This is a genomic window from Tistrella arctica, assembly GCF_039630945.1.
Classification (GTDB): domain Bacteria; phylum Pseudomonadota; class Alphaproteobacteria; order Tistrellales; family Tistrellaceae; genus Tistrella; species Tistrella bauzanensis.
The window spans coordinates 800638-883833 of record NZ_JBBKTV010000001.1 but is presented as its reverse complement, the minus strand read 5'-3'; the positions used below and the strand labels follow the sequence as shown (position 1 = coordinate 883833).

Annotated in this window: 77 protein-coding genes and 1 pseudogene (1 of these 78 only partly in view); 30 read left to right on the top strand and 48 right to left on the bottom strand. The window is 66.6% G+C overall.

Annotated features, from left to right (window positions below; all coding sequences use genetic code 11):
* Positions 1-383 precede the first annotated feature (383 nt).
* From dapA to WG924_RS04110, 3 genes are all read left to right on the top strand, one after another.
* Positions 384-1283, top strand: a complete 900-nt coding sequence (gene dapA, locus WG924_RS04120; RefSeq protein WP_345931715.1) for a 4-hydroxy-tetrahydrodipicolinate synthase — start codon at positions 384-386, stop codon at positions 1281-1283.
* A gap of 62 nt (positions 1284-1345) precedes the next feature.
* Positions 1346-1822, top strand: a complete 477-nt coding sequence (gene smpB / locus WG924_RS04115; protein ID WP_188578140.1) for an SsrA-binding protein SmpB — start codon at positions 1346-1348, stop codon at positions 1820-1822.
* A 4-nt stretch (positions 1823-1826) separates the two neighbouring features.
* Positions 1827-2516: a sulfite oxidase-like oxidoreductase gene (locus WG924_RS04110; RefSeq protein WP_345931714.1), complete on the top strand. Its 690-nt coding sequence runs from the start codon at positions 1827-1829 to the stop codon at positions 2514-2516.
* 4 nt (positions 2517-2520) lie between these two features.
* Here the strand turns inward: WG924_RS04110 and WG924_RS04105 are convergent, their stop codons facing one another.
* The gene (locus WG924_RS04105; protein ID WP_372045117.1) at positions 2521-3306 is read right to left on the bottom strand and encodes a uracil-DNA glycosylase; all 786 of its coding nucleotides are present in this window, start codon (positions 3304-3306) and stop codon (positions 2521-2523) included.
* A 380-nt stretch (positions 3307-3686) separates the two neighbouring features.
* Positions 3687-4352, bottom strand: a pseudogene (locus WG924_RS04100) (LabA-like NYN domain-containing protein); the annotation flags it as partial.
* 140 nt (positions 4353-4492) lie between these two features.
* Between WG924_RS04100 and folK the strand changes: the two are divergent.
* The 12 genes from folK (at position 4493) to WG924_RS04040 (ending at position 14837) form a co-directional block, all read left to right on the top strand.
* On the top strand, positions 4493-5122 hold the full coding sequence (folK, locus tag WG924_RS04095; RefSeq protein WP_345936821.1) for a 2-amino-4-hydroxy-6-hydroxymethyldihydropteridine diphosphokinase: 630 nt from the start codon (positions 4493-4495) through the stop codon (positions 5120-5122).
* A gap of 198 nt (positions 5123-5320) precedes the next feature.
* Positions 5321-5725, top strand: a complete 405-nt coding sequence (gene rpoZ / locus WG924_RS04090) for a DNA-directed RNA polymerase subunit omega (protein WP_188578146.1) — start codon at positions 5321-5323, stop codon at positions 5723-5725.
* A 169-nt stretch (positions 5726-5894) separates the two neighbouring features.
* Complete coding sequence (locus WG924_RS04085; protein ID WP_345931712.1) at positions 5895-8054, top strand: RelA/SpoT family protein; 2160 nt, start codon at positions 5895-5897, stop codon at positions 8052-8054.
* A 96-nt stretch (positions 8055-8150) separates the two neighbouring features.
* The gene (pyrE, locus tag WG924_RS04080; protein ID WP_345931711.1) at positions 8151-8753 is read left to right on the top strand and encodes an orotate phosphoribosyltransferase; all 603 of its coding nucleotides are present in this window, start codon (positions 8151-8153) and stop codon (positions 8751-8753) included.
* Between the two features lie 95 nt (positions 8754-8848).
* Positions 8849-9658: a pyridoxine 5'-phosphate synthase gene (locus tag WG924_RS04075; RefSeq protein ID WP_345931710.1), complete on the top strand. Its 810-nt coding sequence runs from the start codon at positions 8849-8851 to the stop codon at positions 9656-9658.
* A gap of 10 nt (positions 9659-9668) precedes the next feature.
* Positions 9669-10094: a holo-ACP synthase gene (acpS, locus tag WG924_RS04070; protein ID WP_345931754.1), complete on the top strand. Its 426-nt coding sequence runs from the start codon at positions 9669-9671 to the stop codon at positions 10092-10094.
* Positions 10091-10873, top strand: a complete 783-nt coding sequence (gene lepB / locus WG924_RS04065; protein WP_345931709.1) for a signal peptidase I — start codon at positions 10091-10093, stop codon at positions 10871-10873. The genes acpS and lepB overlap by 4 nt, the downstream gene beginning before the upstream one ends.
* Positions 10874-10900: 27 nt before the next feature.
* Positions 10901-11638: a ribonuclease III gene (gene rnc / locus WG924_RS04060; protein WP_372045118.1), complete on the top strand. Its 738-nt coding sequence runs from the start codon at positions 10901-10903 to the stop codon at positions 11636-11638.
* Positions 11635-12750: a GTPase Era gene (gene era / locus WG924_RS04055; RefSeq protein ID WP_372045119.1), complete on the top strand. Its 1116-nt coding sequence runs from the start codon at positions 11635-11637 to the stop codon at positions 12748-12750. The genes rnc and era overlap by 4 nt, the downstream gene beginning before the upstream one ends.
* Positions 12751-13072: 322 nt before the next feature.
* Positions 13073-13696: a MotA/TolQ/ExbB proton channel family protein gene (locus WG924_RS04050; protein ID WP_345931708.1), complete on the top strand. Its 624-nt coding sequence runs from the start codon at positions 13073-13075 to the stop codon at positions 13694-13696.
* Complete coding sequence (locus WG924_RS04045) at positions 13686-14300, top strand: DUF2135 domain-containing protein (RefSeq protein WP_345931707.1); 615 nt, start codon at positions 13686-13688, stop codon at positions 14298-14300. The genes WG924_RS04050 and WG924_RS04045 overlap by 11 nt, the downstream gene beginning before the upstream one ends.
* A 9-nt stretch (positions 14301-14309) precedes the next feature.
* Positions 14310-14837, top strand: a complete 528-nt coding sequence (locus WG924_RS04040; RefSeq protein WP_345931706.1) for a hypothetical protein — start codon at positions 14310-14312, stop codon at positions 14835-14837.
* Here the strand turns inward: WG924_RS04040 and WG924_RS04035 are convergent.
* Positions 14816-15883, bottom strand: coding sequence for an NAD-dependent epimerase/dehydratase family protein (locus tag WG924_RS04035; RefSeq protein ID WP_345931705.1), 1068 nt, complete (start codon positions 15881-15883; stop codon positions 14816-14818). The genes WG924_RS04040 and WG924_RS04035 overlap by 22 nt on opposite strands.
* A 125-nt stretch (positions 15884-16008) precedes the next feature.
* Here WG924_RS04035 and WG924_RS04030 point away from each other — a divergent pair, with 125 nt between their 5' ends.
* The 3 genes from WG924_RS04030 to parC are packed head-to-tail and all read left to right on the top strand — an operon-like array spanning position 16009 to position 20136.
* Positions 16009-16953 carry a LysR family transcriptional regulator gene (locus WG924_RS04030; RefSeq protein WP_345931704.1) on the top strand — a complete coding sequence of 315 codons (945 nt, stop codon included), beginning with the start codon at positions 16009-16011 and terminating at the stop codon, positions 16951-16953.
* On the top strand, positions 16950-17789 hold the full coding sequence (recO, locus tag WG924_RS04025) for a DNA repair protein RecO (protein ID WP_345931703.1): 840 nt from the start codon (positions 16950-16952) through the stop codon (positions 17787-17789). The genes WG924_RS04030 and recO overlap by 4 nt, the downstream gene beginning before the upstream one ends.
* A gap of 28 nt (positions 17790-17817) precedes the next feature.
* On the top strand, positions 17818-20136 hold the full coding sequence (gene parC / locus WG924_RS04020) for a DNA topoisomerase IV subunit A (RefSeq protein ID WP_345931702.1): 2319 nt from the start codon (positions 17818-17820) through the stop codon (positions 20134-20136).
* 148 nt (positions 20137-20284) lie between these two features.
* Here the strand turns inward: parC and WG924_RS04015 are convergent, their stop codons facing one another.
* The 7 genes from WG924_RS04015 to WG924_RS03985 form a co-directional block, all read right to left on the bottom strand.
* A complete protein-coding gene (locus WG924_RS04015) occupies positions 20285-21862 on the bottom strand; it encodes a TRAP transporter large permease (protein ID WP_345931701.1) in 1578 nt (525 codons plus the stop codon).
* 4 nt (positions 21863-21866) lie between these two features.
* Positions 21867-22409, bottom strand: a complete 543-nt coding sequence (locus WG924_RS04010; protein ID WP_345931700.1) for a TRAP transporter small permease subunit — start codon at positions 22407-22409, stop codon at positions 21867-21869.
* A gap of 415 nt (positions 22410-22824) precedes the next feature.
* Positions 22825-23934 carry a TRAP transporter substrate-binding protein gene (locus WG924_RS04005; RefSeq protein ID WP_345931699.1) on the bottom strand — a complete coding sequence of 370 codons (1110 nt, stop codon included), beginning with the start codon at positions 23932-23934 and terminating at the stop codon, positions 22825-22827.
* A gap of 533 nt (positions 23935-24467) precedes the next feature.
* Positions 24468-25580, bottom strand: coding sequence for a TRAP transporter substrate-binding protein (locus WG924_RS04000; RefSeq protein ID WP_345931698.1), 1113 nt, complete (start codon positions 25578-25580; stop codon positions 24468-24470).
* 339 nt (positions 25581-25919) lie between these two features.
* Positions 25920-26666, bottom strand: coding sequence for an arginyltransferase (locus tag WG924_RS03995; RefSeq protein WP_345931697.1), 747 nt, complete (start codon positions 26664-26666; stop codon positions 25920-25922).
* Positions 26667-26853: 187 nt separating this feature from the next.
* Positions 26854-28110 carry a threonine ammonia-lyase gene (locus tag WG924_RS03990; protein WP_345931696.1) on the bottom strand — a complete coding sequence of 419 codons (1257 nt, stop codon included), beginning with the start codon at positions 28108-28110 and terminating at the stop codon, positions 26854-26856.
* A 66-nt stretch (positions 28111-28176) separates the two neighbouring features.
* On the bottom strand, positions 28177-30603 hold the full coding sequence (locus tag WG924_RS03985) for a penicillin acylase family protein (protein ID WP_345931695.1): 2427 nt from the start codon (positions 30601-30603) through the stop codon (positions 28177-28179).
* Between the two features lie 276 nt (positions 30604-30879).
* Between WG924_RS03985 and WG924_RS03980 the strand changes: the two genes are divergently transcribed.
* Positions 30880-32112, top strand: coding sequence for a type III PLP-dependent enzyme (locus WG924_RS03980; RefSeq protein WP_345931694.1), 1233 nt, complete (start codon positions 30880-30882; stop codon positions 32110-32112).
* Here the strand turns inward: WG924_RS03980 and WG924_RS03975 are convergent.
* A complete protein-coding gene (locus tag WG924_RS03975; protein WP_345931693.1) occupies positions 32094-33137 on the bottom strand; it encodes a 2-keto-4-pentenoate hydratase in 1044 nt (347 codons plus the stop codon). The genes WG924_RS03980 and WG924_RS03975 overlap by 19 nt on opposite strands.
* A 33-nt stretch (positions 33138-33170) precedes the next feature.
* On the bottom strand, positions 33171-34136 hold the full coding sequence (gene hemB, locus WG924_RS03970; RefSeq protein WP_493660856.1) for a porphobilinogen synthase: 966 nt from the start codon (positions 34134-34136) through the stop codon (positions 33171-33173).
* Between the two features lie 288 nt (positions 34137-34424).
* Here hemB and WG924_RS03965 point away from each other — a divergent pair, with 288 nt between their 5' ends.
* On the top strand, positions 34425-35504 hold the full coding sequence (locus tag WG924_RS03965) for an enoyl-CoA hydratase/isomerase family protein (RefSeq protein ID WP_345931691.1): 1080 nt from the start codon (positions 34425-34427) through the stop codon (positions 35502-35504).
* 210 nt (positions 35505-35714) lie between these two features.
* Positions 35715-36170: a MarR family winged helix-turn-helix transcriptional regulator gene (locus WG924_RS03960; protein ID WP_345931690.1), complete on the top strand. Its 456-nt coding sequence runs from the start codon at positions 35715-35717 to the stop codon at positions 36168-36170.
* A 166-nt stretch (positions 36171-36336) separates the two neighbouring features.
* Here WG924_RS03960 and speE read toward each other — a convergent pair whose 3' ends face one another.
* Positions 36337-37215 (bottom strand): polyamine aminopropyltransferase, encoded by an 879-nt coding sequence (gene speE / locus WG924_RS03955; protein ID WP_345931689.1) that lies wholly within the window; start codon positions 37213-37215, stop codon positions 36337-36339.
* An 83-nt stretch (positions 37216-37298) separates the two neighbouring features.
* Positions 37299-37703 (bottom strand): adenosylmethionine decarboxylase, encoded by a 405-nt coding sequence (gene speD, locus WG924_RS03950; protein ID WP_188578188.1) that lies wholly within the window; start codon positions 37701-37703, stop codon positions 37299-37301.
* A 355-nt stretch (positions 37704-38058) separates the two neighbouring features.
* Here speD and WG924_RS03945 point away from each other — a divergent pair, with 355 nt between their 5' ends.
* From WG924_RS03945 to rnk, 4 genes are all read left to right on the top strand, one after another.
* Positions 38059-38949, top strand: coding sequence for an alpha/beta fold hydrolase (locus WG924_RS03945; protein WP_345931688.1), 891 nt, complete (start codon positions 38059-38061; stop codon positions 38947-38949).
* Positions 38950-39062: 113 nt separating this feature from the next.
* Entirely contained in the window at positions 39063-40073 is a 1011-nt protein-coding gene (locus tag WG924_RS03940) for an alpha/beta hydrolase family protein (RefSeq protein WP_345931687.1), read from the top strand.
* A gap of 118 nt (positions 40074-40191) precedes the next feature.
* A complete protein-coding gene (locus WG924_RS03935) occupies positions 40192-41010 on the top strand; it encodes a DUF502 domain-containing protein (RefSeq protein ID WP_345931686.1) in 819 nt (272 codons plus the stop codon).
* Positions 41011-41481: 471 nt separating this feature from the next.
* The gene (gene rnk / locus WG924_RS03930; RefSeq protein ID WP_188578194.1) at positions 41482-41901 is read left to right on the top strand and encodes a nucleoside diphosphate kinase regulator; all 420 of its coding nucleotides are present in this window, start codon (positions 41482-41484) and stop codon (positions 41899-41901) included.
* Between the two features lie 37 nt (positions 41902-41938).
* Here rnk and recG read toward each other — a convergent pair whose 3' ends face one another.
* Positions 41939-44038 carry an ATP-dependent DNA helicase RecG gene (gene recG, locus WG924_RS03925; RefSeq protein ID WP_345931685.1) on the bottom strand — a complete coding sequence of 700 codons (2100 nt, stop codon included), beginning with the start codon at positions 44036-44038 and terminating at the stop codon, positions 41939-41941.
* Between the two features lie 222 nt (positions 44039-44260).
* Between recG and WG924_RS03920 the strand changes: the two genes are divergently transcribed.
* The 4 genes from WG924_RS03920 to WG924_RS03905 all read left to right on the top strand — a co-directional run bounded on the left by WG924_RS03920 (position 44261) and on the right by WG924_RS03905 (position 49450).
* A complete protein-coding gene (locus WG924_RS03920; protein WP_345931684.1) occupies positions 44261-44575 on the top strand; it encodes a succinate dehydrogenase assembly factor 2 in 315 nt (104 codons plus the stop codon).
* A gap of 60 nt (positions 44576-44635) precedes the next feature.
* Entirely contained in the window at positions 44636-48175 is a 3540-nt protein-coding gene (mfd, locus tag WG924_RS03915; RefSeq protein ID WP_345931683.1) for a transcription-repair coupling factor, read from the top strand.
* A gap of 292 nt (positions 48176-48467) precedes the next feature.
* Positions 48468-48791, top strand: coding sequence for an ElaB/YgaM/YqjD family protein (locus WG924_RS03910; RefSeq protein ID WP_188578199.1), 324 nt, complete (start codon positions 48468-48470; stop codon positions 48789-48791).
* Between the two features lie 155 nt (positions 48792-48946).
* Positions 48947-49450: a hypothetical protein gene (locus WG924_RS03905; protein WP_345931682.1), complete on the top strand. Its 504-nt coding sequence runs from the start codon at positions 48947-48949 to the stop codon at positions 49448-49450.
* A 110-nt stretch (positions 49451-49560) separates the two neighbouring features.
* Here the strand turns inward: WG924_RS03905 and WG924_RS03900 are convergent, their stop codons facing one another.
* The 3 genes from WG924_RS03900 to WG924_RS03890 form a co-directional block, all read right to left on the bottom strand.
* On the bottom strand, positions 49561-50892 hold the full coding sequence (locus WG924_RS03900) for a response regulator (RefSeq protein ID WP_345931681.1): 1332 nt from the start codon (positions 50890-50892) through the stop codon (positions 49561-49563).
* 49 nt (positions 50893-50941) lie between these two features.
* Positions 50942-52477: an acetate--CoA ligase gene (locus WG924_RS03895; protein ID WP_345931752.1), complete on the bottom strand. Its 1536-nt coding sequence runs from the start codon at positions 52475-52477 to the stop codon at positions 50942-50944.
* A gap of 318 nt (positions 52478-52795) precedes the next feature.
* On the bottom strand, positions 52796-54907 hold the full coding sequence (locus tag WG924_RS03890; RefSeq protein WP_345931680.1) for a methyl-accepting chemotaxis protein: 2112 nt from the start codon (positions 54905-54907) through the stop codon (positions 52796-52798).
* 329 nt (positions 54908-55236) lie between these two features.
* Here WG924_RS03890 and WG924_RS03885 point away from each other — a divergent pair, with 329 nt between their 5' ends.
* A complete protein-coding gene (locus tag WG924_RS03885; RefSeq protein ID WP_345931679.1) occupies positions 55237-55833 on the top strand; it encodes a TrmH family RNA methyltransferase in 597 nt (198 codons plus the stop codon).
* On the opposite strand, the gene WG924_RS03880 is transcribed toward WG924_RS03885, so the two are convergent.
* From WG924_RS03880 to WG924_RS03730, 30 genes are all read right to left on the bottom strand, one after another.
* On the bottom strand, positions 55742-56677 hold the full coding sequence (locus WG924_RS03880; protein WP_345931678.1) for a sterol desaturase family protein: 936 nt from the start codon (positions 56675-56677) through the stop codon (positions 55742-55744). The genes WG924_RS03885 and WG924_RS03880 overlap by 92 nt on opposite strands.
* An 86-nt stretch (positions 56678-56763) precedes the next feature.
* Positions 56764-57936, bottom strand: coding sequence for a glycosyltransferase family 4 protein (locus WG924_RS03875; RefSeq protein WP_345931677.1), 1173 nt, complete (start codon positions 57934-57936; stop codon positions 56764-56766).
* Positions 57933-58982, bottom strand: a complete 1050-nt coding sequence (locus WG924_RS03870; RefSeq protein WP_345931676.1) for a UDP-2,3-diacylglucosamine diphosphatase — start codon at positions 58980-58982, stop codon at positions 57933-57935. Before WG924_RS03870 ends, WG924_RS03875 begins: the two co-directional genes overlap by 4 nt.
* 495 nt (positions 58983-59477) lie before the next feature.
* A complete protein-coding gene (locus WG924_RS03865; RefSeq protein WP_003097776.1) occupies positions 59478-59723 on the bottom strand; it encodes a DUF2274 domain-containing protein in 246 nt (81 codons plus the stop codon).
* Positions 59720-61006, bottom strand: a complete 1287-nt coding sequence (locus tag WG924_RS03860) for a TraB/TrbI/VirB10 family type IV secretion system protein (RefSeq protein ID WP_345931675.1) — start codon at positions 61004-61006, stop codon at positions 59720-59722. Before WG924_RS03860 ends, WG924_RS03865 begins: the two co-directional genes overlap by 4 nt.
* A 2-nt stretch (positions 61007-61008) precedes the next feature.
* A complete protein-coding gene (trbG, locus tag WG924_RS03855) occupies positions 61009-62001 on the bottom strand; it encodes a P-type conjugative transfer protein TrbG (protein WP_345931674.1) in 993 nt (330 codons plus the stop codon).
* Positions 61998-62702: a conjugal transfer protein TrbF gene (gene trbF / locus WG924_RS03850; protein ID WP_345931673.1), complete on the bottom strand. Its 705-nt coding sequence runs from the start codon at positions 62700-62702 to the stop codon at positions 61998-62000. The genes trbG and trbF overlap by 4 nt, the downstream gene beginning before the upstream one ends.
* A 12-nt stretch (positions 62703-62714) precedes the next feature.
* Positions 62715-64097 carry a P-type conjugative transfer protein TrbL gene (gene trbL / locus WG924_RS03845; protein ID WP_345931672.1) on the bottom strand — a complete coding sequence of 461 codons (1383 nt, stop codon included), beginning with the start codon at positions 64095-64097 and terminating at the stop codon, positions 62715-62717.
* Entirely contained in the window at positions 64094-64423 is a 330-nt protein-coding gene (locus tag WG924_RS03840) for a hypothetical protein (protein WP_345931671.1), read from the bottom strand. The genes trbL and WG924_RS03840 overlap by 4 nt, the downstream gene beginning before the upstream one ends.
* 12 nt (positions 64424-64435) lie before the next feature.
* Positions 64436-65161 (bottom strand): P-type conjugative transfer protein TrbJ, encoded by a 726-nt coding sequence (trbJ, locus tag WG924_RS03835; RefSeq protein ID WP_345931670.1) that lies wholly within the window; start codon positions 65159-65161, stop codon positions 64436-64438.
* Positions 65158-67614, bottom strand: coding sequence for a conjugal transfer protein TrbE (trbE, locus tag WG924_RS03830; protein WP_345931669.1), 2457 nt, complete (start codon positions 67612-67614; stop codon positions 65158-65160). The genes trbJ and trbE overlap by 4 nt, the downstream gene beginning before the upstream one ends.
* Positions 67615-67629: 15 nt before the next feature.
* Positions 67630-67902 (bottom strand): VirB3 family type IV secretion system protein, encoded by a 273-nt coding sequence (locus WG924_RS03825; protein WP_003291752.1) that lies wholly within the window; start codon positions 67900-67902, stop codon positions 67630-67632.
* On the bottom strand, positions 67899-68282 hold the full coding sequence (locus tag WG924_RS03820) for a TrbC/VirB2 family type IV secretion system protein (RefSeq protein WP_062800351.1): 384 nt from the start codon (positions 68280-68282) through the stop codon (positions 67899-67901). The genes WG924_RS03825 and WG924_RS03820 overlap by 4 nt, the downstream gene beginning before the upstream one ends.
* Complete coding sequence (gene trbB / locus WG924_RS03815) at positions 68279-69331, bottom strand: P-type conjugative transfer ATPase TrbB (RefSeq protein WP_345931668.1); 1053 nt, start codon at positions 69329-69331, stop codon at positions 68279-68281. Before trbB ends, WG924_RS03820 begins: the two co-directional genes overlap by 4 nt.
* Positions 69328-69792 carry a CopG family transcriptional regulator gene (locus WG924_RS03810; protein WP_345931667.1) on the bottom strand — a complete coding sequence of 155 codons (465 nt, stop codon included), beginning with the start codon at positions 69790-69792 and terminating at the stop codon, positions 69328-69330. Before WG924_RS03810 ends, trbB begins: the two co-directional genes overlap by 4 nt.
* Before the next feature lie 3 nt (positions 69793-69795).
* Positions 69796-71799 carry a conjugal transfer protein TraG gene (locus WG924_RS03805; protein WP_345931666.1) on the bottom strand — a complete coding sequence of 668 codons (2004 nt, stop codon included), beginning with the start codon at positions 71797-71799 and terminating at the stop codon, positions 69796-69798.
* 235 nt (positions 71800-72034) lie between these two features.
* Complete coding sequence (locus tag WG924_RS03800) at positions 72035-72298, bottom strand: EexN family lipoprotein (RefSeq protein ID WP_345931665.1); 264 nt, start codon at positions 72296-72298, stop codon at positions 72035-72037.
* On the bottom strand, positions 72295-73239 hold the full coding sequence (locus WG924_RS03795) for a LysR family transcriptional regulator (protein ID WP_345931664.1): 945 nt from the start codon (positions 73237-73239) through the stop codon (positions 72295-72297). Before WG924_RS03795 ends, WG924_RS03800 begins: the two co-directional genes overlap by 4 nt.
* A 19-nt stretch (positions 73240-73258) precedes the next feature.
* Complete coding sequence (locus WG924_RS03790; protein WP_345931663.1) at positions 73259-73714, bottom strand: NIPSNAP family protein; 456 nt, start codon at positions 73712-73714, stop codon at positions 73259-73261.
* A 57-nt stretch (positions 73715-73771) separates the two neighbouring features.
* A complete protein-coding gene (locus WG924_RS03785; RefSeq protein ID WP_372045120.1) occupies positions 73772-74650 on the bottom strand; it encodes an SMP-30/gluconolactonase/LRE family protein in 879 nt (292 codons plus the stop codon).
* Positions 74643-75524 (bottom strand): SDR family NAD(P)-dependent oxidoreductase, encoded by an 882-nt coding sequence (locus tag WG924_RS03780; protein ID WP_372045121.1) that lies wholly within the window; start codon positions 75522-75524, stop codon positions 74643-74645. Before WG924_RS03780 ends, WG924_RS03785 begins: the two co-directional genes overlap by 8 nt.
* A gap of 84 nt (positions 75525-75608) precedes the next feature.
* Positions 75609-76532, bottom strand: coding sequence for a LysR substrate-binding domain-containing protein (locus tag WG924_RS03775; protein WP_345931662.1), 924 nt, complete (start codon positions 76530-76532; stop codon positions 75609-75611).
* Positions 76533-76644: 112 nt separating this feature from the next.
* Positions 76645-78630 (bottom strand): relaxase/mobilization nuclease domain-containing protein, encoded by a 1986-nt coding sequence (locus WG924_RS03770; RefSeq protein WP_345931661.1) that lies wholly within the window; start codon positions 78628-78630, stop codon positions 76645-76647.
* A 448-nt stretch (positions 78631-79078) separates the two neighbouring features.
* A complete protein-coding gene (locus WG924_RS03760) occupies positions 79079-79678 on the bottom strand; it encodes a S26 family signal peptidase (RefSeq protein WP_154163146.1) in 600 nt (199 codons plus the stop codon).
* Positions 79675-80208 (bottom strand): DUF2840 domain-containing protein, encoded by a 534-nt coding sequence (locus WG924_RS03755; RefSeq protein WP_043371986.1) that lies wholly within the window; start codon positions 80206-80208, stop codon positions 79675-79677. The genes WG924_RS03760 and WG924_RS03755 overlap by 4 nt, the downstream gene beginning before the upstream one ends.
* On the bottom strand, positions 80205-80489 hold the full coding sequence (locus WG924_RS03750) for a hypothetical protein (protein ID WP_043376321.1): 285 nt from the start codon (positions 80487-80489) through the stop codon (positions 80205-80207). The genes WG924_RS03755 and WG924_RS03750 overlap by 4 nt, the downstream gene beginning before the upstream one ends.
* Positions 80486-81124, bottom strand: coding sequence for a ParA family partition ATPase (gene parA / locus WG924_RS03745; RefSeq protein WP_345931659.1), 639 nt, complete (start codon positions 81122-81124; stop codon positions 80486-80488). Before parA ends, WG924_RS03750 begins: the two co-directional genes overlap by 4 nt.
* A 253-nt stretch (positions 81125-81377) precedes the next feature.
* Positions 81378-82235 carry a replication initiator protein A gene (locus WG924_RS03740; RefSeq protein ID WP_345931658.1) on the bottom strand — a complete coding sequence of 286 codons (858 nt, stop codon included), beginning with the start codon at positions 82233-82235 and terminating at the stop codon, positions 81378-81380.
* A 26-nt stretch (positions 82236-82261) separates the two neighbouring features.
* A complete protein-coding gene (locus tag WG924_RS03735) occupies positions 82262-82543 on the bottom strand; it encodes a helix-turn-helix transcriptional regulator (RefSeq protein WP_003107109.1) in 282 nt (93 codons plus the stop codon).
* 83 nt (positions 82544-82626) lie between these two features.
* Positions 82627-83196, bottom strand: partial view of a DUF2285 domain-containing protein gene (locus WG924_RS03730; protein ID WP_345931657.1) — the 3' portion only. 192 nt of this gene lie beyond the right edge of the window; the window shows 570 of its 762 coding nt (coding positions 193-762); its start codon lies beyond the right edge, outside the window; the stop codon is at positions 82627-82629.

Sequence of the window (83196 nt, the reverse complement as noted above, 5' to 3'; positions counted from 1 at the left end):
ACGCGGATCCTCGATCACAGAAAAATGGTCGAGCAGCGCGCCAAGACGCGACGTCTCTCCACGGGCCGGGCCAGTCAGCGGCATAGCAGTCCTCCAAATCAGGGTGATTCAGAGAATCACGGCACGAGCAAGCCGTAAACCGCGTTAACCCGAGTTCGGGGCCCTGGATCGGCGCCGCACCCGACTTGTCGAGGGCTGCGGGTGCGGCTATGGTGCGCGGACCTGTCCGCTGATCCGCCGGCAGGCTTCAGAATTGCCGGGCCGGCGGTGGCGCGGTGCGCAGGCACCGATATGCGCCGTGCCGCCAGCCGGCGCTATGGCCCATCCCGGCTTCAAGGCCCATCCCGGCTTCAGGCCGCCGACTTATTCGAGGACCGACCTCCATGACCGCCGAACGCTTCCACGGTTCGATCGTCGCCACGCTGACCCCGTTCAAGGACGGCAAGGTCGACGAGAAAGCCTATGCGGCGTTCGTCGACTGGCTGATCCGCGAAGGCAGCGACGGGCTGGTTCCCTGCGGCACCACGGGCGAGTCGCCGACGCTGACCCATGACGAGCATATGCGGGTGACCGAGATCTGCATCGAGGCGAATGCCGGCCGGGTGCCGGTGATCGCCGGTGCCGGGTCGAATTCGACCCATGAGGCGGTGCGTCTGGCCCGACATGCCGAAACCGCCGGCGCCGATGCCGTGCTGGTGGTGACGCCCTATTACAACAAGCCGACCCAGGCCGGGCTCTATGCCCACTTCAAGGCGGTGGCCGAGGCTGTCAGCCTGCCGGTGTTCATCTACAACATCCCCGGCCGGTCGGTGATCGACATGACCGTGGACACCATGGCGCGGCTGGCGGAACTGCCCAATATCGCCGGGGTCAAGGATGCGACCGCCGATCTGGTGCGGCCGCTGGCGGTGCGCCAGACCATCGGCACCGGGTTCATCCAGTTGTCGGGCGAGGACGCCACCGCCGTCGCCTTCCTGGCCAATGGCGGCCATGGCTGCATTTCGGTGACCGCCAACATCGCACCGCGGCTGTGCGCCGAGATGCAGGCGGCCTGGCGGGCTGGCGACGCCGCGGGCGCATTGGCCATCCATGAGCGGCTGATGCCGCTGCATCGGGCGCTGTTCATCGAGACCAGCCCGTCGCCGGTGAAGTACGTGGCCGAAAAGCTGGGGCTGTGCGGTGCCGAACTGCGTCTGCCGCTGGTGCCCGTGACCCCCGGCACCGAACTGGTGCTGGATGCGGCGATCGCCCGCGCCGGGCTGGAACCGGCGCGGATCGGCTGAGGCATATATCCTGAGCGGTGCCGGGCATTTTTCCCGGCACCGCACGCGAACCGAGGAATGGAATGGCCCGCAAGAGCGGCTTGATCAGTCATGGCGACGTTGCCGTCAATCGCAAGGCACGCTTCGATTACTTCATCGAGGATACGGTGGAGGCCGGCCTGGTTCTGCACGGGACCGAGGTCAAAAGCCTGCGCGAAGGGCATTGCAACATCGCTGAAAGCTATGCTTCGGTCGAAAAGGACGAGGCCTGGCTGATCAACGCCAACATCAAGGAATATGGCGGCGGCAACCGCTTCAACCATGAGCCGCGCCGCAAGCGCAAGCTTCTGCTTCATCGCAAGGAAATCAACCGGCTGTTCGGCCTGATCAAACGCGAGGGGGTTACGATCATCCCCCTGGTGCTCTATTTCAACGACAAGGGCATGGCCAAGCTGAAGCTGGGTCTGGCCAAGGGCAAGAAGCTGCACGACAAGCGCGCGACCGAGCGCGACCGCGACTGGGAACGCCAGAAGGGTCGCCTGATGCGCGACAAGGGGTGATCGGATGTCGGACAAGGATGATGGCGCCACCACGCGGCCGGACGGGATCGTGGGCGAGGTCAAGCGCAAGCTGATCGACACCAAGCGCAAATGGGCGGAGCAGGGGCGCGGGCTGACCGGACAGACCGCGCGGCCCGAGGCCGAGCGTCTGCCCCCCGGCCAGCGGCTGGTGACCAACTTCCCGGTGCTCGACCTTGGCATTCAGCCGGCGGTTGCCACCAGTGACTGGGAGTTGACGATTGCCGGTGCGGTCGAGAACCCGCTGACCCTGCGCTGGGCCGATTTCCAGGCCTTGCCGCAAGTGCGGCTGACGTCGGACATCCACTGCGTCACGACCTGGTCGCGTTACGACAATGCGTGGGACGGTGTTTCGGCCTTCGCCCTGCTCGATCTGGTGCGGCCGAAGCCCGAGGTGCTGCATGTGCTGTTGCATTCCTATGACGGCTATACCACCAATATCGATCTGGCGGGCTTCGCCGACGATGACGTTCTGCTGGCGCATTCCTGGCAGGGTGAGCCGCTGACCCGCGAGCATGGCGGTCCGGTGCGGCTGGTCATCCCCAAGCGCTATTTCTGGAAAAGCGCCAAGTGGATCCGCCGCATCGAATTCTCGGCCGTGGATGCGCCCGGCTTCTGGGAGATGCGCGGCTATCACAACGAGGCTGATCCGTTTACGGAAGAACGCTATTCCTGACCAGTCAGCCGGGCGCGGTCAGCCGGGCGCGGCCAGCCGGGCGCGGCCAGCCGGGCGCGGCCAGCCGGGCGCGGATGGTGCCGACCACCTGATCGAACATCAGGGCGGTCAGCCGGCCGGTGTTCACGTTATAGCGCGAGCAGTGAAAGCTGTCCGCCACCAGCAGGGGCCGCGCCGGCGATGGCGCGGCCTTACTGTTGTTGATGGCCACCGCCACCGGTGTCACCGCGTGCAGGGCGCCATGGGCGAAGGGAAAGGCTGCCAGACGCAGGCCCAGGGTGCGGAGCACGGCATCATGCGCGATGCGGCCGAGCGCCAGCACCACCTGCAGCCGTGGCATCGCCGCCATTTCATCGACCAGGAACGGACGGCAGTTATTGGCCTCGGCGGGTGTCGGCTTGTTTTCGGGCGGCACGCAGCGCACGGCATTGGTGATCCGGCAATCCAGCGCCACCAGCCCGTCATCGGGCCGACGGTCGAACCGGCCGTCGATGAAGCCGTGGTCGATCAGTGTCGGATAGAGCAGATCGCCGGCGTAGTCGCCGGTGAAGGGCCGTCCGGTGCGGTTGGCGCCCCGCAGGCCCGGCGCCAGACCCACCACCAGCAACCGGGCCGACAACGGTCCGAAGGCCGGCACCGGTCCGTTGTGCCAGCCGGGCTCGGCAATCCGCCGCTCCGCCCGCCAGGCCGCGAGGCGCGGACAGCGCGGGCAATCGGGGTCGGGCTGGGTCGGCTGAAGGGTGGGGGGCAGTGCGGGCATCGGCGGCTGGACCATCGGCTTGGCAGCCATGGACCTGACATGCCGTGAGCTCGGCGTTCTGGCCGCGGCTCGGCATCCTGGCCATGGGCTCGGCATTTCAGGCGGCTGAACGGAAAACGCCATCCGTTGCGGGCCGCAAGGGCCGCGCGACGGATGGCGTGATCTGGCGGCACGGCCGAACCATAGCGGATCCCGGAGATATGCCCCGGGGTCTGCCACATCCGGCCGCCCGATCAGCTACGGCGACGGGGTGTGCGCGGCTTCACGGGTGCCGGCACTGGCGCAGGGGCCGGAGCCGGCGCAGGTGCGGGCTTGACTGGTGCGGCGGCCGGCTCGTCCTCGTCCTCGTCCTCGTAATCCTCGTCGTCGTCGTAATCGTCGTCGTCCTCGTAGTCGTCGTCGTCCTCGAACTCGTCATCATCCTCGATGATGTCGTCGTCCTCGGGTTCGGCGTCGGTGGTCGGCGCGGGCACGTCCTCCATCAGCTTGCGGCGACGCTCGCCACGCTGGCGGCCGGCCTCGGCCTCGGCGCGCGAACGCGCGATCACCGGTTCCAGATCCTTCAGATCCAGGAACACATCGGCCTGGCGACGCAGCTCATCGGCCACCATCGGCGGCTGGGTGCGGATGGTGCCGACCACCGTCACGCGCACGCCGCGGCGCTGCACCGCTTCCACGAGCCGGCGGAAATCGCCGTCGCCCGAGAAGATCACCAGATGATCGACATGATCGGCCATTTCCATGGCATCGACCGTCAGCTCGACATCCATGTCACCGCGCACGCGACGGCGACCGGTGGCGTCGGTAAATTCCTTCGCCGGTTTGGTCACCATCGTGTAGCCGTTATAGTCCAGCCAATCGACCAGCGGCCGGATCGGCGAATAATCCTGCTCGTCGAGCAGGGCGGTATAATAAAACGCGCGCACGACATAGGCGCGCGTCCTGAAGTAGTCCAGCAACCGCCGGTAATCTATGTCAAAGCTCAAACTACGGGCGGCACCGTAAAGGTTGGCACCGTCGATGAACAGCGCAACGCGCTCGCCTTCGTGGAAAATGCTGTCGATAGATCGTGCCATGAGTATATCTTTCGGTGGAATTCGCATGAGGGTCGGTCGTGACGCGACACATGACCGCCGGATCAATCACCACGTCTCGCGGCGGCTGCGCGTACTTAATCCGGCATCGGGGTAGATTACAAGACGGAACGCATCAAATCATGGCCCAAATCGGTAGACGTCAGACATTTATCGCCGTGGGGGCAAATCTCGCGGATGCGTATGGTAGAACACCCGCCGATGCCTGCAAAGCAGCGGTGGCGCGGATGGCTGCGCTGGGCTTGGAGATCGTTGGCGTGTCGCGGTGGTATGAGACGGCACCCGTGCCGGATCTGGGCGGTCCGTGGTATGTGAACGGGGTGGTGCATGTAACGACGGCGCTGGATCCGGTTCAGGTGCTGGACCTGCTGCATCGCATCGAAGCCGAATTCGGCCGGGTGCGCCGTCGGCGGTGGGAGGCGAGACCACTGGATCTTGATCTGTTGGACCAGGACGGCGTCGTGCGCGCCCCGGCCGTGGCACCCACGCCGATCGTGGTCGGCGCCGCCGTCGTCGATGACGGACGGGCGCCGGATCCGGAATTACCGCACCCACGGCTGGCCGCACGCGGTTTCGTGCTGTTGCCGCTGGCGGATGTGGCGCCCGACTGGCGCCATCCGGTCACTGGAGAGAGCGTGGCGTCGCTGATCGCGGCCTTGCCGCCCGGACAGATGGTCAGGCCGATAGGCGAGGTGGGTGCCGCGGGTGCGGGTGCCACGGCTGCATCCGCGCCGCACCGGGCGCAGGGCTGACCCCCGCTTGCGACATGGCCGGTGGCGGATGAGGACCGGATGACCCGTCTTTCGGCTGAATAATGCCCGACAGCGCTTTGACTTCGCGAGAGCGTTGTCATAGTGTTCCGCGCCCGACGCGGGAGTACGGCCTTGCAGCCGCACCGTCGTCGTCCTACCTTTTTTGAGCGACTCTAAAAGTCATCGGAGCAAGCGACCATGGCCCGCGTCACCGTTGAAGACTGCGTCCGTCTCGTCCCCAACCGGTTCGATCTGGTGCTGATGGCCGCCCAGCGCGCCCGCGAGATCTCGTCCGGGGCGGCACTGACCATCGACCGCGACAACGACAAGAATCCCGTCGTCGCCCTGCGCGAAATCGCCGACGAGACCCTCGACCTCGACACCATCTCGCGTCAGCTGGTCCAGACCCATCAGCGGGTTCCGGAAGTGGACGAGCCCGATGAGGATATGCTGGACGCCATCGGCGAGGTCGCCTCGATCGCGAGCCGTCAACTGGCGGAAAGCGAGCTTGCGGCGGGCAATTCACTGTCTCTGGCCGATGACGACGACGATGCCGCCTTCGCCGGCCCGCGCTTTGAAGACGCCGATCCCGACGACGTCTGATCGCTGCCGGCATCCAAGCCCATGCGCGGCCGGGCCGGCCGGCCGGCGCTTGCGGGTGATAATCATGGCCGGTCATGGCGGTTCCGCATGTGACATCGCCGGGCCGGTCCTGGATGGCCGGTTCCGGCGGCACGGCGGAACCGACGCTTGTTGTGGGTGATGCTGTTCGGTGATCCGTCAATACGAGCTTGTGGAGCGGGTCAAGGCCTATGACCCGGACCTGGACGAGGCGGCGCTGAACCGCGCCTACGTCTATGCGATGAAGATGCATGGCTCGCAGAAGCGCGCATCCGGCGACCCCTATTTCCTGCACCCGCTGGAAGTTGCCGGTATTCTGACCGAATTGCGGCTCGACAGCCGCTCGATCGTCACCGCCCTGTTGCACGACACCATCGAGGACACCCCGGCCACGCTGGAGGAGATCGACCAGATCTTCGGCAGCGAGGTGGCGCGGCTTGTGGATGGCGTCACCAAGCTGTCGAAGATCGAACTCCAGTCGGAGCAGGCGAAGCAGGCGGAGAATTTCCGTAAACTGCTGCTGGCGATGTCGGACGACATTCGGGTGCTGCTGGTCAAGCTGGCCGACCGGCTGCACAACATGCGCACCCTGCATTACATCGCCAAGCCCGAGAAGCGGCGGCGGATCGCCCTTGAGACGCTGGAGATCTATGCGCCGCTGGCCGAGCGCATCGGTATGCAGTCGATCAAGGACGAGCTGGACGATCTGGCGTTCAAGGAGCTGTATCCCGACGCCCGCGACTCGATCCTGAAGCGGCTCGCCTATCTGCGCGAGAACGGCTCGGATCTGGTGGCGCGGATCGTCGACGAGTTGAAGCGGGTGGTGACGGCGACCGGAACCACCGCCGAGATCTATGGCCGCGAGAAGCGGCCGTATTCGATCTGGCGCAAGATGCAGCGCAAGAATGTCAGCTTCGAGCAGTTGTCGGACATCATGGCCTTCCGGGTCGCGGTCGACAGCATTCGCGATTGTTATGCGGTGCTGGGATCGGTGCACGGCTCGTACCGGATGGTGCCGGGGCGGTTCAAGGACTTCATCAGCAATCCCAAGCCCAATGGCTATCGATCGCTGCACACCACGGTGATCGGCCCGGAACGACAGCGGATCGAGGTACAGATCCGCACCCGTGAAATGCATGAGGTGGCGGAATACGGCGTCGCCGCGCACTGGCTGTACAAGCAGGAAAGCGGTGGCCATGAGGGCCGACAGTATCGCTGGATCCGCGGCCTGCTGGAAATTCTCGATCAGGCATCGAACCCTGAGGAATTTCTTGAGCACACCAAGCTTGAGATGTTCCAGGACCAGGTCTTCTGCTTCTCGCCCAAGGGCGATCTGATCGCCCTGCCGCGCGGGGCCACGCCGATCGACTTCGCCTATGCCGTCCATTCCGAGATCGGTGACACCTGCGTCGGTGCCAAGATCAACGGCCGGATGATGCCGCTGCGCACCCAGTTGCAGAATGGCGACCAGATCGAGATCATCACCTCGAAGGCGCAGACGCCGTCGCCGGCCTGGGAGCGCTTCGTCGTCACCGGCAAGGCGCGGTCGCGCATCCGCCGCTTCATCCGCCTGCGCGAGCGGGAACAGTATGTCAGCCTGGGCCGGGCGATCCTGCAGAAGAGCTTCCGGCAGGAACAACGGCCGCTGACCGAAAAGGGCCTCGACCGGGCGCTGCGCGTGTTCACCCACCGCACGCTCGACGATCTGTATGCGGCGGTCGGCAAGGGCGACATCACCGCGCGCCAGGTGATCGATACCGTGTTCCCCGAGGCACGGCCCCAGAAGGAAGACAGCATCGACGGTGCCAAGGTGGTGCCGCTGAAGCGGATGCGCAGCGCCAAATCGGGCGCCAACGGCTATGCGATCCCGATCCGGGGCCTGATCCCCGGCATGGCGGTGCATTATGCCGGCTGCTGCCATCCGATTCCGGGCGACCGGATCGTCGGCATCGTCGCCACCGGCAAGGGGGTGACCATCCACACCATCGATTGCGAGACGCTGGAACAATTCGTCGACGAGCCGGAACGCTGGTTGGATCTGGCCTGGGACACCGGGTCGGACAAGGACCAGGGCCATACCGCGCGGTTGAATGTGATGGTCTCGAACGAGCCCGGCGGACTTGCGGCCTTGACGACCATGATCGCCAAGCATTATGGCAACATCATCAATCTGAAGATCACCAACCGCACCTCGGAATTTTTCGAGATGATCGTCGATGTCGAGGTGCATGACGTGAAACATCTGACGCATATCATTGCCGCGCTGCGCGCCGACCCCGTGATCAACTCGGTCGACCGGGCACGGGGCTGACACCGCCCTGCCGACGATCCCGTGTGCCGGCCCGACCGGGCTCGCCGGCCTTGCCCGCCTTGCCGGCCCCTTGTATTTATGGAGACCCCGTCACCGATGGACACTGATGACGTCCTGGACGTGTTCCGCGCCTGCGGCGCCCTGCTGGATGGGCATTTCATCCTGTCATCCGGCCGGCGCAGCCCGCGTTATCTTCAGTGCGCGCGGGTGATGATGCATCCGGTCCAGGGCGAACGGCTGTGCCGGGCGCTGGCGGCGCGCATCAACGCGAAGCTCGCAGGTGGCGGCATCGCAGGTGGCGGTATCGATTGCGTGGTCTCGCCTGCCATGGGCGGCGTGGTGGTGGGCTATGAAGTGGCGCGCCAGCTTGGCGTGCCGGCGATGTTCACCGAACGGGTGGACGGAGCCTTCACCTTGCGTCGTGGCTTCGCGATCGAGCCCGGCTGGCGGGTGCTGATGGCCGAGGATGTGGTGACCACCGGCAAATCCAGCCGGGAATGCATCCGGGCGATCGAGGCCGCCGGCGGCACGGTGGTGGCGGCATCGGCGCTGGTCGACCGTTCGAACGGTACGGTCGATCTGGGGGTGCCGCTGGTGGCACTGACCGGGCTCGACGTGCCAAGTTATGATCCGGCGGAGCTTCCGCCCGAGCTGGCAGCACTGCCCGCCGTGAAGCCCGGCAGCCGCGGCCTTGCCTGATCCTGGCCGAGGCGCTGCGATGCATCCGCAGGCATCGCTGCGCCTCGGCCGGCCGCAAGGACAAGAGACGGCCCGATGACTGAAAGGCCCGGTATTTGACTGAGAACCGACCGCTTGCGAGCCGCCCCGCCGCCGCGCCACTGCAGAGCCATGGTGGGCGATGGGGCGATGCCCCGATCCGTCTGGGGCTGCGCCTCAACCATGCGGCTGTGCTCAGGCAGGCGGGCGATGGCCTGCGTCCCGACATGGCCCGGCTGGCCGAGGCCACCATGCGGGCGGGGGCCGACAGCGTGGTGCTGAGGGTCGATGATCAGGGCGGGCTGATCACCGCCGACGATCTACGCCGCATCCGCGACCGGGTCCGTGCGCCGCTGACCCTGGAATTGCGGCCCGACCCGGCCCGGCTGGACTGGTTGCTGACGCTGGAACCGGCGGCGGTGACCCTGCTGCCGCCGGCTGGTGGCGATGTTGCGGCCGACCCTGACAGGCTGGCGCGAATGGTGGACGGCCTTGGTACCTCCGGTATCGCCGTGGTGATGCTGGTCGGTCCGGAGCCGGACCAGATCGAGGCGGTCCGTGCCGCGGGTGTGCGGTCGGTGGAAATCGACACCACCCGTTATGGTGAGGCGGACCCGCAGCATCGCGGACCTCTGTTCCAGCAGTTGCGCCAGGCGGCGATCCAGGCGCGCGGCCTGGGGCTGGGCATCCAGGCCGGGCACGGGCTGGATTTCGCGACCCTGGCACCGGTGGCCGCCCTGCCGCATCTGCAGGGCATCACCTGCGGCCGGTTCCTGATCGCCGAGGCGTTGTTCATCGGCATCGAGGATGCCGTGCGCCACACCCGGCGGCTGATCGACGCCGCGCGCCGGCAGGCGCGGCGCCATGCCGCCCAGACCGGCGGGTGAGGCCATGGCGCTGATCATCGGGACAGGCATGGACGTGGTCGATATCCGCCGGATCGAGAAGACTCTGGCGCGATTCGGCGACCGCTTCGTGCGCCGCTGCTTTACCGAGATCGAGCGCGAACGGTCGGACCGGCGGATGCGACGTGCCGAAAGCTATGCCAAGCGCTATGCTGCCAAGGAAGCCGGCGCCAAGGCGCTGGGCACCGGGCTGGCCCGCGGGGTCGCCTGGCGCGAGCTGGGCGTGGTGAACATGCCCGGCGGCCGTCCGACCCTGGTGTTGACCGGCGGTGCCGTGCGGCGCCTTGCCGAACTGGTCCCCCGGGGCCATCTGCCGAAGATCGATTTGACGCTGACCGACGAATATCCATATGCTCAGGCGCTCGTGATCATCAGCGCCGTGCCGGATATCTCGGCGCAAGACGGGAGTGAACTGTGACCCGCGACACGAGCCGGACAGATGGCGATCATCCGCCAAAGACCGCGGAGCGCTCCGGCGGCTTCGGCGAAATGGTGAAGACGGTCGTCATCGCCGTTTTCTTCGCCCTGGTGATCCGGTCCTTCGCCTTTGAACCGTTCAATATCCCGTCCGGGTCGATGAAACCGACCCTGCTGGTGGGTGATTATCTGTTCGTGTCGAAATACAGCTATGGCTATAGCCGCTATTCCTTCCCGGGCAGCCTGCCGTTGTTCGAGGGGCGGATTCTGGCGAGCCCTGTGGAGCGGGGCGATGTTGCCGTGTTCCGCCTGCCCACCGATCCGTCGATCGATTACATCAAGCGCATCGTCGGCCTGCCCGGCGACCGGTTGCAGGTGATCGATGGCGTGCTTCAGCTGAACGGCACGCCGGTCGAGCGCAAGCGGATCGAGGATTTCGTCGAGCGCGGCCCTGGCGGCGCCGAGATCCGGATTCCGCGCTATCAGGAAACCCTGCCCGGCGGCCCGACCTATGACACGCTGGATCAGACGCCCTATGGCGCGCTGGACAACACCCCGGTCTATACGGTTCCGGCCGGGCATTACTTCGCGATGGGCGACAATCGCGACAATTCGCAGGACAGCCGCGTGCTGTCGGCGGTGGGTTTCGTGCCCGAGCAGAACCTGATCGGGCGCGCCGAAGTGCTGTTCTTCTCGATCGACGACAGCGCATCCTGGTGGCAGATCTGGAAATGGCCGGCGTCGATCCGCTGGTCGCGCCTGCTGGACGGAGTGTCGTAGGATGGCTGCACAGCATCCTGCGCGCGCATGATCATGATGGATGACCGGAAGCTTGCCGCCACGCTCGCGGATTGTGCGCACGTGATCGGCCATGATTTCAAGGATCCGATGCTGCTGGAAGCGGCATTGACCCATCCGAGCGTCGATGGCGGTGGTCGCGATCGCGGCGGCCGGTTGCGGCTGAATTACGAACGGCTGGAATTCCTGGGCGACCGCGTGCTTGGGCTGGCGGTCGCCGACCAGTTGTACCAGCGCTTCCCGGGTGAGAGCGAAGGCGCGCTGGCCCGCCGGTTCGCGGCACTTGTGCGGCGGGAATCGCTGGCGCGCATTGCCGAGATGCTGGGCTTGGGCCAGTTTCTGCGCCTGTCGCGCGGCGAGGATGACAGCGGCGGCCGGCGCAACCCGGCCAATCTGGCCGATGCCTGTGAAGCGGTGATCGCCGCCCTGTACCTGGATGGTGGCTTCGAGACCGCCCGCGCTTTCGTGGAGCGGTACTGGGCGCCGTTGATGGAAGAGGATTTGCGGCCGCCGAAGGATCCGAAGACGGCGCTTCAGGAATGGGCCCAGGCCCGTGGCCTTGAAGCACCGAGCTATACTGTGATCGGGCGCGAAGGCCCCGATCACGCCCCGAGTTTCCGGGTGCGCGCCGAGGTGGCGCGCCTCGGCGCGGAAGAGGCGACAGGCGCGTCCAAACGGATCGCCGAGCAGGCCGCCGCCCTCAGCCTATTGACGCGCGCCGAGGCGCGCGGCGGAGACGACCAATGACCACCCGTAAGCCCGACCCCGCCAATCCGGACGACGATATCCGCGACGAGACCCTGGCCGATGACGCCGATCTGCCGGAAGGCGACAGCCTGCCGGATGACGACGGCGGGCCGGATCGCGATGACGATCTGGACGATGCCGGTCTGGAGGATGATGGGCCGGAAGATGACGGCCTGTCGATGATGCCCGATGTTGAGGCGGCGCCAAGCGTGCCGCTGGATCGGCAGACCACCGGTTTCTTCGCGGTGATCGGTGCGCCCAATGCCGGCAAGTCGACGCTGGTGAACCGGCTGGTCGGATCGAAGGTGTCGATCGTCAGCCCGAAGGTGCAGACCACGCGCAGCCGGATCATCGGCATCGCCATGCACGGAAACGCACAGCTTGTGTTCATCGACACCCCCGGCATCTTCAAGCCCAAGCGGCGGCTGGACAAGGCGATGGTCCAGGCGGCGTGGAGCGGTGCCGGCGACGCCGACGGCGTGGTGATGATGATCGACGCCAAACGCGGCATCAACGACGAGGTGCGGCTGATCGTCGACGGGTTGAAGGCCGAGGGCCGGCGGGCCTGGGCGGTGCTGAACAAGGTCGATCTGGTTGCGCGCAGCGCGTTGTTGCCGATGGCGGCCGAAGTCGATGCCCTTGGCGTCTTCGACCGGATCTTCATGATTTCGGCCGAGAACGGGTCGGGCGTCACGGATCTGGCCGATGCGCTGGCCGCCATTGCCCGCCCTGGCCGCTGGATGTATCCGGAAGACCAGACCAGCGATGTGCAGGTCCGGTTCCTGGCATCGGAAATCGTTCGCGAGAAGCTGTTCCTCAGCCTGCACGAGGAACTGCCCTATGCGTTGACGGTGGAGACCGAGGCCTGGACCGAGAAACCGGATGGCAGCGCCCGGATCGATCAGGTGGTCTATGTACAGCGCGAAAGCCATCGCAAGATCGTGCTCGGCGCCGGCGGCCGCACCATCAAGCATGTGGGCAGTTCCGCCCGCGCCGAGCTTGAACAGGTGCTGGAGCGCCGCATTCACCTGTTCCTGTTCGTGAAGGTACGCGAGGCCTGGGCCGACGATCCGGAACGGTATCGCGAGATGAACCTCGACTTCCCACGCTGAGCGACAGCCGTCCTGTAACCGGGCTCGATGCTGCAGCATTCAATAACGCCTTGATGAACCCCGGTGCCTCGACCACCTCCTGAAAGAGAGGGTGGTTGTCGCTCAAGGGGTTGCGCGCGGCCGGGACGTTCGTTCCGGCCGCGTGGGGTCCGCCCGTCATCCGGGCCGACCATGTGACCGCCGCTCTCCACGTCGCCGCCGGATCGTGCCTCTTTGCGGGCCGCCACCGGGCGGGTGTGCGTCAGCCAAGGTGCCGTGTCACCTGACGGGCCCGCTCCAGTGAGCGGCCGCCGGCAGGCCGGGCACATGGGGGGTGGTTTGCATGCATCATCGTTACCTTCTGATTTATCGCTTCCTGCTGGTCAACCTGATGGCCGCGGCCTGCATGGTTCTGGCCTGGGTTCATGGCTGGATCGACCGGGTGATCGCCTCCGACAGCAGCCGGATCACGGTGCTGATCTTTGCGGTGTTTCTGGTCGGTCTGTCGCTCTGCGCCTGGCGCATTGTGCAGATCAGCGCCGGCCTTAATGACCTGAAACGCCCGCGACCGCCGGCCGACGGCCGGGTCGGGCAGTATCTCGCGACCTTGAACGGTGTGCCCGAAACCCGGCGCCCGGTGGTGGCCGAGGGCCTGAAGGCCAAGCTCTACGCCCGTACATCCAATGTCCGCTACATCGCCGACAGTTTAGTGCTTCTGGGCCTGATCGGCACGGTGGTCGGGTTCATCATCGCCCTGTCGGGGGTCGATCAGGACCGGGTCGCGGATGTCACCGCGATCGCGCCCATGGTCGCCCAGCTTCTGGACGGCATGGCCGTGGCCTTGTGGACCACGCTGGTCGGCAGCGTTCTGCACATCTGGCTTCGGCTGAACTATCAGATCCTTGCGGGCGGCACCGTCACCCTGGTCGCGGATCTTGTCGCGCGGGGTGAGGGTCATGCTGTTTGACGATCCGCTGAAGCCCGACAGCGATGACGGCGCCGGCACGGTGTTCCGCGATGTGATCACCCTGGCGCTGCTGGGGTTCATCGCCGTGGTCATTCTGATGCTGCCGCATCTGAACCCGCCCCGGAAGCTGGATGCCGCCGAGATAAACGCGCCGGGCAATGTCATTGTCGAGGCGCTGTGGGGCGCCGATCTGGACACCGATGTCGATCTGTGGGTGAAGGCGCCCGGCGATGTTCCGGTCGGCTATTCCAACAAGGGCGGGGTGATCTTCAACCTGCTGCGCGACGATCTGGGCCGTTATGGCGATGCCACCGACAGCAATCACGAGGTGTCGTACAGCCGGGGAATTCCGCCCGGCGAGTATATCGTCAACGTCCACCTGTTCCGCAATCAGGCGCGGCAGTTGCCGGTGATGGTGAAGGTGGTTGCCAGCGTGAAGAGCGACCAGTCGGCCTCCGCCCGGCAGATTCTGGCGACTGAAGTGGCGCTGACCCGCGAGGGCGAGGAATTGACCGCGCTGCGCTTCCGCCTGGACGACAAGGCGCGGCTGGTGCCCGACAGCGTCCACAGTCTGTACCAGCGCCTGCGCAGCAGTCGCGGTTGAGGAGGTCGGATGAACGATCTGGTCTATGTCTTCGCGGCCGTTGCCGGTCTTGCAGCCCTGCTTGCCACGCTGGCGATCTGGGCACCGCGCCGCACGGCGGTCCGGATGACGGCTGTGGTTCTGACGGCGCTGCTGCTGCCGGCAAGCTATCTGGGCTTCACCACCCTGTTGTCGCAACCCAAGCCGATCACCATGGAATGGCTGGAAAGCGGTGCCGGTGAGGCGACAGTGCTGGGTGCGGTGATCCGCGAGGATGAGGGCATCTATGTCTGGATCCAACCCGAGGGCGGATCGACCCCGCGCTATTACGTGCTGCCCTGGGATCTGAAACAGGCCCAGCAATTGCAGAGCGCCATGCGCGATGCCGACAAGAACCAGAACGGCCTGAAGATGCGCAGCCCCTATGAGCCGACCTGGGACCGGCGCGAGCCGCGCTTCTATGCCGCCCCGCAACCGGCGCCACCGCCCAAGGACGGGCCGGGGACGGGCGATGATGACGGTCCGATGATCTATCGTCATCCCGGCTGGGATGTCTGATCCCGTGCTGCCGGCAGACAGCCCAGACCGCGCAGCGTGGCGGTGACCGCGATGTCGAGCGGGGTGTGAGGCTCCGGCCCGATCAGGCTGACCAGCCGGCTGTTGTCCATCCGGACAGGCTGTTGCCACAGATAGCGCATCTCGCGCAATTCGCGGATCAGCGGCGCAAACGGGGCCGCGACCGCCAGCAGCCGCCAGGGGAGGCGATAGACCGGCAGGCGATGGGCCGGCGCGCGCCGTGTGCCGCCTGTGGCGGCGGCGTCGCCGGATCGTGCCACGGCACGCCGGATCGCCCCGATCATCGCGGTGCCGTCTGCATCCCAATGGCCGGCGGTATGCACGGTGGTGAAGGGGGCGAGGCGGTCATCCAGCGCCACGAGCCGCACCATGGCATCGGCGACATCGGGCAGATAGGCCCATTGATGACCGATGCCCCGGCGGCCCGGATAGATGATCCGGCGCACGGGGCGGCCGGGCGAGACCATGCCCTGCGAGAACCAGTTGTTGCCGGGCGCCGGCCCGAAGAAGTCGCCGGCCCGCACGATCAGGCTGCGGACACCGGCATCGGCGGCACGTTCCAGACGGCGTTCCAGGGCGACGCGGATCGCGCCCTTGGCCGTCCGAGGCTGCTGTGGCGAGGCTTCGGTCAGAACCGGACGCATATCGGGACCGTGATCATAGGCATCGGGACCATAATTGTAGACCGTGCCGGGCAACAGGATGCGGGCGCCGCTGTCATGGGCGGCGGCGATCGTGTTGTCGATCATCGGCAGCACCAGCCGCCCCCAGTCGCGATATCCCGGCGGGTTGACCGCATGGACGATCAGATCGGCGCCCTGGGCCGCCGCTCGCGCGTCGGCGCTTGCCATGGCATCGCCCTTGATCCAGGTGATGGCATCCGGGCCGTCGCCATCGGCCGCGGCCCGGACGGTCGCGCGGCGGTGCAGCGCGCGTACCCGCCATCCAGCCCCGACCAGCCTGCGGGCCACCTCGCCACCGATGCCGCCGGTGGCGCCCAGCACCAGGGCGGTTTGTCGTCGTACCATCTGTCATCTCCTCTCGTGGCCGGGCCGCGGCGCGGTCGCCGCGGCCTGATCTGAGGGCGATAGCATCGATCATGCGCGCCTCTCCCGAAATTGCCGAAAGATGGCGGTCTGCTATACTGAAATGTATGAATGGACCCGACCCGAGCTGGGATCTCTATCGGACGTTTCTCGCCGTGCTGCGGGAAGGGTCGCTGTCGGCTGCCGCGCGCGCGCTGGGGCTGACCCAGCCGACCATCGGTCGCCATGTCGATGCGCTGGAACAGGCGGTCGGGGTGCAGTTGTTCACCCGCTCGCTGCATGGGCTGCAACCGACGGAAGCGGCGCTGGATCTGAAACCCTATGCCGAGACTCTGGCCGCGACCACGGCGGCGCTGCTGCGGGCGGCATCGGGGCCCGGCGACCGGGTGGCGGGTGTCGTGCGGGTGACGGCAAGCGAGGTCGTGGGTGTGGAGGTATTACCACCGGTGGTGGCGGCACTTCAGGCACGCCATCCCGATCTGGTGATCGAGCTTGAATTGTCGAACGCGCTGGAAGACCTGCTGCGTCGCGATGCCGATATCGCGGTCAGGATGGTGGTGCCAACGCAGGATGCGCTGGTGGTGCGGCGGCTGGGGGTGATCGCCCTGGGCCTGCATGCGCATCGGCATTATCTGGACCGGCACGGCATACCTGCGCGGATCGAGGATCTGGCCGGGCATCGGGTGATCGGCTTCGACCGGGAGACCCCTGCCATCAGGCGCATGCGGATGGGTGCGGGCTCTGCCGCCGGGGCGCTCGACCGCTCGCGCTTCGCACTGCGCAGCGACAGCGATCTGGCGCAACTGGCCGCGATCCGGGCCGGCTGCGGCATCGGCATCTGTCAGGTGCCGCTGGCGGCGCGGGATCCGTGGCTGGTGCGGGTGCTCGACGATGCGGTCGATCTGCCGCTTGAGACCTTTTTGGCCATGCACGAGACCCTGCGCGACAACCGGCGTTGCCGTGTGGTGTTCGACGCTCTGGCCCAGGGGCTGATGCGCCATATCGCCGGCCGGGCGCCGGTCGCTGTATCGGAAAAAGGGCCGGCGGCATGATCGACTGGACCGAGGAGGGCATCGTGCTGGCGGCGCGGCGGCATGGCGAGGCGGATGTTCTGCTCTCGGCTCTGACCGCCGGGCATGGCCGGCATATGGGGCTGGTGCGGGGCGGCGCCGGGCGGCGGCTGCGGGGCGCGCTGGAGCCGGGCAACCGGTTGCGGCTCACGTGGAAAAGCCGTCTCGATGCCCAGCTTGGCGCCTTTACCATTGAACCGGTCGATGAAGTCGTGGGCCGGCTGATCGACGATGCCGATCGTCTGACCGCACTTGGCGCCATGGCGGCCGTGCTCGACCGGGTGCTGCCCGACCGCCAGATTGTGCCCGGCCTGCTCGAACGTACACAGGCGCTGATTCTGGCGCTGGAGCATGCGCCGGTCACTGTCTGGGCCGCCTTGTTCGTGATGCATGAACGTGATCTTCTGGCCGAGATGGGCTTCGGGCTGGACCTCGCGCGCTGTGCGGTGACAGGGGGCACGGATGATCTGGCCCATGTGTCGCCGCGGACTGGCCGCGCGGTGTCGCGGGGGGCCGGGCGACCCTATGTCGACCGGCTGTTGCCGTTGCCATCCTTCCTGAACGACATGACTTTTCTGCAGGATTCTGGCCCCGCCATCGACCGGCGATCGATGGCGGGCAGCCCTGCAGGGCCACCGCTTGCCGAGATCGTTGACGGCATGCGGCTGACGCTTTACTTCCTCGACCGACATGGATTTGCCGGCGCTGGCCGACCTCCGCCGCCGTTGCGGGTCACCCTGGCCGAGCGCCTGGCGCGGCGTGCGGCCGGCGCCCGTCCATCTCCGGCCGACGCCGGCAACACACCCACCACCCGATGAAGGCCCGCACCGTGACCAGGGAGATCCGATGAGCGACCAGACGGAAGGCCCGCTGAATGGCGGGCTGATCGAAAGCGTGCCCCTGGCCGACGCGCTGGGTGAGCGTTATCTGGCATATGCCCTGTCGACGATCACCTCCCGCTCGCTGCCCGATGTCCGTGACGGATTGAAACCGGTGCAGCGGCGCCTGCTCTATGCCATGCGGCAGTTGAAGCTGGATCCGGCGCAGGGATTCAAGAAATGCGCCCGCGTCGTGGGTGACGTGATCGGCAAATACCATCCGCATGGCGACAGCTCGGTCTATGACACCATGGTCAGGCTGGCCCAGGATTTCGCTCTGCGGTATCCGCTGGTCGATGGCCAGGGCAATTTCGGCAACATCGACGGCGATAACGCGGCGGCGATGCGATATACCGAGGCCCGGCTGACCGAGGTGGCCATGCTGCTGCTTCAGGATCTTGACCGGGACACGGTGGGCTTCCGGGCCAATTACGACGGCACCGACGAGGAGCCGGTGGTGCTGCCGGCGGGCTTTCCCAACCTGCTGGCCAATGGCGCCACCGGCATCGCGGTGGGTATGGCGACCAGCATTCCGCCGCATAATGCGGCCGAACTGGGCGAGGCGGCACGGCTGCTGCTGCGCCATCGCAAGACCGATGCCGCGTTTCCCGAGGGCACCATCGTGCGGCCCGAGGACCGGTATCGCGACTGCAGCCATGAAAGCCTGCTGCACTACGTCCAGGGACCGGATTTCCCGACCGGCGGCGAGTTGATCGAGCCGAAGGCGGCGATTGCCGAGGCCTATGCGACCGGCCGGGGCGGGTTCAGGGTGCGGGCGCGCTGGAACCGCGAAGACCTGCCCCATGGCCGCTATCAGATCGTGATCACCGAGATCCCGTTCCAGGTCCAGAAGGGGCGGTTGATCGAGCGGGTGGCCGAGCTGCTGGCGGCCAAGAAGCTGGCCCTGCTGGCCGATGTCCGCGACGAGAGCGCCGAGGATCTGCGGATCGTGCTGGAGCCGCGCTCTCGCGATGTCGACCCCAGGATGCTGATGGAAAGCCTGTTCCGGCAGAGCGATTTCGAAACCCGCTTCAGCCTGAACATGAATGTGCTGGATGGCGAGGGTGTCCCGCAGGTGATGAGCCTGCGCGGCGTGCTCGCGGCCTATATCGAGCATCGGGTCGAGGTATTGCGCCGGCGCACCCGCCATCGGCTGGGCGAGATCAGCCGCCGGTTGGAAGTGCTGCAGGGCCAGTTGATCGCCTATCTGAACCTGGACGAGGTGATCCACATCATCCGCACCGCCGATGACCCGAAAGTGGGGCTGATACGGCGGTTCGAGCTGACCGAGGTTCAGGCCGACGCCATCCTGAACATGCGGCTGCGGGCCCTGCACAAGCTTCAGCAGATCGAGATCGAGCGCGAGAGCAAACAGCTTGCGGCCGAGCAGAAGAAGCTGAAGACGCTGCTGGCCGATGAAGGCCGTCAGCGCGATGCTCTGGACGTTGAATTCGCCGACCTGATCAAGCGCTTCGGCCCCGATACAACGCTGGGCCGCCGCCGCACCACACCGGGCGAGGCACCGGCGACCGACGTCGTGGCGATCGAGGCTCTGGTCGAGCGCGAGCCGATCACGGTCGTGCTGTCGACCATGGGCTGGATCAGGGCGATGAAGGGTCATATCGGCCCCGAACAGGAGCTGCGCTTCAAGGAAGGCGATGCCGAGGCGCTGCGCATCGAGGGCCATACCACCGATAAGATCCTGGTCTTCGCCGATGACGGCCGGGTGTTCACGCTGTTGGGCGACAAACTTCCGCCGGGCCGGGGCTTCGGCGAGCCGCTGCGGCTGATGGTGGAACTGGCGGCCGATGCCCATATCGTCACCCTGGCGATGGCCTCGGCGCAGAGCGACCTGTTGCTGGTGGCCTCGGACGGGCGTGGCTTCCGGGTGAAGCCGGATGATGTGGTGGCGCACACCCGGACCGGGCGTCAGGTTCTGGTGCCGGGCGAGGGCCACAAGCTGAAGCTGGTGAAGCCGATCGATCCGTCCTCGACCCATCTGGCGATCGTCGGCGAGAACCGCAAGCTCGCGATCTATCCGCTCGATCAGGTGCCGCAGATGACGCGCGGCAAGGGCGTCCGTCTGCAAAGCTATCGCCAGGGCGGCCCCAGCGATGCCAGAGGGCTGAAACTCGATACCGCGCAGGACGGCTTGAGCTGGCAGCGCGGCAGCCAGACCCGCAAAGTGCTGCTGCCCGAACTGGAGCGCTGGATCACCAAGGCACGCGGCGGCCCCGGTGCTCTGGCGCCGACCGGCTTCCCACGCGACAACCGCTTCACCGACTGACCGGCCGGAAGCATGGACGTCTGTAGCCTATCGATGGCAAAGGCCCGGCGGATATGGATCCGCCGGGCCTTTGCTTGTTGTGCTGGTCACCCGCCGGTCCACCCGTGCCGGACCGTCCCCCGCCGGACGGTACGGGTGGTTCGGTGGCTCAGCGATAGATCAGGTTGGGCAGGAACGTCGTGATGCCCGGGAAGATCCACAGGATCGACAGCGCGATGACCTGGATCAGCACGAATGGGATCACGCCCTTGTAGATGTCCCAGGTCTTCACCGACGGCGGCGCCACGCCGCGCAGATAGAACAGCGCGAAGCCGAAGGGTGGGGTGAGGAACGATGTTTGCAGGTTCATCGCCATCATCACCCCCAGCCAGATCGGATTGACGTCGAGCTGCAACAGCACCGGCGCCACCAGCGGCACCACCACGAAAGTGATCTCGATGAAGTCGAGGAAGAAGCCCATCATGAACATGACGAGCATCACGATCAGCAGGGCGCCGAAGGTGCCGCCCGGCATGCCGGTCAGGATTTCGTGAACCAGATCGTCGCCGCCCAGACCGCGGAAGACCAGCGAGAACAGCGCCGCGCCGATCAGGATGACGAACACCATCGAACTGACCCGTGCCGTGCCGCGCATCACCTCGTTCAGCACGCCGGTGCGTCTGGCGCGGATGATCGAGATGGCGACGCCCCAGGCGATCAGCACCAGCAGCACCGCCGCAAGGATGATGCCGGCCCATTCCATACTGGTGATCACGCTGCGCTGGAAGCGCAGGTCGACGAAGCCGGTCAGCACCAGAATGCCGATCAGCGCCGCGCCCGAGATGTAGATCGGCACCGGGCTGCGTTCCGGGTCGCGCGCGGCACCCAGCATCATCGATCCGATGGCGCCGACAGCCGCTGCCTCGGTCGGGGTGGCGAGGCCGCCCAGGATGGAGCCCAGGACCGCGATGATCAGCACCAGCGGCGGCACCAGGGCGCCGAAGATCCGCTTGCCGAAACCGGCACCGCGGGCCGCCATGACCTCTTCCTCCGGCAGCGCCGGAGAGCCCGCCGGATTGATGAACGAGGCCAGCACCTGATAGAGGATGTACATGCCGACCAGCATCAGGCCGGGGATGAGCGCGCCGGCGAACAGGTCGCCGACCGACACCGTGTCGGGCGAGAAGATGCCCATCTTCAACTGGGCCTGCTGATAGGCCGAGCCCATGACATCGCCCAGCAGAACCAGCACGATCGATGGCGGGATGATCTGGCCGAGGGTGCCGGCTGCCGCGATGGCGCCGGTTGCCAGACGCGGATCATAACCGCGCTTGAGCATGGTCGGCAGAGCGATCAGGCCCATGGTGACGACAGTGGCGCCGACGATACCGGTCGAGGCGGCAAGGAGCGCGCCCACCACCGACACCGATATGCCGAGACCGCCGCGCATGCGCCCGAACAGCAGGCCCATGGTCTCAAGCAGTTCCTCGGCGACCTTGGACCGTTCGAGCATCACGCCCATGAACACGAACAACGGCACCGCGACCAGGGTTTCGTTGGTCATGGTGCCGAAGATGCGCTGGGGCAGGAAGCTGAGATAAGAGAGGTCGAACACGCCGAGGGCATTGCCCACGACGGCAAAGATGATCGATACGCCGCCAAGGGTGAAGGCGACCGGAAAGCCCATGAGCAGCGCCCCGATCAGGGCGGCGAACATGGCGATGTCGAGATAGTCCTTGATCATCATGTCGTTACGCGGCCCCGCCGGTACGAGACTTGTTCGTGTCGTCGATGCCGGCGATCACCAGGATCGAACGCAGAGCCAGCGCCAGACCCTGCATGCCGACCAGGACCGTGAAGGCAAGGATCGTGGTCTTGAACAGATAGATACCTGGCAGGCCGCTGGTTTCGTTCGACGACTCCATCACCGCCCAGGATGATGCGACGTAAGGATAGGCGACAGACCAGATGACGTAGATGAACGGGGCCAGAAAGACGATGCAGCCGATGAGATCGATCATCGCCTTCTTGCGCGCCTTGGCTTCGCCGTAAAACACGTCCACCCGGACATGCGCGTCATAAAGCAGCGCATAACCCGAGGCGACGAGGAACAGCACGCCGTGCATGATCAGGATCGATTCCTGAACCGCGATCGCACCGATGCCATAGACATAGCGCATCAGCACAATTGCGAACTGCACGATCACCAAAATGAGAGCAAGCCAGGAGACGGCTCGTCCGATCCCTTCGTTCACCGCGTCCACGGCGCTTGCAAGCGCTCTGAGGGCATTCACGGTGTTCCCTCCTAGATGGGTTCTTCTGCCTTCGGTGAAGGCGGCGGGCGGGGGAGCGATCGGCCTTGTGTCAGGGCCGAAACGTTGCCCCTTGTATAGAAGAAGTGCCCTGAAAATGCAGTCTTTTTGTCATTTTTTGACCGTTTCATCGCCGGTTTCGATGCGACGAACGATTCATCTTAAACGACCCCAAGTAATCGCTGCAAGATGTCGCCCCGGCCTTCAAAAATGAAACGTTGTTTCGAACTGCATCCACCCAAGCACGTCCTGGTTGGGCTATCCCACCATAATGCCACCTGAGCAGAAGTTGGGGTTCCGCCATATGAAAACCCGTGCCGCCGCGGTGGAAGCCGCATCGACACGGGTTCGGGCCGGCGGCGGTGCGGGCACGAGGCCGGCAACCGCCACCGGGGCGTCAGACGGAGAATTTCGGGCCGGCGGCCCGGACATTCAGGTAAGGCTGTTCCGCGTGCTGGCACCAGGCCATGGCATTGTTGCGGAAGCCGTAATAGCTGTCCCAGATCCGCTTCAGCAGATCGTCGCCATTGTTGCGCAGATCGTTCATCGACGATTCCGCGGCCTGACCGAGTGCTGCATAGACGCTGTCGGGGAAGGGGGCGACCTTCACGCCATGCTCGTTGACCAGCGTGTTCAACGCGGCGCTGTTGCGCGTGATGAACTCGGCAACGCCATCCTGATAGCAGGCGGCGGATGCCTGGCGCACGATCGCCTTCAGATCGTCGGGCAGGGCATCCCAATGCTTACGACCGATGCCCATTTCGATGGTCGCCGACGGCTCGCCGATGCCGGGGGTGTAGTAATTCTTGGCCACACGATGCAGGCCAAAGGCCAGATCGTTCCACGGACCGACCCAGTCGGCGGCGTCGACCGTTCCCGACTGCATGGCCTGGAAGATCTCGCCGCCCGGCAGCTGCACCACGTTGCAGCCCAGCTGACGGAACACTTCGGCGTTGAGGCCGGCGGTGCGGAACTTCAGGCCCCGCAGATCGTCGGGGCTGTTGATTTCCTTGGCGAACCAGCCGCAGGCCTGGGCGCAGGTGTTGACGGCCGGGAAGGCCTTCACGCCGAAGCCCGCATACAGCTCGTCCTGAAGCTTCTCGCCCTCACCAAAGGTCCACCAGGCATACTGCTCGGCCGCATACAGGCCATAGGGCGCGGTGGTGTAGAAATGGAAGCCGGGATGCTTGCCGCCATAGTAATAGGCAGCCGAATGATAGGCTTCCGCGGCGCCCTGCTGCACGGCGTCGAACGCGCCGAAGGCCGGGACCAGCTCACCCGCCGCATAGACCTTCACGGTCAGGCGACCGCCACTGGCGGTGGTGATGTACTGGGCGATGCGCTCGGCGGCGGTGCCCAGTCCCGGAAAATTCTTCGGCCACGAGGTGACCATGCGCCACTCGATCTTGCCCTGCGCAATGGCCGGCGCCGGAAAATTCGAAGCGGCAACGGCGGCGGCGGCAGCGCCGGCGGCGGCCGATCCCTTGAGGAACGAACGACGATCCATCGATCGGTCTCTCCCTGATGATTTTTTGGCAGGTTGTTTTGATGAACCGGTTGCCCGTCATCTCTGACCCGAAAATGGCCCGGGCCCTGATGATGGAACGCGGCATCCCCGATAGCATCACCTGATCCAGCCCCTCCCCACCCATGTGTCTCCGCCATGTGTGGGCCCCGGTCAGGCGATCTGGGGGGTAGTATAAGGGGTCATCGAGTGAACGCAAGCTGACATGGTCCAATTGGTCAGCACTGTTCACCCTTTGCGGGAGCGTTTTTCATTTCGCGTGCACTGCATCATTCAATTGTGCATTGCAATATTCGCTTTGGAATGGTCGACAGCAGCCGGTGAAGTCCTTCAAATGCGATCAGAGGTTTTTCATCATGTTCCGACCATCGCCTTAAGTGGGTGCCGGCCGGCCATGCGATGCCCGTAATGAAGCTGGATGGGTCATAGACCGAGATCCCCGTTCCCTAACCGATTGCGCCGCATCACGAAACCATGATGCGGCGCAATGGCGTGGTGTCGTGCGCGGCCGGGCGTCAGCCGACGGGAATGCCGTCGAACTTGGCCCGCAGCGCCAGATAGCCGCCCTCGGCATTGCTGCCATAGGCGCGGGCCTGCTGAAGATAGGTGAAATACGACTGCCAGGCGCGCTTGGTGACGTCGTCGCCCCGATCCCGCAATTCCAGCGCGACGGCCCGGGCACCATCGGCCATGGCCTGCTGCACCTCATCGGGGAAGGCCCGCACCTGCACGCCATGCTCGGATTTCAGCACCTCCATGGCTTCGGTGTTGCGGGTGAAGTATTCGGTGAAGGCCGCTTCATATTCGGCACCGCAGGCCGAGCGCACGATCGCCTTCAGGTCGTCGGGCAGCTCGTTCCACCGCGCCATGCTCATGCCCAGCTCGGCGACCGCGCAAGGCTCGTTCACGCCGGCGACATAATAGTTCTTGGTCAGGCGATGCAGGCCGAACGCCAGATCGTTCCAGGGGCCGATCCATTCGGCGGCATCGACCGTGCCCGACTGCATGGCCTGGAAGATCTCTCCCGGCGGCAGGGTGACGACGTTCACGCCGATGCGCCGCAGGATCTCGGCGTTCAGGCCGGCCGTGCGCATCTTCAGGCCCTTCAGATCCTCGATCGACTTGATTTCCTTCGAGAACCAGCCGGCCGCCTGAACGCCGGTGTTGATGCACGGAATGGCCTTGATGCCAAAGGGCTGGGTCATCTCGTCCTGGAACGCCTCGCCGCCGGCATGAAGCCACCAGCCATGGGCTTCCCATGCGGTCATGCCGAGCGGGATCGAGGTGAACAGGGTCAGGCCGGGATTCTTGCCGGCGAAATAATAGCTGGGGCTGTGATAGCACTCGGCGGCGCCCTGCTGGACGGCGTCGAAGGTGCCGAAGGCGGGCACCAGCTCTCCGGCACCGAAGACCTTGATCACCAGCCGGCCGGCGCTCATCGCCTCGATGCGCTCCGCCAGCCGGGCGGCCGAGGTGCCGACGCCGGGGAAATTCTTGGGCCACGAGGTGACCATGCGCCATTCGATGCGCGACTGCGCGATGGCCGGTGCCGCGATGCCGCCAGCGGCAGCAGCGGTGGTTGCCGCGGCGGCGGCGACGCCTCCGCGGAGGAATGAACGGCGATTCATTTTTGGACGGGCCTCCCACGTGGATCATGTCGACCCGCAGCACCTCCGGTCCGGTGCGCTGTCTCCCGAAGCGGACCGGATGGATCAGGGGCGGCGTGTCGATGACCGCGCGTTTCCGTCTGCGGGACGGGCGGACCGCACGGTCATTCTTGGTCGCCGATTATAAGAGGCGTGCGCAGAAAGTGAATAGGTCAACCACGCGCTCGCGCGAAACTCAATGCAGGTGCATCAATCGCACAACCGGAACGAGAAATCTCCACAATGTCCGGCGACATATCCCGTCAACGGCCAGCGGCTTGCCCGGTGATCAGCGGGGTCCGGGATCAGCGGGGTCCGGGATCAGCGGGGCTCGGTGGTGGCGTCACGGCGCGGGAGGGACTGCCAGGCGCCGTCGATCAATGCCTCCATCGGCGTGAACCGCGCCTTATAGGCCATCTTGCGGCTTTCGGCGATCCAGTAGCCCAGATAGACGTATGGCAGGCCGAGTTCGCGGGCGCGGTCGATGTGCCAGAGCACGACCCGGGTGCCCAGGCTGCGACGGGATTCGTCGGGATCATAGAATTTATAGACGGCCGACAAGCCGTCGCGAACCCGATCGGTCAGGCAGACGGCGATCAACCGGCCGTCGCCCGCGCGGAATTCGACGATATGGGTATCGATCGGGCTTTCCTCGACCATCATCCGATAGTCGTGGAAGGTCATGGTCGCCATCTCGCCATCGGCGTGTCGGCTGCGCTGATAGCGCAGAAACAGGGCGTATTGCTCTTCGGTCGCAACCAGCGGTGCGACGGCGTGGCTGAGGTCGGCATTGCGGCGCATCACGGTGCGCTGGCTGCGGCTGGGCTCCATCCCCGACACCCGGATGCGCACCGGCACGCAGGCCGAGCAGCCGGGGCAGGCGGGGCGATAGGCCATGTGCTGTACGCGACGAAAGCCGGAGCGCAGCAGCCAGTCGTAGAAGGATTGGGCATTGGGCACGTTCAGGTCCGCCACGACGTCCCGCTCCAGCCGCCCGTCGATATAGGGGCAGGGGTGGGCCACTGTCATGGTGAACAGGTGCTGCGCCCGATGCGGCCACTCCCTCATGGCAATCTCCGTGGTCGCAATCTGCGGGGCCGGATCGCTGCGCGGCGGCCGGCGCGCATCCCTGTCTGAAATATAGCAGGGGCGCGCCGCCGCGACAAACCATGGCAGCGGTCGTGCGGGCCTGCGTGATCGTCCCGTACCGTCCCGTTGGCCACAGGGCGCCCCTCCGGTCTCGGCGGCTGGCCCCTCACATCTGAAGCGAGCCGCTCTGGCTGATGTCGTGATCCAGGCGCTGAACTTCCAGCCCTTCTTTCTCCAGCACCACAATCAGTTCGGCCGCGTGTTCCGGCCCGCGGGTTTCCACCACCAGATCGATCTCGACGGCCTTGATCGGCACATGTGAAAATGCCCGCTGGTGATAGACCTCGAGAATATTGGCACCGGCATCCCCCACCAGCCGGGCGACCAGGGCAAGTTCACCCGGGCGGTCATAGGAGATCACCCGCAGTCGCATGACCTTGCCATCGCGGACCAGGCCACGCAGCAGGATCGACGACAGAATGCGGGTGTCGATATTGCCGCCGCTGACCACGATGCCGACGGTCCGATCCTTGAAGCGGGCCCGATGGGCGGGATCGAGCAATGCCGCAAGCCCAACGGCGCCTGCCCCCTCGACCACCGTCTTCTCGATTTCGACGAACAGCTGCACGGCGTGCTCGATCGCCTCCTCGCTGACCAGGATCATGTCGTCGACCATCTCGGCGATCACCGCGCGGGTGAACTGGCCCGGGCTCTTGACGGCGATGCCCTCGGCGATCGTCATGCCCTGGGCCGCATGCACCTCGCGGCCAAGGGCCTGGGCCATGAATGGATAGCGATCGGCCTGGATCCCGATCACCTCGATGCCGGGCTTCAGTGCCTTGGCCGCGGCGGCACAGCCGGCGATCAGGCCGCCGCCGCCCACCGGTACCAGAAGAACCTCGATCTCGGGCGCCTGTTCCAGCATTTCCAGCGCCACGGTGCCCTGGCCGGCGGCGATCAGCGGGTCGTCATAGGGATGGATGAAGGTATAGCCGGCCTCGGCCGCCAGCGTATCCGCCCGTGCCCGTGCTTCTTCCAGGGTGTCGCCTTCCAGCACCACCCGGGCGCCCAGCGCGCGGGTATGGGCGACCTTGGTGAAGGGCGTGAAGCGGGGCATCACGATGGTGGCGGGGATGCCCAGCTTGCGCGCCTGAAGCGCCACGCCCTGCGCGTGATTGCCGGCCGACATGGCGATGACCCCGCGGGCGCGGGCATCATCATCCAGCGCCAGCATGCGGTTCAGCGCCCCGCGTTCCTTGAACGAGGCGGTAAACTGCAGGTTCTCGTATTTGCAGATCACGCGGGCGCCGGTCAGCAGGCTGAGGGTGCGTGACGGCTTGCAGGGCGTGCGCTCGACCGACCCGTCGAGGCGGCCTGCCGCTTCACGGATCATGTCGAGCGGCAGCAATGTTGAGGCGGGCACGGGGGGCTCCAGAGGCTTGAATGATACGGGTTAGAGGCGAGGGACGGCTGTGCCGGCGCGGCCGGATCAGCCGCCCGGCGTCAGGGTCAGGCGCTGGCTGCCATCCGCGGCCTCGATCACCGACCAGTCGGTGATCATGGGCACGAAAGCCGTGGCGGCCCAGCGGTCGGCGAAGCCGTCATAAGAGCCGGCCAGCGGGTTGCCGCTCTGGCCGGTGCTCTGAATGAACACCGACCGGTTCAGATCCGCCAGATCATAGATCGCGCGATATCCGGGGCCGTGGGTGGAGTTGAACATGGCCGGCCCCTCGGGGTCGCTGGCCGACCAGCGCTGGGCATTGACCGTAAAGGTGTCTCCGCCGATCGGCTCGGCAATCGCGAACACATCCTTCAACACCGGCACCGCCGCCAGCACCCGGTTTTCAGACACGGCCGGATGCGCCTCGCCCCAGCGCCAGACAGCCATGTCGTCACCATAGACCCGCACCAGTGCAGCCAGCCCGTCATCCAGCGCCCGGGCGATCTGGACCGCACAGGTCTCGGTCTCGGGGGTCTTGGTGTCGTCGCACCAGACCGGCCGATCGGTCAGCGCCCGCATCAGGAATTCGGTGCGATGGCCGCTATAGTCGCCATACAGATCCCCCAACTCGTCGGCGGCGACGCGCGGCAGCAGGGCACGATACCAGGCCGAGAACACCAGCGGGGCCGTGGCGTCGGCCGCCATGTCGCCATCCCAGCGTTTCAGCATCTGGGCGGCGTCGCCCGCAAGGGCGTGGTCGCTGCGGGCATCGCGAAGGCCGGCCAGCATCAGCGGCATGAAGTCGCGCGCCATCAGCGAGGCGGTGTCGCCCATCATTGCCTGGAAACTGGCGATGTCATGGGCGGGCGTGGCATCCAGCATCTCCTCGATCCGGTCGGCGCGGTAAGGCGGCGTCCATTCGCGGCTGATGAAATAGGGATAGCCATCAGGCGTGATCCGCTGATTGGCGGTCACGATGCGCCCGTCCTCAGGGTCGGTAAGCTGCGGCAGATCGTCATACGGAATCCAGCCGGTCCAGGCGCCTTCGTCGGTCCAGCCGCGGGTGGGCAGGAAACCGTCGCCATTGGCCCGGATAGGCACCCGCGCCGGCGCCAGATAGGCGATCCGGCCGCTGGTATCGGCGAAGACGATGTTCTGCTGCGGCCAGTAGAAGTTGCGCAGGCCTTCGCGGAAGCTTGCGAAATCGGTGGCGGTGTTGGCGGCGAAAGCGGCCTGAAGCGTGGGGTCGTCATCGGTCAGCGCCACCCAGCGGAAGGCGAGAACATGGCGGCGGTCGGCGAGGTCGCTGCCGCCCTTGGCCACGTCGGTCATGATCGGGCCGTTGCGGCTTTCGCGGATGGTGAGCTGGACCGGATCGGCCCCCTTGACCGTGATGGTTTCGGTCCGGGTGGTGAATGCCATCGGCCCCGACGGCGTCTCATAGGTATCGGCGCCCGGTGCCGTCAACCGCTCGATGACGAAGTCCTGGGTGTCGGGGCCGGTATTGGTGAAGCCCCAGGCAAAATTGTTGGTGCGGCCCAGCATGATCGTGGGCAGGCCCGGCAGGCTGGCGCCGATCACCTCCAGCCCTGGCGCCGACAGATGCGCCAGATACCACAGCGACGGCGCCGCCAGCCCCAGATGCGGATCATTGGCCAGCAGCGGTTTGCCGCTTCGGGTGTGGGCGCCGGATATGACCCAGTTGTTGGAGCCGATACCGTCGATCGGCGGTGCCGCACCATCGTCGAGCAGACTTGCGAAGCTGGTGTCGCGATAGACGTCCGCCAGGGCGTCCAGCCCACCGATGTCGGCGATCTCGGGCAAGGCGACATTGCCGCCCTCCACGTAATCGGGCCAGAGGTCGGCGATCTGCTCAACCGTGATGCCGGCGGCGATCATCCGCGCCCGCAGCAGCTCGTCGCGCCAGTTCTTGGCCAGATCCCAGGCCATCATCTTCAGCCAGACCAGGCTGTCGGCGGGTGTCCAGGGAGACGGCGTGATGCCCGTCAGCACGAATTCCAGCGGCCAGGCGCCGTCATGGCCGGCGATCTGGGCGTTGATGCCGGCAACATAGGCATCCAGGCGGCCTCGGGTTTCGGCATCCAGGCGGTCATAGGTGCGGGCGGCGTGCTGATAGACGCCGGTGGTGCGGATGAACCGGTCGATGCCGATGGTCGATGCCCCGGCAATCTCGGACAGCCGACCCGAGCCGGCCCGGCGCTGGAACTCCATCTGCCACAGCCGGTCCTGGGCATGCAGATAGCCCAGCGCGAACAGGGCGTCCTCGATGCTGCCGGCCTTGATATGAGGGATGTGCTCGGCATCGCGGATGACGGTGACCTCGCCCTTCAGGCCGTCGAGCGTGATCCGCCCCTCGGTTTCGGGCAGGCTGGTCCGCAGCCACAGGCCGCCGATCACCACGGCAGCCACGATCAGAAATATCAGGCCGCCAAGAATTCGACCGATCCAGCGCATGCAGCTTCGTTCCTTGGTCAACGGACAACGCCGGCCGCGTATCCTGCGGCCGATGGTCGCCAGTCTGCGCGAGCGCCGCATTCCGATCAACCTTGGCGTCACCCGGGATGACAGCCATCGACATCGCAGAGCCACCGCATGTGGTGGGCGTTGTCACGCAATTGGTCGCGGTATCGCAATCGAGATGCCATATGGTGTCCAGGGAGGCTGTGGTGTCCGGGACGGGGGCCCGGCCGACCCTGATCGACCCCTGCCATTCACAGGAGCCGCCTGCCGATGTCCGACATCTTCTCGACCCGCCGTCGTTCCGCACCCGGCCGCTTTGCGGATGTCGACGGCATGGTCGCCCGGCTCAAACCCAGCTATCCGGTCTATTGCCTGAAGCCCGCCAAGCTGACATCCGCCGCCCGCCGCTTCGTCGAGGGATTTCCGGGCGAGGTGCTGTATGCGGTGAAGTGCAATCCGGAGCGGACCGTCATCCGCACGCTGTATGAAGCCGGGATCAGTGGCTTCGATGTGGCGTCCCTGGTGGAAGTGGCCCTGGTCGCCGATCTTTATGAAGATGCGGAGCTGCATTTCCATCATCCGGTCAAGAGCCGGGCGGCCATCGCCAATGCCTATCGGGTCTATGGCGTCGACCGCTTCGCCGTCGACCATGCCGACGAGGTTCTGAAGATCCATGCCGAGACCCGGGGCAAGCCCGCCACCATGATGGTGCGGCTGACCACCGACAGCAGCCGCAGCACCTATGATCTGTCGGCCAAGTTCGGCGCCACCCTGACTGACGCCACGGCGATGATGCGCCAGGCTCATGATCTGGGCCATGGGGTGGGGTTATATTTTCATGTCGGCTCGCAATGCCCCGATCCGGTCGCCTATGACGAGGCGCTGGAGACGGTGCGGCAGGCGATGGCGGCGGTGCCCGATATTCCGGTGACGGCGATCGATGTCGGCGGCGGATTCCCCGGGCAATACGACATGGGCGAGATGCCGCCGCTCCAGGATTATTTCGCCGCCGTCCGCCGCGGCCTCGCCACGCTGCCACAGCAGCCGGGCCGGCGCATCCTGTGCGAGCCGGGCAGGGCGCTGGTCGCCGACGGCCTGTCGCTGGTGGTCCAGGTGCATCTGCGCAAGGGCGACCGGCTGTACATCAATGACGGTATCTATGGCAGCTTGTCCGAGACCGTGACCGGGCATCTGCGCTTCCCCGCCCGCGCGATCCGCCCCGTCGGGCAGCCGCTTGCCGGCGAGCGCCTGCCGTTCACGATTTTCGGCCCGACCTGCGATTCAACCGACGTCCTGCCCGAGCCGCTGTTGCTGCCGGCCGACATCCGCGAAGGCGACTGGATCGAGATCGACACCATCGGCGCCTATTCGAACGCGCTGGCGACCCGTTTCAACGGCTTTCTGCCCGAAGCGGTGGTCGAGATCGGTGACGCGCCGGTCCGTGTCACGGGGCAGGTCGCGATCGATACCGCCGGGACGGCTCGTCAGCGGACGCTGAGCTGAACGTCGAAACCACCATTGCCCGGCAGGCCGGCATAGGCCGCGCGCACGGTCTGGCCTTCCTTCAGCGGCAGCGGACGGCTGAGCGAGCCCAGGGCGATGACATCCCCCGGCTTCAGGCTTTCGCCGCGTGCCTTCAGATGTCCGACCAGCCAGACCACCGCATTCAACGGGTGGCCCAGGATGGCCGAGGTCCGGCTTTCGACGATCGCGCCGTTATGGCCGTCGGTGGTGCGCACGGTGAGGTTCGACAGCGCGGCCACGAAGTCGGGCGAGGTCTGCATGGCCACCGGCTTGCCGATCACGCCGGCGCGCACGCCCGCATTGATCATGGCGAGCGTGCCGGCGGTCAGCGGTTCCCCCGCCGCCAGCAGCAGGTCGGGCACGTCCAGATAGCCTGCGATGCTGGCGATATGGGCGGCGGCCTCAATGGGGTTGGTGGCCTGCATGATACCGGCATCCTTCACCGTCACCGCCAGATCCACCTCGATCGACGCGCGGGCGCCGATGTCGCGCGCGATGCCGGCCCCGGTCTCGTTGATCTGGCCGGCGAAGATCCGGCCGGCGACCGGCTCGCGGATGCCGAACATCTCCTGCGAGGTGCGGGCGGTCAGCATCACCTTCCAGCCGATCTGCGCGGGCCGCGACGGCATGGCGGTGGCCAGAAAGCGTTCACGCGCGGCATAGCCTTCGGCCAAGGTCAGGTCTACCGACGGCGCCTTGGGCTGCACGCGCGCCAGATAGCCGCGGCCGAGGCGGTCGGCTTCTTCCGCCACCTTGGGCGGCAGGCTGGGCAGCACTCTGATACTGCCGGCCGGCTGGCCCTGAGCGGCTTGTCCCGCGCCAGCCGCCCCGGAAACCACCGGAGCCTGCGGCATCTGCGGCGCCGTTGCCTGTGGCACCACCGGCAGACGCACGGCCGGCGGGGGCGCCGGGTTCTGCACCTGCTGCTGGGCCAGGGCCGTGAGCGGGGCAAGCGCCACCAGCGCCACGGTCAGAGAGGCGGAAAGGCGGGACGGGATCGTCATCACCGGGCAAGGACTCCAGGGCGTCAGAGGGTGTCAGCGGTTGATCTTGGCGGCGACGTCGCGGGCGAAATAGGTCAGCACGCCGGCGGCGCCCGCGCGCTTGAAGCCAAGCAGGCTTTCAACCACCACCTTCTCGCCGTCGAGCCAGCCATTGGCGATGGCCGCACGCAGCATGGCGTATTCGCCGCTGACCTGATAGGCGAAGGTCGGGACGCCGAACTCCGCCGACACCCGCTGGAGCACGTCCAGATAGGGCATCCCCGGCTTCACCATCACCATATCGGCGCCTTCGGCCAGATCCAGCGCCACCTCGCGCAGGGCCTCGTCGGTGTTGGCGGGGTTCATCTGATAGGTGCGCTTGTCGGCGGCCCCCAGATTGCCCGACGACCCGACCGCATCACGGAACGGACCATAGAAGGCCGAGGCGAATTTGGCGGCATAGGCCATGATCCCGCAGCCGTCGAAGCCATCGGCATCCAGCGCGTCGCGGATGGCGCCGATCCGGCCGTCCATCATATCGGAGGGTGCGATGACGTCGGCGCCCGCGCCGGCCTGCACCAGCGACTGCCGGCACAGCATGTCGACCGTGGGGTCGTTCAGGATACGGCCATCCTCGACGATGCCGTCCTGGCCGTGGCTGGTATAGGGGTCGAGGGCGGCGTCGACGACGATCCCGATATCGGGCACGGCGTCCTTGATCGCGCGGATGGCGCGGCAGGTAAGATTGTCGGGGTTCGCGGCCTCGCGCCCGTCGGGGGTCTTCAGCGCCTGCTGGATCGAGGGAAACAGCGCCACCGCCGGGATGCCCAGCGCGTGGGCCTCGCGCACCGCCTTGACCGCGCGGTCGATCGACAACCGCTCCACACCCGGCATCGATGCCACCGGGTCGGCGATCTCGCTGCCATCGACCACGAAGAACGGCCAGATCAGATCGTCGGGCGACAGCCGGTTCTCGGCCACCAGCCGGCGCCACCAGTCGGTCCGGCGGTTGCGGCGCATGCGGGTGCGGGGAAAACGCCCGAGGGCGGCGCTGGTCGATGGCACGGCACGATCACTCCTGGCAACGCGGTCTTTTTTCTGGGGGCGGTTACCGGGGCGGCCGCCTTGGGCCTGAGAATGCACCGCGAGGCCTGCTTCGTAAACGGCGGGCTGCACGGCGCGGCATCGAATCCCGCCATCTGTGGCCGAAATTGACAGGCAACCGATGGCCACTATGATGCCCCGCATATCATGTGCCGCAACCGGATGGCCGCCAGAGCCATCGCGATCCAGTATCGAGGAAACCAGATGAGCGACGCGCAGATCCTGTTCGACCGGTCCGGGGCGGCCGGAATTGTGACCCTGAACCGGCCCAAGGCTCTGAACGCGCTGACCCTGCCGATGATCCGCCTGATGGCGCCGCAAATGACGGCCTGGGCCGGGGACGACAGCGTGGGCGTGATCGTGGTGCGCGGCGCCCCCCGCCCCGACGGCCGGCCGGCCTTCTGCGCCGGCGGCGATGTGCGGGCGCTGTGGGACGAGCGCGAGGATCCGACAAGCACCCTCGCCGCCGAGTTCTTCGGTGAGGAGTATACCCTGAACCGTGAGATCTTCCGGTTTCCAAAGCCGTATGTGTCGCTGATCGACGGCGTGGTGATGGGCGGCGGCGTCGGCCTGTCGGTGCATGGCCGCTGGCGCGTCGCGACCGAGAACACTCTGTTCGCCATGCCGGAAACCGCGATCGGCATGCTGCCGGATGTGGGCGGCACCTATATCCTGCCACGGCTTCCGGGCCTGTCCGGCACCTATCTGGCACTGACCGGCGCGCGGTTGAAGGCGGCCGACTGTCTGGCACTGGGCATCGCCACCCATTTCGTGCCGGCGGCGCGGCTTGACGCGCTGACCACGGCGCTGGCGGCGATTGCCCCCGGTGCCGGCGCCGATGCCGCGGTCGAAGCGGTGCTGGGACAGTTTTCCGATGCGGGTGCGGCGGGGACGCCCGGTATCACCCAGCATCTGCCGGTGATCAATGCCTGCTTCGCCGGTGACGATATGGCCGGCATCCTGGACAGGCTTCAGACCGAGGGCGGCGAATGGGGCCAGGCGGTCGCCAGGGAGCTGGCGCACAAATCACCGACCAGCATGGTCGTGGCCCTGCGTCAGATGCGCGTCGGTGGCAACCTGTCCTTCGAGGATTGCATGACCACCGAGTTCCGCGTGGCCACCCGGATCGTGCGCAGCCACGACTTCGCCGAGGGCATCCGCTCGGTTCTGGTCGACAAGGACCACAACCCCAAATGGTCGCCGGAGCGGGTTCAGGATGTCGATTCCGCGACGATCGACGCGCTTTTTGCGCCGCTGGGCAAACGCGATCTCACTTTTGCCTAAAATTCTACCGGCCGCGCGCTTTCAGGCGCGCGGCCGTCTTGACTTCGGCGCGCGGGTCGAGATGATCGCCTATTGGCCGCAGCACCGTCGACGGATCGCCGGGACGCGGTCTGTTCGCCACGCGGCCCGCTTGGCGGGCGTCAGCCTGGATGGGATGGCCCGTCCGGCCCGTTCGCCGTTCAGCACCCGCCGGGCAATGCCGAGGACACTGTGCGACAGTCGTATCTGGAGACCATTCGTCTGATCGAGCGGCTGCATCGCCGCTTTCTGGACGTGATCAAGGCGGAGCTGGACCGCCTTGGTATCAACGATATCAATAACGTCCAGGCCCTGATCCTGTCGAATATCGGCGAGGAACAGCTCACCATCGGCGAGCTGACTGTGCGCGGCTATTATCTGGGCTCGAACGTTTCCTATAACGTGAAGAAGCTGGTCGAGAACGGTTATCTCGAACAGGAACGGTCTCCGCACGATAAGCGCGCCATGCGCATCCGCCTGACCCGCAAGGGCCGCGAGCTGTGCGACCGGGTGAGCGAGTTGTATGAGCGCAACTGCGCCGCGCTGGAAAAGGGCGTGATGGAGGAGGTCGCCCTGGCCGAGGTGAACGAGAGCCTGCGGACCCTGGAGCGGGTGTGGTCGGACTACATCAATTACGGCCGGTTCTGAAAAATGGTTGACGGTCGCATCCGCTCCGGGCGGGCCTGATCCGGGGGGTCCTGACCGGCGACGACGATATCACCGTACCGACACGACGACGGGGCGCCCGGCTTGACCGGAGCGCCCCGTCGTCGTTTCCGAACCGGGTCGTCGTGTATAAGGACCGGATGGAGTATCAGAGGCCGGACAGCACCGGAGCCAGATAGCCGGGCAGGGACATCAGCCCGGTATGGATGCCCCGGTCGTAATAGCGCGTGGCGAAGGGGCGGTTGTCGATATCGTCCCAGCGCACGCCATCGCTCAGCCGCCGGCCTTTGCGGGCGATGGAGCTGGACCAGGTGCCGCCACCATAGATGACGGTCGGATAGGTCATCGGGTGGCTGTCGGCGAAGCCGGCCCCACGCAGGCAGCGGTGGATCTCAGCCAGCCGGCCCTGATGGAACAGGGGCGATTCGCTCTGCACGACCACCAGGCCGCCATCGGTCAGGATGCGGTGGCAATCGGCATAGAAGGCGGCGCCGAACAGGCCCTCGGCCGGGCCGACCGGATCGGTGCTGTCGACGATGATCACGTCATAGCTGGCGTCAGCCGCATCGCGCACCCAGGCGACCCCGTCCTCGAAGCGGATCGCGGCGCGCGGGTCGCTGTTCGAGGCGGTGAGCGCCGGAAAGAAGCGCTCGGCCACCCGGACCACCCGTTCGTCGATCTCGACCATGTCGACGTGGTCGATGTCGCCATGCCGCAGTACCTCGCGCAGCACACCACAATCGCCACCGCCGATGATCAGCACCCGCCGGGGGCGGGCATGGATGAACAGGGCCGGGTGCGCCATGACCTCGTGATAGAAGAACTCGTCCTTGTCCGACACGTTCACGAAGCCGTCCAGCACCATCGCGGTGCCGAAACCGGTGGTGCGGAACACTTCCAGGCGCTGGAAGGGGGTTACCTCGGCATGCAGAACCTCTGCCACCTGAAGGCTGTACTGAAAGCCGGTACCGGCCATGCGCTCGGTGAACCAGAGTTCACTTTCCGCGGCCGCCGTGATGCGTTCCATGGGATCTGTCTGCCTTCCTGCCAACGGGTCGGTCCGGGCCCCGTGGTATCGCGATACGGCACGGGGCTTCGTGAGGCTGTGTGTCAGCCGTTCACGACCTTCCGGTCGAGGGGCGTTTGCGTGCGGCGGCCAGCCAGCATCGCCTGATGCCCGCGTTCCAGCGACATGCTGGAGAAGGTGCCGGACTTCAGGGCCACGCGCAGATAGTCGAATGCATGTTCGGTATGCAGGCTGTCGCCGCATGTGAACAGGTCGACTGCCGCATAGCCATATTCGGGCCAGGTATGGATGGCCAGATGGCTTTCGGCGATGATGATCGCGCCGCTGACACCCAGCGGCGAGAAGTGATGGAAGGTATGGGTGACGATGGTTGCCTTGGCGCGCTTGGCCGCCTCCAGCATCACATCGGTCACATAGTCGACATCTGCCAGAAGATCGCCGTCACAATCGTAGAATTCAGCGATGATCTGATGTCCGAGAGCCTTCACGGCACACCCCCCTTTTCAGAGAAGGTAGCGATCCACCCCAGGTCTCACGCCACAGTTCGTTACACACCCAAGAGGACGAAAGCCGGGCCGTCCGACATCTGTTCGTCGGGATACGGTCCGGCCGCTTGAACGGGGCGCCGGCATTGCCTGGGCGCCCGGATAAAGTGGCTGGAACCTATGGATGGGGGGCGGAGGTGTCAACCGAATTTCTTGTGACGTCGGTATGGCGACTGTCGCGATGACGACGGACGCGGAGCGTTATGCGCTTGTATGCTGACGACATCCGGCGGCAGGCGCTGTCATACCAGGGCGCCGATAACGACCAGATCATAAGCCGGGAGGAGACAAAGAGCCAATGATAACAGAGTTTTATGATAAGAACTTTATCCGTCGCCGCATCACGGTCGATGACGGCACGACGATCAATCTCGTGTCCGGCGGCAAGGGGCCTCCCCTGCTGCTGCTGCATGGCTATCCGGAAAGCCATGTGATGTGGCACCGGGTGGCGCCGCTGCTGGCGCCGCATTTCGAGCTGGTGATCCCGGACCTGCGCGGCTATGGCGACAGCGACAAACCGGCGGGCGACGAGGCCCATGCCCGTTATTCCAAGCGCCGCATGGCCCTGGACATGGCCCAGGTGATGACGGCGCTCGGCCATGAGCGGTTCAGCGTTGCCGGACATGATCGCGGCGCGCGCGTCACCCATCGCCTGTTGCGGGATCACGAAGCGCGGGTGGTGCGGGCCTCGGTGATGGATATCGTGCCGACGCTGGACATCTATGAGGCGACCGACCGCACCATCGCCACCAGTTATTTTCACTGGTTCTTTCTGATCCAGGATGACGGGCTGCCCGAGCGGTTGATCGCCGGCGACCCCGGCTATCTGCTGGACTGGGCCCTGAACCGGCTGTGTGTGGATCCGGCGGCGATCGGCGCCGACGAGCGGGAAGAATACAAGCGCTGGTTCGTGTTGCCCGAAACAATTCACGCCACCTGTGAAGACTATCGTGCCGGCGCCACCATCGACCTGGACCATGACCGCGCTGATCGCGATCATCGCCTGTCGGTGCCGTTGCTGGTGCTGTGGGGCGCGCACCGGCTGGTGGGCAAGCGTTTCGACCCGCTGGCGATCTGGCGGCAATATGCGACCACGGTCGAGGGTGAGGCGATCGATTGCGGCCATTTCCTGCCCGAAGAGGCGCCGGAGGCCGTGGCGGCGCGGATGATCGGCTTCTTCGGTGCCTGATCGCGCGCTGATCGGGCCGTGAATGATCAGGGTCATGTGCGCCGGATCTTTACGTGACGCCGCGCAGCCGCCATTCTCACGCCATCCTGACCGAGGCTTGAGAGGACCGGGCAATGAGATTGCGCGTGCGGCGGCGGCCGGCACTGGCCGGAATGCTGATGGCGGCGGCCGGCCTTCTGGCCATGATGTCGGGGGCCGCGGCCGATATCGGCTATGCCGAGGCGCTGGTGACCGATCCGGTGACCGATGCCCCGGCACCGGTCATGATCTGGTATCCGAGCGACGCGCCGGCGGCTCCGGTCCGGCGGAGCCCATTTGTGATGAGGGTTGCGGTCGACGCGGAACCCGCGCCCGGCCGCCATGGTCTGGTGGTGTTCTCGCACGGGTCGGGCGGCGCACCGCTGGCACATCACGGCACCGCGGAGGCACTGGCTGCGGCCGGTTGGATCGTGGCGGCGCCGATGCATCCGGGCGATGACGTGCGCAATGCCTCCGGTGCCGGCAGCGCTGTCGCGTTTATAGGTCGGGTCCGTACACTCTCGGCGGTGATCGACCGGATGCTCGGCGATCCGCGCTTCGCCGGCCATGTCGATGCCGGTCGTATCGCTGCCGTGGGCTATTCGGCGGGTGGTGCGGCCGTGCTCGCTCTGGCTGGCGCCCCCGCCGACGCGGCCAATGCCGTCGCCTTCTGTGCCGACCATGGCGCCGAGGACACGCTGTGTGGCCGCTATGGCGTGCGGGCCGATCTGGTCGTCGAGGCCAGCCGCATCGGCCCGGTGCCGGCCGATGACCGGCTTGATCTGGCGATCGCGCTGATGCCGGTAACCGGCTGGTTCGCCGATGATGCCCTGGCGCATCTGCAGATCCCGGTGCGGATCATGACCAGCCAGCATGACGAGATGCTGCCGCCGCCGCTTCATGGCGAGCGGCTGGCGGCGGGATCGGACGGCGCCGTGCCGATCGAGGTGATGGTCGGCGCTGGACATTTCTTTCCGTTGGGCGTGCTGCCGGATGAGCTGGCGGGATCGGATGTGGCCCGTGACCCGGCGGGGCTGGATCGCGCCGCCGCGATCGCCCGGTTGAACGACTGGCTGATCAGGACGCTTGACGACGCCATACGCTGAGGGTGCGCGCGTCATCGCCGGCGTGGCTCCACGCTTGCCCCTTGAGGCGCCGGGCCGCAGGCCCACATGATGGCATCGATATGCCGTTGCCATCCGTCGTTTGAGGGACCACGCCCATATGACAGCCCGCGATCCCGGACGGCATCGCCGTAACGATCCTGCGGCGCCGGACGATCACCGCCCGGTCGGCGGCGGACGACTGCGCCGCTATTTCCTGGCTGGCATCGTGGTGACCGCCCCGATCGCGATCACGCTGTATGTGGCGTGGTGGTTCATCGCCTTTGTCGACGATCTGGTGCTGCGCTTCGTGCCGCCGGCCTATCATCCCGACCAGTATCTGCCGTTCAGCATTCCCGGCGCCGGACTGGTGGTGGTTCTGGTGGCGATCACGCTGATCGGCGCGTTTGCAGCCGGGCTGGTCGGGCGCGAATTCGTCAAACTGGGCGAGGGCATCGTTGCCCGGATGCCGGTGCTGCGCAGCATATACGCCGCGCTGAAGCAGATCTTCGAGACCATTCTGACCCAGGGATCGCAGTCGTTCCGCGAGGTGGTGCTGATCGAATATCCGCGGCGCGGCCTGTGGTCGCTGGCCTTCATCACCGGCAACACCGGCGGCGAGGTCCAGCGGTTGACCAAGGCGCGGATGGTCAACGTCTTCGTTCCGACCACGCCCAACCCCACCTCGGGCTTTCTGCTGTTCGTGCCCGATACGGAACTGGTGCGGTTGTCGATGACCGTGGAAGAGGGGGTCAAGCTGGTGATCTCGGGCGGGCTGATCACGCCGCCGGACGCGGCCGACCCTGAGGGCGGGCAGGCCGACACGGCATCGCGGCGGCCGGCCGCCTTGACGGCAGCTCCCATGCCGGCAGCAGACGATGCCAGCGACGCCGCCGCCGCGGAGACGGAAGCCGATACGGCCGCGCGAAACAAGGCTTGATAAACCCGCGCGCAACGCTCATATTCTATGGATCATGCAAAACCTGATTCAAATAACGGCGGCACTGCCGTCGCTCGATGCCGGGACCAACCGCCAGATGCGCAGCGGTAATCTCGTTCAGGGCTGATCGCCCGGGCCGTATCTGTCCCCGACCTTAGATGTCCGCGGGCACCCGGTCCGGGACATGGTGCTTTTTCGATATCGTCGTCGCCTCTGAAAGCGATATCCGCCCTGTCGGCATCCAGGCCCACGCGGACGTTGTCTTCTGATCAAGCGTCGGACCCGAGCCGATCGGGCCATATCCGGACCAGCATCTCCGACAGGGTCGTCGGGCCCCATGCCTGATGTGGGGTCGCCGGGGCCTGTCGCGCAACACCTACCCATCCCTCGACATCCCATGCGGAACGCACCGGCATCCTGCCGGCGCCATGGCGCGTGGTTCCACACACATCATCCAAGGATATCAACATCATGACTGAGACCGCCTTTGCCGTCGTCGATCTTCCCGAAATCGCCACGCCGCCGCCGGTGTTCGTGGGCGAAACCGACTTCGACCGCCTGAGCGCGCTGGCCGACATGGCCGCCGTGGAACCGGGCACCGCCGCCGCCTTCCTCGCCGCCGAGCTCGACCGCGCAACCGTGGTCGCCGACGACGAACTGCCCGCCGATGTGGTGGCCATGCACCGCCAGCTTCGCTATCGCGCGGAAGATGGTGCCGATCAGCAGGCCATTCTCGTTTTCCCGCGTCAGGCCGATATCGCCAGCAACCGGGTGTCGGTGCTGACCCCGGTGGGCGCGGCGTTGCTCGGCCTGCGGGCCGGCGCCTCGATCGCCTGGCGTGACCGCACCGGCCGCGTGCGGCATCTGACCGTGACCGGCGTCGGCAACTGATCTGCCAGTCTGCGGGTGATCGGCCGCCGGCCGACGATCAGCCCGACCGCAGATAGCGAACCGCCTGGTCGCGTTCGAACAGATACAGCAGCACCCGCAAGGCCTGGCCCCGCGGCCCGTCGAGCTCGGGGGTGCGTTCGATCTCCAGGCGGGCCTGTGCCTGGGCGATCTCGATCAGATCGCCGTGGATATCAAGATCGGCGAGCCGCATTTCCGGCTCGCCGCTCTGTTTTGTGCCCAGCGCGTCGCCGCCGCCGCGCAGGCGCAGATCCTCTTCGGCGATGACGAAGCCATCCTCGGTCGCGCGCATCACCTCCAGCCGTTTACGGGCGATCTCGCCCAGCGGGCTCGCATAGAGCAGCAGGCAGCTTGCCTGATCGTCGCCACGGCCCACCCGGCCGCGTAGCTGGTGCAACTGCGCCAGACCGAAGCGCTCGGCATGTTCGATGATGATGACGGTGGCGTCCGGCACGTCGACGCCGACCTCGATCACGGTGGTGGCGACCAGGACATCGGTCCGGTCGCAGGCGTTGGTCGAGCGGAAGCGGGCGATGGCCGCGTCCTTGTCGGGCCCCTTCATCTGACCATGGATCAGCCCGACCCGCGGCCCCAGCCGCTCGGCCAGTTCCTCGGCCCGCGCGGTCGCCGCCGACAGATCGGCCTTTTCCGACTGATCGACCAGCGGACACACCCAATAGACCTTGTGGCCGCCGGCAATGGTGCGGATCACGCCGTCGATGACGTCGTCCATGCGGTCGATCGGCAGCACCCGGGTCTTGATCGGCTTACGTCCGGCGGGTTTCGACAGGATCCGCGAGACGTCCATATCGCCATAGGTGGTCAGCGCCAGCGTGCGGGGAATGGGCGTCGCGGTCATCACCAGCGTGTCGACACCGCGGCCCTTCGACGACAATTGCAGCCGCTGATGCACGCCGAAACGGTGCTGTTCGTCGATCACCGCCAGTGCCAGATCGCGGAACGCGACCTCGTCCTGAAACAGGGCATGGGTGCCGACCAGAATATCGATCTCGCCCGCTTCCAGTGCCGCCAGAACCTCGCGCCGGGCTTTCGCCCGCTCACGACCGGTCAGCAGGCCGAAGCGCAGCCCGGCGGGCGCCCCCAGCCGTGTCAGCGTCTCCATATGCTGGCGGGCCAGAACATCGGTCGGCGCCATCAAGGCCGCCTGCCCGCCGGCCTCGACCGCGATCGCCATCGCCAGCAGGGCAACCACGGTCTTGCCGCTGCCGACATCGCCCTGCAGCAACCGCAGCATCCGCAGCGGTCCGGCCATGTCGCCGGCAATTTCCGACAGCACCTGGCGCTGATCGGTGGTCAGCCTGAAGGGCAGCGCCGCTTCGACCGGCCCGGTCAGCCGGCCGGTGCCGGCCAGGCCGCGCCCGGCTGACCGCCGCTGCCGGTTGCGTACCAGCGCGATCGCCAACTGGTTCGCGAACAGTTCGTCATAGGCAAGCCTGCGGCGCGCCGGTGTCAGCGGCGACAGGTCATCGGCATCGACCGGCGCATGAGCCTGGCGCAGCGCCGTCTGCCAGTCGGGCCAGCCCTCGCGCTTCAGCACGCCGCGGTCGATCCATTCGGGCAGGGTGGGCAGCCGGTCCAGCACCGCGCGTGCCGCCCGGCGCAGCAGCTTTGGCGACAGCCCGTCGGCACCTGGATAGACCGGCTCCACCGTCTCGATCTCGGCCCGCCGTGCCGGCGGGACGATGTGATCGGGATGCGGCATCTGCACCTCGCCGCCATAGCGTTCGACCTTGCCGCTGACGATCCGGCGTTCGCCTTCCGGCATCAGCCGGCGCCAGTCCTCGGCGCGGCCATGAAAGAACACCAGGGTGACCGGGGTGCCGTCCGGATCGGCCGCGCGCACGCGATGCGGCTGGCGTGGCCGCTCGGCCGGCTGGTGTTCAAGAATGGCCAGATCGAAGGTGGCGATGCGGCCGGCCGCGGCCTGGGCCGCCGGCGGCGCGTGGCGCCGGTCGACCAGCGCGATCGGCAGGGTCCACAACACGTTGATCACCCGGTCGCCATGGGCGGCGCGCGCCACCAGCTTCAGCACGCGCGGACCGATGCCGGGCAGGGTGGTGGCTTCGGCGAACAGGGGAAACAGGGGTTCGGGGCGCATCTGGTCCGGATGGTGGTGGTGTCGTCAAGGGGCGCCCATGGGGCGCTGTCGCCGTCCGGTCATCGGACGCGCCCACGATAGGGGCGGGTGGCTGCCGAGACAAGCGACGCGGCACCCGATTGACGGGGACACGCGCCCGGGGCGCCCATGGGGGTGACAGCCAGCCGGTCGCGGGCTATATCACGGGGCGCAGTCTTGTCCGCATGAGAGGGTCCAGCCGCCATGGCCGAAGACACCGACGCCCGCCGCCGCCGGCTGCGCTATCAGAGCTGGTATCGCGGTTGCAAGGAAACCGACATCCTGTTCGGCAAGTTTGCCGATGTCTGGCTCGACCGTTTCGACGCGGCCGGACTGGATGCCTTCGAGGCGCTGCTGAACGAGAACGACATCGACCTGTACAACTGGCTGAGCGGCCGTGAACCGGTGCCTGCGGATCTGGCTGAAAATCCGGTCATGGTGCTGATGATGGAATTCGACTTCGCGGCGGCGCCCGATCGCGGGATGGGCCAGACCCGGACTGCCACCGACCTCGCCTGAGCCGCGATACCGACCGAGGCCGCGTTCCGACCACCGGTGCCATAGAAAGACGCCACGCCCGTGCTGATCGATCCTGTGCTTTTCGACCGCCCCGGCCGCATCCTGCTGACCGAGGCGCCCGACGGGCTGGTCTGGCAACTGGTGGCCGACCTGGCCACCGGGCGGCCGGCCCGCGATCTGGTGCTGGTGATGCGCGACGACACGCGCATGGTGGCGGCTGCCGAGGCCCTGAAGGTGCATCTGCCCGGCACCGAGATCCTGCGTCTGCCGGCCTGGGACTGCCTGCCTTACGACCGGGTCTCGCCCAACGGCATGATCGCGGCCGAGCGCATGGACACGCTGACCCGGCTGGCCGGCGGCCCCGGCGCCGACGATCCGGTGACCGGCGGGCGGGCGCGGGCGATCGTGGTGACCACGGTCAATGCGCTGTCGCAACGCGTGCCGCCGCGCGACAGCCTGACGCTGGCCCGGCTGCGGCTGGAGCCCGGCCACCGGCTGAGCACCGAGCGGCTGGTCGACTATCTGATGCACAATGGCTATGTCCGCGCCGGCACGGTGATGGAGCCGGGCGAGTTCGCCGTGCGCGGCGGCATCGTCGATCTGTACCCCGCCGGCGAACCCGATCCGGTGCGGCTGGATTTTTTCGGCGACGAGGTCGAGGCGATCCGCAACTTCGATCCCGTCACCCAGCGTTCCAATGCCCGCATCCGCCGGCTGGACCTGAAGCCGGTGAGCGAGATCCTGCTGACCGACACGGTCATCCAGCGTTTCCGCCAGGCCTATCGGCAGGCCTTCGGCACGGTCGGCACCGGCGACCCGCTGTATGAGGCGATCAGCGCCGGTCGGCGCCATTCCGGCATGGAACACTGGCTGCCGCTGTTCCACCCCTATCTTGAACCGGTCACCGCCTATTTAAACGCGCCGGCGCTGATCTTCGACCATCTGACCGACGAGGCGTTCGTCGAGCGCCGGGCGCTGATCGAGGATTACTTCGAGGCGCGCAAGACCGGCCCGGTGTCGATCATCGGCGGTGAGCGCGAGGCGCCCTATCGCGCGCTGCCACCCGATCAGCTGTATCTGACGCCTGAAGAATGGTCGGACATGGCGAAAGCGGGGCCGCGCGCCAGCGTGCAGCCGGGGCCGGCCGACCGGCCTCTGCCGTCAGGCTGGCGCGCGGCGCGGCTGGGCGGCAGTCCGGCGCGGGATTTTGCGCCCGAGCGCAAGGATGAAAGCGTCAACCTGTTCGACGCCCTGGCCGGCCATATCGCCGCCGAGCGCGGTGCCGGGCGCCGGGTGGTGGTGTGCTGCTACAGCGCCGGTGCGCTCGACCGGATCCGGACCGTGTTCGAAGATCACGGCATCGGGCCGGTGGAGGCGGTGGAGACCTGGGACCGGATCGATACCGCCCGGCCCGGCGCGCTGGTTCTGATCGTGCTGCCGCTGGATCATGGCTATGTTGCGGGCAGCCTGTCGGTGCTGACCGAGCAGGACATTCTGGGCGACCGGCTGAACCGCAAGACCCGCCGTAAGCGCCGCGCCGAAAACTTCCTGCGCGATGCCGACACGCTGAGCGTCGGCGATCTGGTGGTGCATGTCGACCATGGCATCGGCCGTTATGAGGGGTTGGAGACCATCACCGCCGCTGGCGCGCCGCATGATTGCGTGCTGGTGGTCTATGAGGGCGGCGACCGGCTGTTCGTGCCGGTCGAGCATATCGACATGCTGTCGCGCTATGGCACGTCAGACGGCCCGGCGCCGCTGGACCGTCTGGGCGGGCCGCAATGGCAGCAGCGCAAGGAGCGTACCAAACACCGCCTGAAGGACATGGCCGACGCCCTGATCGCGGTCGCGGCCGAGCGCAAGCTGAAAGGGGCCGCCCGGATCGAGCGGCCGCAGGGGCTGTATGACGAGTTCTGCGCCCGCTTCCCCTATAACGAGACCGAAGATCAGCTTCACGCCATCGAGGATGTCATCGACGATCTGGCTTCGGGCCGGCCGATGGACCGGCTGATCTGCGGCGATGTGGGGTTCGGCAAGACCGAGGTGGCGTTGAGAGCGGCGTTCATTGCCGCGATGAGCGGGGTTCAGGTGGCGGTCATCGCCCCGACCACGCTGCTGTGCCACCAGCATTTTCTGGGTTTTACCAGGCGCTTCCAGGGCTTTCCGATCAAGATCGTCGAACTGTCGCGGCTGGTGACCGGCAAGCGGGTGGCGGAAGCCAAGAAGGCGATCACCGACGGCACCGCCGATATCGTGATCGGCACCCATGCCTTGCTGGCCAAGGGGGTTCAGTTCCGCGATCTGGGCCTGATGATCGTCGACGAGGAGCAGCATTTCGGCGTCAAGCACAAGGAACGGCTGAAGGAGATGAAGGCCGACGTTCATGTGCTGACCCTGACCGCCACCCCGATCCCGCGCACCTTGCAACTGGCGCTTGCCGGCGTGAAGGAGCTGTCGATTATCGCGACGCCGCCGGTCGACCGGCTGGCCCTGCGCACCTTCACCATGCCCTATGACAGCGTGATCGTGCGCGAGGCGATCCTGCGCGAGCAGTATCGCGGCGGGCAGTGCTTCTTCGTCTGTCCGCGGATCGAGCAGGTGAAGGAGGTCGAGGAGCGGTTGCGGGTGCTGGTGCCCGAGGTCAAGATCGCGGTCGCCCATGGCCGGCTTGGCGCGGGCGACCTGGAAGACGTGATGGGCGGCTTCTATGGCGGCGAATACGATGTGCTGCTGTCGACCAGCATCGTGGAAAGCGGGCTCGATATCCCGCGCGCCAATACGATCATCATCTATCGTGCCGATCTGTTCGGTCTGGCGCAGCTCTATCAGCTCCGCGGCCGGGTTGGGCGTGGCAAGCTGCGCGGCTATGCCTATCTGATGCTGCCCGCCAACCACACCGTCACCCGCCCGGCGCAGAAGCGGCTGGAGGTGATGCAGACCCTCGACAGCCTCGGGGCAGGCTTCACCCTTGCCAGCCATGATCTCGACATTCGCGGCGCCGGCAATCTGCTGGGCGAGGAACAGTCGGGCCATATCCGCGAAGTCGGGCTGGAACTGTTCCAGCAGATGCTGGACGATGCGATCGATGCCGCCAAGGCCGGCGGTGGCGACGTCGAGGTGAAACCCGCTCGTCGCGACTGGTCGCCGCAGATCAATCTGGGCGCCGCGGTGCTGATCCCCGAGACCTATGTGTCGGATCTGGATGTCAGGATGTCGCTGTACCGGCGGGTCGCGGATCTTGAGGAAGGCGACGAGATCGATGCCTTCGCGGCCGAACTGGTCGACCGCTTCGGCCCGCTGCCCGATGAGGTCCGCCAGCTTCTGCAGGTGGTGGCGATCAAGAAGCTGTGCATCGCGGCCGGCGTGTCCAAGGTCGAGGCCGGGCCCAAGGGGGCGACGGTGTCTTTCCATCTGGACCAGTTCGCCCGGCCTGACGGGCTGATCCCGTATATCGCGAAACAATCGGGCACGATCCGGCTGCGACCCGACCACAAGCTGGTGATGGTGCGGGCCTGGGCGACGGTGGAAGACCGGCTGAAGGGCGCCCGCGACCTGATCGGCACGCTGGCGCGGATTGCCCGCACCGGGCGCGCGGCCTGAACATCGGCCGACACGGCACGCTGTTACAGGCGGCTCCCAAAACGGTCACACGGCACCGGTTACACTGCGCGGTGCAGCTTCCTACATGTCATCAGTCATCGTGACCGGCCCTTGCGGCCAGGGAACTGGGCGACCAGGGAACTGGGCGGGCAGGGAACAGGTTCGGCTGCCGGCAGTTTACGGCATGTGGACGCCGCTGCCGGTCAGGCGCGGCGTCCCGGCGCGTCGAACCCCTGCGCCTCGTGCCGGCCGGTTGCGTTCAGCATGTTTGATCAGAAAAGGATGAAGTCCAATGGCCACCGCAGAACAGACCGCCGTCGACAAGGAAATGGAGGTTCTGAAGGCCGATCTGGCCGCCCTGCGCGCTGATCTCGCCAAGGCGACCCGCCAGTCCGGCCGCGCCGCCGGCGTGGGTGCCGAGGCATTGAGCGAGAAGGCGAGCGAAGAGATGGAACGGTTGCGTGGCGAAGTCGACCGGTTGATGCATGTGGCCGGTGAGCGTGGCCGCGGGGCCGTGCGGGCGGCGGAGAGCACCATCGAGGAAAAGCCCCTGACCAGTGTGCTGGTGGCGTTCGGTGTGGGTCTGGTGATCGGCAAGCTGCTGGACCGGCGCTGATCGGCCTTGGGCTTGTCTAGCCTCGGTCGATCGTACCGCCGGCCGTCGGTTGATGCCCGGATATCGGAAGGCGGTGGGGTGCCGTGCGCGCCACCGCCGTTCTTCCGGGCGGGTGCCCCGGCCCATTACCCCTGTCAGCCCGAGGGCGCGCACTCATGCTGAACATGATGCACAAAGTTGAAGCGGCGGTGGCGCGCGCCGGTGCCGCTGCCATGTTGTATACGCTGGCGGGCATCATCCTGCTGGCATCGGCGGGCTTCGCCCTGACCGCATTCTATATCTGGGTCGATACCCTGACCTGGCATCCGGCATCGCCGGGGCTGTGGACGGCGCTGTTGCTGCTGATCCTGGCCCTGATCGTGATGCTGGCGGGCAAGCTTGTTCTTCGCGGGCTGCAGCCTGGCAGCAGCGGCCATCGCCATCAGTCTTCGTCAGCCACTGGTTCCGCCGGCGCAGGGGCGCCACCCGGTGCATCGGAGGTTGCCGCCATGAGCGGCCTTGCCTCGGAACTCATCCGCCGCAACCCCGCCGGGGGTATCGCCGCCGCAGGTCTGGCGGGGGTCGCCATCGGCGCATCGCCTGAAATCCGGCGCATGCTCGCCGATATGGCACGCGCGGCACTCAGCCCCAAACCGCCGCCGCCCCCGCCCGGGTATTGACCGGGGACGGGCCGCGATCGGGCGTCAGTCCATCACAACAGGGTGCCGGCAGAACAGGGTGCCGGTAGAAGAGGGTGCCGGTCAGGCGCCCTTTTCTGCCGTCGGGCCGATCAGAGCAGAATCTGCCGGGCGCGCAGCAGCAGGCTGTCGGCGGTGTCGGACGGTTCAAGCGATGCATGGCCCATCTGCATCCAGATCGGTGCCGTCGGCAGGCCCGCCAGTCCGTAATCGGTGGTGGCGAGGCTGCCGGCAATGCGGTGCAATGCCTTCAGCGACCGATCGCCGGGCGTGTCGGTCAGCACCGCGACCAGGGTGTTGTCGTCGGCGCGCGCGATCAGGTCTTCCACGCGCACCAGCCGCTTCAAGGTGTCGGCGGCGCGTGCCATCACGCTCTGGGCGGCGGCGGGGCCCCGGCGTTCGATCAGCAAAGACAGATTGCGATATGATACGGTCGCGACACTCAGCGGCTTATCCCATTTCGAGGCCTCGAACACCAACCGGCTGAGATGCACGCGCAGGAACGCCTGCTGAAAGGCGCCGGTCTCGGCATCGATGGTTGCCGGTGCCTCAAGCGACGCGAACATGGCGGTCAGGCTGCGGCGCAGGCGCCGCCGGCGCAGAGCCGACAGCACACGGCCATGCAGTTCGTCGGGGCTGAACGGGCGGGAGATCAGGTCGTCGATGCCGGTCTGAATCAGGGTCTGCACATCCGGGGCAGATGCGGGCTGGCCGATGCCCAGTACCGGCACGTCATACAATGCCGGTGTGTCGCGGACATGCAGCGCCAGGCCCAGCCAGTCCTCGCGGTCGCCGCCGTCGAATGACAGCACCAGCGTGTCGACCACCTGCTCGTGCAGCAGTTGCGCCGCCTCGGCGGCACCGGACGTGCGCAGCAGACGATAGCGGGATTGCAGAATGTCGGCCACGTCGTCGAGATCTTCGCCGAGCTGGGCTGCCAGCAGCAGAACCGGCGGCCCATCCCGGCTTTCCTGGCCGCGTCGGCGGTCGAGTTCGACACGAAAGCTGCGGGCGGTGGCGGCGCGACGCCGCAGCTCGGCCTGCATGATGCCCAGCCTGACCAGCTTCGACATCCGTGCCGCGATCAGCCCTTCGTCATGGGTGCCGATCAGCAACTCGTCGACACCGACCGCCAGAGACCGGCGGCGTAGGGCCGACGAGGCCCGCCCCCCCACCATCAGGACCGGAATATGCCCGGTATCGGGGTCGTTGCGCAGCATATCGACGAAATCGCAGCCATCGCCATCGGACAGAAGGTCGTCGATGATCACCACATCCGTCAGCAATTGCCGGGCGAGGCGAAGCGCCTCGGCGCCGTTGCGGGCGCTGAACAGAAACAGCCCACGAGCACGCAGGCCATCCATGATCCGCTGGGCGACCCGCGGATCCTGCATGACCACGAGAACGCGCGCGAGATAGGGCATGGCGTCTGTCTACTTCCGCAAAGAGGGCTGGTTCCGCAAAAGGGGCTGGTCAGCGGCCCGGCAGGGCGCGGCGGACGATCTTGCCGTTCACGCCGCGTGGCAGGCTGTCGACCAGAATCAGGTCGCGCGGCCATTTATAGCGGGCGAGATGTTTGCCGACCCAGGCATTGACGCCTTCAAGATCAAGCTCGCCTGAGCGGCCCGGCTTCGGCACCACATAGGCGGCGATGATGGTGAGCGCATCGTCGAGCTTGCGCGGTGCCACCGCCACTTCCGCGATGGCCGGATGCGCGCTGAGCGCCGCCTCCACCTCGATCGGCGAGACGCGATAACCAAGCACGGTCATCACTTCATCCGATCGGCCATCATACCAGTAATAGCCATCGCTGTCGACGCGCGCCAGATCTCCGGTGATGAACCAGTCACCACGCCAGGCAGCGGCCATGTCGTCGGGCCGGTTCCAATAGCCCAGCATCAGCCCGGCCTCGTCGCGATGCACGGCGATGACGCCGATGTCGCCGGGGGCCAGCGGTTCTGTGCCGCCATCCAGCGGCAGAACCGTGATCCGCCGGCCGGGCTGCGGACGGCCAGGGCTGCCCAGGCGCAGGGGTGTGTCGGGGCCGCTGGAGATATAGGTCGACACCTCGCTCATCCCCAGCGCTTCGTATAGGGGCAGGTCGGCGGCATCGAACCAGCGGTGGGTCAGGGCGGGTGGCAGGGCTTCACCCGCCGTCAGGCCATGGCGCAGGCTGCGCAGCCGGTCGCGGGTCAGGGTGCCGTATTTCAGCATCTGGCGATAGACGGTGGGGACGGCGGCAAAGATCGTCGCCTCGGACCGTTCGATCAGCACCGGCCAGATCGAGGGATCACGCGGACCGGCATAAAGAACCGCGGTCGCGCCATGCGCCCAGGGGTCCATCAGCCCCACGCCCAGCGTGTAGGTCCAGTTCAACTGACCGGCATGAAGCACACGGTCGGCCGGTCCCATGCCGTGCCATCCCGGACCCATCGGCCGACGGCCCCAGACCGCGCGATGGGCATGCAGCACGCCCTTGGGCCTGCCGCTGGTGCCGGAGGTATAGATCATCAGCGCCGGATCATGGGCGGGGCCGAGCAACGGGTCGGCGCCGTGGCGGCCGCGAACGGCCGCGGCCAGCCAGTCCAGCCCCAGCAGCCGCATGCCGCCCGGATAAGGCTCGGCGATCTCAAGCCCGTCGGCGACGAAGGCCACGGCCGCGCCGCAATCGCGGGCGATGAACCCGGCTTCGGCGGGGGTGAGCTGGGCCGAGGTCGGCACCGCGATCAACCCGGCGGCCGCGGTCGCGAAATAGACCAGCGCGAATTCGATCCGGTTGCCCATCCGGATCATCACCCGGGCGCCCGGCGCCAGATCCAGCGCCACCAGCGCCGCGGTCACCCGGCGCACCTGATCGTACAGCCGGTCGAAACTGATGCTGTCGCGCATGCCGTCCTGGTCCATCAGGATCAGGGCCGGCTTGTCGGGATGTCGCTCGGCATTCCAGGCCAGACAATAGGCCGCAAGATTGAAGCGGTCCGGATCGAACGGCGCCGCGGCCGCCGGCATGGCGGGCGGTGTGTCGATGGCCGGGCCTGGCGCCGGCATGAGCGGGTCGCCGCCGGCACCATCGGCGAGGCCGCTGGCGTCGGGGCTGACAAGGGCTGAAGCGGGCGCCATGGCGCCCTGTGCGGGAGCATCGCTGATCATGGCGCTGAGGGTAAGCGCAGACGCGTCGTTTCGGAAGTGCCAAAAAACGGACATGAAACCGTCGCAGCGGCACCGTTCGGTCTGTCACGAACGACTGCGCCGCCCGATGCAGGCATCGGACGGCGCAGCTATGGCATGACAGGGGGCCGGACGGATGGGTATGAGGATGCCTCGTGATCAGTGGCCCAGGCGTTCTCCGGTCTCGCGTGCCTCGCGGCGCAGCGAGTCGACCACATTTTCAACCGACCGTCGCAAGGTTGCCGAACTGCTGACCAGTTGCCCTGTGGCGCCAGCGACCGATGTCGCTGCCTCGGCGGTCTGCCCGGCACCGCCGGCCACCTCGCCGATCGCCGAGGAAATGGTCTGGGTGCCGACAGCGGCCTGGTTGACGTTGTGGGCTATCTCGCTGATCGCGGCGATCTGCTCTTCCACCGCACTCGCGATGGTGGTGGATGCCTCGCGAACCCGGCCGATGGTCTCGACGATCCGTGCGATTGCCCCCACGGCCTGCTCGGTGTCGCTCTGGGTGGCGGCGATGCGGTTGGCGATCTCGTCGGTGGCCTTGGCGGTCTGGGTCGCCAGTGTCTTGACCTCGGAGGCCACGACCGCGAAGCCCTTGCCGGCATCCCCGGCGCGCGCCGCCTCGATGGTGGCGTTCAGCGCCAGCAGATTGGTCTGGGCGGCGATGTCGTTGATCAGCTTCACCACGTCGCCGATCTGACGGGCGGAGCCTGCAAGCCGGCGCACGATGCCATCGGTGTCGGCGGCACGCGACGAGGCCTCGGCGATGATGTCGGATGCCGTGGTCACCTGCCGGCCGATCTCGTGGGCGGATGCGGTCAGTTCTTCGGTCGCGGTCGCAACCGTCTGGACATTGACGTTGGTCTGCTCGCCGGCCGCGGCGACGGTGGCCGAATTGGCCGATGTGGTGTCGGCGATGCCGCGCATTTCCGATGCGCGCCGCTCCAGCCCCTCGGCCAGCTCGGTCATCTCGTCGGCGATGCCGCTCACCTCGCGTTCAAGCGTGTCGGCAAGGCCCAGCGTGCTTTCGCGCCGCGCCTCTTCTGACCGGCGTTCGGTCGCGGCCTGTGCCAGCCGCAGATTTTCGGTCTCGGCCAGCGTGTCGCGGAAGGCGACCAGCGCGCGGTTCAATGCGCCGATCTCGTCGCGACGATGGGTGTGGGGGATCTCGACAGTCGTGTCACCGCCGCTCAGCGTCGCGATGACGCCCATCGACTGTTTCAGCGGCCGCTTGACCAGAAGCAGCACGGTCACCGCCAGGGCGGCGACGATCAGCAGCACCAGGACCACGCCACCGATGATCATGCTGTGGAGCACTTCGTCGGCGGCGGCGCGCATCGAGGTCTCGGGGATGTTCACCAGCAGGCTCCACGGCTTGTCATAGCCCTGGATATGCACCGGGAGCACCATCCGATAGACCTGAGAGTTCAGGCTGGGAGACCATGACACGCTTTCCATGGTCAGACCTTCGCGGACGACGCGCTCGATCTCGGTGGTGTCGTCGGAGGTCAGCTTCTGCATCGGCTGGCCACGCAGTTCGGCCTTCGGATGATTGATCACCCGGAGGTCATTGGTGAACAGCAGCACATTGCCGGTGCCAAACGGTTTGGTCTCGTTCAGCCGCTTGTTCCAGGCATCCAGCTCGATATCGACACCGGCGACACCGACGACGGCGCCACCCACCTTGATTGGAACGGATGCCGACAGCAACATCACCTCCCGTCCGGCCACATCATAGATCGTGGGCGGGGTCATGAAGGCCTTGCCGGTGGTCAGCGGTGTTTGATAGTAGGCGGAATTCGGGCCGGTATAATCGCCGATGGTCTCGACCAGCGCCTGGCCGCTCACCCGGTTTATATAGGTCAGGTATCGGCCGGTGTCGTCGGATGTCCTGGTGTTGCGGAAGGCGGCATCATTGCCGTCCAGGGCATTCGGCTCGAACCCCGCCCAGACGCCGAGAAGGTCTTTCGCGTGGACGAAATTGGCCTCGATGACGCGATCATAGACGGTCCGATCGATGACGCCACCGGCCTTCATCGCAGAAAAGCTGTTGGCGACACCCTCGGCGACCGCCAGGTCTGTCGACATCTGGGTCGAAATTTCGGCCGCGAGCTGTCGGGACAGTGCGCGGCCGCTATCCAGCGAGGTTGCAAGCACCCGGTCTTCAGCCATGCGGGCGACCGCCGTGATGCCAACCGCCAGCAGTACAGCCAGTGCACCACCGCCGACAAGAATGATCTTTGAAGAAAGGCCGAGCGCCACACGCATGTTCTTGCACCATCTCTCGGGGGGAACGCGATTGAATTGCCCAAACGCTTCAGGTCAGCAGTGATGCATAGAAATCAGTCTGCCGGCCTGTCCGCGTGTTCCGACACATTAGCGCAAATGTGTTAACCAAGTGCTTAAGCAGAAAAAGACATCATTTGATCAGTATTACCTGATGGTAAATTTATACATTTTCAGTTGATGGGACGATGGGTTGCGTAAAGTATTCGATCTTCGCTCGGCTGGGTGTGAGGCCGGGATGATCTTGCGAAATTGCGCATCAGGCCGGTCTGCGGGTATGACTGTCGCCACAGCGAGCGAAGGACGCAGCAATGATGCAGATAGAGGATCCCGATGCCGGTGGCTGTTTCGCGGTGGGGCTGGACCGGTCGAGCAAGCCGTTCAATGCCGGCACCCTGAACCGGCTGGTCGCGGCCCATGGTGGCGCCTATACCTTCACCGCCGGCGCCGACTGGCAGACGAGCCAGCATTGGCGGCACTGGGACGATGCGGTGGCGGCAGAGGCCGCCGCGCCGCGCCCGACCGTGCCGCATCTGGCGTTCGACAGCCCGGCCGCGGCGCGGTTCCCTGAGGGCTTCACGCTGGTCGCCGTCGAGCTGACCGATGACGCGGTCGATCTGCCGGCCTTTCGTCATCCGCCGCGCGCGGTCTATGTTCTGGGGCCGGAGCGGGGCATGCTGGCGCCGGAATTCCTCGATCGGGCCACGCATGTGGTCAAGATCCCGATGCGGTTCTCGCTGAATGTCGCGATGGCGGCGAGCCTGGTGCTGTTCGACCGGCTGCGCTCGCGGGAGCGCGCGGGCGCGGTTCAGCGGCTCAACCGCCGCCGGGCCGAAGCGGCCGTGCAGGCGTTCCTGGATCAGAATCGGGCGCTTCGGGCCCCACCGCCGCCGCCTTATGCGGATTGACCGTGGTGGATGCACCGGCGGGGGGCGCCATGAACGGCCGCAGCAACAGGGTGCCCGGCCCGGCCCGTCCGTCCCGTGCGGCTGCGGCGTCATCCAGCCCGATCGCCATCGCATCATGGCCAGCGGCCGGCATGGGGCGGGCGGTGCCGAACAGACGGTCCCACAGGGTGAAGAAGAAGGCGTAATTGCTGTCGGTTTCGCGCCGCACGGCTGAATGATGCACCCGGTGCCAGTCCGGCGTGGCGATCAGCCGTGCCAGGCGACGGTCGACGGTCGCGCCCAGGTTCAGATCGGCATGGTTGAACAGCGAGGCCGCGTTCAATGCCATCTCGAATGCCAGAACCGCGATGGCCGGCACGCCCAGCAGCCAGATCACCGCGATCTTCCACGCCATCGACAGCAGGATCTCCACCGGGTGGAATCTGAGGCCGCTGGTGACGTCGAGCGCCATGTCCAGATGATGGATGCGATGCAGTCGCCACAGAACCGGCACGCGGTGCATGACCAGATGCTGGGCCCAGACCGCCAGATCCAGCAGGACGAAGCCTGCGGGCACCGTCGCCCAGGCGGGCAGGCCGATCACCGCGAACAATCCGGCGCCCGATGCCTCGGCGGCCAGTGCCGCACCCACCGCCGCTGCCGGAAAGACCAGCCGCAGCACCAGTGTGTCGGCCAGCGCCAGCCCCAGATTGGCGACCCAGCGGCGGCGGCGTTCCAGCGCGCGGGTGTGGCCCCGCCGCGGCCATCGACGTTCCGCTAGCGCGAAGCCTGCGAACAGCAGGGCAAAAACGCTGCCGCGGATCAGGGCTTCGGCGGCAATGATGTCGAATGACAGCGGCATCATGACGGGCGGGAACCAGCCTGGCAGGGATATGGGGGCGATGGCGGACACATGTGTGACCCCGACTATGGCCCGACCCTGCGGCTGCGTCACCTGACGATCGCGTGAACGGCGGCGGCGTCCGGACGGCCGATCATCGGAAACGGCGCCAGAAGGTCGCGGAAGCGGGTGGCGCAGGCATCCCAGGTGAAACGTTCGGCATGGGCGCGTGCGGCCTGGCGGCCGGCGCCGCTGCCGGACAGAGCCAGGGCGCGGGCGATGGCCTGCCCCAGATCGTCGTCCAGTGCCCCGGTGCCGGCCGCCACATCGACCACATCGACCGGGCCGGTGACGGGAAAGGCCGCGACCGGCACCCCGCTCGCCATCGCCTCCAGCATCACCAGACCGAAGGTGTCGGTGCGGCTGGGGAACACGAAGACATCGGCCTGCGCATAGGCCCAGGCGAGGGCGGCGCCCCTGCGCAGCCCCGGGAACACCGCCGCCGGATATCGGCGCATCAGATCGGCCCGCGCCGGGCCGTCGCCGATCACGATCCGCGTGCCGGGCAGGCCGGGTGCCGAAAGGAACGCCTCAAGGTTCTTCTCGACGGCCACCCGTCCGACATACAGCAGCCAGGGGCGCGGCAACGCGCGCAGGGCCGCCAGCGCCTCGTCCCCTGCCGGGCTCTGTGTGTCGCGCAGGGCCGGTGAGAAGCCGTCGAGATCGACCCCGCGACACCACAGCGCCACCCGCGTAAAGCCCCGCGTCGCCAGCTCGTCGGCCAGAGAGGGGGTCGCGACCATGGTTCGGGCGCCGGCATTGTGGAAGCGTCGCATCATGGCATAGGACAGGCCGACCGGCAGTCCGGTGCGGGCGGTGACATATTCCGGGAAGCGGGTATGAAAGGCGGTGCTGAACGGCACGCGGTTACGGATCGCCCAGCTGCGCGCGGCCCAGCCCAGCGGGCCTTCGGTCGCGATGTGCAGGGCATCGGGGCGATGCGCCAGGATCCGGCGGCCGACCATGGCGGGTGTCGCCAGCGCCAGCCGGATTTCGGGATAGGTCGGGCAGGGCAGGGTGCGGAACGCGGCGGGCGCGATGACCTGGGCGTCGCAGCCCCCCTCGATCATCAGGTCGACCATCCGGCCCAGGGTGCGCACCACGCCATTGACCTGCGGTGCCCAGGCGTCGGTGACCAGCACCAGCCGGCGGGGCGCGCCGATGCCGCTGACGGTATGGCGGAGCTGTGGCAGAGCGGAAAGCGCCGACGCCGGCCCGGTCATGCCACGGGCTCCTGATTGGCGGCAGGCTCGCGACGCCGGCCGGCCGCAGGCTCCGGCAGACCTTCTGGGCGCTCGGGCAGAAGTGCCGGGGGCAGCGTGTGGTTGCGGCGGGTGCGGGCGCGGGCCAGGGCCACCAGTTCGCGGCGACGGGCACGTGCGCCCCAGTCCAGAATCTGCAGCCGACCGCAGGCGTCCTCGACGATGGCGGTGCAGCTTTCCACCCAGTCGCCGTCATTCGCATAGACCATGCCCTCGGTCTCGCGGATGTCGGCGTGATGAATATGGCCGCAGACCACACCGTCATAGCCACGCCGGCGGGCTTCATCGGTGACCGCCTGTTCGAAGCGGTTGATGAAGTCGCAGGCTTCCTTGACGCGGCTCTTGAGATAGGCCGACAGCGACCAATAGGGCAGATGAAGCTGGCGGCGGGCCACGTTCAGCCAGCGGTTCACGCGCAGCGCGAGGTTGTAGGCGACATCGCCCAGAAGTGCCAGACCGCGCGCATAGCGCACCACCATGTCGAAGGCGTCACCATGCACGATCAGGAATTTGCGGCCGTCGGCCAGGCGGTGTTCGGTTTCGCGCACCAGGGTGATATTGCCGAACCGCATGCCCGCATAGGCCATCAGGCATTCGTCATGATTGCCGATCACCCAGGTGACACGGGTGCCGGCTTCGGCTTTGGCCAGGATCGCCTGAACCACGGCATTGTGCGGGCCATCCCAGAACCACGACCGCTTCAGCCGCCAGCCATCGACGATGTCGCCGACCAGGAACAGATGATCGCAGTCGACCGTCGCCAGAAAGTCGAGCAGAAGATCGGTCCGGCAGAATCGGGTGCCGAGATGGGTATCGGAGATGAAGACGGTGCGATAGCGGCGGCGTCCGCCACCATCGCCACCTGATCCGCCATCGCCGCCTGGATTGTCGCCGCCGTGACCCTTCTGGCATTCTCGGGCGCGGGGCGGCTGCTGGTGAGGGGGCTGGCCGGCGGGGCGTCCGTCGGGACGAAATGCCAGGGGAGGCAGGGCTCGTGCGACCGTCATCGGGAACACCCTCCGGGCAACAGGCGCCGGGGGTGGCGGGACACCATCCCGTGACGCGCATCACTGTCTCGGAAACGAGTTCTAGGCCGCGATCCGCTCCGCTTTTATGGCGCGGGGGTTAAGATCCGGTGACGCTTGGCACAATTTCCGGCCAGGGGGTCGAAATGCCCTGCCAGGGGGCCTGGACATCGGCGGCGGCGCAGCAAAAAAGTGCCGGTGTCAAGTCTTGCGTGCAAAGCACGTAAGGCTTGAAACCATATATGGGACAGTAGGTTAGCTCTTTTCGGGGCCGCTTTGCAGAACCACGGCTTCGTCGGCTAGGAGCCACATAAGAGCGTCGGGGGAGAAAGCCGCATCGCACTGTGTCGTGCTGGATTGCCGAGGAACGGCGGGCCTGTCGCGTCATCATAGCCCAAGAAGCATAGCGGCATCCAGAATGAAGAACGCGCAGCCTGGGGCTGCGCGTTCGATGGATGCCGTTGGTATGCGACGCCATCATGTCGGCTTCGATGGCGCGCTCCGGGTCGCCGTGTCCTTCCTGAATCCCCGATCCCCCGCCATGAACGCCTCCAGCATGTGTGGGATCAGCGTCATGGCATCAACCGCCTCGCCGTAGGTCTGCGCGTGCAGCGCGGCGTAGCGGTCGAGGTCGGCTTTCAAGCTGGCTGGGCAGGCAAAGGTCAGTTTGACGCTTTCGGTCTTGGGCAGCGGCCCGAGCCGCAGCTTCTTGGTCGTGCTCATTGCGAAGCTCCCCGATTGAAGAACAGCGGCTGGTACGGCCGCAGCACCAGATCCCGGTTGACGATGATTCGCACGGGCAGGCCAGGCCGCTCGGTCAGCGTCGGCTGGATGTTCATGTTGCGTCGGGTGATCTCCTGGCCGACCTGATTGATGCTGTCCTGGGCGCTGTCACGCCCGGCGATGACGATGCGGTTGCCGTTCTGGCGGTTCTCCGGCGCGGCCAGTTCTGCGCCGACGCCCAGCAGCGTCGTCAGCACCGCACCGGCAAAGATGCGGTTCCAGTGCCAGTCCACGCCGTCCTCCAAGCCCGCGTAGCCGGCCGGGTCGGTGCCCACTAGGTTGTCGAGCGTCAGCGAGGACGTGTCGGGCAAGATGATCCGGTTCCACACCACTTGCACGCGGCTCTGCCCGTAGCTGACCTGACTGTTGTAGCGCCCGAGGATGCGCGACCCCTGTGGGATCAGCAGGAACTTGCCGGTGGCCGTGTCATAGACCGGCTCCGTCACGGTGCCGATCACGTCGCCCGGCAAGTCCGACTTGATGCCTGTCACCAGCGCGCCGGCGATCACCGTTCCGGCCATCACTTGATAAGGGGACGCGGGCAGCGCCAGATTGCCGGAATTGCGGGTTTCCGTAGAACCGGCTTTCAGGAACGCCTCTTTCTGGTCTTGCCGGTTCTGCACGGTCGTCGGGTCGGCGGGCTGGGCCGCCGTGGAGGCAGGCCCGGCAGCGAGAGGATCGAAGGCCGCGAGTGTGTTTGCAACACCAGGCGCACCCGGCGCAGCTTGCGCGACCGTGGCGGCGGCCTGGCCCTGGCCGCCCGAGCGGAAGAACACCGACGAGGCCGCCGCCGCGTCTGCCTCCTTGCGCAAGGTATCTTCGGGATCATGGCCTGGCGGCGAATAGCCCGGCGTCACCGGCTGCTGCGAAGCGACGATGGCCGGGCCAAGGTCGCCGGGCAACGGCGGCCCCAGCCCGGGCACATCGGGCGGCAAGGCTGGCGGCAGCTTCGAGTAGTCCGTCGGCAGCGCATCCAGCCCTTCGGACTTCGAGACGCGATCGACGTTGTAAAGCTCGGTTTGCTCGCCCGTACCGCGCCGCTGCGGTTGCAGCGACCAGATCGTGGCCCCAAGCACGGCGACCGACAGGCCGCCGACGAGGATGGCCAGCGTGCGCCGGTTCAGGCGCGTGACCGGGCGCGGCTGGGCGCGCAGCGCCACCGCCTCCGGCGCAACCTTGCCCGCCTGCGGCGTGGGGAGGTCGGGGGTGTCGTCCTGGCTCATGGTCAGTTCCTCCGCGCAACGCCGTCCGTGCGCTCAATTCGCACCACGTCGCCCTTGTCTCCGCCCAGGCGCAGTTCGGCGGCGCCGAACAGCCGATCCACGATGTAGTACGGCGAGCGGAAGCGGTAGTTGACCAGTTGCCCGTCGCCTTCCGGCCCGATCACGAACAGCGGCGGCAGCTCGCCTTGCGCGATGCCGGCGGGGAACTGGATATAGACCTTCTGCCCATCGTCGAAGGCGCGCAGCGGCTTCCACGGCGGGTTGCTACCGCTGACCGCGTAGCGGAAGCGCAGGTTTTCCAGCGACAAGCCAGAGTCCACCGGCGCGGCGGCGCTGGCCGCCTGCGCCTGGCGCTGTAGCGCCAGCATCCGGTCGCGCGGGTACACCCAGGACACCGACGCCATCCAGGTCTTCTCGGTCGAGGCCAGCTCCAGCAGGTACGCCCTGCGATTGGTAGTGATGACGAGATTGGTCTTGAGGCCCGAGCGGATCGGCTTGACCAGCACATTCACGCGCAGGCCGGCGCCGCTGCCGCTGGACGTGTCGCCCACGATCCAGCGCACGGTATCACCGGCGGCCACCGTCACCAGCTCCTCGCCCGGCTGGAGCGAAATCACGGTCACGCGGCCCACGGCTGCATAGACTTGGTACAGCGCACCATCGCTATACGGCCACACCTGAATCGCGTTGACATAGCCCTCGCGCGTGGGCGCGACGCGCGCCTCGGCATTGGCACGCGAAACGCGCACCTTCTCGTCTGCTGGCTCCGGCACAGGCTTGGCGTCCTCGGCTTCGGGCAACGGCTTCAATTGCGCGGGCATCGGCAGCACCTCGGGCACGGCCACCACCTCCACCGGCGCGGGCGGCTCTGGCAGCGGCTGGGCCTGCACCGGCTCATTGAGTGAGATGGTCGGCGGCAGCTTGCCCTGCGTGGCGCAGCCCGCCAAGGCAAGCAAGATCACCGGCAAAGCGGAATTACGGAAAAGATCATTCATGGCTTGGTTCCTTCGGAAGAATCCAGTTCGCGGCTCCACGACAGGCCGTTGACGTAGATGCCCAGGGGGTTCTTGCGCAGGCGTTCTTCGGTGCGCGGCGGCTGGAGCACGATGGACACCACGGCCGTCCACCGCTCCAGACCCGCCGCGGCACCGTTGACGTAGCGCCGTTCCGTCCAGCGCACGTTGAAAGACGTGTCGCTGGCGCGCACGACGCTGGTGATCTGCACCGTCACCGACTCCTTGCCGATGCGCGCGAACGGGTCGTTGACCCGCGCGTAGTCGTTGAGCACGGCCGCGCCCTTGTCGGTCGTGTAGTCGTAGGCGTCGAGCCAGTTCTGGCGGACGACGATGGGGTCGATGGACAGCGAGCGCACCAGCGTCACGAAGCGCGCGATGTGGTGCGCGGTCTGCGCATCGTTGGGCCGGTACGGCGTGGCGGCTTCGCCGACCGCGCGTACCTGGCCCGCGTTGTCCACTTCCACGACGTAGGGCGTCACGGTGGACTGCGCCGAGCGCCACACCAGGCCGCCGGCCATCAGCAGCGCGAGCGTCAGGCACCCGAAGGCCATCAGACGCCAGTTCTTCGCCTGCACGCGCGGCGAGCCGATACGGTCGTCCCACACCTGGCCGGCAGCTTGGTACGGCGTGGCAGGCTGCGGCGTGTCGGCATAGCGCACCTGCGGTTTCTTGAATCGCATGGTCGGTTCTCCTTATGAATCGGAATCGCGCAGGCTCGGCCCCTGGCCGGAGCCGCCGCCATCGCCACCGCGCAGGGCGTGGGCGGTGGTGGTCGCGGCATGGGTGAGTTGCTGGCGGCGATGCAGCCGCTTGGCCCAAGCGGGTTGTGCATTGGCTGCGCCGGAGGTGGCCTCGCCTGTGGCGGCTTGGCTGGATGCTCCGGCTCCCCCGGTCGCGCCTGCGTCGGCCGCCTGGCCGTTCCAACCAGCGCGGAACGGAGCGGCCATGCGCTGACCGATCGCGGAAGCACGGGACGCTGCGCCGCGCCCGGCTGGCTGCGCGCCGGTCTTGGCGACATTGCCCAGGCCAGCCATCGCGCCCTTTGCGCCACCGCCTGCGGAGGCGGAACCAGCCTGAAACGCAGAGCGTGCGCTGCCGGCGGTCGAGGCGGCAGCACGCGCGCCGCTGCCGGCCAGCCTGGCGGCGGCAGGCGCCATGCGCGCCCCGGCCATGACCGCGCCGCCTACGCCGGTCGCGACGGCACCGACGGCAACGGCCGCGCCGGCGGCGCCGACAGCGGCACCGGCCATCGCACCCGCGCCGATCTGCGGCGCGCCGGACACCAGGCCCGTGGCGATACCGGGGCCGAAGATGCCCAGCGCCAGCAAGGTGAGCGAGGCCAGCATGATGACCAGCGCATGGTCGATGGACGGCTCGGCGGGATGGACTTGGAACTCGGCGAACAGGCCCGAGCCAATGCCGACGATCACAGCCAAGACCAAGACCTTGATGCCGGCGGACACCACGTTGCCCAACACCTTCTCGGCCAGGAACGCGGTCTTGTTCCAGAGCGCGAACGGCACCAGCACGAACCCGGCGAGCGTGGTCAGCTTGAACTCGATCAGCGTGATGAAGAGCTGGATCGCCAGCACGAAGAAGCACAGCACCACGACCAGCCACGCGAGGAACATCACCGTGATGGCATCGAGGTTCACGAACACCTCGGGGAAACCGGCCATCTCGCCGACTTGCTCCAGGATCGGCGCTCCGGCGTCGATGCCGGTCTTGGCGAGCCGGCCCGGCTGCAAGAAGTTTTCCATGGTGATCGCCGAGCCGGTGGCCGTCAGGCCCAGGCCGGCGAAGGAGCGGAACACGATGCCAGCCAGCCAGTTGAAGTTGCCGATGATGTAAGCGAAGGCACCGACGTAGAGCACCTTGCGCAGCAGCTTGGCGATCACGTCCTCGCCCTGGCCGGTGGCGTGGCTCATCGCCCAATACAGCCCGGCGATGGTCATGTCGATGACGATCAGCGTGGCGGTCAGGAAGGCCACTTCGCCCTGCAACAGCCCGAAACCCGAGTCGATGTAGGTGGAGAAGATGTTGAGGAAGCGGTCGATGATGGTCACGTCATTCATGGCGCGTCCTCTTGATCGGATGAGGCCGGCGATTCGCCATCGGCCGGTTCATCGAAACTCGGCGGGATCGGCGGCAGGTCGGCCAGCGTCTGGTATTCGTCGGGCCCGGTCTGGTCGGAGAAGAAGCGCCGCCGGAAAGCTTCGGCGGCGGCGCGGCAAGCGTCCTCGCCCGTGGCTTGCCGGTCGGCTGCGCATTGCGCGCGCAATGCCTTGAGCCGTACGGGATCGGCGGCCAGGGCATCGGCAAGGTTGTCGGCCGGCTGCTCGCTGCACGCGGCCAGCAGCGCCACAAGCAGCGAAACCGACAGGACGAGGACGCATCGCATGGCGGCCTCCCGTCAGTTGCCGTAGAAGTTCACGGACTGCGGCGTGTACGGCGTGCCTTCACCCAGGAAGCGCCGCCGCACTTCGCGGGCGCGCTCGGTGGCTGCCGTCTGCCGCGCCAGTTCCAGCGAGGCCGCCCGGTCCTGGGTGATCTGGAGCCGCTGCGCCTGGATCGACTGCTTGGTTTGCAAGGCCAGCAACTGGTTCATGGCCTGCATCGCTTGCAGCGCGCCTTCGGCCGACTGGCTCTTGTCCACGAGGTCGGCCAGCACGCTTTCGTCTTCGCCCAGGTTCTGCGACACCTGCGCCTGCATCTGCATGGTGGTCTGCAAGCCGTTGAGCGTGTTCCTCCAACGCTCCTGCGCATCGCGGTACATCTGGTCGCCGCTGACGGTGGCGGCGTACTGCTCGGGATACAGGCGCGCGAACTCCCGATCCAGATTCGTCACATCGTAGGCCAAGCCCCTGGCCTGAGCGATCAGCCGTTCGGTCGTCGCCAGATTTGCGCGTAGCTGGCCGACCACGCTGGACGGCAAGCTGGCCAGGTTGCGCGCCTGATTCATCAGCATCTGCGCTTCGTTCTGAAGCTGCCGGATCTGGTTGTTGATTTGTTCCAGCGTGCGGATCGCGGTCAGCGTGTTCTGCACGAGGTTCGTGGGGTCGATCACGACCCATTGCGCATGGGCGGTGGCGGTGCATAGCATGGCCGCGATGGCGGCGGCGATAAGACGCTTCTTCATGACAGGTTCTCCTGTGGGTTGTCAGTACGGAGGGAACCCGGCGCCTGGCCGGGGAACGAGGGCAGCAGGTCGGCCGCCCAATCAAGGCCGCGATGGCGCAGCCAGGCGCCCGCGAAGCCGGGCACGCCGGCGGCCAGCAGCACGCGGCCTATGTCGCGCTGGTCTTGCGGCGTGGACGCGCCCGCGAAGGCCAGCGCCGCCGGCCCCAGGTCGAGGTCGAACAGGCGGTTGCCGAGACGGGATTGGTAGTAGTAGTCGCGCTTGGGCTGCGCGGTGGCGACGATTTCGATCTGCCGCCTGTTGAGGCCGAAGCCCTCGTAGATCGTGCGAATCTGCGGCTCGGTCGCCTGCGGGTTGGCGAGGAAAATGCGGCTCGCGCAGCTCTCGATGATCGCGGGCGCGATGCTCGATTCCTTGATGTCGGCGAGGCTCTGCGTGGAGAAGATGACGCTGACGTTCTTTTTCCTGAGCGTCTTGAGCCATTGCCGGATACGCGCGGCAAACACCGGGTCATCGAGGAACAGCCACGCTTCATCGAGGATCAGCAGCGTGGGCGCGCCGTCAAATCGTTCATCGAAGCGCGCAAAGAGGTAATGCAGCACGGCCATGACGGCGGCCTTGCTGTGCATCAGCTCCTCCATCTCGAAGCACTGCACGTCGGCCATGCCCAGCCGGTCATGGTCGGCGTCCAGCAGCTTGCCGTGGGCACCGCCGAGCACATAGGGCGACAACGCCTGCCGCAGCGTGTTCGATTGCAGCAGCACGGAAAGCCCCGTCATCGTGCGCTGCTCCAACGGCGCACCGGCGAGGCTGCCGAGTGCTGACCAGATAGCCGCTTTCTCGTCGGGGCCAATTGCCACGCCTTCGTGCAGCAAGCGGCCTTCGATCCATTCGGCCGTCCAGGTGCGGTAGCCCTCGCGGTCGATGCGTGCCAAGGGCTGGAAGGCGATCTCGCCATCCGTCCCAAGGTCGTAGTGCTCGCCGCCCAGTCCGAGAACCGTGGCGCGCATTGAGCGGCCCATGTCGAACGCAAAGATGCGCGAGCCGCGATAGCGGCGGAACTGCATCGCCAGCGTTGCGAGCAAAACCGACTTGCCCATGCCGGTCGGCCCCGCGACCAGCGTGTGGCCCACGTCGCCGATGTGCGTCACCAGCCGGAACGGCGTGGCGCCATCGGTGCGCGTGACGATCAGCGGCGGGCCGTCCAGGTGCTCGTTCTTCTCCGGCCCGGCCCATACCGCCGACACCGGCATCATGTGAGCCAGGTTCAGCGTCGAGACGATGGGCTGGCGCACGTTCGCGTAGGCGTTGCCGGGAATCGAGGACAGCCACGCATCCACGGCGTTGAGCGTTTCGGGGATGGTGACGAAGCCGCGTCCCTGGATGACACGCTCCACCATGCGCAGCTTCTCGTCCGCCACGACGGCGTCCTCGTCCATGACGGTGACGGTCGCCGTCAGGTAGCCGAAGGCAACTTGGTCGCTGCCCAACTCCTGCAAGGCCGCGTCGGCATCGGCCGCCTTGTTGCTGGCGTCGGTATCGACCAGCGGGCTTTCCTGCTGGAAGATCGTTTCGCGCAGCAGCGCGATGACGTTCTTGCGCTTGGCGAACCACTGGCGGCGCAAGCGCCCCAACTCCCGTTCCGCCTCGGATTTGTCGAGGCAAAGAAAGCGCGTGCTCCAGCGGTAGGCAAAGCCGAGGCGGTTGAGGTCGTCCAGAATCCCCGGCCAGGTCGAGGTCGGGAAGCCCCGCACCGACACCACGCGCAGGTGATGGTCGCCCAGCATGGGAGCCAGGCCACCGACCAGCGCGGAGTCGGTCAGCAACGCGTCGATATGGAACGGCACTTCGGGCACGCCGACGCGATAGCGCCGCGTCGAGATGGTGGCGTGCAGGTAGGTCAGTGTCTGGCCGTCATCGAGCCAAGCGATTTCCGGCATCACGCCATCGAGCAGGTCAAAGACGCGATCCGTCTCCGCGACGAAGGCTTGCAGCCGCTCGCGCCAGTCCAAGCCATCGGTGGGCCGGTTCTCGTACAGCATCCCCGCCGCGCGGGCGCGCGATTCCTCGGGCGGCAGGTACACCAACGTCAGGTGGTAGCCGCTCTCGAAGTCGTTGCCCGATTCCTCGAAGGTGGCCCGGCGCTCCTCGTCCACCAGCCACGACAGCGGCTCGGGAAACTCCGAGTGCGGATAGTCGGAGGCTGCGCGGCGCTCGGCCTCGATGAACAGCGCCCAGCCCGAACCCATGCGGCGTAGCGCGTTGTTCAAGCGCGCCGACGTGGCAATCAGTTCGCCTTGCGTCGCGCTGTCGAGGTCAGGCCCACGAAACCGTGCCGTGCGCTGGAAACTGCCGTCCTTGTTCAAGATGACACCCGGCGCGACCAGCCCAGCCCAGGGCAGCCAGTCGGCGAGCAAGGCCGGGCGCTGGCGGTATTCGGCTAGGTTCAGCATCGCGTTGTCCTCCCCTTACACGTCCAGCAGCGGGCGATGCTTGATGTGCCGAGCAAAGACCTGCATGAACTGCGGATCGACGCGCGCTCCCCACACCGCCAGCGAATGGCCGACGATCCAGAGCACGACACCGGGAATCCACAGTTGAAGGCCCAGCCCGACGGCGGCGGCCAGCGTGCCGTTGGCAATTGCCACGGTGCGCGGCGCACCGCCCAGCAGAATCGGCTCGGTCAGCGAGCGATGCAGCGGCACCTCGAAGCCGGCGGCGAAGGTGTCCGGGGCACTCATACGACGGCCCCGCCGGAGAAGCTGAAAAACGACAGGAAGAAGCTTGAAGCCGCAAACGCGATGGACAGACCGAACACGATCTGGATCAGCTTGCGGAATCCGCCCGACGTGTCGCCGAAGGCGAGCGCGAGGCCCGTGGCGATGATGATGATGACCGCGACAATGCGCGCCACCGGCCCCTGGATGGATTCGAGGATGGATTGCAGCGGGCCTTCCCACGGCATCGAGGAACCGGCGGCCTGCGCCGTTCCGGCCAGGAACAGCATCAGCGCGGCCAGCAGCAGCCCTTGCCCCGCAGGGCGGGCCAGGCAGCGCAGCCGCGCAAGACGCAAAGCCGGATTAGCAGAAAAACGGAAAGCAGGAATGGTCATCTGCGTCATGGCAGTTCTCCAAGTGAGTCGGGGGATGGGGAAGTCGCCGCAGCGGGTGCGGCATTGGGAAGTGGCGGCAGCTCGGGAAACGGTGTTTCCATCGCGTCCGCCAGTTGGTAGCCCACGCCGTCGAAGCCGACGACGCGGGCGATGCTCTCGATGCGGCGCTTGCGCCCGCGTCCGGCGATGTGGATGACCACGTTGACCGCCTCGGCGATCAGCGCACGCGGCGGGTTCACCGCCACTTCGAGAATCAGTTGCTCCAGTCGCAGCAGCGCACCCAAGGCGGAGCCGGCATGGATCGTGGCGATGCCGCCGGGGTGGCCCGTGCCCCACACCTTGACGAGATCCAGCGCCTCGGCGCCGCGCACTTCGCCAACGACGACGCGATCAGGCCGCAGGCGCATGGACGAGCGCACCAGCTCGGTCATCGACACCACGCCTGCGCGGGTGCGCAGGGGAACGTGGTCGCGGGCCGCGCATTGCAGCTCCACCGTATCTTCGAGCACCAGCACGCGGTCGCCCGTGGCGGCGATCTCAGCCAGCAGCGCATTGGCGAGCGTGGTCTTGCCGCTGCTGGTGGCGCCGGCGATCAGCACGTTCTGCCGCTCGCGCACGGCGCGAACGAGAAAGCCCGCCTGCGCGCTGGTCATCATTGCGTCCGCGACGTACCGCTCCAGCGGAATCACGCCGATGGCGCGCTTGCGCAGCGCGAAGGCCGGCCCCGGCGCTGCCGGCGGCAAGATGCCCTCGAAGCGTTCGCCCGTTTCGGGCAACTCGGCGGACAACAGCGGCTGGCCGCGATGCACTTCCGCGCCAACGTGGGCGGCCACGAGGCGGATGATTCGCTCGCCGTCCGCCTCGGGCAGTTCCACGCCCATCGGCGCGCGCCCACTGGAAAGCCGATCCACCCAAAGGGTGCGATCAGGATTCAGCATCACCTCCACCACGTCCGGGTCTTCGAGCGCGGCGGCGATCAGCGGCCCCATCGCCGTGCGGAGCATCTGGATGCGGCGGTCGAGCGACGTGGCGCTCATGGACTGCGGAACGGCGCTCATGACGCACGCTCCTGCACTTGTGCGGCTGCCGCCGCGTCTTCCATCCGCATTGGGTCGGGATGCAGTTCCTCCACCACGTCGCGCACCAGGCTGCGGCCCCGCAGCAGGTGGCGGCCAAGCTGCTCGGTGAACTGCTCGAAGCGTGCTTTGCCCTGCGCGCGTGCCGCGTCTTGGTGCGCCTCGGGAACCGGCGTGCTGACGGTCAGGTAGTAGCGGATGAACAGCGCCAGCGTTTCGATGGCGATGTTCTGGTCGCGCTCCATGCGCTCCGCCTGACGCGAGAGGCGATCAAGCCGCTTGGCGATGGCCGCCTCGCGCTGATCGGCGGCATCAGGCGACAGCCACGATGCGAGCGCCGCCGCGACGATGGACGACTTGGACACGCCTTTCTTGGCCGCAAGTTCGTCCAGGCGCTTGGCGTGCTCCGGCTGGATGAACAGGTTGAGGCGGTATTGGCTCATGGCTCATAGCTCGATTCTGTCGTTGGGGTCGAGGGAAGCCAGCCGGGCCGTGCGCTGCATGGCCGGATCAAGCTGGCGAGGGAGAGGAAGCGGCAGGTCGTCGTCGTCATCGAGCAGCGCCAGGTCGGCCGCAGGCACCGCCAGCTCGGGGTCGTAGGTGACGGTTTCGGAGAGTTCGGGCTGACGGCGTGGGCCACCGTCGTCGGCCGAAGCTGCGAGGCCTTCGGCGGCATCGGTTGCAGGCGCGGTAGGCGTGGCGGGAATCGCCAAGCCGCCCCAGTCGTCCGGGCGAGTCGGCGGCGCGTCGGCGTATTGCCCGTCTGACAGCGGCGGTGGTGGCAGCACGCGGCGCTTGAAATTGCTGTCCGCGTAGTAGCGCAGTTTCTTGGCTTTGATCGGCGCCACGCTGGACACCATCACCACCGCCTCGTCGGGCGGTAGCTGCATCACTTCGCCGGGCGTGAGCAGCGGTCGGGCCGTTTCCTGGCGCGACACCATGAGATGCCCGAGCCACGGCGCCAGCCGGTGGCCCGCGTAGTTGCGCTGCGCGCGCAGCTCGGTGGCCGTGCCCAGCGCCTCGGAGATGCGCTTGGCGGTGCGTTCGTCGTTGGTGGCGAACGTCACGCGCACGTGGCAGTTGTCGAGGATGGAATGGTTCTGGCCGTAGGCTTTGTCGATCTGGTTGAGCGACTGCGCAATGAGGAAGCTGCGGATGCCGTAGCCGGCCATGAAGGCCAAGGCCGTCTCGAAGAAATCGAGCCTGCCAAGCGCAGGGAACTCGTCGAGCATCAGCAGCAGCTTGTGGCGGCGCTTGATGCCATCGGAGCCATCGAGCGATTCCGTGAGGCGCCGCCCGATCTGGTTGAGGATCAGGCGAATGAGCGGCTTCGTCCGCGAAATGTCCGAAGGCGGAACCACCAGATACAGCGACACCGGATGCTCGGCGGCGATCAGGTCGGCGATGCGCCAGTCGCAGCGCGACGTGACTTCGGCCACCGTGGGGTCGCGGTACAGGCCGAGGAACGACATGGCCGTGGACAGTACGCCGGAACGCTCGTTGTCCGACTTGTTGAGCACTTCGCGCGCAGCAGAGGCCACCACCGGATGCGGCCCATCGCCCAGGTGAGGCGTGGTCATCATGCGGTGCAAGGTCAGCTCGAAGGGGCTGGCTGGATCGGACAGGAAGTTGGCGACGCCGCGCAGCGTCTTGTCCTCGCCCGCGTAGAGGACGTGCAGAATGGCGCCGACCAACAGCGCATGACTGGTCTTCTCCCAATGGTTGCGCTTCTCCAGCGCGCCTTCGGGATCGACCAGGATGTCCGCGATGTTCTGCACGTCGCGCACTTCATGCGCGCCGCGCCGTACCTCCAGCAGCGGGTTGTAGGCTGCCGACTTTGGATCGGTCGGGTTGAACAGCAGGCAGTGGCTGAAACGGCTACGCCAGCCTGCGGTGATCTGCCAGTTCTCGCCCTTGATGTCGTGGATGACAGCGGACGCGGGCCAGCTCAACAAGGTCGGCACAACCAGGCCCACGCCCTTGCCCGAGCGCGTGGGCGCGAACGTCAGGACGTGTTCCGGCCCTTCATGCCGCAGGTACTGGTGATCGTGCTGGCCGAGGAACACGCCGGCAGGCTGTGTGAGGCCAGCCTTGCGAATGTCCTGCGCATTCGCCCATCGCGCCGAGCCGTAGGTCGTGACTAAGCGCGCCTGCCGTGAGCGCCAGACCGACATGGCGATGGCAACGACCACGGCGACCATGCCGCTGGTGCCAGCAATGGCACCGCCGGTGTCGAAGACCTCTGGCGCATAGGCCCCGAAGAAAAACCACCACTCAAACAGCTTCCACGGGTGGTAGATCGACGTGCCAAGAAAGTCGAACCAGGGCGAGCCAAGGCGTACTTGATAGCCAAGGGCTGCTGCTGTCCATTGTGTGGCTCCCCACACGCCAGCGATCACGATGCCGAACACGACGGCGATCTGACCGAACAGCACGTTCGTCCCTTGCATGACTTGGCCTCCGATTTTTCCTGCGCTGATTCCTCGTTCACACGCGGCACAAGGACGTGCCGCATGACGCGAGGATCAGTGCCGGGTCGGTGCCGGTCAAAGACCGTTATCGGGAGAAAGCTCTAGAAAAAGGAAAGAATTAGCGCAGCGTCGAGCCTAAGAAAAACGCCGCAAGCGCAGGCGCATTGCGGCGTGTATGGTGAGAAAACGGAATATGTTGTTGAATCGACCGCGATCAGAACTTGGGCAGGTCCTTCGGCGGTGTGTACGGGGTCTTGCCATCGCCGTAGAACCGCCTGCGTGTGGCTTCAGCGGCTCGATTGCACAACACGTCGCCCAGTCTGGCGCGATCGGTCTTGCACTGCTGGCGAAGTTCTTTCAACCGTGCCCGATCGCCAGCCAGTTCCTCAACGGTCGGCACGTCGGCCTGCTTGGGCGTTTCCGATTGGCCGCAGGCGGTCAGTACCGTGACCAGCAGGAAAGGAATGGTCTTGTTCATGACTCGGGTTCCTCCAGGGAGTCGGCATCAAGCCCTGGCGTGGGCCTGCTGCCTTTGGGTGGTTCGATGGCTTGCACGCGGTCGATGAAGCGGGCGAGCATTTCCGAAGGTTCGCCTTCCGGGCGCAACAGGTAGGTGGTCAGCAACGGTGCGCGGCCCGCGAGCGGTCGCGCAACCACGCCAGATTCCTGGCTGGCGAGAATGTGCGCGCAGCCCGTCAGGCCCAAAGCGATGCCTGCGGACACCAACGCCATCATCAGATCGCAAGACGCCACTCGCTCGGCCACCAGCGGCTCCATGTCCACGCGGCGCAGCACGCGATCGACTTGCCGCGCATGCCCTTCGCACGCCTGCGGATCGCACAGCACCAGCGGATAGCGCAGCAGTTCTTCCAGTGGGATGCGCTTGTGGGCCAACAGGGGATGTCGCGCCGGAACAGCCACCATGATCGGATCGTTCCAGACAGGCAAAGCCGCGATACCTTCTCCAACGTCATCGGCGCGGGCAAAGCCCAAGTCGTACAGGTCGCCGTGCAGCCCTTTGATCTGCTGCGACAGCGGCACCTCGAAGAAGCGGATTTCGACTTCTGGTTCCTCCTGCCGGCAGAGCGCCAGCAAGGCCGGTAGGCGCGATGGCGTAATGCCGTCGGACAGGGCAATGCGCAGTTGGCTATGGAAGCCGTTGGCGGCGGCCTTCACGCTGTCGCGGGCTTGCTGCAAGGCCGAGAAGACGCGCGGCACATGCTCAAAGAACAGCTTGCCCGCACGGGTCAGCCGAGTGCTGCGCGTGGTGCGTGCGAACAGCACCACGCCCAGTTCTTCTTCAAGCTCCTTGACGGCGCGAGACAGCGGCGACTGTTCGATGTGTAGCCGTTCGGCTGCGCGGGCGAAGTGGAGTTCTTCGGCTACGGCAAGGAAGCAGCGCAAGTGACGCAATTCCATTTCTTGAGCGCCGTATTGTTTATCGCCCGTACTCGATTGGGTTGGAATACGAAGTCAGCAGCATCACCCGCTCCTCAATGCGACCGACCATTTCGCCGTGCTCTTGCGCGCTTTGCTGCTTGATGCGATCCCATTCCGGGTCACCCATGAACTGGCTCCACTGCCGCTTCATGGTTGCTTCATCCGGCCATCTGATGACGTATACAAATTCGGTGCGTCCCTGGGACTTGGCCTCCCACATCGCAATGATATGGAAGCCATACCGTTTCATGATCCGCGCGGCGTGGTCGCGGAACCTGGCGTGAAAGGCATCCTTGTTCCTCTCGAAAATCTCGTAGATCCGCATCTGGTAGATTTCCTTGCTTGAAACAAAGTGCGAACTTTGTTCCCCCTGTAAAACTTGAGCACGTGCGGGCGTCATGATTTGCATCCCCAGCAATCCAATAATTAAAAAAAGAAATCGTCTCTTGAACATATGTTCTCCAATCTCATTCAATCCAATTCGACATGATCTTGATCTAGCGACACGGCATTACTCTTTAAACAAGTGACGTGGAATACCAGCGACTTCGGGGCGAATGGCATACAGATCCCCAGCGTCCGGGTAGACGCCCAGTTCCGCGGGCGTCATGGCAAAGCGTGCTGTGGTGATGAACAACGTGTCCAAATCGTCCCCGCCGAAGCAGCAACTGGTGGGACGGGGTACGGGCATGGCGACGCGACCGCTCAAACGCCCGTTGCGGTCGTAGTGCAGCAGGCATCCGCCGTTGAACTGACAGACCCACAACCCTCCGTCCCGATCCAAGGCGATGCCATCGGGACGCCCCAGGTCGGCCGGAGTCTCAGCGAACAGCGTCACAGCCCCAAGTACGCCATCGGCCGGATATGCCGCCAAAAAGATGGAGCGTGCCATGGAGTCGACGAAGAACAGCGTGCGCCTATCTTCCGACCAGGCCAGGCCGTTGGGCAGCGTCACGCCCCGGTGAATCACCTGGGCATTCAGCGCGCTGTCGTAGCGGTAAAGTGCGCCGGCCTTGCGATTCGGCCCCTCGTCCATGAGGCCGGTGACAAAGCGCCCCAGCGGATCGCAGGCACCATCGTTGAAGCGATAGCTCGCCCCCTCATGGACGGCGGCGGTGTGTCTGCACACCTTGCTAGTCTTCACATCAAACACGGCAACGCTGGCGTCTTCAGTGAAGATCAGATTGCCTTTATCGGTCAGCCCCAAGGCACCGATGCGCGCCGCCGATTGATGGACGGTCTTCACCTGTCCTTGCGGGCGCAGCACGTTGATCTTGCCGCCGGAGATATCGACGAAGTACAAAAGCCCCTTGTGCGCATCCCACACTGGACTTTCACCAAGATCGGCGCGGACATGGGCGATCTTGCGCAGGCCGTGATCGTCACGCATCGCCGAACTCCTTGATGCGATGCCAGTTCTGGGCGATGTCTTCCAAGCTGGCGCATTCGACCCGCGCCAGGTTCGTGGGGTAAACCACGCCCGGGTTCTCGCAAAAGCGGGTGGCAGTGAACTGGCCGTTGCTGGCGCGCAGGATGACGCCCGTGTCCTGGCACAACGGGCTGGCGAGATACAGCACGCCGGGCGCCACCCACTCCGGCTTGAGGTTCTCGGGTGGCTGCGTGATCCCCCACATGCGGGTCTTGGCAACAGGAGAGACCGCATTGACCAAGATGCCGTGCGGTTCGCCTTCCATGCTCAAGGCATTCATGATGCCCACCTGGGCCATCTTGCCGGCGGCGTAGGCCGCCAGGCCCGGCTGTGCGTACCGTTGGTACATGGCGCGGTCGGATGTATTCAGTACGACACGCGCCGACGAAGAGTGCTTGAGATGCGCCCAGGCGTGCTTGCTCAACCAGATTGGCGCACGCACGTTGATGCCAATGGCGCGCTCAAGGAAACCCTCTTCCTGCTCCGCAATCGGCTGATAGCCGACCCAGCCAGCGTTGTGGATCAGAATGTCCAGCGCGCCGAACTGCGCGATGGCCAGTTCCACGAGTTGCTTGCAGCCGGCCTCGTGATCCAGTCGCCCGCTGTGTGCGATCAATTGCCCTTCGTCGGCCAGCAAGGTGTGCGCCGCCTCGGCAATCAAGCCCTCATTGCCTCCCTCGCCAGCCCGATCCGTGCCCAGGTCACTGGCGACGACACGCGCGCCACGGTCAAGTAGCGCCTGCACGTAGGCCCGTCCAAGCCCCTGAGCGGCGCCGGTGACGATAGCGACCTTACCCTTGAAAATCGCATCTGTTTGATGGTTTTTCTGTTCCATCGTGCATCTCCGTGAACCGAAATGCCACGATGATGGAACGCGTCTCTTCGCCCGTAAAATATATTATTTGTACAGAAATAATATTTAAATAGTCTCAATTGCCGGTGCTGATGCCATTGCGTCGCGCACCTCGTCGATCAGCCTGTCTTGGATTACGCAGGGCGCGTGTTCGCGCCATGCCATCAGTAATTCCACATGCCGCAATGCGTCTGGCGCATCGACCTGAACAGGCCGGAACGCCACGTCCTTGCGGCCATCCTGTGCCAGTGAGGCTGGCAGCAGCGCAACGCCGAAGTCCCCAGCCACCAGAGCTACTAGCGTCTGTAGTTGCCGTGCCTGCTGGGCAATGCGCGGCACAAAACCCGCTGCCTCGCAAAGCTGGACGAGTTGGTCATGAAAACCCTGGCCCAAATGCCGGGGCGACGAGACGAAGGCGTCATCCTGAAGTGCGGCCAGTGGGACGGTCTTGCTGCTTGCAAGGCGGTGCGTGGCGGGCAGAGCCACTACGATGGGCTCGCGCAGGATGGGCACAAATCGCAAGCTCGGCGCCGTTCTGCCTGGCCGCCTCATGAAGCCGAGGTCTGCACGGCCATGCTCCAAGGCTTCGACCTGTTCCTGCGTCGTGGCCTCCTGCATCGTGAAGGACACTGCCGGAAATGCAGAGCGAAAGCGCCGCAGCGCACGCAGCAATGCGCTGTAGGGCGCGATGTTGATGAAGGTCAGGGTGAGATGGCCTTCTATGCCTTGTGCCACACGCCGGGTCTGCTCAACACTCTCGTCAAGCAGACTCAAGACTTTTCTGGCCGACTCCAGAAAGGCCGCGCCAGCAGGCGTAAGCGACACGCTGCGATTGGTGCGCTCGAATAGCGGCGCGCCGATTTCCTGTTCCAGCCGCCGAATCGCCTGGCTCAACGGCGGCTGCGCCATGTGAAGCCGTTGCGCAGCGCGGTTGAAGTGCAATTCCTCTGCGACGGCGATGAACTGGTGAAGCAGTCGGGTTTCGATCATAAGACTTTGTGAATATCACTAGTGATTCATTAATACTAACACAATATCGTTTATAGGCGTGTACAGTCGGCACTGCGCATCGGCATGCATCGAGGCGATGACGCAACGAAAATCATGAAATAGACGGCCCCCGCTGTCGCCCAATCTCCCACGACACCCCGCCACCACCGCGCACCGTCGCGGCGAGCTGCTGCCCCAGCCGCGGTTCGATCACCGGCTTCCATGGCAACAGCGAGAAACCCATCCCGTCATCAAGCATCGCGTAGCGCCCGCTGGCGAGCATGACGTTGCGCCGGTAGATACCAGCCAAGCGCTGTCCATCAGCCACGGGCCGATGCTCCAGTCCGGTTTCGACCTCAATGTCCTTGGCGGCCTGTGCCAGTTCGCGGCTGCGCAACGTGCCCAGCAGGTTGCGCGCCAGGATCACGCGCTGCCCGCGTCGCTCGGCCAGCCCCTGTTCGGCCAGGAAGTCGGCGCGCTGATGCATCGCCTGCTTGGCCTCGCCACCAAAGCCCAGGTCGCCCAGGCCCGAGCCGCCGCCGATTAACTGCTGGTCGAGCCAGGTGGCGCCGATCACGCGGGCCTGTCGCTCGATGGGTAGGTGCGATTTCAGTTCCACGGCCACGCCGCCCAGGCGTTGCGCGTCGTACTGACGGCCCTGCTCGGGCAGGTTGTCCGGCACCTTCCATAGACCTTCGGCGACACGTTCCACGATGCCGGCTCGGCGCAGGGCTTCGAGCCGGCGGACATGGGCGGCGACGACTTCCTGCGGATCGCGGCCCGGCACAGCCTGACCCTGCGCGATGGCGAGGTGGTGGTCGGTGCGGTACAGGCCATCGCTCGCCAGCGCGGCGATATTGCGGTCGGCCGCACGCACGTCGGCCGATCCCTTCACCTCCACCACGGCGCCGGTCGGATAGTTCGCCAGCTCGTCGCGGGCGTTGAGCGCAACGTAGTGGGCTTTGCCGTCCACCCCGTCGATGACCAGATAGCCTCGGTCGCGTAGCTCGTCGGCCAGCCCCTTCGCGGCCACGCGGCCGAGGATGGTTCGGCCATCGTCGCCCGGCTCGAACACCGCCAGTTCGCGCGGCTCGCCGCGCATGGCCCGCTGCATGGTGCGGATGATGTCGCCACGCTCGCCCAGGGCGCGCAGCGTCTTTTCCGCGTCGGCATGGACGGCCCAGGTGCCCGGCTGCATCTCGTCGGCCAGGCCCAGGCGCTGCAAGCGTTGCAGGCGGCCGATCAGCAGCAGGCGCTGGCGTTGCAACCTCGGCTCGTTGAGCCGTTCGACATGCACCAGGCTATCGTCGCCCAGCTCGCGCTTGAGCGTGCGATCCAGGCTCGTCCACCGCTCCTGATCCACCTCGCGCTGCAAGGTCTGCTGGATCTCCACCTCGGTGCGTGGCCCCAGCCATTCGGTCGCCAGTTCGGCGGCGCGATGGCGGAAGCCATCGGCGATGTAGTCGCCGGCGATGATGAGGTCTTTGCCGGTGTCGTCGCGCCCGCGCACGACGATGTGCGTGTGCGGGTTGTCGGTGTTCCAGTGGTTGACGGCCACCCAATCGAGACCTGTGCCCAGGTCGGCCTCCATGCGGCCCATGAGGTGCCGCGTGTAGGTGCGCAGGTCTTCCAACTCGGCGCCGTCCTCAGGCGAGAGGATGAAGCGGAAATGGTGCCGGTCGGCGGCGCAGCGTTCCTTGAAGGCGTCGAGGTCGGCGGCATCGGTCTGCGGCCCGTAGGCTTGGCCCGGCTCGCCATCGCGGCCCACGCCATCGCGCTCGATGTAGCGCAGGTGCTTGGCGAGCGACTGCGGGCTGGCCTGGCGCTGGTTGACCAGCAGCGTCTTGATGGTCACGCGCCGCGACATGGGCGTCAGCTTCGCCCCGGCGAAGCGCGCCGCCGTGTGGCCGCGCCCCAGGCGCGAGCCGGGCCGATGCCCGGTTCCTGCGCCCTTGCCAGCTCCCCCAGGACGGCGCACCGAGGACTTGCCGCTACTGGCCTTGCCGGTCTGCTTGAGCACCTTGGAAACGAAGCCCTGGCCCCGGTTCTTCGGGGCGCTGGGACGGATGTGGAAATCATCGTCGCGGCGGTCGGTCATGGCTGCGCCCCCTGCAAGCTCTGGCATGTCCGGTCGTGCGAAGCACGCGGCCATGCCTGCATTGGCGCGGGCCTCGCGCCCCAAGCGGCACGGCGGCGAAGCCGCTCCGTGCCGCACCACCCCCATGTGCAGACTGGCTTTCGATGCGGCCCGGTGCCGCGTCCTTTTGTCTTGCCTTCCGCCTTTGCCCCTCGCTGGCGCTCCGGGCAGCGGCGGCCCGGCGGCGCTGCTGCGCGAGCAGCCAGCGCGCCGGCGAACGCGGACACGGCCGCAGGCCGGGCGCGTTCGAGGCAAGACGCCTGCACGTTGGATGGCTGCGCCGAAGGCAACGCGAAGTGCGGCGCGAATGCGCTCGCACTGCACGCGCGACGACACGGCGACGAACGGCAGAACGACACGCCCGATGGCACGATGAGATGCACGGCGACGTGCAGCGAGTCGGCGGCCATCATGGGCGGGACTCCAGCCAGACCGGATGCGCGACGCCGATCACGGCGGATGCGCTGACCGGCCCGAAATACCGGCTGTCGAACGATGCAGGGTTGGTCACACTGAGCAAGAACAGTTCGCCGGGTTCAAGGCGGCGGCATTGCTGCCAGGATGGCAGCGGCCGGCCCCAGCGGTCGGCAGGCAGCACGGCGGCCGAAGGCACGCCGTCGATGCGGACAATGTCGCCAGCGATGCACACTTCCTGCGGCGCGACGGCGCCCACGCGCTTGAGCAGCGGCACGCGCGCCGGCAGGTAGCCGCGCTGCGCGGCCAGCGCGGCGGCATCTGGCGGCAGCGTGGTCAGGACGATGCTGCCCACGGACAAAGGACGTGGCAGCGAGTCGGTGCCGTGGCCCTGCGGATCGACGCGATACCAGCCGACCGCCACGCTGTCGGACGGGTTGTAGATCAGGCGCGGCAGCGGATGCACGAAGGACGCCCAGGCCAGCGCAGCGAGGCCGCAGGCGGACAGGCCCGCCAGCACGATGCGAGCGCGCAGGCGCGAGTGAGGACGCGGCGGAATGCCCGCTGCACCGGCAACGGCGGATGGAAGCGTCATGGCAGCGCCCTCCCGGTCAGCCAGGCGGCGTGCCGCTCGGCGGTGTATTCGGGCAGCGGCAGGCGCGCAGCGAGCCGGTTGGCGAGCGTGCGCCAGTACGCGGGCGAGGCACCGACAGGTGCGATGCCCAGCGCCTCGATGGCGTCGATGCGCTCCAGCACGGCGCGCACCTGATTCTCGCCCTCGGCGTGCAGCAGCAGGCGTGCGCCCGGCTGCACGCCGGGAATGCGCTGCGCCGCATCGAGCGGCGTGCAAGCCTGCATCACCATGAGCTGCCAGCGGATCGTGCCGTAGTCGTTGGCCTGCCAGCGGATGCGGCACAACATCGCGCCCGGCAGGAACACGGCGCAGCGCCGCCAGCGGTCGAGCTGGTGCGTGCGCGCAGGTTCGCCGAAGCGCAGGTAGAGCTTGAAGCGCGGTTCGATGTAGGCCAGTGCCACGCGCGTCAGCGGCGCCCTGGCAGGATGGCCGGAAGGAGCTGCGAGCGCAGCCGTAGCCGCGCCAGCGGCAGGCGAAGCGGATGCGGTCATGGGGTGTTCTCCCTGCGATGCTCGGGAAACTCCCGCTCCAGCAGGCCGCGCAGCAGATCGGCCACGGTCACGCCTTGCGTGAAGGCCGACACCTTGATGCGCGCGCGCAGCGCGGGCGTGATGTCGAGGGTCAGGCGGGCGGTGTAGAGGTCGCCCTTGTTGAGCGCATCGGCGTCGCCTTGGCGAATCCACGCCTCGGCGTGCGGATTCGCGGGCGGACGCGCGCCGATGCCGACGCGCTTTGCCGTGCGTCTGCTGTTCGGTGGCGGCTTCTCGGTCATGTCGGCCACCGCAGCAGTTCGTCCACCAGGGCGGTGATTTCACGCGCGGCGGCGCTGTCCGGCGCCGTCTCGCGTGCGAGCCGACCGGCGGCCACGCTGTCGGCGAAGACGATGCGCTGGCGAACCTCGGCGCGCAGCGCCGGCAGCGGTTGGTCGGCCAGCGACTGCCGCGCCTCGCGCCCGATGATCGTGGTGCTGACGCGCCGGTTGATGACGAAGGCCGCGCGCAGCGCAGGCCGGAACACCTGGGCCTCGCGGATCAGCGCCACCATCTCGGCGCTGGCCCACAGGTCGTAGGGGCTGGGTTGCACGGGGATCAGCACGCGCTCGGCCGCCAGCAGCGCGGAGCGCGCCAGTGCCGCGATGCGTGGCGGGCCGTCGATGATGACGTGATCGGTTCGCCTGGCGAGTTCTGGCGCCTCTTGGTGCAGCGTTTCGCGTGCGAGGCCCACGGCGCTGAAAAGCCTTGGCAAGCCTTGCTGGCTTCTGCGCTGTGTCCAGTCCAGCGACGAACCCTGCGGGTCGGCGTCCAGCAGGACGACGTGCTGGCCGCGCATCGCAAGCTCGCCGGCGATATGCGTGGCGAGCGTGGTCTTGCCCACGCCGCCTTTCTGGTTGAGCAGAGCGACGATCATGACGCGGCCCTCCGTGTTGGAAAGCCGGGCTTTTGCTGCTGCGCTTGTGGCCGCGTGGTGGTTGTCCACCGCAGCGGCGTTTCCCTACTAAAAGTTAGAGAAATTAAGTTAGGGAAGTTAGAGGGCGCGCAAACCCAATGCTGGCGCGGGTTTGCGGCCGATCGGCACGCCTGATAGCACGATAGTCCCACGCCTGATAGCACGATACCCCGCACGCCTGATAGCACGACACCATCCACAGGCTTTCCCGGAGTTATCCCCGTGCCGTATGCGGCACGGGTCGGAACGTCAGCAGCTCCATGCCGCTGTCCGGCATCCGCTCGATGCCCAGGACGTAGCCGGGCAGCGACTGCCGCGCGACCAGCGCGCGCAGGTCGCAGGCGAAGTCGTAGGGCTTCGCAGTGCTGCCGGATTTCTGGTGCAGGTAGCGAAAGTCGAACTGCCAGCCGTATGCCTGCTTGCCGCCGTGCTTGCGCACCAGGCGGTACAGCCAGCGCTCGATACCGCCGGTGAGCCGGAAATACGCCGGGTCGATGGTCAGCACCAGGGCGGCGTCGAGCACGCCCGCATAGAACCAGTCGGGCAGGATCAGCTCGATGCCCAGCGGCGTGCCGCTGGCGTCGGCCAGTTCCTTCCATTCGTTGATCCACGAGAAGCGGTGCAGGCGCCGCCCGGTCGTCTCGCGGATGGACGTGGCCACCGTGGTCGATTGCAGGCGATCCAGCGCGGCCTTGAGGCGCTGGTAGTCGCGCAGCGACTTGCCTCGCCCGATGAAGCGCAGGATCTCGTAGGGCGTGGCGCGCATCAGCCGCGACGGCCGCAGGCCCGCGTCCTTCGCTTCCACGATCTGCGAGGCCGCCCATATCAGCACGTCCGCATCCCAAATCGTGGCGATGCCGTGCTCGGCTGTTCCCTCCACGCGGATCGTCACGTTGCCCGCACAGAAGTCGATGGGCTTGACCCGCTTGGACTTGCCGAGCGAGAAGAACGGATAGGCCATCAAGTCCTGGCTGTCGCGTGGCGCCATGTCGCCGGGCAAGGCGCGGAACAGGTCGAGCTGTTCGCGCTCCTGCAACGGCCGCTGCCGGGGCGGCAGCGCAGTGCTGGACATGGCGATGGCCTGCCGCGCGCCGCCGATCAGCGCGCACGACTGTCGGCCGAGTGGTGCTCGGCGTATTCGGGATCGGAAGTCGTCTCGAAACTGCGGTCGGCAGCCCAGGCATCGAGGTCGGCCACGGCGTACATGACGCGACGGCCGAACTTGCGAAAGCGCGGGCCGCCGCCGATCACGCGCTGCTTTTCCAGCGTGCGCGGCGACAGGCGCAGGTACTCGGCGGCTTCGTCGTTGGTGAGATAGCGTTGTGGCTGCGCGGCAGCGGTCGAGACAGTGGCGGCAGGCCGCAAGGGAGCGGGACGCATGGTGTGAACCTCCATCGGTTGAAAGCGCCCGGCCACACAGCGCGACCGGATGGAGGCAGTCTCAAGAAGCGAGGGGTTTTAGATCAGGGCCGTTTTGCGTCCACATCAAAACGACCCTTCTCAAGCGGCGGAAGCTGTGCTAATCGGCGGTAGCCGCCGCGCATCAGCGCATCGCCGCGATGCACCAGGCGGCGCACCTTGGAGCGCAGCCCGCCATCGCTGTACCAATCGGCTGCGGCATCTACGCCGAACAGTCCTTCCGCGACTTCACGCAAGGACGCGCCCGCCAGGGTCGCGTCGAGCGCCTGCAAGCTGTGCAGTTCCAGCAGCGCGGTAGGTGTCGGCCTGGGCTTGGCGGCCGCCAGTGCCGCTTGGAGCGCATGACCGCGCGCAGGTGCGGCAGCCTCGCCGCGGTGGGCATAGGCCACGGCCATGCCGTCTTCCAGGCCGGGGGCGAGCGCGAAGCGCAGGCAATGACCTGGGCTGCGCGCGATCAGCGCCAGCCCTTTGCCGTCATGGAGCAGTTGCTTGTGACCGGGGATGCGCCAGAACGCGAAGGTCGCCGCATCCTGTGGCGGATCGGCATCGGGGTAGAGCTGCACCACGGCGGCATGGCCGGGCAGCCAGGCCGGATGCGCGTCGCGCGCATCGAG

Bases quoted from the DNA above. Each gene is read 5' to 3' on its own strand.
- dapA (WP_345931715.1), top strand. From the start codon at position 384: ATGACCGCCGAACGCTTCCACGGTTCGATCGTCGCCACGCTGACCCCG.
- smpB (WP_188578140.1), top strand. From the start codon at position 1,346: ATGGCCCGCAAGAGCGGCTTGATCAGTCATGGCGACGTTGCCGTCAAT.
- WG924_RS04110 (WP_345931714.1), top strand. From the start codon at position 1,827: ATGTCGGACAAGGATGATGGCGCCACCACGCGGCCGGACGGGATCGTG.
- WG924_RS04105 (WP_372045117.1), bottom strand. From the start codon at position 3,306: ATGGCTGCCAAGCCGATGGTCCAGCCGCCGATGCCCGCACTGCCCCCC.
- folK (WP_345936821.1), top strand. From the start codon at position 4,493: ATGGCCCAAATCGGTAGACGTCAGACATTTATCGCCGTGGGGGCAAAT.
- rpoZ (WP_188578146.1), top strand. From the start codon at position 5,321: ATGGCCCGCGTCACCGTTGAAGACTGCGTCCGTCTCGTCCCCAACCGG.
- pyrE (WP_345931711.1), top strand. From the start codon at position 8,151: ATGGACACTGATGACGTCCTGGACGTGTTCCGCGCCTGCGGCGCCCTG.
- rnc (WP_372045118.1), top strand. From the start codon at position 10,901: ATGATCATGATGGATGACCGGAAGCTTGCCGCCACGCTCGCGGATTGT.
- era (WP_372045119.1), top strand. From the start codon at position 11,635: ATGACCACCCGTAAGCCCGACCCCGCCAATCCGGACGACGATATCCGC.
- WG924_RS04050 (WP_345931708.1), top strand. From the start codon at position 13,073: ATGCATCATCGTTACCTTCTGATTTATCGCTTCCTGCTGGTCAACCTG.
- WG924_RS04045 (WP_345931707.1), top strand. From the start codon at position 13,686: ATGCTGTTTGACGATCCGCTGAAGCCCGACAGCGATGACGGCGCCGGC.
- WG924_RS04040 (WP_345931706.1), top strand. From the start codon at position 14,310: ATGAACGATCTGGTCTATGTCTTCGCGGCCGTTGCCGGTCTTGCAGCC.
- WG924_RS04035 (WP_345931705.1), bottom strand. From the start codon at position 15,883: ATGGTACGACGACAAACCGCCCTGGTGCTGGGCGCCACCGGCGGCATC.
- WG924_RS04030 (WP_345931704.1), top strand. From the start codon at position 16,009: ATGAATGGACCCGACCCGAGCTGGGATCTCTATCGGACGTTTCTCGCC.
- recO (WP_345931703.1), top strand. From the start codon at position 16,950: ATGATCGACTGGACCGAGGAGGGCATCGTGCTGGCGGCGCGGCGGCAT.
- parC (WP_345931702.1), top strand. From the start codon at position 17,818: ATGAGCGACCAGACGGAAGGCCCGCTGAATGGCGGGCTGATCGAAAGC.
- WG924_RS04015 (WP_345931701.1), bottom strand. From the start codon at position 21,862: ATGATGATCAAGGACTATCTCGACATCGCCATGTTCGCCGCCCTGATC.
- WG924_RS04005 (WP_345931699.1), bottom strand. From the start codon at position 23,934: ATGGATCGTCGTTCGTTCCTCAAGGGATCGGCCGCCGCCGGCGCTGCC.
- WG924_RS04000 (WP_345931698.1), bottom strand. From the start codon at position 25,580: ATGAATCGCCGTTCATTCCTCCGCGGAGGCGTCGCCGCCGCCGCGGCA.
- WG924_RS03995 (WP_345931697.1), bottom strand. From the start codon at position 26,666: ATGAGGGAGTGGCCGCATCGGGCGCAGCACCTGTTCACCATGACAGTG.
- WG924_RS03985 (WP_345931695.1), bottom strand. From the start codon at position 30,603: ATGCGCTGGATCGGTCGAATTCTTGGCGGCCTGATATTTCTGATCGTG.
- WG924_RS03980 (WP_345931694.1), top strand. From the start codon at position 30,880: ATGTCCGACATCTTCTCGACCCGCCGTCGTTCCGCACCCGGCCGCTTT.
- WG924_RS03975 (WP_345931693.1), bottom strand. From the start codon at position 33,137: ATGACGATCCCGTCCCGCCTTTCCGCCTCTCTGACCGTGGCGCTGGTG.
- hemB (WP_493660856.1), bottom strand. From the start codon at position 34,136: ATGCGCCGCAACCGCCGGACCGACTGGTGGCGCCGGCTGGTGGCCGAG.
- WG924_RS03965 (WP_345931691.1), top strand. From the start codon at position 34,425: ATGAGCGACGCGCAGATCCTGTTCGACCGGTCCGGGGCGGCCGGAATT.
- speE (WP_345931689.1), bottom strand. From the start codon at position 37,215: ATGGAACGCATCACGGCGGCCGCGGAAAGTGAACTCTGGTTCACCGAG.
- WG924_RS03945 (WP_345931688.1), top strand. From the start codon at position 38,059: ATGATAACAGAGTTTTATGATAAGAACTTTATCCGTCGCCGCATCACG.
- WG924_RS03940 (WP_345931687.1), top strand. From the start codon at position 39,063: ATGAGATTGCGCGTGCGGCGGCGGCCGGCACTGGCCGGAATGCTGATG.
- WG924_RS03935 (WP_345931686.1), top strand. From the start codon at position 40,192: ATGACAGCCCGCGATCCCGGACGGCATCGCCGTAACGATCCTGCGGCG.
- rnk (WP_188578194.1), top strand. From the start codon at position 41,482: ATGACTGAGACCGCCTTTGCCGTCGTCGATCTTCCCGAAATCGCCACG.
- recG (WP_345931685.1), bottom strand. From the start codon at position 44,038: ATGCGCCCCGAACCCCTGTTTCCCCTGTTCGCCGAAGCCACCACCCTG.
- WG924_RS03920 (WP_345931684.1), top strand. From the start codon at position 44,261: ATGGCCGAAGACACCGACGCCCGCCGCCGCCGGCTGCGCTATCAGAGC.
- WG924_RS03910 (WP_188578199.1), top strand. From the start codon at position 48,468: ATGGCCACCGCAGAACAGACCGCCGTCGACAAGGAAATGGAGGTTCTG.
- WG924_RS03905 (WP_345931682.1), top strand. From the start codon at position 48,947: ATGCTGAACATGATGCACAAAGTTGAAGCGGCGGTGGCGCGCGCCGGT.
- WG924_RS03900 (WP_345931681.1), bottom strand. From the start codon at position 50,892: ATGCCCTATCTCGCGCGCGTTCTCGTGGTCATGCAGGATCCGCGGGTC.
- WG924_RS03895 (WP_345931752.1), bottom strand. From the start codon at position 52,477: ATGCCGGCGGCCGCGGCGCCGTTCGATCCGGACCGCTTCAATCTTGCG.
- WG924_RS03890 (WP_345931680.1), bottom strand. From the start codon at position 54,907: ATGCGTGTGGCGCTCGGCCTTTCTTCAAAGATCATTCTTGTCGGCGGT.
- WG924_RS03885 (WP_345931679.1), top strand. From the start codon at position 55,237: ATGATGCAGATAGAGGATCCCGATGCCGGTGGCTGTTTCGCGGTGGGG.
- WG924_RS03880 (WP_345931678.1), bottom strand. From the start codon at position 56,677: ATGATGCCGCTGTCATTCGACATCATTGCCGCCGAAGCCCTGATCCGC.
- WG924_RS03875 (WP_345931677.1), bottom strand. From the start codon at position 57,936: ATGACCGGGCCGGCGTCGGCGCTTTCCGCTCTGCCACAGCTCCGCCAT.
- WG924_RS03870 (WP_345931676.1), bottom strand. From the start codon at position 58,982: ATGACGGTCGCACGAGCCCTGCCTCCCCTGGCATTTCGTCCCGACGGA.
- WG924_RS03865 (WP_003097776.1), bottom strand. From the start codon at position 59,723: ATGAGCACGACCAAGAAGCTGCGGCTCGGGCCGCTGCCCAAGACCGAA.
- WG924_RS03860 (WP_345931675.1), bottom strand. From the start codon at position 61,006: ATGAGCCAGGACGACACCCCCGACCTCCCCACGCCGCAGGCGGGCAAG.
- trbG (WP_345931674.1), bottom strand. From the start codon at position 62,001: ATGAATGATCTTTTCCGTAATTCCGCTTTGCCGGTGATCTTGCTTGCC.
- trbF (WP_345931673.1), bottom strand. From the start codon at position 62,702: ATGCGATTCAAGAAACCGCAGGTGCGCTATGCCGACACGCCGCAGCCT.
- trbL (WP_345931672.1), bottom strand. From the start codon at position 64,097: ATGAATGACGTGACCATCATCGACCGCTTCCTCAACATCTTCTCCACC.
- WG924_RS03840 (WP_345931671.1), bottom strand. From the start codon at position 64,423: ATGCGATGCGTCCTCGTCCTGTCGGTTTCGCTGCTTGTGGCGCTGCTG.
- trbJ (WP_345931670.1), bottom strand. From the start codon at position 65,161: ATGAAGAAGCGTCTTATCGCCGCCGCCATCGCGGCCATGCTATGCACC.
- trbE (WP_345931669.1), bottom strand. From the start codon at position 67,614: ATGCTGAACCTAGCCGAATACCGCCAGCGCCCGGCCTTGCTCGCCGAC.
- WG924_RS03825 (WP_003291752.1), bottom strand. From the start codon at position 67,902: ATGAGTGCCCCGGACACCTTCGCCGCCGGCTTCGAGGTGCCGCTGCAT.
- WG924_RS03820 (WP_062800351.1), bottom strand. From the start codon at position 68,282: ATGACGCAGATGACCATTCCTGCTTTCCGTTTTTCTGCTAATCCGGCT.
- trbB (WP_345931668.1), bottom strand. From the start codon at position 69,331: ATGAGCGCCGTTCCGCAGTCCATGAGCGCCACGTCGCTCGACCGCCGC.
- WG924_RS03810 (WP_345931667.1), bottom strand. From the start codon at position 69,792: ATGAGCCAATACCGCCTCAACCTGTTCATCCAGCCGGAGCACGCCAAG.
- WG924_RS03805 (WP_345931666.1), bottom strand. From the start codon at position 71,799: ATGCAAGGGACGAACGTGCTGTTCGGTCAGATCGCCGTCGTGTTCGGC.
- WG924_RS03800 (WP_345931665.1), bottom strand. From the start codon at position 72,298: ATGAACAAGACCATTCCTTTCCTGCTGGTCACGGTACTGACCGCCTGC.
- WG924_RS03795 (WP_345931664.1), bottom strand. From the start codon at position 73,239: ATGGAATTGCGTCACTTGCGCTGCTTCCTTGCCGTAGCCGAAGAACTC.
- WG924_RS03790 (WP_345931663.1), bottom strand. From the start codon at position 73,714: ATGTTCAAGAGACGATTTCTTTTTTTAATTATTGGATTGCTGGGGATG.
- WG924_RS03785 (WP_372045120.1), bottom strand. From the start codon at position 74,650: ATGCGTGACGATCACGGCCTGCGCAAGATCGCCCATGTCCGCGCCGAT.
- WG924_RS03780 (WP_372045121.1), bottom strand. From the start codon at position 75,524: ATGGAACAGAAAAACCATCAAACAGATGCGATTTTCAAGGGTAAGGTC.
- WG924_RS03775 (WP_345931662.1), bottom strand. From the start codon at position 76,532: ATGATCGAAACCCGACTGCTTCACCAGTTCATCGCCGTCGCAGAGGAA.
- WG924_RS03770 (WP_345931661.1), bottom strand. From the start codon at position 78,630: ATGACCGACCGCCGCGACGATGATTTCCACATCCGTCCCAGCGCCCCG.
- WG924_RS03760 (WP_154163146.1), bottom strand. From the start codon at position 79,678: ATGACGCTTCCATCCGCCGTTGCCGGTGCAGCGGGCATTCCGCCGCGT.
- WG924_RS03755 (WP_043371986.1), bottom strand. From the start codon at position 80,208: ATGACCGCATCCGCTTCGCCTGCCGCTGGCGCGGCTACGGCTGCGCTC.
- WG924_RS03750 (WP_043376321.1), bottom strand. From the start codon at position 80,489: ATGACCGAGAAGCCGCCACCGAACAGCAGACGCACGGCAAAGCGCGTC.
- parA (WP_345931659.1), bottom strand. From the start codon at position 81,124: ATGATCGTCGCTCTGCTCAACCAGAAAGGCGGCGTGGGCAAGACCACG.
- WG924_RS03740 (WP_345931658.1), bottom strand. From the start codon at position 82,235: ATGTCCAGCACTGCGCTGCCGCCCCGGCAGCGGCCGTTGCAGGAGCGC.
- WG924_RS03735 (WP_003107109.1), bottom strand. From the start codon at position 82,543: ATGCGTCCCGCTCCCTTGCGGCCTGCCGCCACTGTCTCGACCGCTGCC.